This is a genomic window from Natronomonas salinimetallica (assembly GCF_013839515.1).
Lineage (GTDB): Archaea > Halobacteriota > Halobacteria > Halobacteriales > Haloarculaceae > Natronomonas.
In genome coordinates, this window is sequence record NZ_JACDNQ010000003.1 from 155,947 (window position 1) to 241,101 (window position 85,155).

At 66.3% G+C, this 85,155-nt stretch carries 80 protein-coding genes, 1 tRNA gene and 2 pseudogenes; 29 read left to right on the forward strand and 54 right to left on the reverse strand.

The genetic code is table 11. The features are described 5' to 3' along the window. Positions 1-144: 144 nt before the first annotated feature. From HZR14_RS03385 to HZR14_RS03395, 3 genes and pseudogenes are all read right to left on the reverse strand, one after another. On the reverse strand, positions 145-1,257 hold the full coding sequence (locus tag HZR14_RS03385) for an ATP-binding response regulator (RefSeq protein ID WP_181691457.1): 1,113 nt from the start codon (positions 1,255-1,257) through the stop codon (positions 145-147). 241 nt (positions 1,258-1,498) lie between these two features. Then, positions 1,499-2,176, reverse strand: coding sequence for a nitroreductase family protein (locus HZR14_RS03390; protein ID WP_181691458.1), 678 nt, complete (start codon positions 2,174-2,176; stop codon positions 1,499-1,501). Between the two features lie 189 nt (positions 2,177-2,365). After that, positions 2,366-2,818 (reverse strand): annotated as a pseudogene (locus HZR14_RS03395) (nitrilase-related carbon-nitrogen hydrolase); the annotation flags it as partial. 75 nt (positions 2,819-2,893) lie between these two features. On the opposite strand from HZR14_RS03395, the pseudogene tnpA reads away from it, so the two are divergent. Continuing rightward, positions 2,894-3,106, forward strand: a pseudogene (gene tnpA, locus HZR14_RS03400) (IS200/IS605 family transposase); the annotation flags it as partial. A 162-nt stretch (positions 3,107-3,268) separates the two neighbouring features. Here the strand turns inward: tnpA and HZR14_RS03405 are convergent. The 9 genes from HZR14_RS03405 to HZR14_RS03445 all read right to left on the reverse strand — a co-directional run bounded on the left by HZR14_RS03405 (position 3,269) and on the right by HZR14_RS03445 (position 10,404). Beyond that, positions 3,269-4,078 (reverse strand): histidine kinase, encoded by an 810-nt coding sequence (locus tag HZR14_RS03405; RefSeq protein WP_181691460.1) that lies wholly within the window; start codon positions 4,076-4,078, stop codon positions 3,269-3,271. Between the two features lie 29 nt (positions 4,079-4,107). Continuing rightward, positions 4,108-4,593: a type IV pilin N-terminal domain-containing protein gene (locus tag HZR14_RS03410; RefSeq protein WP_181691461.1), complete on the reverse strand. Its 486-nt coding sequence runs from the start codon at positions 4,591-4,593 to the stop codon at positions 4,108-4,110. Between the two features lie 3 nt (positions 4,594-4,596). Then, positions 4,597-5,751, reverse strand: a complete 1,155-nt coding sequence (gene ftsY / locus HZR14_RS03415) for a signal recognition particle-docking protein FtsY (RefSeq protein ID WP_181691462.1) — start codon at positions 5,749-5,751, stop codon at positions 4,597-4,599. A gap of 5 nt (positions 5,752-5,756) precedes the next feature. Beyond that, entirely contained in the window at positions 5,757-6,215 is a 459-nt protein-coding gene (gene pfdA, locus HZR14_RS03420; RefSeq protein ID WP_181691463.1) for a prefoldin subunit alpha, read from the reverse strand. Continuing rightward, positions 6,212-6,385 carry a 50S ribosomal protein L18Ae gene (rpl18a, locus tag HZR14_RS03425; protein WP_181691464.1) on the reverse strand — a complete coding sequence of 58 codons (174 nt, stop codon included), beginning with the start codon at positions 6,383-6,385 and terminating at the stop codon, positions 6,212-6,214. The genes pfdA and rpl18a overlap by 4 nt, the downstream gene beginning before the upstream one ends. Before the next feature lie 35 nt (positions 6,386-6,420). Further along, positions 6,421-7,323 (reverse strand): phosphatase PAP2 family protein, encoded by a 903-nt coding sequence (locus HZR14_RS03430; RefSeq protein WP_181691465.1) that lies wholly within the window; start codon positions 7,321-7,323, stop codon positions 6,421-6,423. Beyond that, positions 7,320-8,582: a YihY/virulence factor BrkB family protein gene (locus HZR14_RS03435; protein ID WP_181691466.1), complete on the reverse strand. Its 1,263-nt coding sequence runs from the start codon at positions 8,580-8,582 to the stop codon at positions 7,320-7,322. The genes HZR14_RS03430 and HZR14_RS03435 overlap by 4 nt, the downstream gene beginning before the upstream one ends. Positions 8,583-8,747: 165 nt before the next feature. Beyond that, complete coding sequence (locus tag HZR14_RS03440) at positions 8,748-9,845, reverse strand: tRNA (guanine(26)-N(2))-dimethyltransferase (RefSeq protein ID WP_181691467.1); 1,098 nt, start codon at positions 9,843-9,845, stop codon at positions 8,748-8,750. A 127-nt stretch (positions 9,846-9,972) separates the two neighbouring features. Beyond that, positions 9,973-10,404, reverse strand: a complete 432-nt coding sequence (locus HZR14_RS03445) for a DUF4870 domain-containing protein (RefSeq protein ID WP_181691468.1) — start codon at positions 10,402-10,404, stop codon at positions 9,973-9,975. 257 nt (positions 10,405-10,661) lie between these two features. On the opposite strand from HZR14_RS03445, the gene HZR14_RS03450 reads away from it, so the two are divergent. Next, complete coding sequence (locus tag HZR14_RS03450; protein WP_181691469.1) at positions 10,662-10,832, forward strand: hypothetical protein; 171 nt, start codon at positions 10,662-10,664, stop codon at positions 10,830-10,832. A 106-nt stretch (positions 10,833-10,938) separates the two neighbouring features. After that, entirely contained in the window at positions 10,939-11,517 is a 579-nt protein-coding gene (locus HZR14_RS03455) for an LURP-one-related/scramblase family protein (protein WP_181691470.1), read from the forward strand. 160 nt (positions 11,518-11,677) lie between these two features. Here the strand turns inward: HZR14_RS03455 and HZR14_RS03460 are convergent, their stop codons facing one another. After that, positions 11,678-13,219 (reverse strand): carboxypeptidase M32, encoded by a 1,542-nt coding sequence (locus HZR14_RS03460; protein ID WP_181691471.1) that lies wholly within the window; start codon positions 13,217-13,219, stop codon positions 11,678-11,680. A gap of 278 nt (positions 13,220-13,497) precedes the next feature. Here HZR14_RS03460 and HZR14_RS03465 point away from each other — a divergent pair, with 278 nt between their 5' ends. After that, positions 13,498-15,369, forward strand: coding sequence for a PINc/VapC family ATPase (locus tag HZR14_RS03465; protein ID WP_181691472.1), 1,872 nt, complete (start codon positions 13,498-13,500; stop codon positions 15,367-15,369). 110 nt (positions 15,370-15,479) lie between these two features. Here the strand turns inward: HZR14_RS03465 and HZR14_RS03470 are convergent, their stop codons facing one another. From HZR14_RS03470 to HZR14_RS03480, 3 genes are all read right to left on the reverse strand, one after another. After that, positions 15,480-18,527 (reverse strand): FAD-binding and (Fe-S)-binding domain-containing protein, encoded by a 3,048-nt coding sequence (locus tag HZR14_RS03470; protein WP_181691473.1) that lies wholly within the window; start codon positions 18,525-18,527, stop codon positions 15,480-15,482. 136 nt (positions 18,528-18,663) lie between these two features. Further along, the gene (locus HZR14_RS03475; RefSeq protein ID WP_181691474.1) at positions 18,664-18,927 is read right to left on the reverse strand and encodes a DUF7861 family protein; all 264 of its coding nucleotides are present in this window, start codon (positions 18,925-18,927) and stop codon (positions 18,664-18,666) included. Between the two features lie 9 nt (positions 18,928-18,936). Continuing rightward, on the reverse strand, positions 18,937-19,284 hold the full coding sequence (locus tag HZR14_RS03480) for a hypothetical protein (RefSeq protein ID WP_181691475.1): 348 nt from the start codon (positions 19,282-19,284) through the stop codon (positions 18,937-18,939). A 120-nt stretch (positions 19,285-19,404) separates the two neighbouring features. Here HZR14_RS03480 and HZR14_RS03485 point away from each other — a divergent pair, with 120 nt between their 5' ends. Continuing rightward, entirely contained in the window at positions 19,405-19,968 is a 564-nt protein-coding gene (locus HZR14_RS03485; protein WP_181691476.1) for a TATA-box-binding protein, read from the forward strand. 299 nt (positions 19,969-20,267) lie between these two features. On the opposite strand, the gene hisG is transcribed toward HZR14_RS03485, so the two are convergent. Together hisG and HZR14_RS03495 are read right to left on the reverse strand one after the other, a co-directional pair. Then, entirely contained in the window at positions 20,268-21,113 is an 846-nt protein-coding gene (hisG, locus tag HZR14_RS03490; RefSeq protein ID WP_181691477.1) for an ATP phosphoribosyltransferase, read from the reverse strand. 84 nt (positions 21,114-21,197) lie between these two features. Next, a complete protein-coding gene (locus HZR14_RS03495; protein WP_181691478.1) occupies positions 21,198-21,497 on the reverse strand; it encodes a DUF7573 domain-containing protein in 300 nt (99 codons plus the stop codon). Between the two features lie 161 nt (positions 21,498-21,658). On the opposite strand from HZR14_RS03495, the gene HZR14_RS03500 reads away from it, so the two are divergent. Beyond that, entirely contained in the window at positions 21,659-21,880 is a 222-nt protein-coding gene (locus tag HZR14_RS03500) for a DUF8024 family protein (RefSeq protein WP_181691479.1), read from the forward strand. Here HZR14_RS03500 and HZR14_RS03505 read toward each other — a convergent pair. Continuing rightward, on the reverse strand, positions 21,834-22,823 hold the full coding sequence (locus HZR14_RS03505) for a 5,10-methylenetetrahydromethanopterin reductase (RefSeq protein WP_181691480.1): 990 nt from the start codon (positions 22,821-22,823) through the stop codon (positions 21,834-21,836). The genes HZR14_RS03500 and HZR14_RS03505 overlap by 47 nt on opposite strands. Positions 22,824-22,916: 93 nt before the next feature. Beyond that, a complete protein-coding gene (locus HZR14_RS03510; protein WP_181691481.1) occupies positions 22,917-23,669 on the reverse strand; it encodes a coenzyme F420-0:L-glutamate ligase in 753 nt (250 codons plus the stop codon). Positions 23,670-23,791: 122 nt separating this feature from the next. Between HZR14_RS03510 and HZR14_RS03515 the strand changes: the two genes are divergently transcribed. Together HZR14_RS03515 and HZR14_RS03520 are read left to right on the forward strand one after the other, a co-directional pair. Continuing rightward, positions 23,792-25,225, forward strand: a complete 1,434-nt coding sequence (locus tag HZR14_RS03515) for an amidase (protein WP_181691482.1) — start codon at positions 23,792-23,794, stop codon at positions 25,223-25,225. 139 nt (positions 25,226-25,364) lie between these two features. Next, positions 25,365-26,513: a pyridoxamine 5'-phosphate oxidase family protein gene (locus tag HZR14_RS03520; protein ID WP_181691483.1), complete on the forward strand. Its 1,149-nt coding sequence runs from the start codon at positions 25,365-25,367 to the stop codon at positions 26,511-26,513. A gap of 3 nt (positions 26,514-26,516) precedes the next feature. Here the strand turns inward: HZR14_RS03520 and HZR14_RS03525 are convergent, their stop codons facing one another. Continuing rightward, positions 26,517-28,775, reverse strand: a complete 2,259-nt coding sequence (locus tag HZR14_RS03525; RefSeq protein ID WP_255479154.1) for a heavy metal translocating P-type ATPase — start codon at positions 28,773-28,775, stop codon at positions 26,517-26,519. Between the two features lie 292 nt (positions 28,776-29,067). On the opposite strand from HZR14_RS03525, the gene fabG reads away from it, so the two are divergent. The 3 genes from fabG to HZR14_RS03540 are packed head-to-tail and all read left to right on the forward strand — an operon-like array spanning position 29,068 to position 31,357. Next, positions 29,068-29,811, forward strand: coding sequence for a 3-oxoacyl-[acyl-carrier-protein] reductase (gene fabG, locus HZR14_RS03530; RefSeq protein ID WP_181691484.1), 744 nt, complete (start codon positions 29,068-29,070; stop codon positions 29,809-29,811). After that, positions 29,808-30,974, forward strand: coding sequence for a thiolase domain-containing protein (locus tag HZR14_RS03535; protein ID WP_181691485.1), 1,167 nt, complete (start codon positions 29,808-29,810; stop codon positions 30,972-30,974). The genes fabG and HZR14_RS03535 overlap by 4 nt, the downstream gene beginning before the upstream one ends. Beyond that, complete coding sequence (locus tag HZR14_RS03540; RefSeq protein WP_181691486.1) at positions 30,971-31,357, forward strand: Zn-ribbon domain-containing OB-fold protein; 387 nt, start codon at positions 30,971-30,973, stop codon at positions 31,355-31,357. The genes HZR14_RS03535 and HZR14_RS03540 overlap by 4 nt, the downstream gene beginning before the upstream one ends. Positions 31,358-31,393: 36 nt before the next feature. Here HZR14_RS03540 and HZR14_RS03545 read toward each other — a convergent pair whose 3' ends face one another. Further along, positions 31,394-33,202, reverse strand: coding sequence for a flippase-like domain-containing protein (locus tag HZR14_RS03545; RefSeq protein ID WP_181691487.1), 1,809 nt, complete (start codon positions 33,200-33,202; stop codon positions 31,394-31,396). Between the two features lie 105 nt (positions 33,203-33,307). On the opposite strand from HZR14_RS03545, the gene HZR14_RS03550 reads away from it, so the two are divergent. Both HZR14_RS03550 and HZR14_RS03555 read left to right on the forward strand, forming a co-directional pair. Further along, complete coding sequence (locus HZR14_RS03550) at positions 33,308-33,778, forward strand: hypothetical protein (protein WP_181691488.1); 471 nt, start codon at positions 33,308-33,310, stop codon at positions 33,776-33,778. Positions 33,779-33,900: 122 nt separating this feature from the next. Next, positions 33,901-34,602, forward strand: coding sequence for a type I 3-dehydroquinate dehydratase (locus HZR14_RS03555; RefSeq protein ID WP_181691489.1), 702 nt, complete (start codon positions 33,901-33,903; stop codon positions 34,600-34,602). Between the two features lie 18 nt (positions 34,603-34,620). Here HZR14_RS03555 and HZR14_RS03560 read toward each other — a convergent pair whose 3' ends face one another. The 6 genes from HZR14_RS03560 to HZR14_RS03585 all read right to left on the reverse strand — a co-directional run bounded on the left by HZR14_RS03560 (position 34,621) and on the right by HZR14_RS03585 (position 38,355). Continuing rightward, complete coding sequence (locus HZR14_RS03560; RefSeq protein WP_181691490.1) at positions 34,621-35,787, reverse strand: 3-dehydroquinate synthase II; 1,167 nt, start codon at positions 35,785-35,787, stop codon at positions 34,621-34,623. A 116-nt stretch (positions 35,788-35,903) separates the two neighbouring features. Beyond that, complete coding sequence (locus HZR14_RS03565) at positions 35,904-36,320, reverse strand: DUF8036 family membrane protein (protein WP_255479155.1); 417 nt, start codon at positions 36,318-36,320, stop codon at positions 35,904-35,906. After that, positions 36,313-36,612 (reverse strand): ArsR/SmtB family transcription factor, encoded by a 300-nt coding sequence (locus tag HZR14_RS03570; RefSeq protein WP_181691491.1) that lies wholly within the window; start codon positions 36,610-36,612, stop codon positions 36,313-36,315. Before HZR14_RS03570 ends, HZR14_RS03565 begins: the two co-directional genes overlap by 8 nt. A gap of 197 nt (positions 36,613-36,809) precedes the next feature. After that, complete coding sequence (locus HZR14_RS03575; RefSeq protein WP_220132423.1) at positions 36,810-37,091, reverse strand: SHOCT domain-containing protein; 282 nt, start codon at positions 37,089-37,091, stop codon at positions 36,810-36,812. 245 nt (positions 37,092-37,336) lie between these two features. Further along, the gene (locus HZR14_RS03580; RefSeq protein WP_181691492.1) at positions 37,337-37,876 is read right to left on the reverse strand and encodes a permease; all 540 of its coding nucleotides are present in this window, start codon (positions 37,874-37,876) and stop codon (positions 37,337-37,339) included. Then, on the reverse strand, positions 37,873-38,355 hold the full coding sequence (locus HZR14_RS03585) for a permease (protein ID WP_181691493.1): 483 nt from the start codon (positions 38,353-38,355) through the stop codon (positions 37,873-37,875). Before HZR14_RS03585 ends, HZR14_RS03580 begins: the two co-directional genes overlap by 4 nt. A gap of 303 nt (positions 38,356-38,658) precedes the next feature. Here HZR14_RS03585 and HZR14_RS03590 point away from each other — a divergent pair, with 303 nt between their 5' ends. Further along, positions 38,659-39,960 (forward strand): outer membrane protein assembly factor BamB family protein, encoded by a 1,302-nt coding sequence (locus HZR14_RS03590; protein ID WP_181691494.1) that lies wholly within the window; start codon positions 38,659-38,661, stop codon positions 39,958-39,960. A 160-nt stretch (positions 39,961-40,120) separates the two neighbouring features. On the opposite strand, the gene HZR14_RS03595 is transcribed toward HZR14_RS03590, so the two are convergent. From HZR14_RS03595 to HZR14_RS03630, 8 genes are all read right to left on the reverse strand, one after another. After that, on the reverse strand, positions 40,121-40,315 hold the full coding sequence (locus tag HZR14_RS03595; protein WP_181691495.1) for a cold-shock protein: 195 nt from the start codon (positions 40,313-40,315) through the stop codon (positions 40,121-40,123). Positions 40,316-40,471: 156 nt separating this feature from the next. Continuing rightward, positions 40,472-41,260, reverse strand: a complete 789-nt coding sequence (locus HZR14_RS03600; protein ID WP_181691496.1) for a 2-amino-3,7-dideoxy-D-threo-hept-6-ulosonate synthase — start codon at positions 41,258-41,260, stop codon at positions 40,472-40,474. A 26-nt stretch (positions 41,261-41,286) separates the two neighbouring features. Next, entirely contained in the window at positions 41,287-42,363 is a 1,077-nt protein-coding gene (trpA, locus tag HZR14_RS03605; RefSeq protein WP_370464946.1) for a tryptophan synthase subunit alpha, read from the reverse strand. Beyond that, positions 42,360-43,613 carry a tryptophan synthase subunit beta gene (gene trpB / locus HZR14_RS03610; protein ID WP_181691497.1) on the reverse strand — a complete coding sequence of 418 codons (1,254 nt, stop codon included), beginning with the start codon at positions 43,611-43,613 and terminating at the stop codon, positions 42,360-42,362. The genes trpA and trpB overlap by 4 nt, the downstream gene beginning before the upstream one ends. Before the next feature lie 6 nt (positions 43,614-43,619). Further along, positions 43,620-44,393 carry an indole-3-glycerol phosphate synthase gene (gene trpC / locus HZR14_RS03615; RefSeq protein ID WP_181691545.1) on the reverse strand — a complete coding sequence of 258 codons (774 nt, stop codon included), beginning with the start codon at positions 44,391-44,393 and terminating at the stop codon, positions 43,620-43,622. Between the two features lie 310 nt (positions 44,394-44,703). Further along, positions 44,704-45,672, reverse strand: coding sequence for an electron transfer flavoprotein subunit alpha/FixB family protein (locus tag HZR14_RS03620; RefSeq protein WP_181691498.1), 969 nt, complete (start codon positions 45,670-45,672; stop codon positions 44,704-44,706). Next, positions 45,669-46,463 carry an electron transfer flavoprotein subunit beta/FixA family protein gene (locus HZR14_RS03625; protein WP_181691499.1) on the reverse strand — a complete coding sequence of 265 codons (795 nt, stop codon included), beginning with the start codon at positions 46,461-46,463 and terminating at the stop codon, positions 45,669-45,671. Before HZR14_RS03625 ends, HZR14_RS03620 begins: the two co-directional genes overlap by 4 nt. A 149-nt stretch (positions 46,464-46,612) precedes the next feature. Then, positions 46,613-47,755 carry a helix-turn-helix transcriptional regulator gene (locus tag HZR14_RS03630; protein ID WP_181691500.1) on the reverse strand — a complete coding sequence of 381 codons (1,143 nt, stop codon included), beginning with the start codon at positions 47,753-47,755 and terminating at the stop codon, positions 46,613-46,615. A gap of 153 nt (positions 47,756-47,908) precedes the next feature. Between HZR14_RS03630 and HZR14_RS03635 the strand changes: the two genes are divergently transcribed. Continuing rightward, the gene (locus HZR14_RS03635) at positions 47,909-49,168 is read left to right on the forward strand and encodes a DUF7096 domain-containing protein (protein WP_181691501.1); all 1,260 of its coding nucleotides are present in this window, start codon (positions 47,909-47,911) and stop codon (positions 49,166-49,168) included. Positions 49,169-49,385: 217 nt separating this feature from the next. Then, on the forward strand, positions 49,386-49,841 hold the full coding sequence (locus HZR14_RS03640; protein WP_181691502.1) for an archaellin/type IV pilin N-terminal domain-containing protein: 456 nt from the start codon (positions 49,386-49,388) through the stop codon (positions 49,839-49,841). Here the strand turns inward: HZR14_RS03640 and HZR14_RS03645 are convergent. Continuing rightward, positions 49,838-50,512, reverse strand: coding sequence for a methyltransferase domain-containing protein (locus tag HZR14_RS03645; RefSeq protein WP_181691503.1), 675 nt, complete (start codon positions 50,510-50,512; stop codon positions 49,838-49,840). The genes HZR14_RS03640 and HZR14_RS03645 overlap by 4 nt on opposite strands. 173 nt (positions 50,513-50,685) lie before the next feature. On the opposite strand from HZR14_RS03645, the gene HZR14_RS03650 reads away from it, so the two are divergent. Next, on the forward strand, positions 50,686-51,615 hold the full coding sequence (locus HZR14_RS03650) for a branched-chain amino acid transaminase (RefSeq protein ID WP_181691504.1): 930 nt from the start codon (positions 50,686-50,688) through the stop codon (positions 51,613-51,615). A 94-nt stretch (positions 51,616-51,709) separates the two neighbouring features. Here the strand turns inward: HZR14_RS03650 and HZR14_RS03655 are convergent, their stop codons facing one another. Then, complete coding sequence (locus tag HZR14_RS03655) at positions 51,710-52,030, reverse strand: hypothetical protein (RefSeq protein WP_181691505.1); 321 nt, start codon at positions 52,028-52,030, stop codon at positions 51,710-51,712. A 74-nt stretch (positions 52,031-52,104) separates the two neighbouring features. Next, a complete protein-coding gene (locus HZR14_RS03660) occupies positions 52,105-53,154 on the reverse strand; it encodes a response regulator (RefSeq protein ID WP_181691506.1) in 1,050 nt (349 codons plus the stop codon). Positions 53,155-53,341: 187 nt separating this feature from the next. Between HZR14_RS03660 and HZR14_RS03665 the strand changes: the two genes are divergently transcribed. Then, the gene (locus HZR14_RS03665; RefSeq protein WP_181691507.1) at positions 53,342-54,445 is read left to right on the forward strand and encodes an ATP-binding response regulator; all 1,104 of its coding nucleotides are present in this window, start codon (positions 53,342-53,344) and stop codon (positions 54,443-54,445) included. 21 nt (positions 54,446-54,466) lie between these two features. Here the strand turns inward: HZR14_RS03665 and pan2 are convergent, their stop codons facing one another. From pan2 to truA, 3 genes are all read right to left on the reverse strand, one after another. Then, on the reverse strand, positions 54,467-55,684 hold the full coding sequence (pan2, locus tag HZR14_RS03670; protein WP_181691508.1) for a proteasome-activating nucleotidase Pan2: 1,218 nt from the start codon (positions 55,682-55,684) through the stop codon (positions 54,467-54,469). A gap of 110 nt (positions 55,685-55,794) precedes the next feature. Then, entirely contained in the window at positions 55,795-57,585 is a 1,791-nt protein-coding gene (gene pepF / locus HZR14_RS03675) for an oligoendopeptidase F (protein WP_181691509.1), read from the reverse strand. A gap of 57 nt (positions 57,586-57,642) precedes the next feature. Further along, positions 57,643-58,446: a tRNA pseudouridine(38-40) synthase TruA gene (gene truA / locus HZR14_RS03680; RefSeq protein WP_181691510.1), complete on the reverse strand. Its 804-nt coding sequence runs from the start codon at positions 58,444-58,446 to the stop codon at positions 57,643-57,645. A 181-nt stretch (positions 58,447-58,627) separates the two neighbouring features. Here truA and HZR14_RS03685 point away from each other — a divergent pair, with 181 nt between their 5' ends. The 5 genes from HZR14_RS03685 (at position 58,628) to HZR14_RS03705 (ending at position 63,679) form a co-directional block, all read left to right on the forward strand. After that, on the forward strand, positions 58,628-58,891 hold the full coding sequence (locus HZR14_RS03685; protein WP_181691511.1) for a DUF7967 family protein: 264 nt from the start codon (positions 58,628-58,630) through the stop codon (positions 58,889-58,891). Positions 58,892-59,052: 161 nt separating this feature from the next. Next, the gene (locus HZR14_RS03690) at positions 59,053-59,961 is read left to right on the forward strand and encodes an ABC transporter ATP-binding protein (RefSeq protein WP_181691512.1); all 909 of its coding nucleotides are present in this window, start codon (positions 59,053-59,055) and stop codon (positions 59,959-59,961) included. Continuing rightward, entirely contained in the window at positions 59,958-60,821 is an 864-nt protein-coding gene (locus HZR14_RS03695) for an ABC transporter permease (RefSeq protein ID WP_181691513.1), read from the forward strand. Before HZR14_RS03690 ends, HZR14_RS03695 begins: the two co-directional genes overlap by 4 nt. A 405-nt stretch (positions 60,822-61,226) precedes the next feature. After that, positions 61,227-62,435: a threonine ammonia-lyase gene (gene ilvA / locus HZR14_RS03700; RefSeq protein WP_181691514.1), complete on the forward strand. Its 1,209-nt coding sequence runs from the start codon at positions 61,227-61,229 to the stop codon at positions 62,433-62,435. A 206-nt stretch (positions 62,436-62,641) separates the two neighbouring features. Further along, entirely contained in the window at positions 62,642-63,679 is a 1,038-nt protein-coding gene (locus HZR14_RS03705) for a transcription initiation factor IIB (RefSeq protein WP_181691515.1), read from the forward strand. A gap of 73 nt (positions 63,680-63,752) precedes the next feature. Here the strand turns inward: HZR14_RS03705 and HZR14_RS03710 are convergent, their stop codons facing one another. Both HZR14_RS03710 and HZR14_RS03715 read right to left on the reverse strand, forming a co-directional pair. Further along, positions 63,753-65,258 carry a glutamate-cysteine ligase family protein gene (locus HZR14_RS03710; RefSeq protein WP_181691516.1) on the reverse strand — a complete coding sequence of 502 codons (1,506 nt, stop codon included), beginning with the start codon at positions 65,256-65,258 and terminating at the stop codon, positions 63,753-63,755. Positions 65,259-65,393: 135 nt separating this feature from the next. Further along, positions 65,394-67,166 carry an L-lactate permease gene (locus HZR14_RS03715; protein ID WP_181691517.1) on the reverse strand — a complete coding sequence of 591 codons (1,773 nt, stop codon included), beginning with the start codon at positions 67,164-67,166 and terminating at the stop codon, positions 65,394-65,396. Positions 67,167-67,440: 274 nt separating this feature from the next. On the opposite strand from HZR14_RS03715, the gene HZR14_RS03720 reads away from it, so the two are divergent. Further along, positions 67,441-68,079: an ArsR family transcriptional regulator gene (locus HZR14_RS03720; protein WP_181691518.1), complete on the forward strand. Its 639-nt coding sequence runs from the start codon at positions 67,441-67,443 to the stop codon at positions 68,077-68,079. A gap of 31 nt (positions 68,080-68,110) precedes the next feature. On the opposite strand, the gene HZR14_RS03725 is transcribed toward HZR14_RS03720, so the two are convergent. The 4 genes from HZR14_RS03725 to HZR14_RS03740 form a co-directional block, all read right to left on the reverse strand. Beyond that, positions 68,111-69,892: a hybrid sensor histidine kinase/response regulator gene (locus HZR14_RS03725; RefSeq protein WP_181691519.1), complete on the reverse strand. Its 1,782-nt coding sequence runs from the start codon at positions 69,890-69,892 to the stop codon at positions 68,111-68,113. Positions 69,893-69,995: 103 nt separating this feature from the next. Next, positions 69,996-71,741, reverse strand: a complete 1,746-nt coding sequence (locus tag HZR14_RS03730; protein ID WP_181691520.1) for an L-lactate permease — start codon at positions 71,739-71,741, stop codon at positions 69,996-69,998. A 578-nt stretch (positions 71,742-72,319) separates the two neighbouring features. Further along, positions 72,320-73,648 (reverse strand): outer membrane protein assembly factor BamB family protein, encoded by a 1,329-nt coding sequence (locus tag HZR14_RS03735; RefSeq protein ID WP_181691521.1) that lies wholly within the window; start codon positions 73,646-73,648, stop codon positions 72,320-72,322. A 163-nt stretch (positions 73,649-73,811) separates the two neighbouring features. Beyond that, a tRNA-Gln gene (locus HZR14_RS03740) sits at positions 73,812-73,884 on the reverse strand. A 185-nt stretch (positions 73,885-74,069) separates the two neighbouring features. Between HZR14_RS03740 and HZR14_RS03745 the strand changes: the two genes are divergently transcribed. Further along, complete coding sequence (locus HZR14_RS03745) at positions 74,070-74,648, forward strand: IMP cyclohydrolase (RefSeq protein ID WP_181691522.1); 579 nt, start codon at positions 74,070-74,072, stop codon at positions 74,646-74,648. 152 nt (positions 74,649-74,800) lie between these two features. Next, positions 74,801-76,345, forward strand: coding sequence for a sensor histidine kinase (locus tag HZR14_RS03750; protein WP_181691523.1), 1,545 nt, complete (start codon positions 74,801-74,803; stop codon positions 76,343-76,345). 32 nt (positions 76,346-76,377) lie between these two features. Here HZR14_RS03750 and HZR14_RS03755 read toward each other — a convergent pair whose 3' ends face one another. Together HZR14_RS03755 and HZR14_RS03760 are read right to left on the reverse strand one after the other, a co-directional pair. Beyond that, complete coding sequence (locus HZR14_RS03755; RefSeq protein WP_181691524.1) at positions 76,378-77,118, reverse strand: beta-ketoacyl-ACP reductase; 741 nt, start codon at positions 77,116-77,118, stop codon at positions 76,378-76,380. A 141-nt stretch (positions 77,119-77,259) separates the two neighbouring features. Continuing rightward, positions 77,260-77,421: a DUF6757 family protein gene (locus tag HZR14_RS03760; protein WP_181691525.1), complete on the reverse strand. Its 162-nt coding sequence runs from the start codon at positions 77,419-77,421 to the stop codon at positions 77,260-77,262. 235 nt (positions 77,422-77,656) lie between these two features. On the opposite strand from HZR14_RS03760, the gene HZR14_RS03765 reads away from it, so the two are divergent. Continuing rightward, positions 77,657-77,944, forward strand: coding sequence for a DUF5789 family protein (locus tag HZR14_RS03765; protein WP_181691526.1), 288 nt, complete (start codon positions 77,657-77,659; stop codon positions 77,942-77,944). A 348-nt stretch (positions 77,945-78,292) separates the two neighbouring features. After that, positions 78,293-78,694 carry a hypothetical protein gene (locus tag HZR14_RS03770; protein ID WP_181691527.1) on the forward strand — a complete coding sequence of 134 codons (402 nt, stop codon included), beginning with the start codon at positions 78,293-78,295 and terminating at the stop codon, positions 78,692-78,694. Between the two features lie 285 nt (positions 78,695-78,979). Here the strand turns inward: HZR14_RS03770 and alaS are convergent, their stop codons facing one another. From alaS to HZR14_RS03785, 3 genes are all read right to left on the reverse strand, one after another. Beyond that, a complete protein-coding gene (alaS, locus tag HZR14_RS03775; protein WP_181691528.1) occupies positions 78,980-81,769 on the reverse strand; it encodes an alanine--tRNA ligase in 2,790 nt (929 codons plus the stop codon). A 119-nt stretch (positions 81,770-81,888) separates the two neighbouring features. Next, positions 81,889-82,092, reverse strand: a complete 204-nt coding sequence (locus HZR14_RS03780) for a DUF7561 family protein (RefSeq protein WP_181691529.1) — start codon at positions 82,090-82,092, stop codon at positions 81,889-81,891. 123 nt (positions 82,093-82,215) lie between these two features. Continuing rightward, positions 82,216-82,467: a DUF8015 family protein gene (locus tag HZR14_RS03785; protein ID WP_181691530.1), complete on the reverse strand. Its 252-nt coding sequence runs from the start codon at positions 82,465-82,467 to the stop codon at positions 82,216-82,218. Between the two features lie 661 nt (positions 82,468-83,128). Between HZR14_RS03785 and HZR14_RS03790 the strand changes: the two genes are divergently transcribed. Further along, entirely contained in the window at positions 83,129-83,827 is a 699-nt protein-coding gene (locus tag HZR14_RS03790; RefSeq protein ID WP_181691531.1) for a DUF7530 family protein, read from the forward strand. An 81-nt stretch (positions 83,828-83,908) separates the two neighbouring features. Here HZR14_RS03790 and HZR14_RS03795 read toward each other — a convergent pair whose 3' ends face one another. Next, a complete protein-coding gene (locus tag HZR14_RS03795; protein ID WP_181691532.1) occupies positions 83,909-84,904 on the reverse strand; it encodes an ornithine cyclodeaminase family protein in 996 nt (331 codons plus the stop codon). Between the last annotated feature and the right edge of the window lie 251 nt (positions 84,905-85,155).

Consider the following 85,155-nt stretch of genomic DNA (forward strand, 5'->3'; position numbering starts at 1 on the left):
TCCCCACCCCCCACCCCGTTTTCACGCCCGGCAGCGGCGTCTCCGTGCGGTCCCGACACGCGGCCGGGCGGGATCCGAACCGGCCGGGCGGATTCCGGCTGCGATGGACCCGACGACGAGCTCGTGACCCGTGCCCACGACCGCTCAAACGGCGTCCAGTTGGTGAAACCCCTCCCCAGTGATCTCGAATCGTGTGCCGCCGCCTTCGCCCTCTGTCACCGCGACGTCCCAGCCGTGGGCTTTCGCAATCTGGGAGACGATAGCCAGTCCGAACCCCGTCCCCTCCGTCGTCGTGGTGAAACCCCACTCGAGTACGTCCTCCCGTTCGTCTTCGGGAATGCCGGGACCGTCGTCCGCGACATAAAACCCCTTGACCGTACTCCCCGTCGCCCGCGTCGTCACCGGTACCAACTCGATCGAGCCGACCGTAACGGTGGCGTCCGAGCCGGCGTGCTCGATGCTGTTCTCGAAGAGGTTCTCGAAGAGCTGTCGCAGCCGCTCCGGGTCCGCCTCCAACTCACAGTTGCGGTTGACCACCAACTCCAGCCCCGACGTCTCGACGTTCTTCCAGGCGTCGCGGGCGACCGAGTCGAGGTCAGCCCGTCTCGTCTCGGTGACGCTCTGTCCGGTGCGGGCGAGCGTCAACAGCTTCTCGAGGAGCACCGATATGCGATCGAGCGCGTGCGAAGCGTCCTCGATGTGGGGGCTGTCACACGCGTCGTCCATCAGCTCCAGCCGACCCTTGGCCACGGTGAGCGGGGTTCGGATGTCGTGACTGACGAGACTGGCGAACCGTTTGAGCTGTTCGTTCTGTCGTTCGAGCTCCCGCTCGCGCTCGTTCGCCCGGCGCTCGGCGACGTACCGACTGGCGGCGTTGTCGATGCGATTCGCCAACACCGCGTACTGGGCGGTACCGCCTTCCTCCGTGAAGTAGTCCGTGACCCCGGCTGAGATCGCCTCGCTCGCGACCCCCTCGCTTTCGCTGTCGGCGTACAAAAAGAACGGGAGATCGACGTACTCCTCACGGACGGCTTCGAGGAACGCGACCCCGTCCATCCCCGCCACGTCGTAGCCACTGACGATACAGTCGATGTCGTCCGCCAGGCGGTCCATCCCGGCGTCCGCGCTGGTGACCGTCTCGATTGTCAATCGCCCGTGTTCGTCCGCGAGATACGCCATCACCTGTTTCAGAAACCCCGGATCGCCATCGACGTAGAGCACTCGAACCGGCTCTCGGTGGCTCGATGTCTCCCTCATTGATCCCTGTATCCACAACGCGAAGATAACGGTTTGGGACGATACCACGAGTGACACCGCCGGCCGTCATACGGGTCCTCTGCCGACGCGTCGGCGAGCGTCGCCCCGGGTTCCGACGACATCAGCCCGTCCCATACTGCCGGACGTACGTTCGTGAACATCCGACTCGGTCCATGTCCAAACCGCCGGTCGAACGTGCGTGTCGAGTGGCTCGCGATTCAAGTCGGTACGTCCGGCAGTATCAGTCGTCGCCGGGCGAGGGAATCGAAAGCGTCGTCGACCCGTCGGCCTCGACGCTTCCGTAGTGGACGACCTCCTCGACCGGCCGCCGTCCTTTGCGCTCGTTTTCGATGTCGCTCGCGCCCTCGGCGGGGTAGCCGAGCGTGACGAGCATGACCGGCTCGTACGCCTCCGGAAGCTCGAACGTCTCGGCGAGCGCCTCGGGGTCGAACCCTTCCATCGGACAGCTTCCGATTCCGTGATCCCAGGCGGCGTACATGAGCGTCATCGCCGCGAGTGAGGTCGAACGGGTCGTCCAGATGCGCCGTTCGGACTCGGGCATTTCGCCCATCCCCGCCACGTTCTCGAGGAGGCCGTCGCGGACGTCCTCGTTCGGGAGATACTCCTTGGCGAGCCAGTCGTCGAAGACCTCCTCGGCGTGGGCCATCGGATCCGTATGTCCCAGGACGACGACCGCCGTATCGGCCTCGGTGACGTGTGCCTGATCGTAGGCGACCTCCCGGAGGGCCGCCTTCCCGTCGCCTTCCCGGAGGACGAGGAACTCCCACGGCTGGAGGTTGTAGCCGGAGGGCGCAAGCGTCGCCGCCTCGAAGATCGATTCGAGCGTCTCCGAGTCGATCGTCTCGTCGCTGTACTGGTGGACCGACCGCCGTGTCTGTAGCAGTTCGCCGAATTCCATCGATGTGGTGTACGAATGCAACTACCATTCCCGGTTCGGTTCCGGCGGTCCCTTCCCGTTGTCGTGTGATGTACCATACCGACACCACCCGAGGGCATCGGTGACGCGGACCGCTCGGATCGAACCCTTCCATTCGGACCGGATGCGGATCACCCGGACCGGATGCGGATCACCCGGACCGGATGCGGATCACCCGGATCGGTCCGAGACGGCCTCGGCGACGTCCTCGACGGTCTCGATCGGGATGCCGTGTTCGTCGGCGAGCTCCTGTGCCACGGCCGCCGAGAGCCGGCCGTCCGACCGACCGTCGCCGCCGCGTCGTCCCCGGCCTGCGACCGGATCCAGCGTCTCGTCGCTGATGTCGAGCGAAACGGCGTCCCACCGGGTATAGTGGCCCATCGCGTCGAAATACGCCTTCGTCGCCCGGCGCTCGTCGCGCTCGAAATCGGCGGTCAACAGCCCCTCCTCGCCGACCAGCGGCCCGGCTTTGACGATCCCGGCGGGATTTATAAGCATACTGCCGCCCGCGGCGACGTTGAAGCCGAGTTCCTCCTCGGAGAAGTCCTCGGGGACGTCGCTGCTCATGTACGCGGAACAGGCGGCGACGAACGACTGGGTCTCGAAGGCGTACTCGCGCATTGCCGGGTGAACCGCCTCGGGGTCAAGTGGTTCGAGACGCGGAGCGTCTCGTCATCACGAGAATCAAAGATTCTCGAACGACACGCACCGAGCGAGATTGTGCGAACGGTCAAGAGCATCACGGCGCGGGAGATGTGGGAACAGCACGAACCGTTCTTGGAGGAGTATCTGTGGGGTGGCGGATTTTGGGAGGAATCGTACTACGTTGGGACGGCGGGTGATGTTTCGACCGACACGATTGAGCAATACACACTCGACCGCACGGCGGCAGTGCAGTCGATGTGTAACTAGTTACGATGTCTACTATAGTTACGATGTCTACTATAGTTGCGATGGCTACTATAGTTGCGATGGCTACTATAGTTGCGATGGCTACTATAGTTGCGATGGCTACTATAGTTGCGACGTCTACTATAGTACGCCGCGAACCGAGACTCCCAGTGACGCCGCGAGCTAGAACCGCTGTCGCACGTACGCCCGGATTCGCTTGACACGCTCGACGTCGTACGTCCAGACGCTGCGCCAGACGTTCCGACCGACCTCGACGGCCACGAGCGCCACGTAGCCGACGTCGTCCTCGCCGACGGGTGATATCGAGTCCATAGCCGCGTCCCCGTCCGGCGTGAACACGACGACCCACGAACGGCGGTACTCCTCCGTCGTGCCGTCGTGGACGACCAAACCGAGGTCCGAGACGACGTCGGGATCGTCGTCGACGCCGTATACGTGTGTTTCGACGCCGCTATCGCCGAGCCACTCGTACATTCGCTCGGTCCCGTACTCGTCGTCGAGTCGCGAAAGTCGCTGGAAGGTGCTGTGAAGCTCCCCGCTTTCGGCCGTGAGCGCGCGGTATTCGATAAACCGCGAGACCACGATCAACAGGAGCTTCTCCCGCGTGGACGCCGGAAACCCGGAGACGACGAACTCGACGTCGTCCAATCCGGTCAGTACGTCGGGGAACGTGCCGCGCTCCGACTGGCGCGTCCCGGTCCGGTAGCGATCGACGTTGACCAACAAGAACGCCTCCTTGAGGGTCGAAAACGGCGTCGTCTCGACGACCGCCCCGTCCTCGATGAGACACACCAGGTCGTCGGTCCCGTCGGGGATCTGTCGCTCCTCGACCGAGACGGACTGGTTTTCGAACGCCTCCGAGAGCAGTTCGACGAGCGGCTCCGGACCCGTTCGGTTCAACAACAACAGCGTCTTGTCCACCGTTTCGACTTCTTCGATGAATCCGGATAACGAGGACGGCAACTCCTTCATCAATAGTCGATCCTCTCGCAGATACTTAATTATGACTCACCGGGTGCGGACGTACACGCCCCACCCGACACGGCGAGCGTCGGTGGGCGGGTTCTCCCGTTCGACACGGCGAGCGTCGGAGCGCTACTCGAAATCGGTCTCCCGGACGACAGCCTGTCCCGACTCGCCGAACCACCGGAGGACGACGCGCTGGCCGGGTTCGAACCGTCGGTCCTCGAGTTCGATCCGGTCGCCCGGTTGGACGACGCCCGTCTCGGTCTCCCAGACCGTCCCTGGACGGTCCGGTCCGGTACGGCCGGGCGATCCTCGTAGACCAGTATCCGGAGCGACCCCGACGTGATCGTCTCCCCGCCGGCATGCTCGACTGTGAGCTCATTAGCCTCGGCGTCGGCCGTGACCTCGAAGTCCGCTTCCGGGACCGCATCGGTCGAAAGCGTAGCGACGAAAAACCAGCCCCCGCCAGCCGCGGCGGCGAGACCGATCAAAAGCGCCGCGACCGCGGTCCGATCCCGCATCGCCTACTCCTCGCGGAGCAGTCGGTCGACGATCTCGTCGGGATCGAACCGTTCGATGTCCTCGTAGCCCTGGCCGGTGCCGAGAAAGAGGATCGGCTTACCGGTGACGTGGGCGATCGAGATCGCCGCCCCGCCCTGGGAGTCGGCGTCGGCTTTCGTCAATACCGCGCCGTCGATCTCCGCGGCGTCGTTGAACTCCTTGGCGCGGTTGGTCGCGTCCTGGCCGGCGACCGCCTCGTCGACGAACAGCGTCATGTCGGGGTCGACGACGCGGTCGATCTTTTCCAGTTGGGCCATCAGGTCGTTGGAGGTGTGGAGCCGACCCGCGGTATCGCCCAACACGACGTCGACGTCGTTGGCTTCGGCGTACTCGACGGCGTCGTAAATGACCGCCGCCGGATCGCCGCCCTGCTGGTGGGTGATGACCTTCCTGTCGAGCGCCTCGGCGTGCTCTTCGATCTGCTCGTTCGCGCCGGCACGATAGGTATCGCCGTTGGCCATCACGGAAGAGTAGCCACGCTCTTCGAGCCACCGCGAGAGCTTCGCGATCGAGGTGGTCTTGCCGACGCCGTTGACGCCGGTGAATACGATGACGATCGGCTTGTCGGCCGCCTCGATGCGGCTCTCGAAGTCGAACTGCCCGACGCTTATGACCTCCCGGAGCGCGTCGCCGATCGCCCGCTCTATGACCTGTTCTCCGGATTCGACCTGCTTTCGCGTGCTACCGACCAGCTGCTCGCGTATCCGCTCGGTAATCTCGCGGGCGACGCCCATCTCGACGTCGCCCTGGAGGAGTTCGAGTTCCAGCGATTCCAGGGGCGCTTCGAGTTCCTCCTCGGTGACGATCGTCCGGCCGGTGGCGGCGAGCGCGGCCTTCTTCGCCAGTCCGGGGCCGTCGCTGCCGTCGTCGGTCCCTGCGGAGCCGGCGGTCGCCCCGGATTCAGTCGCGTCCTCCGCCTCGGTGGTCGCCCCGGATTCGGTCGCGTCCTCCGCCTCGGTGGTCGCCCCGGATTCAGTCGCGTCCTCCGCCTCGGCGGCCGACCCCGTGTCGGCCTCGCCGTCGGGACCCGCGGGTTCCGCGCCGTCGGACTCGGACTCCGTTTCGGCCTCGACGTCGCTTTTGAACTTGCCGAGTTTCTCCTTCAGTCCGTCGAACATCGCCCCTACTCGTCGTCCTGCTGCATCTGCTGTTGCATCTGTTGCATCTGCTGTTGTTGGGCCTGCTGGGCCTTGGCTTCGAGATCCTCGGTCTCCTCTTCGACCGCCTCGATCTCCGATTCGAGCTCGGCGATCCGGTCGTCGAGCGCCTCCTTTTTGCGTTCGAGGGAGTCGACCGCCCCGTCGCTGTCGCGTTCGGCGGCGTAGCCGCCACCGAGCGTGACGATGACCTCGTCGATGTCCTGAATCTCCGCCCGAACGTACGCGTCCCCGCCGAGCGGGACCTGTACCGTCGAGCCGGTCTCGATGGTCTCGATAGCTTCGATGGCCTCGTCGATCTCGCCTTGCTCCTCGCGGACGTTCTGGATCTCCGTCTGGATCGCCTGCTTTTCCTGCTCTAGGGCCTGCATCTGCTCTTGGATCTGTTGCATCGCGCCGCCGCCGCCGCCACCACCGAGGCTCATGCGTCCACCCCGTCGATGGTGATCTGGGTGCGCTTGAGGCTGTGCTGGGAGCCGAAGTTCGTGTAGACGCGCTCCTCGGCCACGTCGGCGTTCGGGGCCTCCACCGTCGTCTCGAACTCCTGTTCGCCGAAGCGGGCGGGATACCGCCCCCGTACCGTAAACTCACTCATACCCCTAATACGTCACGCGAGCCGGAAGTATCTTCCTAAGTGTGAGACGATACCCGCCGCGCGAGCGCCTCGCCTCCGAGCGGCGCAGCGAGGACTCCCCCGACGACGACCGCCATCCCCAAAAACGAGACGTAGGGGGCGACGTCGAGGCCGTAGACGGCGGCGAAAAGCACGCTAAAGGCTAGCCCGATCGCGGTGGCCGCGATCCCGCCCCCGAGCGTTTCCGGCCCACGAACGACCTCGCCGCCGACGATCCCCCACGTCAGCCGGGAGCCGAGCGCTCCGCCCAGCGCGAGCATCGTGTCCGTCGTATAGCCGACTCCGGCGGCGACGAGTGCGGCCCCGAGCGCCAACAGCATCGCTCGCCCCGGCTTCGATCCCCAGCCACAGAGCCGGTAGACGCCGAGGAGATACGCCGTGCCGACCGCCAATCCGGCGGCGACGTCGACGAGATAGTGGACGCCGAGTGCGATCCGCGATACCGGGAGCAGGACACACAGCGCCGTCGCGGCGGCGTATCCCCGCCGACTCCCGACCAGGAGCCCGAGCCCGCCGTAGACGACGACGGCCGAGACCGCATGCCCGCTCGGGAATCCGAACCCCGAGGCTGCACCGATCTCGGCGTACAGCGGGGTGAGCGCCGCCGGAACCGCCTCGGCCCCCGCGGGTTCCGTGGCGCCGGGCGGCCGGGGGAGCCGAAACAGCTCCTTGAGCGCCGTCGTCACGGCGAGCGCGCCGAGCGCGAGCGCCACCGCGAAGGCCGCCCGGGCCCGCGACAGCGACAGCGGCCCCGGGAGTGCGGTCCCGAACCAGTATAGGGCGCCAAGGAGGCCAAAGACGAACCAGACGTCGCCAAACGCGGTGACGAGCGCCGCCAGGACCACGATCGGCTCGGGGAGGCCGGCGGCGGCCTCGACGACGCCGATCCCGCGACTCATCGGCTCTCGAATCGGTCCTTCAGCCGCCCCGGTAGCCCCACGACCGTCAGCGTCGTCCCGACGACGAGCATCAACGCGTACAGCCCGAGCGTCGAGAGCCAGACGACAACCATCGCGAGCACGGCCCACCCGCCGGACAGGAGATAGAAGGCCCCGAGCGTCATCGCGGTGCCGTAAAGCAAGACGAGATACGGTCCCCAACCACGGGCCTTTCCGCGCCGGCTACGCGCCCGTACGTACCGTTTGAGGTCGCGTTCGATCTCCTCGCGGTGGACCGTTCGCTCGTCGATCCGATCCTCGAAGCGGTCCAACTCGTCGTAGAGCGTTTCGAGGTCCTCCCGGAGGTCCTCGGCCGATGCGTCGTCGTCTGGTCGATCACGTGTCATGGTTCCCTCGAGTTGTGTGGTCGGCTGTCGTGTCGCCGCGCCCGCCCGTGGCGCGACGCCCGTGCGCTCGTCGGCCCGCCCGGCCAATACGGCGTTGAGAACGGCCCCCACCAGGAGGATGAGTCCCCCGAAATACAGAAACGTCACGAGCAACAGCACGCCGCCGATGACCCCGTAGGCCTCGTAGCTGCCGGCAACGGTCGCGTAGACCCGGAACCCGGTCTGTAACGCCGTCCAGCCGACGGCGGCGAAGACCGCTCCCGGGAGCGCCTCTCGGACGGGCAAATCGACGCCGGGCAGGAGGTAATACAGCGGCAAGAAGGTCGCACTCAGCCCCGCGAGAAGGACGACTGTTCCGACGATTCCGATCACGCGCGCCCCGCCGGGGAGCGTCCCGGGTTCGAGTCCGACGGTCGCCGCCCCGACGAGGACCGTCGCCGCGACGCCGATCCCGACCGCTCCGAGCACGACCGTCGCGTTCCGGAGCTGCCCGAGCAGCGACCCCGGCCCCGGATCGCCGTAGACCTCCGAGAACGCGATATCGAGGCCGCGAAAGAGCTTCAGCCCCGACCAGAGGAAGACGGCCAGTCCCAGGACGGTCGCCCCGCCGCGTCCGGCCGCCCCCGCCAGCGCGTCGGTGAGCGCCCCGCCGGCCCCCTCGCCGAGCGTCCCGGAAACCTCGACGACCAGCGCCACGACGAGCTCGCTGTCGCCGAACACCGACGTGACGACGAGCGCGAGCAACAACAGCGGAATGAGCGAGATGAACGCGTAGTAGGCCAGCCCGGCGGCGATGAACGTCACCCGGTCGGACTGTGCGCCCGCAGCGACGCCGCGTACAACCGTCACCGTCCGGTCGACGTACCCATTCACGGATCCCGATACGACTGATGGTTACATATAATCGGCGGGAACGGGTGGCGAGCGTTCCGGCGGTCGGGCGTGCGGCGGCGAGCGTTCCGGCGGTCGGGCGTGCGGCGGCGAGCGTTCCGGCGGTCGGGCGTGCGGCGGCGAGCGTTCCGACACCCGGCGACGGACTCACCGTACCGCCTCGCGGATCGCGGTGACGTCGGCGTCGGTCTTGAACGTCGTCCCACCGTAGTGGGTCCTGGAAGCCTCGTATCCCGCCGCCTCGAGCAGTTCGAGGAAGTCGTCCATCGCGATGTTCGGCTCGCCCCACCGTTTATACAGTCGGTGCTGGTCGTAGTGGGTCGGGTGGTGGAGTTCGTCGGCGACCGTCCCGAGGAGGTCGCGGGCTGTCGAGGCGGTTCCGAACGGTTTCGGGACCGCCGCCGCGACGCGTTCGACGAAGTCGGCGTCGTGGGCAGGGCCGAGCCAGACGGGGCCGGCCGTCCACGTCGATTGGCCGCACTCCGGACACTCCGCGGTCGGGTCGGCGACGAGCGTCCGCTCGTGTTCGCGCCATAGACACCGCTGGCAGTGATCGATATATCCCAACTCCTCGATCCGGCCGTCGGCGGCCCGCGCCCCGCCGTCGAGGCGGAGATACGTCCGGACGTAGTGACTCGAGACGTGGCTCAACACGGGCGTCGCGGCGATATCGTAACGCGCCGCGGTTCGGACGAGCGCCGACAGCAACACCCGAAGCCCCATCTCGGCGTGGAACTCGGTGTTCCGCGGCACCGCGCCGTAGCTCCGGACCCCGCTTTCGAAGTGGGCACCACACAGCGGCGCGGTGTCGGTCGCCGTCACGCAGACGTACTCGCGGGCGCTGCGGAACGCCGCATCGGCGAAGGGGATCGGCGTCCCAAAGGGGTCGAGGTCGACGACGTCGTGGGTGTGTTCGTGCATATGGGCGTTGACGTTCCGGTGGTGGATCTCGCCCGCCAGGCCGTTCCGAGCGAGGTTCGATCGGGCGAGCTCGACTGCGTCGGTATCGACGTCACAGCCGGTCACCGCATAGCCCGTCTCGGCGGCCCGGACTGCCCTGATCCCGCTCGCGGTCATCGCGTCGAGATAGGAGCTACAGTCGTCGACGGTTCGGAGGACGGCAACCGTGATGTCGCGGTTCAACTCCTGAACGGGGTTATAAAAAACGCCGCTCCCGGCCCCCTCGCTCGCGCCGTGTCGCTCCTCGGGCACCTCGACCGTGACGGCTCCCTCCGTGACCTCCATACGGTCCCCTTCAAAAGCGGGGGCGAAAAGACATACGCTTGCGGGACGGCCCCCGAGGGATCCGTCGCACCAACGCCGCCGCCCGACGGCATGACCGTCGCCGGCCCTCCGGGCGACGGCCCCCGGATTAGGCGATGTTCTCGGCGATGCCGGCCGCGACGGGGATCCGGGGGTCCCCGCCCTGGTAGGTTCGGACCAACAGGTAGACCCAGAGAACGAACCCACCGATCCCGATGACCGCGCTGACGAGTCCCAGAACCATCGACAGCAACCCGAGTGCCACGTTACCACCCGTTCCAAGCGGGGACAGCGCGAGCGAGAGCGCGCCCTGGACGAAACTGAGCGCCACCGACACCACGAACAGGCCGCCGAACACGACGACGCTCTGGGCGGCGTGAAACCGGACGGTCCTGTTGTCCGATTCGACGACATACATCACGATGCCCGTGATCCACCCCAACACGTACGCGAGGGCCGCTGCGACGTTCTCGTCGAGGCCAGTCTGGGTCCCCTGGCTCGACCGCTGGCCGGAATCGGACTGGCTGGTAGTGGTCGCCATTGAAGCTCTACCGTAGCCTTCCCCCGCACGGCGTATAAAACCCATATAAATTTATTACATACTGGGAAATATATTCCGACTTATATCGTTCCGGAGGAAATGTACCCCATGAAACGAAGGACCGTCCTCACGACGGGTGCCGTCTCGGGGGTGGGGTTCCTCGCTGGATGCTCCGATGGCGACGAGAAAGCGTCCGATGGGACCCGGACCCGGTGCCGGACGACGAAACTCGCCACGAGGAGGGGGCCCGGTTGGAAATGAATGATGACGGCGAACCTGGGCAGGAAGGCTTCTGGCTTCCACAGGACGATCTCATCCCAGGCGCAGTCGAAGAGGGGTGGGTGCTGTTCGAGACGGCTACGGACATGACAGCCGAGCACGTCGAGATCAGACTACAACGGAACGACCTCCGCGCGACGTGGGAGTGATTGGCGCTCGCCGACGAGGGCGTCCTTGGCGCTCGCCGACGGGGGCGTCCTGCGACCCGTGGCCGGTCTCGTCCCGACGGGACCCCCGAGACGTACACAGACACAAATGACAGCAAACACATACGACATCACCGGCGTGGAGCTATCGGACGACAGGTACACAGTCGAGCAGAGCCTGGTCAGAAACAAGTACGCAGCGTACGATGCCGACGGCGAGACCGTTCTCAACGGCAAACAGAAACTGTTCAAGGCGAAAGAGGAGTTTCCGTTCACCGACGCCGACGGCAACGACGTGTTCACGGTGAAGGCGAGCAGCATCATCGATATCGCCGGCGACTACGTGCTCACCGATAGCCGGACGGGGGCGGACCTCGTCGTTTTGGACAACGACTTCTCGGTGTTTCAGGACACCTGGACAATCAGGGACGCCGACGACCGTACCGTGCTGGCCGAGATCACCTCCCGTGGAGCCCTCGTAACGATGGCTCGCAACTACCTTCCCTTCGGCGAGTGGATCCCACACGAATACGAGATCACGGACCGGGCGGGCAACCACGTCGGCTCGATCGAGGGGCAACTGTCCCTGCGAGACCGCTACGAGATCACGATCGACGACGCCACCAACGTACCCAAAGGGGCGACACTGGCCGCCGCGATGGTCATCGACGCGATTCAGGGGCACTGACGGAGGCTGTCCAGTAGCCGGCGGTGGCGTCCGTCGGGCGACCCGAGAGCGGGGCGACGTCCGACACGCAAAAAACGCCGGGGAGCGTCACGGGGTTCGAAACGACGTATGCGTCGACCCAGGTCGGTCACCCCTCGATGTGCCGTCTCGATGTGCCGTCTCAATGTTCGCCGTATCGATCCAGATCGTACAGTTCGCCGAACTTCCTCTCGGCGTACTCGAGGAAGTACTCCGCGGTGAGCGGTTCGCCCGTCGCGCGCTCGATCAGCTCATCGGTTCTGTAGCGACAGCCGTGTTCGTGGACGTTCTCGGCGAGCCACTCGTGGAGCGCGCCGAACTCCCCGGTCGCGATCCGCTCGTCCAGCCCGTCGATCTCGGCTTCGGCGGCCGCATACAGCTGGGCGGCGAGGACGCTCCCGAGTGAGTACGTCGCGAAGTAGCCGAAGGAGCCGTGGCTCCAGTGGATGTCCTGCAGACAGCCTTCCGCGTCGGTATCGGGCCGGACCCCGAGGTACTCCTCCATCCGATCGTTCCAGACCGCCGGGACCTCCGCGACGTCGAGATCGCCGGCGACGAGGTCGCGTTCGATCTCGAAGCGCAACACGATGTGGAGGTGATAGGTCAACTCGTCCGCCTCGACTCTGATGAGGTTGTCGTCGTACACCCGGTTTGCGGCCTCGTAGGCCTGCCGGGGGGTGAGGTCGGTGCCGTGGTGATCGTCGAAGCGGTCGACGAACAGCTTCCAGAACGGCTCCGAGCGGCCGACGTGGTTCTCGAAGAGCCGCGATTGGGACTCATGGACTGTCAGTCCGCGGTGTTCGCCGAGGGGGGAGCCGTACTCGCCCCGCGGCAGCCCGAGGGTATAGTTCGCGTGGCCGAACTCGTGGATCGTCGAGGCCAGCGAATCGAACGGCTCGGCCTCGTCGAACCGCGTGGTGACGCGGGCGTCGAACTGCGTCCCCGTCGAAAAGGGGTGTGGGGCGGTATCGAGGCGGCCGCGTTCGAAGTCGTAGCCGAGCGTCTCGAGGGCCTCTCGGGTCAGTTCGAGCTGGTCGGCCTCGGGGAACGTCCCCGCCAGCGCGTACGGCTCCGCGGCGCTGTCGCCGATCGCCTCGATCAGCGGGACCAGCCCCGCCCGGAGTTCTTCGAGCACGTCTTCGGCGGTCGAGAGGTCCAGATGGGGCTCGTAGTCCGCAAAGAGCGTCGCGTAGGGGTCCGCATCGGGATCGACGTGGTCGGCGTAGCGTCGTTTGAGGTCGAGAAGCCGATCGAGCGTCGGCGCGAAGGCCTCGAAGTCGTCCGATTCCTTGGCCTCTTGCCAGATCGGATGCGCCTCCGAGGTCGCCGTCGATATCTCCTCGACGAGGTCGGTCGGTACCCGCACGTTCCGTTCGTGTTCGCGACGTATCTCACGGACGACGGCCGCCTCCTCGTCGGCGAGGTCGGCCCCTTCGAGCGCGTCGAGTGCCTCCGCGGTCTCCTCGCCGACGAGGACGTCGTGTGCGACCGCCGAGACCGCCCCGCGTTGCTTCGAGCGGGCCGGCGTGCCCCCCTCCGGCATCATCACCTCTTGGTCCCAACTCAACACCGCGTTCGCGTCGCCCAGGTACGTCGCCCGGCCATACCGTTCTACGAGGTCGTCGTAGGCCTCCGAGCCGGAACCGTCGGCCGCCTCCGGATCGGAGCCGTCTGTACTCGCCATAGGCCGTCTCAGGGGCGCGCCGGACAAGAAGCCACGGATCGGGGTGGTCGGACGCCGTCGCGAACGGTGGGCTGCCGCCTTTCGAGCGTCGTCGCGAATCGCTCGTACTGGGTACGGTCAGCATATGCGTGTGGGTACGGTCAGCATATGCGTGTGATGCGTCCCCGCATCCGGACGCCCCCGACGTCCGCTCGGCCTTTCGGTACTACCGGAGCCGACAGTATCACGCGACGCGGTCCATCAGGGTATTTATACGCGTTCGGGCCCGAATCGCCGATATGGATATTCTGCCGGACACGAGCGCGGTCATCGACGGCCGTGTGTCGGCGCGCGTCGAGGCCGACGAACTCGACACGGTCTACGTCCCCGAGGCGGTCGTCGGCGAGTTGGAGGCCCAGGCCAACGACGGCCGCGACAGCGGGTGGGCCGGGCTGGAGGAACTCCAGCGGCTCGCCGAACTGGCCGAGGACGGGCGTCTCGAACTCGAGTACGTCGGCCGTCGCCCCGACGCCATCGAGAAGCGTGACGCCGGGGAGGGCGAGATCGACGCGCTGATCCGTGATCTCGCCGAGCGCCACGACGCGACGCTTTTCACGAGCGATATCGTCCAAAGCGAGGTGGCGAAGGCAAAGGGGGTCGCCGTCGAGTACATCGAACCGGAGGTCGAAGAGGAGCCCGACCTCGCCGTCGAGGAGTACCTCGACGAGGGGACGATGTCGGTCCACCTCAAGACCGGCGTCCGGCCGATGGCCAAACGCGGCACGATCGGCGAGATGGCTTACGAGCCGATCGACGAGGGCGTCCTGACCGAGGAGGAGATGCGTGCGATCGCCGACAACGTCATCAACACCGCCCGTGCCGTCAGCGACGGGTTCGTCGAACTCTCCGGAACGGGGATGACGATCGTCCAGATCCGCGATATGCGGATCGCCGTCGCCGAGCCGCCCTTCGCCGACGGGATCGAGGTGACCGCCGTCCGACCGATCGTCAAGACCGAACTCGACGACTACGAGAAGGCCGACGAACTCCGCGATCGGTTCACCGAGAGACAGCGCGGTGTCCTCATTTCGGGGGCCCCGGGCGCGGGAAAATCGACGTTTGCCCAGGCCGTCGCGGAGTTCATCGACGACGCCGGCTACTCCGTCAAGACGATGGAGAAACCCCGGGACCTCCAGGTCGGCCCCGAGATCACCCAGTACACCGAACTGGACGGTTCGATGGCCAACACCGCCGACTCGCTTCTCATGGTCCGACCCGATTACACCATCTACGACGAGGTCAGAAAGACCTCGGACTTCGAGACGTTCGCCGACATGCGGATGGCCGGCGTCGGCATGATCGGCGTCGTCCACGCGACGCGGGCCATCGACGCCCTCCAGCGGCTCGTCGGCCGCGTCGAGTTGGGAATGATCCCCCAGGTCGCCGATACCGTCGTCTACATCGAGGCCGGCGAGGTCCACACCGTCTACGACGTGACGACCGAGGTGAAGGTACCCCACGGCCTCGTCGAGGAGGACCTCGCCCGCCCGGTCATCGTCATCGAGGACTTCGAGACGGGCACACCGGCCTACGAGATCTATACGTTCAACCGCCAGGTCGTCACCGTCCCCCTCGACGGTGCGGAGGCGGCCGCCGAGACCGGCGTCGAACGGGTCGCAAAACAGGAGATCGAACGCGAGATCCGCTCCGTCGCTCACGGCCACGTCGACGTGGAACTGAAGGGATCGAACACCGCGATCGTCTGGGTCGAGGAGGACGACATCTCCTACGTCATCGGCAAGGGTGGCGGCCGGATCAGCGGGATCGAGGACCGACTCGGCATCGACATCGACGTGCGGAGCCTCTCGGAGCGACCCGACGCCAACGCGGGCGGCTCCGGTGGCGCATCGGGCGGCTCCGGTGGCGCATCGGGCGGGTCCACGGTGACGGCGGGTGAGATCGTCACTCCCGAAATAACGAACCGCCACGTCGTCATCCCGCTCGGGGATCACCACGGCGAGACCGTCGAAATCCGCGCCGACGACGAGTATCTTTTCACCGCGACGGTCTCCCGCGGCGGCGAGATCCAGGTCTCGCGCGGCTCGGCCATCGCCGAGGAACTCGAGGACGCGATCGACCACGGGCGGACGATCTCGGTCGTCCCCCAGTAGGCAACCGTCGGTCCCCGCCCTCACGGGGGACGGACCGTCGCCGTCGGTCCCACCGAGCGCCGGATCGGATCGGCTTGGTGCTCGCCGAACACCCGTCACACCAATCCGTGTCAATACTGCAGCGCCGCCTCGAGCTTCTCGATCGGGTGCGGTGGCTTGCCGTCGGTCCGATCGGTGCCCGCGAGCTGTGAACGACAGGACGTGCCGGGCGCTGTGACCTCCGTACCGGGGGACTCCTCGACCGCATCGAACAGCATTCGACCGATCGCCTGGCTCATCGAGTAGTGTTCGGCCTCGTAGCCGAAGGAGCCGGCCATCCCACAGCAGGTGGTGTCGAGGACGTCCACGTCGTAGCCCGCCCGCCGGAGCACGCCGACCGCGTGGTGATCCCGGCTCGACGCCGTCTGGTGGCAGTGGCCGTGATAGGAGATCGTCTCGTCGGTTTCGGTCGAGAGCCGTTCGTCCAGCCGGAACGTGTCGATGTACTGCATCACGCTGTAGGCGTTTTCTGCGACCACCTCGACGTCGGGGCCGGAGAGCAGATCGAGGTAGTCGTTTTGGTACATCACCGAATCGGAGGGCTCGACGCTGACGACGTCCCAGCCGGCCTCGACGCGTGGGGCCAAGGCGTCGACGTTCGCCCGCGCCGTCGCTCGCGATTTGTCCAGGAGGCTCTTCGAGTGTGCCGGGCGGCCGCTGTCGGTCACGTCGTCCGGAACCTCGACGTGGACGCCGGCGGCCTCGAGCGCCCGGACCGCGGCCTTGCCGACCTCGGGTTGGGTGTAGTTCGTGTAGGGGTCGGCGATGACGAGCGCCTTCCGGTCGGCTTCGCTCTCGGAGACCGCCGGGGTACGGGAGCGGTCCCACTTTGTAAGCGTCTTTCGCGTGAACGTCGGCAGGTCGCGCTCGCGGGCGATCCCGAGTACTTTCTCCATTAGGAGCCCCGTTCCCGGCAGCTTCGCAGCGGCGTTCGAGACCGGTGCGAACGCGCTGCCGAGTCCATACAGCGTCTCGACGTTCGCAAAGAGCTTATCGCGGAAGGGGATCCCCTCGCGCTGGTGGTACTCGTGTTTGACCTCGGTCTTCAGCTTCGCCATATCGACGCCGCTCGGGCAGTCGCGCTTGCAGCCCTTACAGCCGATACAGAGGTCCATCACTTCGTGGATGAACTCCTCGGAGAAAACGTCCTCCGGGAGGTCGCCGCTCATCGCCCGGCGGAGCATGTTCGCCCGGCCGCGGGTCGATGTTATCTCCTCGTTCTGTGTCGCCCGGTAGGTCGGACACATGATCGACCCGGTCGTGTCTTGGTGGCCCGTACAGCCCGCACAGCCGTGACAGAGCTCTGCCATCCCCTGGAATCCGTTCTCGTTGTCCCAGTTCATCTCGGGCGAAAAGCCGGCGTCGAACTCGTAGTCGGCGTCGTATCGGAGGTTCTCGGTGGGATCGAAATCGCCGCTCACGTTGCCGGGGTTCAAAAGCCCCTGCGGATCGAAGGCGGCCTTTAGCTCTCCGAAAGAGGCCCAGATATCCTCGCCGTAGAGCTTCTTGTTCCAGGTCGTTCGCGCCCGCCCGTCGCCGTGTTCGCCCGAGACGGAGCCGCCGTACTCGATGACTAGGTCGGTGATCGCATCGGAGATCTCGAGCATCCGGTCGACGCCGTCGTCGGCCTTGAGGTTCAACAGCGGTCGGATGTGCAGGACGCCCGGCCCCGCGTGGGCGTAGTAGGAGGCGAAGGTGTCGTACTCGTCGAACAGCTCCTGGATGTCGGCGACGTACTCGGGGAGGTTCTCCGCCGGGACGGCGGTGTCCTCGACGAACGGCCAGTGTTTCTCGTCGCCGGTTCGCGACAGCAGGATCGGGAGACCGGCCTTGCGCATCTTCCAGAACTTCGCCTGCCGGTCGTCGTCGTATGCCTCGAGGGCGTCGACGGCCTGGATCTCGCCGTCGGTGCGCGTCCCGTCAGCGGCGGGCTCTCCAGTCGCCTCGTATCCCGGAAGCCGATCGGCCAGCAGGTCCGCGACCTTCCGTTTGCCCTCCTCGATCGAGTCGGCGTAGAACTCGACTAAAAGCGTCGAGTCGGTCCCCTCGGGAAGCGTTCCGACCAGCTTCGAGAACTCCGGGGTATCGCGGGCGAGGTCGAGGAGGACATCGTCCATCACCTCGACGGCCGCCGGGTCGTGTTCGAGGATGGGGGCGACGTCGCGCATCGCGGAGATGACGTCGTCGTAGGTGAGCAACACCACGGACGTCTCCTCGGGGACCGGCTCGAGCGAGACGGTCGCCTCGGTGACGATCCCGAGCGTCCCCTCGCTGCCGGCCAGGAGGCGGCCGACGTTGACTTCCCCGCGGGCCTCGACGTCCTCGAGCAGCTTGTCGAAGTTGTAGCCGGAGACGTTACGCGTCAGGTCGGGGTAGCGCTCTTCGATCCCCTCGGTTCGATTCCGGAGGACGTCCGAAACGACGGCGTAGACGCGTTCTACGATTCCCGCGTCCCCGTCAACCGCCGCGGCGCGTTCGTGGAGCTCTTCGACGTCCATCCAGCCGAACGTCGTCACCGTCCCGTCCGCGAGGACGACCTCGACCTCCTCGAGGTAGCCGTCGGCCTTCTCGTATTTCAACGAGTGTGCGCCGGTCGTGTTGTTGCCGATACAGCCACCGAGTACGCTTTTATCGCCCCAGGCGGGATCGGGAGCGTACTTGAGACCGTGCTCTTCGAGGTGGTTGTTGAGCCGTGCGAGCGTGATCCCCGGCTGGGCGGTGACCGTCCCAGTCTCGGGGTCGACGTCGACCACGGCGTCGAGTTCCTTCTTGAAATCGAGGACGACCGCCTCGTTGACGGTTTGGCCGGCGAGGCTCGTCCCGCCGCCGCGGGGGAGTACCGGGATCGAGTGCTCCGCGCAGTACCCCATGACGGCCTGGACGTCGGCCACGGAGACGGGGACGACGACACCGATCGGCAACTGGTGGTAGGCGCTCGCGTCCGTCGCATAGAGGTTCCGGCTGTAGCTGTCGAACCGAACTTCGCCCTCGACGAGCGCCTCCAAGTCGGCGACGAGCTCCGGCTCTTCGACGTCGGAGCTCCTGTGATCGTAGTTGCTCCGTGAGTCCGCCGCTGGATCCGCCGGCGGTTCCGAATCCGATTGTGTGGTCTTGCTCATGAATATCCGGCTACGGGTAGTATGAACTACCGTTAGTTAATACTGCTGCCGCAATTCGGGCTATACAGGCGCAAAGACCGTGATAAACCGCGGTCCCGCGGCCGCTCCCGGTCCGCCTCGACCCCCCCGAGGTCGCCTACCCCCGCTTTCGATACCAGACTCGCTCCCCGATCGGCGATCCCCCGTCTGTCTCCACACGGCCGAGAAATAGCTCGTAGACGGCGAACGTCACGACGAGGTCGACCGTCTCCCCGTCTTCTTTCCGATCATGTTCGCCTCCGGCGGTCCGGACCGTGACGACGCGGTGGCCATCGCGTTCGCCAACGGACTCGACGACGCCGCTCGACCACCGGCCGATATCGTGTGTCGGCTTCCGGGCGTGGAGTCGGTCGTGGTTCATACGGATCGCTCACAGGAACTCCTTGACTTCGGAGTACCACATGTCGTGGTGATCCACGGCGTCGATCCGACGGGCGACCTTCGCCGCGACGACGTGCCAACAGAGCTGCGTGGGATCGTCTGGATCGAGGTTGTAACGGCTGTCCTCACAGCTGCAGGTATCGTTCTCGACGACGTACTCCTCGGAGTGGCCGACGACGACGGTGAAATCCCGATACCCCTTCACCCGCCGCTCGCCGACGGCTTCGATGGCGGTCACGCCGCGGTCGCCGTGCGTGTCGATGATTCCGTCGGCGGCCTCGCTCGTCAGTTCGTCCGCCGCCTCGAGCAGCCGCTCCCACTCCTCGACTGCGTTCACGTGGTGATCTTCCGGAGCCGAGGGCAAAACAGGTTCGGTCGACCGGCCCCCGCTATCGGTGGCGCTCCACAAACGACCACCCACATTTATAAACCTTAAATACGTGTTTTAAGTCGAGTCATGCAGGACCCAAAGGAGACTATCAATATCGAGAACGTCGTCGCCTCGACGGGTATCGGTCAGGAGCTCGATCTACAGAGCGTCGCGATGGACCTCGAAGGCGCGGACTACGACCCCGAGCAGTTCCCCGGCCTCGTCTATCGGACCCAAGACCCGAAATCGGCCGCACTCATCTTCCGCTCCGGCAAGATCGTCTGTACCGGCGCGAAATCCACCGACGACGTTCACGAGTCGCTGCGTATCGTCTTCGATAAGCTTCGCGACCTGGAGATTCAGGTCGACGAGGACCCCGAAATTGTCGTCCAGAACATCGTCACGAGCGCCGATTTGGGTCGCAATCTCAACCTCAACGCCATCGCGATCGGTCTCGGGCTTGAGAACATCGAGTACGAACCCGAGCAGTTCCCCGGCCTCGTCTACCGGCTCGACGATCCCGACGTCGTCGCGCTGTTGTTCGGCTCCGGAAAGCTCGTCATCACCGGGGGCAAAGAGCCGGACGACGCCAGAAAGGCCGTCGACAAAATCGTCTCACGGCTCGAGGAACTCGGTCTGCTCGAGGGCTGATCGGGACGGGTATCGGTCGCAGTCGAACCGGTCGCAGTCGAACCGGTCGCAGTCGAACCGGTCGCAGTCGAACCAACCGGGTACTATTCCCCCGACCAACCGATGCGCGACACCTCTCTATATAAAAGCCGTCGGTCCCCTGTCGTATCCTTCCCGGACGCGTCCCTCGGTTGTCCGGAGAATGGGCCGAACCGCCCACCGTCCGCTTTCGTTCCCCCCAGCGAGTCGGGCGGGTACGGCGGGACGGGAGACAGCGTCGGGGGACCACTCGTCCGATTCCCAGGCCCCGTCGTTCGAGCTCAGGGCACTAGCCGCTCGATCTCGGTCACCAGGATATCGCTCGCCCCCGCCGACTGTAACTCGGGGATCACCTCGAAGACCTCCCGTTCGTCGACGACGACGTGGACGGCGAGACCGTTTTCGCCGGCGACGTCCATCACCGTCGGCCCGCCCATCCCCGGAATCCGCTCTTTGACCTCGTCGAGGGCGTCCTCGGGGACGTTCATCATCACGTAGCGCTTGCCCTCGGCGTCGAGCACCGACCGGAAGGCGGTCCGAATCTGTGTGATCTTCGGATCGTCGGCGACCGCCGGATCGGCGAACAGCCGGACCGAGGACTCGAGCACCTCGTCGACGATCGAGAGGCGATTCATCCGCAGTGTCGTCCCCGTTGACGTGATGTCGACGATCGCGTCGGCGATGTCGACGTGCGGCGTCAGTTCGGTCGCCCCGGAGACCTCGACGATGTCGGGGTTGACGCCGATCCCCTCGAAGTAGTCCCGGGTGATCGTCGGAAACTCGGTGGCGACGGTGCCGCCCGAGAGCTCCTCCGGCGAGGCGACGCCGCCGTCCTCCGGCGAGGCGAGGACGAGCCGGCAGGAGCCGAATCCGAGATCGAGCAGATCCACGAGGTCGGCCCCGGACTCGCGGGCCTGATCGAGGCCGGTGATCCCGAGCGTCGCCGCCCCGTCGGAGACGTACTCGGGGATGTCGGCCGCGCGGGCGAAGAGCACCGAGACGTCGGGGTCGACGGTGTCCGCGTAGAGCTTCCGGTCGGCACCGTCCTGTACGTGGAGGCCGGCGCGTTCGAGCAGTTCGAGCGCCGGCTCGTGGAGACGCCCCTTGTTGGGTACGGCGATGCGCATACCCCACGGTTGTGGGGGGCGGGTCTTTTCGTTATCGGAGCCGCCGTCCCGGCCGTGGATGCGTTCGCCGCCGGGGCTCTCCGGCTACCAGTCCTTGCAGTCCGGACAGACGAACCGCCCGTCGTCCCGCCAGCGCCGTTCGACGGTGGCCCCACAGTCGGCACAGTCGACACCGTCGGGTGTCCACCCGTACGCCGAGGGAGTCGGCTCCGGTTCGGATTCGTTCGCGTCGGGTTCGGATTCGTTCGCGTCGGGGTCGTTCGCGTCGGGTTCGGATTCGTTCGCGTCGGGGTCGTTCGCGTCGGGTTCGGATTCGTTCGCGTCGGGGTCGTTCGCGTCGGGTTCGGGGTCGGCGACGAAATCGTCCAGCGAGGCGTTGCCCATACTGGATTCAGGCGATCCGTCCACTTGAACGGTGAGGCTCCGGCTGCTGCGGCGGGACCGAGAGCGGCTACGGCGGGACCGAGAGCGGTCTCTGATCTGCCGTCCGTGACCGTTCGACACGAGACGGACACACACAAGTAGGTGCGCTTCGACGGTCCAGTATGGTCGAGATTCAGACCGGATTCGAGCAGAATACGATCGGAGCGATCGAGCAGTTCGCCGAGATCGCGAGCGTCGACCCGCTCGTCGGCGCGATGTTGCTCAGTGGGGCCATTCTCACTGGCTTTGCGGTCGCCGTCTTCGGCGTCGCGACGCTCGGGGCCGTCGCCGCGTCGATCAAACGCGGTCTGTCCGGGGCCGAAGAACCGAACCAGCCAGCCTGACCGCCTCGTCGAGGTCCGGCCCCAACGGCGACCCGGCGACGAAGCTGTCGGCGTGTTCCAAGACGCCGTCGATACGCCCTTCGACGTCCTCCGGCGTCCCGGCGATACAGAATGCGTCGATCATTTTTCCGGTTACGGCGTCGAACGCCGCCTCGAACCCGCCCGCCGAGATGTGTTCGCCGATCGTCTCCGCCGTTTCTCGGTCGATGTCGTGTCGATCCAATACCGGCGGGGCCGCCCCGGCGGCGATGAACGCGACCGGCGGGCGAGCGGCCTCGCGGGCAGCCTCGGCGTCGCTCGACACCGAGACCGACGCGTAGGCGGCGAAGTCGAACCCGCCGCGTTCCTCGGGACGCTCTCCGAGCCCTTTTTCGACCTGCTCGGCCGCCCACGCCATGTCCTTCGGGTGGGAACCGTTGAACAGCAGCCCGTCGGCGTGTTTCGCCGACATCCGGATCATGTGTGGTCCCTGCCCGCCGACGTAGACCGGGATCGTCTCGCTCGGAACCCCGAAGTTGAGCCCGGCGTCCGCCGCCTCGAACGTGCCGTCGTGGTCGACGCGCTCGCCGGCGAAGAGGTCCTGTGCGACCTTGAACGTCTCGAGAACGCGCCGCAACGCCCGGTCGTGCTCGAAGCCGAGGTTTTCGATCGTGGAGCGGTCACCGGGGCCGATCCCGAAGATCGCACGGCCGTCGGAGGCCTCATCGAGGGAGGCGACCCGCGAGGCGAGCGTGACGGGGTGGGTCTCGTAGGGGTTCGCGATGCCCGGCCCGAGCCGGACGTCGTCGGTACGGGTCGCGATCCGATCCAGAGCGACGAAGGGATCGCGGTTGTTGTAGTGACAGGAGCTGAACACGGCGTCGAATCCGTTCGATTCGGCGTGTTCGCCCAACTCGGCGATGCGACTGACGGGCCGTTCGGGGGTGAGTTCGATACCTATCATTGGTGCAGTCGGCCGCTCGTCGGTTCGTCCGCGCTGTGGCGTCGTCGGGAGTCGTCGTCGGGAGCCGTCGTCGTCGGGAGCCGTCGGCGTACCTCATCCGTCGAAGGCCCACTCCTCGAGCGCCTCGCGGACGACGTCGTCCTCCTCGCGGCGGAAGAGGTCGTCGCTGCCGGCGTGGTCGCCGAACGCCCAGCCCCGGACGACGACGGCGGGCGTTCCGCCACCGCCCTCCCCGGCGACGAGATTCGCCGTCGCGGCGAGTTCGTCGACGACCGCCTGGACGGTGACGCCCAGCTCTCGGCCGTCGCGGTCCGACTCCCCGCGCCAATCACGGGCGGCGGGCAGGCTGGCCCAGCCGATGGCGACGCCGCGTTGGCCGTACCGGAAGGGTCGGCCGGACGTGTCGGTGACGACGACGGGTACGTCGAGCGTCTCCGAGAGGTGCTCGGCCGAGGCGCTCGGATCCTCGGGCAACAGGAGGAGGTCCGCGCCGGGAACGTTCGAGCGGTCGATGCCCGCGTTGACCGTGATGTGGCCGAAGCGGGTGGCCGCGAGCAAGAACGGGGCCTCGGTGAGAAGCGCCTTGCTCTCTTCTATGACCGCCTGGGCAAAGCGGGGGTCCTTCGGGTCGCCGGTCACCGATTCGAGTCGGGCGGCGATCGCTTCGGCCCGTCCGCTGGGGGGAAACGCCGAGAGGTCCGCTTTCCGTCCTTCCGCCTTCGAGACGACGGTGCTCGCGACACAGAGTACGTCGCCCTCCTCGAAGTCGACTCGCTCGCCGACGAGCGCGGCGAGGTCGTCGCCCGCCCTGATCTCCGGCAGCCCCGCAACCGCGAACGTCTCCATACACGCCGGGAGGGTCGGGACGAACAAAAAGGGGCGCGATACCGGAGATACACCGCCTCCGGGGCCCTGGCTCGGGGACGGCCGCCCTCGGGATTTATGTCTCGGAGGGGACATCCCCCGATATGTCCGGCCCTCTCGAGGATTCCGCCGCCGAAATCGCCGCCGCCGTCCGGGACGGCCGCCGGTCGCCGTCCGATCCCGTCGAGGTATCGCTCGGACGCATCGACGCGACGGACGAACTGAACAGCTTCGTTACGGTCGTCGACGAGGCGGCCCGCGACCGCGCCGAGGACATCGCCCGCGGTGGGAATCCCGGTCCGCTCGCCGGGGTGCCGGTGGCGATCAAGGACCTCCGGACCCGGAAGGCGGGCGTCCCGAACACGCTCGGCATCGCGGCGCTCGCCGACAACGTCGCCCGGACGGATTCGATCGGCGTCGAACGCCTGGAGGCCGCCGGCGCGGTCGTCGTCGGGACGACCAACACGCCGGCGATGGCACACACGATCAAGACGGAGAACCGCCTCGTCGGCGCGACGCCGACGCCGTTCGATACCGAACGGTCCGCGGGCGGCTCCTCGGGCGGTTCGGCCGCGGCGTTGGCCGCCGGATCGGTCAGACTCGCCACCGGCTCCGACATCGGTGGCTCGCTTCGGGTGCCAGCCTCCTGTTGTAGCGTGATCGGCCTCAAGCCGACGCTCGGGGTCGTCCCCGAACGCACCGCGATGGACGGCTTCTGTGCGCAGACACCGACGTTCGTCGGCGGTCCGATGGCCCGTAGCGCGACGGAGACGGCGCTGTTGCTCGATGTCCTCGCCGGCTACGACGGCCGCGACCCGCTGTCGGTTCCGCTCTCCGATCCCGAGTACGTCGCGGCAACCGAGCGATCGACCGAGACGCTCTCGGTCGCCTACAGCCCGGATCTCGACCTCCAGCCGGTCGCCCCGGCCGTCCGGAGGGTCGTCGGGGAGGCGGTCGAAGACCTCGCGTCGGCCGGCGTGGCCGTCGAGTCGGCCGACGTCGACCTGCCTCCCTACGAGGAACTCTCGACGGCCTACGTCACCCAGGTCGGGGCCTTCTTCGGCGCGTTCGCCGAGCAGATCGAGGCCGAGTACGGGATCGACTTCGGGACCGCCGACGTCGCGGACACCGTCCGATCGACGATCGCGCTCGCCGACGGCGTCGAGACGGTCGACGAACGGCTGCGGAACGTTCCCCGAACCGCCGCCTACCGGGCAATCGAGTCGGCGCTCTCGGGCCACGATGCCCTCGTGACGCCGACGCTTTCGGTCCCGCCATACGGCAAACACCTCGCCGACGGCTACCCGACCGAGATCGACGGCGAGTCCGTACTGGGCGTGCCGACCGACGCGATGTTGACGTGGGTGTTCAACGTGACCGGCCACCCTGCGGCGTCGGTCCCCGCCGGCTTCACCGACACCGGTCTCCCCGTCGGCCTGCAGGTCGTCGGCCGCCGCTACGCCGAGACCGACGTGTTGGCGGTCGCGGCCGCGCTCGAACGGGTACGGCCGTGGGCGGACGCGTACCCGGAACTGTAACTCGGAACTCACCTACGTATCTTACGTCCCGGAACTCACCCACGCATACAGCCCGATACCCCGCGCGCTCGGACTCCGGGGCGGAGCGCCCTCCCGAGCACGGCAAGAGATATCACCGTCGAATAGACAACTGTCGGCCATGGGCGTGAACAACGATACGCGGACGGATCCCACCGCCGACGGGCCGATACTGTATCTGGAGTCGGGAGAACTCGATCCCACGGAAGCGTTCTGTACTGACGTTTTTGACGAGGCAAAGCAGGGCGAATACCGGGTGATACAGCTAACGGCGTCCCAGTCGCTCGAATCGATCAGCGACGAACTGAACGCCCGACTCGACCACATCGACGATCCCTCGGAGGCGGCCGTCATCATAACGACGCCGCAGGACGGCGAGGCGACGACCACACGGGTCGGTGAGGACACGCCGCTGTACGGATTTCGGGTGGATCCGCGTGACCTAACGGGGATCTCCATCGCGTTCTCCCGGGTCATCGAAAAGTGGGAGCACGCCGAGGGCTCCGTCAAGATCTGCCTTCGGGATATCGAATCGCTGTTGCCGTACCACGACAGGGACCTGCTATACCGCTTTCTGAACACCGTGTTGGCGACCCTCCAGGGGGCGGGGGCCGACGTCCACATGCATTTACGCCCCGCCGCGACGGACGAACGGACGTTACGGATGTTTTCGTCCCTGTTCGATCGGGTCATCGACGCGGAGGAGTCCCCGCTCGAACCCACGTCCGAGGTGGGTGCGCTGTCCGCGGGAGAAACGTCTCCGGGTTCGGGGACCGAGGCGGAACCCGGTGACGGTGAGGAAGCCGTCGGGGACGAGTCGGACGAGGTCGTTCCCGTCACGATGGACGACGACGAGATCGCGGCGTTCCTGACGGCGGAGGGACACGGGATACTGGCATTCGGTGGCGAATCGCCGTACGCGATCCCGATGTCCTACGGGTATGACTCCGACGAGCGCGAGATGTACATGCACATGTCGACGTTCGAGGGGAGCGACAAACAGGCCCGGTTGGACGGACCGACGGCCGTCTCGCTGGTCGTATCGCGGTACGAGCAACCCGACCGGTGGCGAAGCGTCGTCGTCGACGGTAGCCTCTCGGAGCTACCGAAAAACGAACTCGAGCGTCGGGGGGTTCTCGAGAGCTTCAGAAACGGGAGTCTCGCCTCGGTCGACGTGTTCAACCGCGCTCTCTCGGACGTCTCGTTCCGCTGGTACGTTCTCGAGCCGTCCTCGATTAGCGGCCGGCAGGGCACCCGATCGAGGAGGTGAGAATCATTCTGAGGCCCCGTCGTCGTCGAACTCCTCCGGATCGACCCGTCCCAGTCGGAAGGCGTTCGTCGTCACGCCGAGGCTCATCCCCATGTCGCCGACGAGGACGGCGACGATGACGGAGACGTATCCGAGCGGCGCGCCGGCCGCGAGTACCGCCTTCACCGCGAGACTCGCGCCGATGTTCTGTTTGATGATGCCGTTGGCGTCACGGGCCAGCCGCAGACTGTAGGGGACGCCGCCGAGGTCGTCGGCCATGAGCGCGATGTCGGCGGTCTCGAGCGCCGTGTCGGTGCCGGCCGCACCCATCGCGACCCCGACGTCGGCGCGGGCCAAAGCGGGGGCGTCGTTGACCCCGTCGCCGACCATCGCGACGGTACCGTCTTCGAGCAGCCCCTCGATCGCGTCGAGTTTCGCCTCGGGGAGGAGGTCCGCTCGAACCGTCCCGATGCCGACCGCCTCCCCGACCGCGTTTGCGGTCCGCTCGTTGTCGCCGGTGAGCATCACCGTCCGGACGCCGGCATCGCCGAGCGCGTCGACGACCGCCCTCGCCTCGGGCCGGACGGTGTCGGCGACGGCGACGACGCCGTACAGTTCCGTTTCGGTCCCGACGAGGACGACCGTCTTGCCGGCCGATTGCAACTCGGTGATCGTGCCCGCCCGGAGGTCGACACATCCGGGGCGTTCACACGCCGGATCGCCGACGGCGCTGTCGGCCCCGACGGCGGTCGCCGCCCCGCCGTCGGTCCGCAGATGCGTGTGTCCGAGATCGTGGCCCAAATCGGCGAACAGCCCGGGCTTGCCGACGTAGTGTGTCTCCCCGAGGTCCGCTCTGACGCCCCGTCCGGTGAGGCTCTCGAAGCCGCCCGCCTCGGGGGGCTCGACGCCGGCCTCCTCGGCGTGCCCGACGATGGCGGCCCCGATCGGGTGTTCGCTGTGGCGTTCGACCCCCGCGGCGGCCGCGAGGACGCCGCTCACGTCGTGGCCGGCCGCCGGCACCACGTCCGTCACGGCGAGTTCGCCCGTCGTCAGCGTCCCCGTCTTGTCGAAGGCGATGGTGTCGACTGTTCCCATCCGTTCGAGGTGATCGCCGCCCTTGATCAAGACGCCGTTTCGGGCCGCGCTCGTCAGCCCCGATACGACCGTGACGGGCGTCGAGATGACGAACGCACACGGGCAGGCGACGACGAGGAGCGTCAGTCCACGGACGAACCAGGTTCCCCAGACCCCGCCGAGGAACAGCGGCGGGACGAGGACGGTCGCGATCGCCCCAGCGACGACGATCGGGGTGTAGTAGCCGGCGAAACGGTCGACCAGCCGTTCGGCGTCCGTCTGTCGTGACTCGGCGCTCTCGACGAGTTCGACGACCCGCGAGAGCGTCGTCTCGTCGCCGGCCGCCGTCGCCTCGATCTCGAGGTAGCCGCCTTCGACGACGCTGCCGGCGTACACCTCGTCGCCGACCGTCTTGTCGACAGGAACCGACTCGCCGGTGATCGGCGACTCGTCGACCGCGGACCCGCCTTCGGTGACGTCGCCGTCGACGGGAATCCGCTCGCCCGGCCGGACGACGACCGTCTCGCCGGCCCCCACGCCCGCCGCCGGCACCGAGACCTCCTCGCCATCGCGTTTGACCGTCGCGGTGTCGGGCGAGAGCGCGAGCAACTCGCGGATCGACTCGCGGGTCCGATCCATCGCGTGGGCCTCCAGGAGTTCAGCGAGACTGAAAAGCACCGCGAGCGTCGCCGCCTCGACGTAGTAGCCGACGGCCGTGGCGGCGATGATCGCCGTCCCCATCAGGAGGTCGATGTCGAGCTCCCGGAGGCGTACGGACCGGAGCCCCGCGCGGGCGACCGGGGTACCGGCGACGACCGCGCCGAGGACGAACAACGCGTCGCTGAGCGTCGCCTCACGTCCGACGTCGAGGAGGGTCGGGTCGGCTAGCGGACCCCAGAGGACGACGAATCCCACGAGCATCGCGACCGCGCCGGCGTACGTCGCGTAGGCTCGACGGCTCCTCCAGACGGCCGTCCCGGAGGCCATCCCGTCGGTCCCGGCCACCCCGTAGCCCGCGGCCTCGACGTGGCCGATGATCCTGTCGGGGTCGATCCTGCCGGAATCGTACTCGACGACGGCGACTCCGGCTGTGGGTCTGGTTTCGACGCTGTCGACCCCCTCGACGTCCGCCAGGGCGGCGTCGACCTTCCCCGCACAGGACGAACAGTCCATGTCGGGCACCGACAGCTCGAGGCGTTCCGTACTCATACGAGGGTGTAAACGGTCGTCGACTATACCGTCTTCGCTGGCGTGCGGTGCCACCGGTCCGTACCCCGTCGGATGTCTCGTACGGTGCCGAGCAGCCCCCAATCGGATGTCTCGTACGGTGCCGAACAGTCTCCGCCCGATGTACGGTAAGGCCCGGACCGAACTCATCCGGTGTACTGCAATGGTTCTAGATGGTAACGTACGGAAAAACGCCGGATGCGGGCGGGCAGCCGGCCCGTAATCCGCGGTTGGATTTATTACCGATGATGGTAAATGCAGGGGTGTACAACACATGTCGGTCGAAGACAGGACCTGTCTCGTGACGGGTGCATCGAGGGGTATCGGACGTGGGATCGCCGAGGAGTTGGGCGAACAGGGTGCGGAGGTGGTCGTAAACTACCGGTCCTCGGAGGCCGAAGCCCACGAGGTCAAAGAGCGAATCAACGACGGTCCTGGAGAGGCGGTACTCGCCCAGGCCGACGTCTCGAACTACGACGACGTCGAGGCGATGTACGACGTCGCCACCGAGGCGTTCGGCAGCGTCGACGTGTTGGTCAACAACGCGGGCATCACCGTCGACAAGAAGTTCGAGAACATGACGCGGGAGGACTGGGACCGCGTCATGCAGGTGAACTTGGGCGGCGTGTTCAACTGCACGAAGATGTGCTACGACGACATCCAGTCCGCCGACGAGGGGCGGCTGATCAACATCTCCAGCGTCGTGGGCCAACAGGGTAACTACGGGCAGGCCAACTACGCGACGACGAAGTCCGGCCTGTTCGGGTTCACCCGGACGATCGCCCTCGAGATCGCCTCGGAGGGGTCGACCGCGAACTGCGTCGCCCCCGGATTCGTCGAGACGGACATGCTCGCGGACGTCCCCGAGCGGGTTCAAGAGAACATCCTCAAGCGGATCCCGCTCGATCGGTTCGCACAGGTCGAAGACATCGCGGGGATCGTCAGTTTCCTCGCCAGCGAAGATTCAAGTTACATGACAGGACAGGTCCTCGGCGTCAACGGAGGGATGGAGTGGTGAACGACGTTCACGTCGCCGGAGTCGGGATGACCGCCTTCGGCGCGTCACCGGAACGGACCGCCCGTGACCTGTTCGCCCAGGCCGCCGGCGAGGCGTTCGACGACGCCGCGCTCGAACCGGACGCCGTCGAGGAACTGTTTTACGGCAACTTCATGGGCGAGTTCGCCGAGGTCCAGGGCCACCAGGGACCGCTGATGGCCGAGGCCGCCGGCGTCTCGGGGCCCTCGACGCGGATCGAGAGCGCCTGCGCCTCCAGCGGGGTCGCCGTCAGACACGGCGTCAACCAGGTCCGAAGCGGACAGGCCGACGTGGTACTCGTCGGCGGCGCCGAGCGCATGAAGAACATCTCGACGGCCGAGGGAACGAAGGCGCTCTCGGCCGCCGCGGACGCGCTCTGGGAGATCAAAGCCGGCGTCACCTTCCCGGGTGCGTACTCGCTCATGGCCAACAGCTACTTCGACGAGTTCGGCGGCACGCGGGAGGACCTCGCCCACATCGCCGTCAAGAACCACAGCAACGCCGTCGAAAACGACCTCGCGCAGTTCCAGATGGCGATCGACATCGACGACGTCCTCGAAGCGCCGACGGTGAGCTCGCCGTTCGGTCTCTATGACTGCTCGCCGATGAGCGACGGCGCAAGCGCGGCCGTGTTGGTGAGCGAGGAGTTCGCCGAGGCCAACGGCCTCGATACGTCGGTGGCGATCACGGGCGTCGGACAGGGAAGCGACAGCCTCGCCCTGCAGGACCGGGTCTCGATCCCCGAGACGCCCGCCGCGGTCGAGGCGGGCGAGACCGCCTACGAGGACGCGGGCATCACGCCCGAGGACGTCGACGTCGCCGAGGTTCACGACTGCTTTACCATCGCCGAGGTACTCGCCTTGGAGTCGCTCGGATTCTACGAACCCGGCGAGGCGATCACGGCCGCAAGGGAGGGGGAGACAACGATCGACGGCGAGTTGCCGGTGAACCTCTCGGGCGGCCTGAAAGCGAAGGGCCACCCCGTCGGCGCGACCGGCGGCGCACAGATCTCCGAGATGACGAAACTGCTCCGCGGCGATCACGTCAACAGCGACGCCGTCAGCGATGCGACGGTCGGGCTGACCCACAACGCGGGTGGGACGGTCGCGAGTTGTGTCGTCCACGTCCTGGAGGTGGTCGAATGAGCGACACGCGCAACGAGGGCTTCGACGACTTCCTCGACGCCGTCGAGGACGGCGACCCCTACTACCTCGAAGGGCCGGCGGGCGACGGCTCGCTGCCGCCCCGCCGGATCGATCCCGCGACGGGCAGCCGAGAGCTGACCGAGAAGCCGCTCCCGGAAACCGGTGAGATCGTCACTCACACCCAGACACACGTCGCCTCCCCCGGCTTCGCCGACGACGCACCGTTCGTCGTGGCGGTCGCCGAGTTCGGCCCGGTGAAGATCACCGGACAGATGCGTGAGATCGACGCCGAGGACGTCGAGATCGGCCAAACGGTCGATATCGGGATCGACCGCTCCGAGACGATGGAGGAGCGACTCGTCGTCTTCCGTCCGTCCGAATAGATCGGGTCGTCCCGCGAGGGGTCCTCCCAGTCGCGGTCACTCCCGAACCACGCGTTCGCTCTCGACGTCGCGGGACTCCTCGACTGCGGTCGTCAACGAGACGTTGAACCGGAGCATCGATCCGACGCCCCCCACGACGGTGATGGCGTTTTTGAGCGCGTGATCGACGACCGCCGCCGCCAGCGCCGTCGGCCACGCGATCGGCGTCAACGCCACGACGATGAGCGTGAACGCGCCCTCGTAGAGGCCGATCCCGCCCGGCGAGAGCGGTAACACCTTCGCGAGGTTGCCGACGGCGACGGCGAAAAAGCCGACGGCGACGAGCAGCCAGACGGGCAATGCGACCCCGAACGCCGCGAAGACGACGATCGCCGTCAGGATGTCGATCCCCCAAATGAGGAGACTCGAGAGGCCGACGACGGCGAACGCCCGTCGATCCTCGGCGACCGTCTGTACGTCGCCGACGAACCGCTCGAGGACGCCGACGACGTACTCGACGTAGGCGTCGTCGCTCAGGCGGGGCAGCGCCGCCCGGACGAGGTTTCGATCCGAGCGGGCGGTGGCGACGATGACCACGGTGGCGAAAAGCGCGGCGCTGCCGACCCCGCCCGCGACGAGAACGCCGGTCCGGCCGCTCTGACCGATCCCGCCGCCCGCCTCGGCGGTCCGAAGCGCCATCACGTCGACGCCGGAGAGCGTCAACCCGAGCAGCGTCGCGCCGGCGAGCACGGCGATTGTCAACAGATCGAACACCCGTTCGATGGCGAGCGAGGCGACCCCGGAGGGGTACGGGATGCCGCGGCGGGCTTTCACGATATAGGCCCGGATGGCGTCGCCGCCCCGGGCCGGCACCACGAGGTTGCCGGTCTGGCTCACGAAGATCGCCCCCATCAGAAACCCGACGCGCTCGCGGTAGCCCAACTCGACGAGGATGTCGCGATACCGGAGTCCCCGGAGCGGCCACGAGACGACGTAGATCACGCCGGCGGCGGCGACGAGGACCGGATCGGCCTCGCCGATCGCCGCCAACACGTCGCTCGGATCGAGATACAGCGTCATCAACGCGACCGCGAGGACGATCAGTACCGTCCCGGCGGCGGTCGTCGTCCGTTGGGTTATCCGCGGCCGAACCGATAGCTGCCACCACAGCCGGCCGATCTGGCTACCCATGCCGAGTACGTCCCTGACCAGATCGACCGTGGTGTCGCCTTTCGGCTCCCAGTCGACGGAGAACTCCTTGAGGGCGTACCCGGCCCGCTGTGCGCGGACCAGGACCTCCGTGTCCCAAAACCAGTGGTCGTCCTCGACCTCGTCGAGCAGCCTGAAGAGCGCCTCGCGGTCGAACGCTTTGAACCCGCACTGGTGATCGTACAGCGACGACCGCAGAACGGTCCGCACGAGGGCGTTGTATCCCTTCGAGGCGATCCCGCGCTCCGGTTCGCGCCGCTGTCTATCGCCCGGGATCCGCCGGGATCCAGTCGCGATGTCGTACCCCTCCGAACGGACCGACTCGACGAGCTCCTCGAGATACGATATGTCGGTCGCCAGGTCCGTATCGAAGTAGACGAGAACGTCCCCGTCGCTCGTTTTGAAGGCCCGCTCTAGGGCTCCACCGCGGCCGAGGCGCTCGTCGCTGTGGACGTGTCTGATCCGGTCGTCCGCCTCGGCCATCCGGGTCGCGATCTCGGGGGTCCGATCCGAACAGCCGTCCTCGGCGATCAGTACCTCGAAGCCGTCCTCCGGGAGGAACGACGAGAGCGCCTCGACGGTCACGCTGACCGTCTCCTCGATCGTTCCCGCCTCGTTGTAGGCGGGCAACACGACGCTCACCTCCCGGTCGGTCATTGCTCGTGTGTAGGTGAACCGCTCGGTATCAACCTTCTGATCCTCGGTACCGCCCGCCCGTTCGTGGGCACAACGGATATGTCTGACCGCCGCAAAACGCGGCCAATGCTCGAACCGCCGGTCCCCCTCGGCGTCGGCCGTCCGGACAGTGTACGCGACCTCGTGGATCTCCTCGTCGGTATCGCCGACGCCGTCATCGGTCCGGTTGGCCCCCTCGTCGGTGTCGGTATCCTCGTCGGCGTCGCCGTCGTCGTTCTCGCTGTCCGCCGCGTCGGTGGCCCGGACACCGCCGCCCAGAGAGAACGCGACCGCGCCCACCGCGAGGCCCAAACGCGCCCGCCAGAGGAGGCCGCACGGAAGGGCGAAACGTACGAACTCGTCGTCAAGGAGACCCAATACGACCGCGTTCCGCCCGAGGTCCGAGGAACGATAAACGGTCTCCAGACGTTCGTCCGGGGGATCCCCGATCCCGGCGACACCGGGGCGCTCGACGTCGGTGAGACGGTTCGAGTCCGGGTGACGGACTACGGGACGAAGGGGACGACGGCGCAGGCGCGGTTTCTCGATCGGGCCTGATCGGGCCGCGGGCTCCCCGAGCGATGGGGACGTGGCTCCGCTCGGTACGTACCCGACCTCGGTGCCGACTCCGGCAACGACGGTCCGAACAGGCTTTTATCCCTCGCCGCCGGGGATCGGACATGTCGATTCCGTTCGATTCGTTCACGCTCGCGGCCTCGACGGCCGACCTCGGGGAGGAACCGGCCGCCCGCGGGACGGCCGACTGCGTCGAGTTCCGGATGGACCTCGCCGAGGGGCCTCTCGACGCGCTCGAAGCCTACGATGGCGAGCTTCCGCTTCTCGTGACGAACCGCGCCGCCTGGGAGGGCGGCGAGGCGGCCGAGGAGGGCCGTCTCGACGCGCTCGCCGACACGCTCGATCACGACGCCGTCGGCGCGATCGACGTCGAACTCGCCGCGATCGAGGATGGTGCTCCCGGGGACGCAGACCGAGCCGAGGCGCTCATATGCAGAGCACGGGACGCGGACGCCGCCGTCGTCGTCTCGACGCACGACTTCGAGACGACGCCGTCCGAATCGGTGCTCTCGGATCGCCTGCGCCGGGCGAGCGAGTACGGCGACGTAGGGAAGATCGCGGTGACCGCACACGACAGACGCGACGCGCTCTCGGTGCTTTCTGTCACCCACGAACTGACGCACGCCGGCGTCCCCGTGGCGACGATGGCGATGGGAGCGTCCGGAAGCCACACCCGCGCCGTCGCGCCCGTCTACGGTTCGAAGATCGGCTACGCGCCGATCGACCCGGACCGGGCGACCGCGCCGGGACAGTACGACCTCGGGACGCTCCGGAGGCTGGTCGATCGGCTCTCGGAACGGGCGTGAGCCGGGGGTCCGACCCGTTCACTTCTCGATGATCGATTCCTCGACGGCCTCGCCGAAGTGGCGGGCGACCGCCTCATAGCGGACGAGCATCTCGTCGCCGACCGACAGGTCCGTCACCGACTTGCGGCCCGCCTCCGTGGCGACTTTGATCGTCTCGGCGTTCTGCAACAGCGTCTCGATCCGGTCGCCGTTTTCGAGTTCGGCCTCGACCCGAAACATCGGGCGTTTCTCGATCTTCGCGCGGCCGACGATCGCCTCGCGGGTGTTGCCCGCCGTGTCGACGACCTGGACCTCGTCGCCGGATTTCAATTCGGCGAGATACTTCGTCTCGCCGCCCGGCGTCCGGACGTAGGCGTGGACGGCCCCCGCGTTGACCCGGAACGGCCGGGAGGCGACGTACGGCGAGTCGGCGGTCTCGGCGTGAACGAAAAAGAGTCCGCGACTCATCGAACCGACCAACATCCCCTCGTCGTGTTCGAGCATCGACGCCGTATCGACGCAGACCCGGTCCGCGGAGCCGGTCTCTTCGACGTCCGTCACCGTCGCATACTCGAGGTCGAGGTGCTCGCGCTCGCTCTCGTCGCGCACCTCGACGGTCGATCGGATCTCGTCGGGATCGTCGGTATCGAGCAACACCGCGTCGGACCCGATCTCGAGCGTCTCGAAGGCGGTCTTTGCCTCCTCGGCGCTTTGGACGCCGGCGACGAGATCCGTCTCCTCGCCGATCCGGGCGATGAGGTTCTCTAGGGGGATGATCTGCCAGTCCTCGCCGACGACGATGGTGTAGTCGGCCTCGTCGGCGGCGGCCTCGGCGAAGGACTCGTACTCCGAATCGAGGATGCGGACGTACGCCCCGCCGGCGCCGTCGGTCCGACGGAGCGTCGTCAGGTCGGCCGACCCGGAGAGATCGGAGGGGAGGTCGACGGTCCCGTCGCCCTCGCCGCCCTTCCCGACGACGACGGCATCGGGGTCGGGCGTGTCGTCGGTTTCGGCATCCATCACGTGGACGTCGTCGCCCGCAAAGGCGGCGACGTTGACGCGGCCGAGGTCTCTGACCCGGCCCACGTCACGTCGGTCGACGAGCACCCAGTCGACGCCGGCTTCCAGGCCGGCGGTGATACGGCGCTTTCGCGCCTCCCAGTCGCCGACCTCGTCGTCGGCTTTCAGCCACACGGAACGTGTCATACGCTTGCGGTGGCGGGGACGGCTATTGAACGTGGCGGGACGTGGCGGCTCGGACTGCTCCGATCGATGCTCCCCGACGGCACGTCACCTCCTCCGCCCGCGGTGGGGCGAAGCGATCAAGAGTAGCTCTGATAGAGCAAGACGACGGCGGCGACGCTCGCGAACACGTCGGGAATGAACACGAACGGGCCGAGCGTCGTTCCGTGACGGAATCCTAACAGGAGCGGGAGCAGTGGGTTCGACGAGACGGCGTACAAAAGCAACGCGGCGGTGACCAAAAGAAGGCTCAACGTAAACCGGTTGGGCATATCCCGGTACACGGCGACGTAATTCCACAGCAGGGCGAGCAAAATCACGACGTTGAGCGTCGTCACGAAGAGCTTGATTCGAAGGACCGCCTCCATGCCGACCGGGGCCCTATGTAGGGGAAATCCCGGACTCGGTACGCCAGTACTCAGAGAAACCACGCCGCTGATCAACACTGCGATCCCAACGACAGCGCCCGTTTTGAGTAACCCTGTATTGTTAGGCATCGTTGCCCTCCTCGTCGAGGTCAGTCTGTGCCGCGATCTCGTCCAGGACGTCGAGATTCTGTTCCATCCGTTCGGTTAGAAAGTACGTCTTTCCGTACTCGTCACCCATCGACGTTACGACGTCGTTTTTTTCGAGCTTCGCGAGGTGGTGTCTAATGGTCTTGTAATCGAGATCGAGCGAGGTCGCAAGCTGATTTGCGTTCATCGGCTTCTCGTCCAGCGCGCGGATGATTCGGACACGATTACGCCCTCCGCGACTCCCGCCGATCAACCACCATAACACCTTGCGCATCGGTCACTGTGTGCAGCGTACACGACGTCCGTATAAATAGGTCGGTCATGTCGTGGTCCCCTCGCTTCATGCGGGCTGTCGTAGCAAACGACCGGTGAGCGCCGATCCGGGCTGACGTTCACCGGTCTCTGACGACGACGGCCCGTATCAGATGTCTCCCGGTCGCTCGCCCCCGATCTGAAACGAAATGAGAACGGTCACCGGACGAGTCGCTCCTTGCGCGTCTGGAACTCTTCGTCGTCGATCTCGCCGTTCGCGTACCGCCGGCGAAGCGTTTCGAGTGCCTGGTCGGGGGTCGTCCCCGCGGACCTGGTTCCGCTTCGGGCTGATTTAACCACGAAGTACCCGATCGTACCGATCAACAGGAGAACCAGGAGGAACCCGAAGGGGGGCATCATATGAAAGCCCCCAGTGGTTCCGGCCCCGTGTCCGCCCGCTGTTAACGCTCCTACCGACGCAAGTCCCGTGTTCAGTGCCATTACATCTACCGATAGCACGCACCGTAACATGTACTTTCTCCGAACTATCACCCCAGTAGCACCGGGTCCGACCCAAATTCGGCCACAATGGGTCAACGGACTCGGACTGACTCACGTCGCCGCCCGAAAACACCGACAACTGCGCCTGTCGTCCCCGATCACAATCCACCGTACTGGCGCTGTCCGGTGCGGATCGCGTAACGACTCGCGAGTGCCGATCCGGTCTGGCCCTCGCTGGTCCCCGACTACGACGAGCCGTGTGGGGACTCGGTCGAGAGAAGCGCTTGCATGGCGAGACCCATCCCGACGGCGACCGCCGCGGTGAGCGCCAACCGGAGCGTCATGAACCGCCAGCCGAGAAACTGGAGTTCGATGAGCTCCTGGGGGAGTTTGAGACATGCCCACGCGGTCAGGAACACGACGACGTTGGTGACGCTTGCGTCTTTCTCGAGGAGATCGGCCGCAATGGGAAACGCGACGTAGAGGGGGCCGGTCGGGGTCGATCCCAGTAGGACTGCGATCCCGACACCGGTTGCTCCTGTCTGTTCACCGAGATACTGGACGACCATCTCCGTGGGAACCCACTCGTTGAACAGGCCGAGAAGGACCATGACTGCCGGCAGGATCGACGCCAACTCGACGAGATACGACCACATCGTCGTGGCGACGGCGTCCTGTCGGTCCGGAAACAAAAACACCACGACCACCGCGAACACGGCGACGAGGGCGAAATAGCCCCAGCTCCGGAGGATTTTCTCGCGCTTTGACGCCCCGTCGTCGGTCACAGGATCGCCCCCATGAGTACCGCGATGAGGAGCGCCCCGAGGAAACTCACGCCGTTTCGCAACAGCGCAAAACGCCACCCGAGTTCACGGACCTCCAGTGGCAGCGTGACGACACCGATCATGGTGAGCGTCGTAACAAAGACGGCGGCGACGGTGATCGGTGCTCCCAGCTCCAAAAAGGAGGCCGCGAGGGGGAACGCGACGATCGAAGGAATGTGTAACACCGAGCCCACCACCGCGGTCAGGAGGACGCCGACGGGTCCCGATCGATCGCCGACGAACTGCCGAATCGTTTCGGGCGGAACGAATCCGAGGAGAAGGCCGATAATCACGACGATCGTGAGGACGGTTGGCAGGATACGGACGAACGAAACCAGCCCCCGTTTTATCGAATCGATCCCCCGTTCTCTGTCCGTGTACATCGCAGCGAGGAGCCCGATCACCGCCAGCCCGTTGACGAGAAGCACAGTCACATTCATGATCGAACGAGGACGTCTGGGATCCTCGTACGCCGAGGATATAGTCGGTTCGCTCGTCCGTACACCTTGTCGGTGAGGGGCCGGTACGACGGGCTTCTTTGAGGACGTCCCGACCGAGGGGTCGCAAGATTCGGCGGCGAGGCCGGATGGCTCCGAGGCACGGCGTGAGCTTTGGGCCGCCTCGACGTGGCTCCGCGGGTGTCCACTCCTACCGGCCGAGCGCGCCGGACGACCACGGTACGTCCCCCGAAACGGCCCGTATCCGACCGAAGAACTATACCCCGGCCGCCACGTCCTGGGCGTGTGTCCCTCCGCTCGCTCTCCGCGACCAGGCGTGCCCTCCTCGGTGGCTGTGCGGCCGGCATCGCCGGGATGGCCGGGTGTAGCGGCCTCGCCTCCGATTCCGCCCTGTCCGTCCCATCCCCTCCCGTCGTCCCGACCGAGTGGCCCCACCGGTTTCGCGACCTCGGCAACACCAACGCGGCACCCGACGGCCCCGCCCCGCTCGAGGAACGGTGGCGAGTGCGCGTCGAGGGACGGCTCGCCCGACCGCTCGTCGCCGACGGCACGATCCTCGTGGCGGCGACCGACGATTCGGGGCCGTTTCGGTCCCGCGTCCTCGCGTACGACGCCGATACCGGCGACCGACGCTGGGCGTTCGAGCCGCCGGGCGTGCGCCGGTGTCGCCTCGCGTCGGCCGTCGGCGACCGGACGTACGTGGTCGCCGAACGGGTCGAAGACTGCGACGGACAGCGGCTCTACGCTGCCGATCGTGACGCCGTCGCGTGGACGTTCGAGGCGGATCGGATCACGGCCGTCGTTGCCGCGGGATCGACGGTGCTCGTCTCTGTCCGCCATGGCTCCGTCGTCGCGCTCGACGCCGACGACGGTGGGACGCTCGCCCGCCTCCATCCGGCCGGGTGGCCGGGCGGGCGTCGGCTCTCTCAGTCGACGCCGACCGCCCGTCCGGCCGTCCACGACGGAACGGCCTTCGTGTCCTTCGCGCGCGACGACGCCGACGCCGAGGGGAGCTACACCGACGACCGGGTCGTCGCCTTCGACGACGGCGGCGTCGCCTGGCGGACGCGGATCGAGGGCGTGCGTTTTCTCGACTCGGTGACGGCCGTCGACGGGACGGTGTACGTCCCGACGACCGATCGACGCGACGCCGGCACCGACCGACCGACCGGGAGCCTCGTCGCACTCGATGCGTCGACCGGGGAGCGTCGCTGGGCGTACTCGGCGGAACGCGGACTGACCTCGCCCGTCGCCGCGCGGGCCGATACAGTCGTCGTCGCGGGGGGACGCGTCGCCGCCCTCGACCCCGACTCGGGCGACCCGCACTGGGAGCGAAGCGGCCTCTTCGGCCCGCCGGTCGTCGCCGGCGACCGGGCCTACGGCCGCCGGACCGACGGCGAGTTCGTCGACACGGTCGTCGCGGTCGACCTCGAAACCGGCGACACCGTCGGTACTCACAGCTTCGAGTACCAACTCAATCGGGCACCGGTGTTCGCCGGCGGGCGGGCCATCGTCCGGACGCTCGAGTACGAGGACACGGACAGCGGCTCCGGGCACGTCGCCGACCGGCTCCACGCGCTCCGGTGATCGGGGAGCCGGTGATCGACGGCCGGCGAGCCGACGGCTACGGAATCGTGAGTGCGAAAACGAAAATCACCGCCCAGATCACGACCGCCGTGATATCGGGGCGTCGATCGCGTTATGTTATTGTGTCAGTTCGGAGTTTCCGATCAGTCGCGAAGACCGATCAGTTACGAACGACGTTCGACGCACGGGGGCCCTTGGGGGCGTCCTCGATGTCGAAATCGATGTCCTGTCCTTCCTCGAGATCCGGGCCGTCGACGTCCTCCATGTGGAAAAACACGTCCTCGTCCGAGTCGTCAGTCGAGATGAAACCGTAGCCGCCAGTGTCGTTGAAGAAATCAACCTTACCGTTTGCCATTACAAACAAACGTACAGTCGTGGCGGGCATAAGCGTTCCGAGAGCCGAGATAGCACGACCCGTCGACCCGTGTTGGACGCGTCGCCGCCGCGGCGAGGTGCCCACGTCGGGCGTATTCGGCGGCAATCGCTCCCTGACTCCCTTATCGTGTCCCGTCTACGCGTCCAGTTCGGCGCGTTCGAGCGCGTCGGCCGCACCGAGGTCCTCGTGGACGACCAAGGCGACGGCGCGGGCTATCCGTTCGGGATCGTCGTGTTGGAAGATCGTCCGTCCCATCGAGACGCCGGCCCCGCCGGCGTCCATCGCTCCCCGGACGTCCCGCAGCGATTCGAGGTCGCCGTCGGGCGACCCACCGGCGATGAGCACCGGACAGCGCGTCGACTCACAGACGTGCTCGAAACTCCCCGCGTCGCCGCTGTAGCCCGTCTTGATGAGGTCCGCACCGAGCTCCTCCCCGAGTCGAACCGCGTGGCCGAGCGCCTCGGGGTCGTCGCCCTCGGTGTCCGGGCCGCGGGCGTAGGTCATCGCGAGCACGGGGAGGCCGTACTCGGCGGCCTCGTCCGTGAGCCGACCGAGCCCTTCGATCTGTTCGCGTTCGTACGTCGAGCCGACGTTGATGTGAAAGGAGACGGCGTCCGCGCCGGCCCGCAGCGCGGCCTCGACCGAGCCGGTTTTCCGCTTGTCGTTCTCGTCGGGGCCGATCGCGGTCGAGCCGTTGAGGTGGGCGATATAGCCCGCGCCGTTTTTGTTGTCGTGGACGCGGCTCGCGATGCCCTTCTGGGTGAGCACCGAATCCGCGCCGCCGCGCGTGACGGCGTCGATCGTCGATTCGATGTCCTTGAGCCCGTTGACCGCCCCGAGTGTGAGTCCGTGATCCATCGGTACGACGACGTAGCGCCCGTCGGTGCCGATCCGCTGTAGGCGGGCAGTGATCCCTGGTGTCATGGTGTCTGTGAGTGTGTGAGGTTACTTCAAGTTCGTTCCGGTCGCGGACGGCGTTGCCCGCCTTCGATCGCCCCGGCTTTCAGTTCGCGCGCGAGCGACTCGATTCTCTCCGCGACCGCCGCCGTCGAGTCGTCGGTTTCGTGGCCCTCGGCGATGATCTCGATCAGGGCGGAACCGACGATGACGCCGTCAGCACCGGCCTCGACGACCGATGCGGCGTGTTCGCCCGTCGAAATACCGAAGCCGACCGCCTTCGGGACGTCGTACTCCTCGAGTCGGGCGAGCGTCTCCTCGGTGTGGTCCGACAACGACTCGCGCGCGCCGGTGACGCCGAGGCGCGCCTGGACGTACACGTAGCCCGACACCCGCTCCATGATTCGGTCGAGGCGATCGCCGGCCGTCGTCGGCGCGACGATGAAGATCAGATCGAGCCCGAACTCGTCGCAGGCCTCCCGGAGTAAGTCCGCCTCCTCGGCGGGCAGGTCGGGCACGACGACCCCCTCGATACCGACCTCGGCGGCCCGTTCGACGAACGAGCGGACCGGTTCGTCGCCGTACTGGTAGATGAGGTTGTAGTACGTCATACACACGAGCGGCACGTCGACGTCGAGGGCGGCGACGAACTCGAAGAACCGCTCAGGCGTCATTCCCCCCTCGAGCGAGCGGACGACCGCCTGCTGGATTGTCGGCCCCTCCGCGATCGGTTCCGAGAACGGCAGCCCCAACTCGATCACGTCCGCCCCGCCCGCCGCGAGCGCTTCGACGTACTCGAGTGAGGACTCGAAATCCGGGTCCCCGGCGGCGAGATACGGCACGAACGCCGGTTCCTCGAAGGCGTCTCCGAGGGACGAAGGCTCCGTTCGGCCATTCCGAGGATCTCGCTTCGCTCGATCCTCGCCCGCCTCACGGTCCGCTTTGCTCCCCGTTCGGCCATTCCGAGGGTCTCGCTTCGCTCGATCCTCGCCCGCCTCACGGTCCGCTGTGCTCCCCGTTCGGCCATTCCGAGGGTCTCGCTTCGCTCGATCCTCGCCCGCCTCACGGTCCGCTTTGCTCCCCGTTCGGCCATTCCGAGGGTCTCGCTTCGCTCGATCCTCGCCCGTCATTCGAACACCTCCATATCCGGAGCGTTCTCCAGTTCGCGCGCTTCGGTCTCCTCGATTGCGGCTTCGAGGTCCTTGTCGCCGCGCCCGGAGACGTTGACGACGACCGGCTCCTCGAACTCGACGGAGCCGTCGCCGTCCGGCCCGAGGGTCGTCTCGAGGAAGCCGAACGCGTGGGCCGTCTCCAGGGCGGGAATGATCCCCTCGTCCTGCGAGAGGCGGTGGAACGCCTCCAGGGCGTCGTCGTCGCCGACGTCGACAGGCGTGACACGTTCCTCGTCGACGAGGTGAGACAGCTGGGGGCCGACGCCGGAGTAATCGAGCCCCGAGGAGACGCTGTGGGACTCCATGATCTGGCCGTGGCGGTCCTGCAGGAGTTTCGTCCGCGCGCCGTGTAACACTCCCTCCTCGCCGGTCGAGAGCGACGCCGAGTGGGGGGCAACGCCCGCCTCCTCGTCGACGGTCAACGAGGAGCCGCCGGCCTCGACGGCGTACAGGTCCACGTCGTCCTCGCCGAGGAACTCGGCGAACGCGCCCATCGTGTTGGAGCCGCCGCCCGCACACGCGACGACCGACCCCGGCAGACAGCCGAGTTTCGCCGCCGTCTGGGATCTGATCTCCTCGGAGATTACGGCGTGGAAATCCCGGACCATCGCCGGGAACGGCGCGGGGCCGACGACCGAGCCGATGACGTAATGCGTGGTCTCGACGGTCGTCGCCCAATCGCGCATCGTCTCGCTGATCGCCTCTTTGAGCGTCCCACGGCCGATATCGACCGGATTGACCTCCGCGCCGTTGAGCCGCATTCGGAATACATTGGGGCGCTGACGGTTGATGTCGCGGCGGCCCATGTATATCTCACAGGGCATATCGAGGTGAGCGGCGGCCATCGCCGTCGCGGTACCGTGTTGGCCCGCGCCGGTCTCGGCGATGATCCGCTCTTTGCCCATGTACTTCGCCAACAGGACCTGCCCGAGGGCGTTGTTGAGTTTGTGTGCGCCGCCGTGGAGCAGATCCTCGCGTTTGAGGTACACATCGACGCCGTAGCGCGACGAGAGCTGTTCGGCGCGTTGTAACGGCGTCGGGCGGCCGCCGAAGTCCTCGATCCGTTCGCTGAACTCGTCCATAAAGCCCGCCTCGTTGTTCAGGACGTACCGTCGGTACGCGTCCGTCAGTTCCTCGATGGCGGGCATCAACGCCTCGGGGACGTACTGGCCGCCGTATTCGCCGAATTTGGTGTCGGGTTGGGACATCGTGAGTCACTCCGTTGAGCCGCTCGTGAGCCGCTCGGTGTTCGCCCGCACGTCGCCGTCCATGATCGCGGAGCCGACGAGCACGGCGTCGGCCCCGGCCGCCCGCATCCGGGAGACGTCTTCGCGCGACCGTACGCCGCTTTCGGCTATCAGGGTGACGTTCTCGCGGGCCGTTGCCGGGACCGCCTCGACGACGCGCTCGAACGTCCCGACGTCGACGTCCAGTTTCGCCAGATCGCGGTTGTTCACGCCGATGATCTCCGCGCCCGCCTCGAGTGCCGCCTCGAACTCCGAGACGGTGTGGGTCTCGACGAGGACCTGAAAGCCGCGCTCGCGGGCGGCGGCGAGCAATCCCTCGAGATCGTCGACGAACCGGGCGATGAGCAACACGAGGTCGGCCTCGACGACGTCGAGGTGGGCCTCCCGCAGCAGGAAGTCCTTCCGGAGGACGGGGACGTCGACGGCCGCCCGGACCGCCTCGAGCGTTTCCGCCGAGCCACCGAAGTGCTCCGGTTCGGTCAGCACGGACAGCGCCGCAGCACCGCCCTCGACCATCGATTCGGCGAGTTCGACCGGGTCGTCGGTTCGTTCGCCTTCGGTAGTCGGACTGGTCGGCTTCACCTCGGCGATGATCGGTGCGCGTCCGTCGGCCTCGGCCGCCGAAATCGATGCTGATAACGGCCGCGGAGTCACGTCGAGGCGCTCCTCGCCGCCCGTCCGCTCCGCTGCGGCGTCGAGGATCGACCGGACCGCCGGGGCCAGCTCCGTTCTGGTGTCCATCATTGTACATTAACGGACGTATCTGCACAAAAGGGTTGCGTCTCGGTCCCACGGTAGGCCCACAGCGGTCGGGATTTGGTTGATGTTCGGCAGTCGGGATTTGGTTGATGTTCGGCAGTCGAGAGACGGTACCCGACCATCCGACCAGACCCGTACTGTCGGCGGTATCAGACGGGGGAGCCGTCGATCACCCTGGGTCGAAAACGATCCGTTGACCGCCCAAAAATGGTCAGTTGACCGCCCAAAAATGGTCAGTTGACCGCCCGAAAACGATCCGTTGACTGCCCGAAAACAGCGACACCGATCCGTATCAGACGTCGGGGGCCTCGCCGCCGAACTCCGCGATCAGTTCCGGTACGACCTCGAAGAGGTCGTCAGCGATCCCGTAGTCCGCGATATCGTAGATCGGCGCGTTCGGATCGGAGTTGATCGCGACGATGGTGTCCGCGCCCTTCATGCCGGCGACGTGCTGGACCGCTCCGGAGATCCCGACCGCGATATAGACGTCGGGCGTAACGACTTTGCCGGACTGGCCGACTTGGCGATTCTGCGGCAGCCAGCCGTTGTCGACGATCGGCCGCGACGACGACAGCGTCGCGCCCAGGACGTCGGCGAGCTCCTCGACGAGCGGGATGTTCTCTTCCTCTTCGATCCCGCGGCCGACCGAAACCAGCACGTCCGCGTCGGTGATGTCGACGTCGCCGCCACCGACCTCCTCGAAGCCGTTGACCGTCGAGCCGAGGGACGCCTCGTCGACGTCGACCTCGAACGCCTCGATCGTCGCATCGCCGGCCGCCCCGGCCGCCGGCCACTCGGCGGGTCGGATCGTCAGCGCGTAGCGGTCCGCGTCGATACTGTAGGTCGTCTCGACCTTTCCGCCGTACTGTTCGCGCGTGACCTCGATCGAATCGCCGCCCCCGAGGGCGATGACGTCCGTCACAAGCGGGAGGTCCAACGACCCCGCGACCGCGGGCGCGTAGTCGAGTCCATTCACCGAATTCGGCAACAAAAGCGCCGTCGGATCGACGTCGGCGTACAGCTGTTCGATCGACTGCGTGTAGACGCCGTGATTGAACTCCTCGCCCTCCGCGATCGTGTACACCGTGTCGACGCCCTCGCGGTTCAGTTCGTCGGCGAAGCCCTCGACGTCGCCGCCGATGACGGCGACCGCGAGGTCGGTTTCGAGTTCCCCGGCGAGTTCCCGGCCGGCGCTTACGAGTTCGAAGGAGACGTCCCGGAGATCACCGCGGCGGTGTTCGGCGACGGCGAGTACCGTCATCCCTCGACGACCCCCTTATCGCGAAGGAGCGCGGCCAGCTCACCCGCGGCCTCGTCCGCGCTACCGTCCCAGACGACGGCGTCGCTCTCGGATTCGGGTTCGTACATCGACGTCCGCTCGACGGCCGATTCGACGATCCCCTCGTCGAGGCCGACGTCCTCGAGGGAGTTGACGTCGAGGGGCTTTCGCTGGGCCTGCCGGATCCCCCGGAGGCTGGCGTAGCGGGGCTCGTTGATCCCCGTCTGGATGGTCAACACCGCGGGAAGGTCCACGTCGGTGAGCTCTTCGATGCCGCCCTCGAGTTCGCGGTGGACGGACGCGACCCCGGCCTCGGCGTCGAGGTCGAGGTCGTTGACGACGGCGGCCCACTCGAACCCGAGCCGTTCGGCGAGGGCGACGCCGGTCGCCCCGTTGGCGTCGTCGCCCGCCTGGACGCCGGAGAGGATCAGATCGGGCGACTCCTCCTCGGCGACGGCGGCGATGAGGTCGGCTTTGCTGTTGGGATCGAGGAACTGTACACCCTCGAGGGCGTCGTCCCACACCCGAACGGCCCGATCGGCCCCCTTCGCGAGGGCCATGCGAACGGTCTCCTCGGCGCGTTCGGGACCCACGGTGACCGTGACGACCTCCACGTCGTCGCCCGCCTCGCTGATCTGTACGGCCTCCTCGACCGCGTAGTCGTCCCACTCGTTGAGATCGTATTCGAGGGCGCTCTCGTCGACGTCGAGTCCGGAAATCCCGAACTCGTCGTCGACCTCTGCTACCTCTTTGACAGTGACGAGTACTTTCATGACAGCTAGTCAGTAGCTATGACGACCGTTCGTAATTAAACGCTTCCGAATTGTACGCCGTTGGTCAAACCTTCGAATTCAATTAACGGTGTTCACCATCGGCGTAGCTGTTCGCGGTCCTCGCAGCCGACCGACCCCCGTGCGACCGGTCAGTTTTTGTCCCCGTCGAGCTCGCCGATCCCTTCCCCGGGAAGGCTGATGAGGTTCTCCCGGCCGATACGGAGCTTGTCGACCCGGTCGTCGTCGTCCATCGAAGAGAGCAACTGTGAGACCTTCGCGTTCGACCACCCGGTTTCCTTAACGATGTTCGCCTGCTTCATCCGCCCCCCGTTCCGCTCGAGGAGGTATTCGACCCGTTCCTCGTCGGAGAGCAACTCGGGATCCGGCTTTTCGCCCCCCTCGGAGCCATCCGGCGGCGTCTCGTCGTCCGCCGCCGCCCCGTCCGCTTCCGCCGACACCGGGGCCGCCGATCCGTCCGCCGGCCCCTCGGCCCCGCCGTTCCGGTCGGGCGTTTCGAGCGCGTCCGTCGACTCGCCCCGACGGCCGTCGCCGCGCCGCGTGAACAACAGGTACAGCCCGACGACGAGCGCCGCGCCGCTCAGAACCAACGCCCCGGTCACGAGCGTATTCGAGATCCCGTCAGTCGTCGGCCCGGTCGAGGACGGGTGGTAGACGATCGACATGTAGCCGGGGTCGAACGTCGCTGGGCCGTCCCATCGGAGGTCCCCGCCGTTGGCACCGATTGGCGAGGTCGTCGGCCCGCCGTAGCCGGGCGGGGCGAGGATCGTCAGCGACTGGTCCGCCCCGAGTCCCGGCAGCCACGTTCCGTCGGTGGTGTTGAACGCGTCGTCGACGTACAGCGTGTCGTCCTCGTCGACCCGCGCGAACGACTCCCAGGTGAACGCGACCCGAAGTACGCCGTACTGCGTGGTCTCGCCGTCCACAGTCCCGTTTCGGATCTCGCTGTCCCGGCGGACCGAGTCGATACTCATCCGTCGACCGCTCGCGTCGGACGCCTCCTCGGCGGCCCGTCTGAACGCGTCCGCCCCGAGATCGAAGCCGTCCTCGCCCGCCTCGAACCGGCGGGCGAACGCCTCGAACTCCTCGCGGTCGCGTTCGTCCTCCAAGGGTATCCGGAGCGTGACGTTCCACGCAGCGTCGCCGTCCGCCTGTAGTTGCGCCTCGAGGTGCGTTCCGTCGGCCTGGGGCTGTCCGGCGACGGGGGCCGCGCCGAGGGCCGGGGCACAGATGAGGAGGAGAGCACACAGCAGGGTGGGGACCCAACACCGCATGGATGAACGATCGACACCCCCGAGCCAAAACGCTTTCCATCCCGAGATAAAACGTCTACGCCTCGGATAAACCGTCTCGACGCTTCTCGGTCGAGCGCTCGATACCGGCCCGTGACGGGCGGATTTTTATCTCCCGGGAGCGACACCCCACGTATGGACGGTACCCGCGCTCTCGTCGCCGCGCTCCTCCTCTGTGTGGCCCCCATCGGTGGGATCGCCGTCGCCGAGTCGCCCGGCGACTCCTCCGGGGTCGGCGTCGGCGGATCCCCCGGAGCCGTCGCCGAACCGCAGCGGACGACCGAGGACGCCGACGGATCGATGTCGATTCTCACGGTCGAGAACACCTCCGAATACCTCGCCCCACCCCCCGATGGGGTGGACCGAACGGGCAGCGGAACCACCGGGATCAACGTCGCCGCGGCTGTCGAGGCCGATGCCGGCGGGCTCGAAAGCGCGTACGTCGCCTCGACGCTCGAGCGGCGCTATGCGAACGCCGATACCACCGCCGAGCGCCGGGCGGTCGTCGAGGACAGCGCCGACCGGCTTACCCGTCGCGTCGACGAACTGCGGACGAGAGAACGGACCGCGATCCGACAGTACAACGAGGGGACGATCGAGACACACGAACTGGTACGGCGGCTCACCGTCGTGAGCCGGGCGGCCGAGGTAACCGCCGGGAGCCTCGAGTGGCTCGAGACGACGGCGAACGACCTCGGGATGGACGGACAAGCCGAACGCGCGGCGACCGGCCGGGTTCGGCTCCTGCCGTTCGGCGGCCCGGTCAGATCGGAACTCGCCGGCGTCGTCGCCGGCGACGGCTCCCTCCACGTGTACGCCGAGACGGCCGGCGACGGGGTCGTCCTCGCCGCGGTCGATCCCGCCGACGACACATATCTCCGGGAGGCATACGATCCGAGTGCGAGGGATTCGGGGACGCCCGACCAGTATGGCGGCAGCCCGCTTTTCGCCCTCGAACAGATGGAACGACTCTACCCGTGGGTGACCGAGAACGACCTCGGCATCTCGGCCTCCCCGATCGGACCGGTGTTCGACCGCGTCTACCGGTTTTCGATCCCGCACCCCCACGGCGAACTCGAAACGTACCTCGACAGCGGCTCCGAGGCCGTGACGGTCGAATTCCAACGAAACGACGTCGACGCGCTCCCGACCGAAACGAGACGGAACACCGAGAACGACCTGCGGCTCGTCGCCAACGCGACCCGGGGGGGTGGCCCGGTCGAGATCGCTGTCCTCGACGCCACGACCGGTGAGCCAGTCGATGCCGACCTCCAACTGAACGGCGATCCGGTCGGTTCGACCGGCGGCGACCGGCTGTGGACCGTCGCACCGCGTGGCCCGGTATCGGTGAACGCGACCCACGCCGACGAGACGGTGTCGCTCGAGATGCCGTGACCGTGATCGGTGAGTGACACCGCCGGCTGTCCCCGTTGTCCGCTCTTCACGCGCGGTGACGCTCTACCTTCACGCGCGGTGACGCGATCGCGCCACGAACGTCTCGCCGGCAGTACGAGGCCGGGACGACAGCCCGGCAGAACCGGTGGAACCGTCTCCCCCTCCGGACGGTTTGTCCCCCGGACGGTTTATATACGATGGCGCGGCCACGAGCCCTATGTCCCCTCGTGGCATCTCCCCCGTCGTCGGCGTCGTCTGCCTCCTCGCGGTGACGGTCATCCTCGCGGCCACCGTCGTGGTCACGGTCCCCGTCGGCTCGGCTCTCGAACCCACCGTTGCGTCCTTCGAGGCGACGGCCGATCCAACCGGCGAGATCCGGGTAACCCATACGGGCGGTGACGTGATCGATCCGGAGTCTGTCGACGTCCACGTACGTGTCGACGGCGAACCGCTCGCCCAACAGCCGCCGGTCCCGTTCTTTTCGGCCCGGGGGTTCGAGAGCGCGCCAACGGGCGCGTTCAACAGCGCCACTGCCGGCGACTGGCGGGTGGGCGAGACCGCCTCGTTCAGGACCGCGGGGACGAACGAGCCGGGGATCGATTCGGGTGATACCGTGACGATACGGCTCTACGTGAACGAGTACAGCGTCACGGAACTCGACGTACGGGCTTAATTCGGGCCGGTCCGGCTCGCGTCCGTCCGGCCTTCGGCGTCCGTCCCCCCCGCCTCGGGAACCCGAGCGATCGTTGTGATCGCCCGCGGCGTCCCGGGCGCGCGCTGTTGGATCCGGTGTTCGAACGCCTCGAAGCCGGCCTCGGCGAACATCCGGTCGGCCTCCTCGGCGTCGTAAAACAGCATGATCGCGTCGGCGAGCTTCGCGAACACAGTCGACGTCGGGTAGTCCGGACCGACGACCAACACGGACCCACCCGGCTTCGTGACCCGACGGGCCTCCCGGAGTGCGGCCACGGGGTCTGGCCAGTACTCGATCGAGCCCGACGACCAGTAGGCGTCGAAGCTGTCGTCCGCGAACGGCAGCCGTTCGGCGTCGCCGCGGTGGAATTTCACCCGGTCGCGCTTGCCGAACTTCTCGAAGGCCTTCTCGAGTTGGTGGGCCGACTGGTCGAGCCCCCAGACCTCCTCCGTGTGCGCCAACAGTCCCTCGGTCGCGAAGCCGGTGCCACAGCCGACGTCGAGGACCCGGTCGCCCGCCTCGATGCCGAACCACTCGAGAGCCTCATCCCGCATCGCCTCGTTCCAGATGAACGGGTTGATCGTGTCGTACACCCGCGAGAGATACTTATAAAAGAGCCGCGCACGGGCCTTGTCTTCGAGCACTCCCATTGTCCTCCGTTGTGGCTCTCGAAGCATAACCCCCCTGATTTGTGCTCCGGGCTGCCGGAACCCGATGGACGGGAGGGCCCGACGGACGCCCGCTGTCGACCCGCACGGCCGACCTCCGGACCGGACCGCCCGAATCGTCAACACTCATTACGGGCGCGCTCTACAGGCCAAGCATGTCTTTCGACGAGATGGACGTCGACACGGTCTGGATGGACGGCGAATTCGTCGACTGGGACGACGCACAGACGCACGTGTTGACCCACTCGCTCCACTACGGTACCGGCGTCTTCGAGGGCGCTCGATGTTACGATACGGCCGACGGTCCCGCGCTGTTTCGGTGGGACGAACACGTCGATCGGCTCTTCGACTCCGCGAAAGTGCTCGATCACGACATCGAGCACACGCGCGAGGAGCTCACCGACGCAACCCTGTCGCTCATCCGCGATCAGGGGCTGGAGTCCTGTTATATCCGCCCGCTCGTGTACTACGGCTACGACTCCCTCGGCGTTTCGCCGACGGAGTGCCCCTCGGAGACGATCATCGCCTGTTGGCCGTGGGGAACGTACCTCGGCGAGGACGCGATCGAGAAAGGCGTCGACGTGATGGTCTCCTCGTGGCGCAAACACGCCTCCAGTCAGATCCCGACAAACGTCAAAGCGACCGGCCCCTACGTCAACTCCATGCTCGCCGGCGAGGAAGCCCGTCGGAACGGCTACGTCGAGGCCATCGTCCTCAACAAGGAGGGATCGGTCGCCGAAGGCCCCGGTGAGAACATCTTCATGATCAACGACGGCGAACTGTTTACCACCGGCGTCTCCGAGTCCATCCTCGACGGTATCACGCGCGACACCGTCATCGAACTCGCCCGCGATCTCGGCTACACTGTCCACGACGAGGCCTCGATCGGCCGCGGCCAACTCTACACCGCCGACGAACTCTTCTTTACCGGCACCGCCGCCGAGGTCACGCCGATCCGGAGCGTCGACGACACGGCGGTCGGCAACGGCTCCCGCGGCCCGATCACCGAGGAGATCCAACAGCACTTTTTCGACCTCGTCGAGGGGAAACTCGACGGCTACGACGAGTGGTTCCTGCGGGTCTGACCGGCAGTTTCCCGCGCCAAAGGCCTATAGTAACAATTGAAGCGATTTACACACCGATCACACTACTGTCGTGCGATCGGGTGTGCATTGATTTTCAATGGCTACTATAGCTCTCCGCCGTCTCCGCCGTCTCCGCCGTCTCCGTCGATCGCCCGTCGACCGAGAAGTCCTCGATCGACCGCCCACGACGGGCGACCTCCTCGCTGATCAGCAGTTTCTCCTCGCGCTCGAGTTTCGACCACTCCAGCGACGCCGGCGGCGACTCCTCGAACGCCCGGAACTGCTCGAAGACGGCCTCGTTGACGAACCGCTCGAAGGAGCCACAGGACTGACACGTCACGGAGAGGTGCGAGGTATCGAACCCGCGCGAAACGGTGTGTTCGAGACAGCCGAGACAGCGATATATTCTGGACATATCCCGTATACGTGCTACGACGGTGAGTATCTGTCCGTCTCGGTCGGACGCATACGAGACGAGCGTAATCAGTATCAGGGACGAACGGCCTTCCGGATCCGTTCGGCGAGCACCTCGTATTGCTCGCGACCGACGTCCTTTTCGACGTAGTCGGTGGCGTCGTCCAAAATCGCCTGTTTGGCCACCTCTTCGCTTCCCTGACCGGTATACAGAATAAACGGCAGTTCCGGATACCGCTTTCGAACCCCGTTGAGGAACTCGATACCGTCCATGCCCGGCATCCTGTAGTCGCTGACGATACAGTCGATCCCGGCGGCCTTCGACTCGCGTTTGAGGACATCGAGTCCGTCCGCCGCGGTAGCGGCCGTGGTCATCGAGAACGTCTCGGATTGCTCCCGTAAGAATACCTCCGCCATCTCTCTGTCGTGCGGATCGTCGTCGACCAACAGGAGTTCGACCGTCTCTCTGCGCCTGGGTGCGGCCCCGATCGCATCCACCGACAGAAGATCGGCCCGCAGGTAGCGTCCGAACAGATTGAGGATCCGAAACGACGGTACGGTTGCGACCGTCTTGAGAACCCGACCGCCGGTATCGGCGTAGATGATTACTGCCGGTTCGTTGTCGCCGCCATCGGCCGCGGTAGAAGGCGTTTTGAACTTGATCACGTCGTCGCGGCGAATGACGATCGGGTCCGCCGTGCCGTCGGGCCGAAACCGGATCCGCGATGCACTGACGGCTAATGTTCCGTCGTACGGGCCTCTTTCACCCATCCCGGAGTGGTCTCGACACTGCACGGCGAGGGCAGTGCCGTTTAGCAGTTGCGCGTAGAGTACCTGCTGGAACCTGACCATCGTCTCCACGCTGGCACTGATCGAGACCGTCGATCGCCGGCCGTCCGCCCGGAACGCGAGCGTAACCGTTTCGGTCGCTCCGGCCTCCCGGAGCCGCGAAACCCCCTGGACAACGTCGAAGACGTCCGATAACTCGATGACTCGCTTTCGCTCATCGACTTCGATACCCAACTTCCGCTCGCTCACGACGACCCGCGTCCGATCCGATACCTCCTCGGATTCGCCGTCCACCTCGACGTCGGCCCGGAAATCCGCTACGATAGTTCCCGACAACGTATGCACGCTTCAGGTGCCTCGATTATGATTGTTTCTACGGTTTCACCGGTTGATTCTACCGGATACGGTTTCACCGGTTGATTCTACCGGATACGGTTTCACCGGTTGATTCTACCGAGGTGCCACCGACGAACGGGAGGCCGAACCGAAGCGTACTCCACATGATAGCACGTACCGGTGGGTGATGGGATCGACACGCCGCGTCCTACTCGTCGGGATCGAGCCGGACGACCGCGCCGCGATAACGGAACGGCTCTCACAGTTAGAGACGACCGTCTCGGTGCTCTCGGCTGCCGACGCTGAAGCGGCACTCTCGTCGCTCGAAGCCCCGCCGGAGCCGATCGATTGTCTCGTTAGCGCCCACCGCCTCGCCGGGATGGACGGAATCGCGTTCTCCCGGGAACGAACACGCCGGCTCGCGTCGCCAACCGTCCCGTTCGTGTTGTTCGTTACCGACGGCTCGGAAGCACTCGCGGCATCGGCACTCGAAGCCGGCGTCTCCGGGTACGTTCGGCGGGAGGGGCCTCATGCGACCGACCGACTGGTCGAGCGTATCCGACCTGAAATCGAGCCCCAGCGTCCCGAAAAAACCGCTCCCGGAGCCGTCTTCGATAACTGCCGGCGGGAGCTGCGGTGGGAACGAGAACGCATCGAGGACGTCAGGCACGCGCTCTCTCATGACCTTCGGAGTCCGTTGAACGTCGCAACCGGATACCTCCAGTACGTCTCGGGCGATTTCGATACCTCCGGGGGACCCGACGAGGAAGCCGTCGGGAAGGTCTCGAGCGCCCTCGGCCGCATCGACTCGTTCCTCGACGACGTCAATGCACTGATACAGCAGGGCCATCCGGTCGATTCAGCCGACACCGTCGAGCTCGCGGCCGTAGCTCGTTCCGGATGGACGGATATCGACACCGGTTCGGCCCACCTTCGGGTTCTCGACGATACCCGTCCCGCCCTGGGGTCCGCCGTTGCCGACCGCGAGCGACTCCTGGGGCTGTTTCGGGAGCTGTACCGAAACGCGATCGAACACGGCGACTCGGGCGTGACCGTCGAGGTCGGAGGACTTCCCGACGGGTTCTACGTCGAGGACGACGGTCCCGGCATCGAAAAAAACAAACTGGAAGACGTATTCCGCATCGGCGTGTCAGACCACAGGGATCGAACCGGGTTCGGACTGGCTCGGGTTCGACACGTCGCCGCCGCCCACTACTGGGACGTCTCTATCGGTGAGTCTCCCCTCGAAGGCACTCGCATCGAAATCACCGGGACCGAATCCGTCGAGTGACCGTTCCGACGGCCAACGGCGTCAGTAGAACGCGATCGGGGTCCCCGGCGACTCGTCGTTTTCTATCTTTTCGAGGGCGGCCTGGAAGTCCTCGCGGGCGACCTCGGTTCGGCCCTCCCGGATCGCGAACATCCCCGCCTCGGTTGCGAGGCTCTCGAGTTCGGCCCCCGAAAAGCCCTCGGTGTCCTCGGCGATCCGCCCGAGGTCGACGTTCGGATCGAGTTGCATCCGATCGGTGTGGATCGAGAGGATCTGCTTTCGCCCGTCGACGTCGGGTTCGGGCACCTCGATGAGCCGGTCGAAGCGGCCGGGGCGGAGGATGGCGCGATCGAGCATATCGAAGCGGTTCGTCGCCGCGATGATCGAGATGTCGCCCCGCTGGTCGAAGCCGTCCATCTCCGAGAGCAACTGCATCATGGTCCGCTGGACCTCCGCGTCCCCGGAGGTCTTCGACTCGGTTCGCTTCGAGGCGATCGCGTCGATCTCGTCGATGAAGATGATGGCGGGTTCGCGCTCGGCCGCGAGCTCGAAGAGGTCACGGACGAGCCGTGCGCCCTCGCCGATGAACTTCTGGACGAGTTCCGATCCGGCCATCTTGATGAAGGTGGCGTCCGTCCGGTTCGCAACGGCTTTGGCCATCATCGTCTTGCCGGTGCCGGGCGGGCCGTGCAACAGCACGCCGGTCGGCGGTTCGATGCCCACCGCCTCGAACTGTTCGGGGTTCATGAGCGGGTCCTCGACTGCCTCCCTGACCTCGTTGATCTGGGTTTCGAGCCCGCCGATGTCCTCGTAGGCGACGTCCGGCTTCTCCGAGATCTCCATCGCTTGCGCGCGGGCATCGGTCTCGGCGTCGAGGACCGTCTGGATCGCGAACGAGTCGTTTATTGCGACCCGGTCGCCGGCTTCGAGTTGATCGTACAGGTGCGGTGAGACGTCGGTGAGCACTTCCTGATTGTTGCCGTGCTGTTTGAGGAGCACTTGCTCGTCCGTGAGCTCCTCGACGGTCGCGAGATACAGCGACGACGTCTTCAGCGCCTCGTTTTCCTCCTGTAGGTCCGTGACCTCCTCGCGGAGGTTCGATTGGCGGTCTCTGGCCAGTTCGAGTTGATCGGACAGCTCGTCGTGAACCCGCGAGACGTCGACGTAGTGCTCCCTGAGGGCTGCCAGCCGCTCGTCGACCGGCATATCCGGATCGAGGTTGAGCGTCGGCCGGTCAGGGAGCGAGGGGCTGTGCGACATTATTGTCCATAGCGGTCGGAGATTAAAAGGCCCTTTGGGTGGGGGAGACGCTTGCGGTATACGATACCATACCCGATCGGCGGTCCCGAGGGGCCGACGGGATCCGTCGGCTACCGAAGCGATGCGAACTCCGCGACCATCCCGTCGTAGGTATCGATCGCCGCCTCGACGGGTGCCGGCGACGACATATCGATGCCGGCGGTCTCGAGCAGTTCGAGGGGGTACCCCCGAGAGCCCGAGCGGAGGAACTCCCGATAGTCGGCGGCCGCCGGTTCGCCGTCCGTCGTGATACGGTCGACGATGGCGTTGGCCGCGCTGATTCCCGTCGCGTACTGGTAGACGTAGTACGCCCGATAGAAATGCGGGATCCGCATCCACTCGCGGGCGATCCGGTCGTCGACGACGGCCGGCTCGTAGTAGTCGTCCTTGAGCCCGCTGTAGACCTCGTCCAGCCGGTCCGGCGTCAGGGCCTCCCCCCGTGCGTCGAGTTCGTGTACGCGGTGTTCGAAGTCGGCGAACATCGTCTGTCGGAACAGCGTCGACCGGAAGCGTTCGAGGTACTCGTCGAGAACGTGCCGGCGGAACCGCTCGTCCTCGACGGTATCGAGCAGATGCCGGGTCAAAAGCGCCTCGTTGACCGTCGAGGCGACCTCGGCGACGAAGATCTCGTAGCCCGAGTAGACGTAGGGCTGCTCCTCGCTCGTGAGTTCGGAGTGCATCGAGTGGCCCAGCTCGTGGGCCAGGGTGTACATCGAGGCGATGTCGTCTTGATAGTTCAACAGGACGTAGGGCTGGCTGTCGTAGGTGCCGCCGCTGTATGCCCCCGACTGTTTGTTCGCCGTCTCGTATACGTCGACCCACCGCGAGTCGAGCCCCTCCGCCATCCGGTCGCGGTAGGCGTCCCCGAGCGGCTCGACGGCCTCGATCACGTGCTCCGTGGCCCGGTCGTACCCGAGATCCGGGCTCTCGCCGTCGGCGATCGGAGCGTAAAGGTCCCACATCCGGAGTTCGTCGACGCCGAGGGCCTCCCGTTTCAACTCGGCGTGGCGATGCAACACGTCGAGGTTGTCCTGGACGGTTTCGACGAGCATCTCGTAGACCTCGACGGGAACGTTGGGGCCGTCGAGGGCGGCTTCCCGCGCCGAGTCGTAGTTCCGCGCGGCCGCCAGCTTCCCGTCGGACTTGACGCTGTTTTTGTACGCGGTGCCGACGCTGTTGCGGTAGTCGGCCCACTCGTCGTAGAACGCCTCGTAGGTCCGCTTTCGAAACGCCCGATCGGGGTGCTTCTGGAGCTTCGTGAAGTTCGACAGCGTGATGGCTCGCTCGTCGCCGTCGGGGGCGTCGACCGTCGGGAACGTCATGTCGGCGTTCGTCAGCATGTTGTAGACGTCCCCCGCCGCGCCGGTCACCTCGCTGAGGTCGGCGAGCAGCGCCTCGATCTCCGCCGACCGGGTGTGGGGCTTCATCCGCAGGGTGTCATCGATGTAGTGTTCGTAGGCCCCGAGCTCGGGGTTCTCCTCGACGAACGCCGACAGCGTCTCCTCGTCCGTGGCCTGTAGCTCGGGTTCGATGAAGCTGGCGGCGCTCGAGGCGTCGGCGGCCAGCGACTGCGAGCGCGCGGTGAGCGCCTGATACCGCTGGTTCGTCGTATCCTCGTCGCGTCGCATCCGCGCGTAGGCGGCGACGTTCGAGACCTCCCGCATGATCGACTCCCGGAGCGTTAAGACCTCCGCGAGCGTCGCCGCGCTCTCCGTGACCCGGCCCTCGTAGGCCGAGAGCTCCTCGACCCGATCCTCGAGAGCCCCGTAAGCGGCCTCCCACTCCTCGTCGTCGGCGAACAGGTCCGTCAGATCCCAGGTGTACTCCTCGGCGATTTCGCTCCGCTCGGGCACCGAACTCATGCCGAAGGCTACGGACGGGGCCGTCCTAAACCCGTCGTCCCCGGCGGGCCGGCTCCCCTACGGCTTCCCGCCGGGAACCAGCGATCCGGCGACCCGGGCGGCAGCGAGCCGATCCCGACGCCGGGCACCGAAGACATCGCGGGCGCTCGAGAGCGCCTCCTCGTCGACGTCGAACCCCACGCCGGGGTAGGAGACGTCGAACAACACGAGCGGTTCCGGGGCGGCGGGGGCGATCCCCTCCGGTCCGGAGAGCGCTTCGGCACCGAGCGCCCGGGTAATAAACGAGGGCTCGCAGACCCCGTTTGCGACCGCTTCGACGACGGAGACGAGCCGGCGGACGAGCTGTCTCGCGAAGCCGCCAGCCCGACACTCGATCCTCAGAAACGGCCCCTCGCGCCGGAACGATACCGAGACCGTCCGCTCTGTCCCCTCGTCGTCGGGGGTGAAGTTGTGAAAATCGGCCTCGCCGGAAAGCCGCCGGCAGGCCTCACGCCCCCGCTCGTCGTCGGCCGTCGGCGCGTACAGGAAGTATCTGTATACCCGTTCGCCGGCGTCGTGGGTCGCGTGGAACCCGTCGCCCACGTCGGTGGCCGCCCACGCACGGATCGAGGCGGGCAACTCGCCGTTGAGCGCGCGCGGCGACAGCCACTCGGGGACGGTGAACGCGACCGTCTGTGCCCGCGCCGAGACGCCGGCGTCGGTCCGCCCCGCGGCGGCGTAGCCGATCGGCGAGCCGCGTTCGAACCCGACCCCGAGTGCCCCGAGCGCCCCGAACAATACGTCCTCGACCGTCTCGCCGTGTGGCTGGCGCTGGAAGCCGCGGTAGTCCGATCCGTCGTAGGCCAGCCGGAAGGCGCGCATACGGACGACGTATCCGCGTCGAACACATAAACCACCGGCACGCCCCCTGTCGGGGGTCGGAACGCAGGACGCGACCGGCGGTTCGGACGAACGGACGGGCGATGGCCCGCGCGCGGCGGCGATACGACCCGACGAACCAGGGAGCGGCAGCTACAAACACGACGCCGTTCCAAGGACAACCATGTCCGACACCGAACGCCTGTGGCTCGTCAAGCGCGAATACGACGACGAGTCGCTCGTCGAACTCGTCTACGCCACGCCGGACGGCGCTCACTGCGTGGTGAAACACTTCAGCGCACAACTGCTCCGCTCGAAGGAGATCACCGCCGCGATCGACGTCGACGCCGATCGGGTCGACCCCGTCGGCGACGAGACGACCCGCGAACACTACGCCTCGGAGGTCGAGCGGGTCCGAGAGCAAAACGACCCGGACGAGATAATATAATCCGCCGCGGACCCGACGGCCCGTCCGTGACGGTTCGACCCCGTGTGCAGTCGGCTGTTCTTTCGTGGTACGCGTCGGTCTCTGCGGGTATCCGTCCCTCGAAGCGGATACCGCCGACAGTATCAAGGCCTATATTCCGCCGGCCGAAACCAGGAGACGATATGGCCGCCATCGAACTCGACGGTGTCGAGAAATCCTTCGGGGACGTCCGGGCGCTCCGCGGCGTCGACCTCGAAGTCGAGGACGGCGAGATCTTCGGCTTTCTCGGCCCCAACGGCGCGGGAAAGTCGACGACGATCAACGTCCTGTTGGACTTCATCCGCCCCGACGCGGGGTCTGTTCGGGTGCTGGGCCGGGACGCCCGCGACGACAGCGTCGCGGTCAGAGAACGCACCGGCGTCCTTCCGGAGGGGTTCGACGTCTACGACCGGCTGACGGCGCGCGAGCACGTCCAGTTCGCAATCGACTCGAAGGGGGCCGACGACGACCCGTATCCCCTCCTCGAACAGGTGGGCCTCGAGGACGCCGCGGGACGGAAGGCCGGCGGCTTCTCGACCGGGATGCGCCAGCGACTCGCCCTGGCGATGGCGCTCGTCGGCGACCCCGAACTGCTCGTACTCGATGAGCCCTCCTCGGGGCTGGATCCGAACGGCGCGCGCGAGCTCCGGGAGATCGTCGAGAGCGAGGCCGCAGACGGGACGACGGTGTTCTTCTCGAGTCACATCCTCGGGCAGGTCGAGGCCGTCTGTGACCGCGTCGGGATCATCCGCGGGGGCGAACTCGTCGCCGTCGACACCATCGAGGGGCTCCGCGAGAACGTCGGCGGCGGCTCGACGCTCGTCGTCGAGGTCGATTCGGTCCCCGAGGAGGCCACCCACCGTCTGAAGAGCCTCGACGGCGTCTCGGAGGCGACCGCCGACGGAACGACGCTTCGGATCACCTGCGAGGACGACGTGAAGATGGACGCCGTCTCCGAACTCGAGACGCTGGGCGCGGACGTCTCGGACTTCTCGACGGAGGAAGCGCCCCTAGAGGATCTCTTTGCCGCCTACACGGGGGTCGACGAATGAGTTGGCAGGCCGTCGCCGAGAAGGACTTCCGCGATGCGATCCGCTCGCGGCTGCTGATCGTGTTGACGCTGCTTTTCACGCTGTTTTCGGCCGGTGCGGCGTATCTCGTCACCGAGATCGACCCGCCACAGCAGGCCGCCCTCACGGGCGAGGTCACGACGGTGCTTTTGATCAGCGGCCTCGTCAGCGCGACCGCCGTCTTCATCCCGATCGTCTCCATCGCGGTCGCCTACCGCTCGCTGGCCGGCGAGCGCGACAGCGGGAGCCTGAAGCTCCTGCTTTCGCTGCCGAACAGCCGACTGGACGTCGTCCTCGGGAAGTTCGTCGGCCGGTCGGGCGTCGTCGCCGTCGCCCTGTTCGTCGGATTCGCCGTGGGTATCGTCGTCACGGCCTCGCTGGCGGACGCGTTCTCGCCGCTCGAGTACGTCGTCTTCGTCGGTATTTCGATGCTCTTCGCGTTCGTCTTCATCGCCATCACAGTCGGCGTCTCGGCGTTCACCTCCTCGACCTCACGGGCGGCCTACGGGGCGTTCGGACTGTTCGTCGTCTTTCAGTTCCTCTGGTCGAGTCTGGCTCAGGGGGTCGCCTACGCCGTCAACGGCTTCTCCTTCGAGGGAATCGAGGAGGGCGATGCGGTGTTCGAACTCTTTCAGCTCCTCACGATCCTCGATCCGACCGCCGCCTACCAGCAGGGGACGCTGTGGGTCGTCCGCAGCCTCGACGAGAGCGGCGAACTGGCCGCGAACAACTCGGAGTTGGCCTTCTACCTGCAGGATTGGTTCGGCTTCATCGTGATGGCGCTTTGGATCGTCATCCCCCTCGCCGTCGGCTACGCCCGGTTCGAGTCTTCCGACCTGTAGCGGCGGCCGATCCACGAGCGCGGCCCGATCCCCCTCGATCACCCCACCCGAAACGGCCGTCCGTCGGGCGTCGAACGACCGTCTGACAACAGTTTCACCACGCTTGTGTATGACGGTTACACTTTCACTCCGCATACACGGGTTTTATATTATCCCCGACCATGCTTTCGGTTGCACACGCTCCTTCCCTTTTGGTGAGTATCGAACCCGAAGCGACTGCCACGCGCCGACACTGCCGGCCGGACGTCCCCAACGGCTTCCGTCCTCGACGGTATCGGTCCCAACGGCTCCCGTCCTCGACGGTATCTGTCCCAACGGCTCCCGTCCTCGACGGCCCCTGTTCCCGGACCGTGTCCCGTCTCGTTTCCCCGGAAGGCATACCACACACGCCCGGATAACTCGGGTATGATCGAACTCGAAGACGTGATGGCGGCCCGAGAGTGCGTCGCCGAGACCGCACGGGAGACCCCGCTCGAACGCTCCCGGACGTTCTCCGAGCGGACGGGTGCCGACGTCCGGCTCAAGATGGAACACCTCCAGCGGACCGGTGCGTTCAAGATCCGCGGAGCGACGAACAAGATCGCACGCTTGAGCGAGGCCGAACGCGAGTCCGGGGTCGTGGCCGCCAGCGCCGGCAACCACGCCCAGGGCGTCGCGCTGGCCGCCACGCGGGCGGGCGTCGACGCGACGATCGTGATGCCCGAGTACGCCCCGATCTCGAAGATCGACGCGACCCGATCCTACGGGGCCGAAGTCGAACTCCACGGGATCGACTACGATGCGGCCGCCGAGCGCGCCCACGAGATCGAACGCGAGTCGGGTCGGACGTTCGTCCACGCCTTCGACGACCCGGCGGTGATGGCCGGCCAGGGGACGATCGGCCTCGAGATCGTCGAACAGTGCCCCGAGGTCGAGACGGTCGTCGTTCCGATCGGCGGCGGCGGGCTCATCGCCGGGATCTCGACCGCCGTCACGGGGCTGACGGACGCCCGCGTCATCGGCGTCCAGGCCGAGGGAGCCGCAAGCGCCGCCCGTTCGCTCGAGGCGGGTGAGGTCGTAGCGCGCGATTCGGTCGATACGATCGCCGACGGCATCGCGACCAGAAAGATCGGCGAGTCGACGTTCGAGGTGATCCGCGAGCGCGTCGACGAGGTCGTCACCGTCTCGGACGCGGAGATCGCCAACGCCGTGACGTCGCTTCTGGAGCGCTCGAAGACGCTCGTCGAGGGGGCCGGTGCCGTCCCGCTCGCGGCCGTCATCGAACGGCGCTTCGGGTACGACGACGGTGAGACGGTCGTTCCGACGCTCTGTGGCGGCAACATCGACCTCAACGTGCTCACGACGGTCATCACCCGCGGGCTCGTCGAACGGGGGCGGTTCCTGCGGATCAAGACCGTCCTGAAGGATCGTCCCGGTGCGCTCGAGGAACTCGTCGAGTTGCTCTCGGCACACCGGACCAACATCCACGCGATCGAACACGACCGGGCTTCGAAGGACATCGCGATGAACGCCGCGGAGGTCGAACTCGACCTCGAAACCCGGGGGCACGACCACGTCACCGAACTACTGGGCGTACTCGAAGAACACGGATATCGGGTCGACGTACTGTCCTGACCGGAACCGTTGTTCGTAAACAAAAAAGGTTTCATTGTACCCAAAGAGATAATATTAACCAATACAAAAGATTACTCACTACGAGCGAAACGGTACCGACCGGACCCGATACATATGCTCTGGATGACATCCGATCTCTCACAACAGAACCGTGCCCCGTCCCTCGGCGAACCGTCCCGCGCCACGGCCAGCCGCGGTGACCGCCGATGAGCAACGAAAGTACCGTCTCCGACCGTCCCCGGGACCCGGCCCGGTCGGCCGAGGAGTCCTCGCGGGCCGAGGGGTCTTCACGGGCCGAGGAGTCCTCGCGGGCCGAGGGGTCTTCGCGGGCCGAGGAGTCCGTCGACGAGGATTCATGTCCCGAGTGCGGCGGCTCCGTGACCGGCAGCGACACCGGCGAGCGCGTCTGTGCCGGCTGTGGGCTCGTGGTCGACGACCAGCGGATCGACGCCGGCCCCGAGTGGCGGGCGTTCGACGCCGCCGAGCGCGACGAGCGCTCCCGCGTCGGTGCGCCGATGACCGAGATGCTCCACGACAAGGGGCTTTCGACGACCATCGGTTTCGACAAGACCGACGCCTACGGAAACACCCTCGGCGGCCGCAAACGCCGTCAACTCAAGCGGCTCCGCACCTGGAACCGACGCTCGAAGACCGAGGACGCCCACGACCGAAACCTCAGACACGCCCTCGGCGAGATCGACCGGATGGCGTCGGCGCTCGGGCTCCCACAACCCATCCGGGAGACGGCCAGCGTCATCTACCGCCGTGCGCTCGACGAGGACCTCCTTCGCGGGCGCTCGATCGAGGGGATGGCGGCGGCTGCGCTGTACGCCGCCTCGCGGCTCGACGGTGTCGCCAGATCGATCGACGAAATCGCGATCGTCAGCCGGGTCGGGGATCTGGAGATCAAGCGGGCCTACCGATATATCGACCGCGAACTCGGCCTCGAGACGCCGCCCGCACATCCCAACGAGTATATCGGCCGGTTCGCCTCCGAACTCGGCTGCAGCGAGCGGACCGAACGGCTGGCACGGAACCTCGTCGAGACCGCCGTCGAGGAGGCCGTTCACAGCGGCAAAAGCCCCGTCGGCATCGCCGCGAGCGCGCTGTATGCCGCCTCCCGGCTCCAAAACGAGGGGCTGACACAGGCGGATATCTCGGAGACGGCGAACGTCAGCGAGGTCACGATCCGGAACCGCTACCGCGAGGTGCTCGCAGTCGCCGACGTCGCCCCGAGCGGGTGAACCACAGGCCCCGCCGTCATGCGGGATCGAGCGACGAGGCCCCGCCGTCATGCGGGATCGAGCGACGAACGGGTCACTCCAGCCACTCGAGAAACGTCCCGTCGACGAGCGTCTCGGCCTGGGCGTCGATGTAATCCGACTGCATTCCCCAGACGGCCTGTGCGAACGGCTCCCCGTCCGCCATGCGTGCTTCGACCCGATCGTGTTTCCATCTCGCCGGCGTCATCCGTCGATCGACCCGCTCTCTGAGCGGCTGGATGTATCGGTTCGCCTCCTCGGCGTCGAGCCCCTGTAACTGGAGGCCGTCCCTGGCGAGTTCGAACAGCTCGGCGTACAACTCCTCGACGTCGTCCGTCTCGATCCCGTCGGCGGTCACCCACTTCAGATCGGCTTCGAGGCCGTCCCGGACCGCGGCGTAGAAGTTCGACTCGGCCGTCTCCCACGACTGGTGGTAGACGGGGTGCTCACGGCGCGGCAGACTCTCCAACAGCCCGGCGAACACGGCCAAAAGCGAGATCGTTCCCCGGACGGTCGGCTGCCCCGGTAGCGGCCGAAACTCGATGCGCGCGTTCGCGCTCTTTCGGGTCGAGCCCCCGAAGACGGGCCGAACCCACCGCCAGAAGCTGCCGTGTTTGTGCCGGAAGTGGGCGAACTCGTCGTCGAAGCGGCCCTTCGATCCGATCTCGGCGGGGACGACCGTCTCGTCGCCCGCGATGCGGTCGAGCGCGTCGTCGACCGTCTCGATGTCCTCGGGGAAGGTCACCTTCTCCGTGTCCTCGGGGTTGAGCACCGACTCGAAGACCGCGATCCTGTTTTCCATCCAGCACTCGTCCATGATCGTCTCGCCGTCGGCGTCGTAGAGATCCGGCGGGAAAAACGGCGAGTTGACCGAGACGGCGAGCAACGGGCCGGCGATCCGCAGCGCATACCGGAAGTGTTCGGGCAGGTCGTCGGCGTGGGCGACCTGGTAGTGCGGCTGGATGGAGGTGATGAGGCTCTCGGGCATCACGGTGTCGGCCGACAGCGAGACGTGCGGTGTTTCGAGCTGTAACTCCGGGGCGTAGTCGGTGTTCGCCATCGCGTGGTATCGAACCGCCCGCGACATGTTCGTCGCCATCTTGATCCCGTCCTGTTCGATGCTGCTCGTGAGGTACTCCGTGGCCGTCTCGCCGACCGGCGGCACCGTCCAGAGGCCGTCGCTGACGAGGGCCATCCCCTCGCGGGCGACCTCGGCTTCGGCCGCCGCGAGCTTCGCCTGTACCTCCGATTCCTGTGCGCGGAGCCCGTATTTCGACAGCGGTTGTGGCGTCGTCGAGAGTTCGGCGTTGTGCAGGCCGAGTTCCTTCTCGAAGCCGATGTACCCGAGCAGCCGGCGCGGGACCCGCATCAGCGCGTCCGTCTCGGCGTCGACGGCGTAGAACTCGTACTCCAGGCCGACGATCGCCTGGGGGTTGTTGAACGTTCCGTCGTCGATCTCCTCCCGCAGGGTCTCTTTTTCAGCTTCGACCCGCGACGCGAACGCCTCGTCGTCGATATCGAGCGCCGCTACGACCTGCGCCGCGAGCTCGGAAGCGGACATACACGTCCCTGTGCGCGGCGGGGATTTGAAACGTGTGTCTTGTCTCGCCCGGACGGACCGGCCTCGGTTTATAAGACCGTCGTCGTCGGATCCCGGCGAGCAACGGACCCGGTCGGACGCCCGCCGGGATCGCGATCAGAACACGTCCGGAAAGAGGACGTAGCTAAACAGCAACGAGAGCGCCCCGACCGCCGTCGCGTAGTACACGAGCGGAACGAGGTTGAGCCGCATGACGCGCCCCTCCTCGCCGACGAGGCCGACCGTCGCGAGGGCGGCGACGACGTTGTGGATCGCGACGAGGTTGCCGATCGCGCCGCCGACCGCCTGCGCGCCGACGATGAGGGTTCTCGGCACGCCGACGCTCTCGGCCGCGAAGAACTGGAACGGGCCGAACGTGATGTTCGAGACCGTGTTTGACCCCATCAGCGCCGCCCCGAGCGCGCCGATGAAGGCGGCCGCGAACGGGTACGCCGGCCCGAGGGTGTCGGCGGTAGCGGTCGCGAGCACGACGATCATGCTGTCGACCCCCGCCGCGTGTGCGCCGGACTGTAACATGACGTGTGCCATCGCCAACACGAACGCCAGCGCGATGAGCGGCGACCGGAGGTTCAACGACGCCTCGCGCCAGGCTTCGAGGACCTGTCCGCGCGACATCCCGAACAGCGGAATCGCGACGACCGCGCTCACCAGGAGCCAGGTCCCCGGAAGGTAGGCGATCTCGACGCCGTTTTCGATCCCCGTTCCGAGTATCGCGGCCCACTCGAACCCGAAGAGCCCGATCGTGATCTCCCCGACCGCGGTCGTCACCGTCCCGAACCGAAGGGACAGCGCGACGCCGAAGACGTCGACCGTCTCCCCCCGGAGGAACCGCGATATCGGCTCGACGCTCCGCGTGACGACGAGCGTGACGACCAACAAGACGTACGGTGTCCAGGCCCGGAGCGGGGACATCGTGTACTCGCTGGGGACGACACCGCGGACGTCGGCCGGGTGGATCGTCCCGATCCAGTGGTCGGGCCACTCCGATTGTGGCGGGAACTCCCATTGCGATTCGGGCTCGAAGTAGCCGAGCCTGAGTGCGGCGATGACGACGGCACCGCCGAGCATAGACCCCAAGAGAGCGGGGAACTCGGCGCTGACCTGGGCGGCCAGCCAGTAGGGGATGCCGAAGGCGACACCCGCGAACAGACACAGCGGGGCGACCTCCCAGGCGGGGTCCAGCGACCGATCCGCCCCGAAGAAGTAGACGACCATTCCGACCGCGAAAAGCGGCATCACGACCCCGACGAGGGCGTGATACGTCGCCGCCCACCTGGCGACCTCGACGGCGAACTCCGTGGTCGTCATGCCGTTGGCCTGGATCGTCGCCTCGATCTCCGAGACGCTCGACATCGGCTCGCCGATCCCGACGAGCATCGGCGTGCCGACCGCCCCGTAGGTGACGGCGATGACGTGTCCGACCAACGCGACGACGACCGCGGCCAGCGCGGGGAACCCGAGCCCCAAAAGCAGCGGGGCGACGACGGCGGCGGGCGTCCCGAAGCCGGCCGCGCCCTCGATGAACGTCGCGAGAAAGAACGCGACGAGGACGGTCTGTACCCGCCGGTCTTCGCTTATTTCGGCGAAGCTGCGGTTGAGGGTATCGAACGCGCCCGAGCGGAGCATCGTATAGAGCAACACCAGCGCGGCGAAGACGATAAAGAGGATCTGAACGGCGGTGATGACGCCCTCGATCGTGGCGGCCAGAAGCCACCTCGGGGGCGTCCCCCAGACGAAAAAGCCGATGGCCAACGCGACGAGCCACGCGATCGGCATCACCCGGGCCGCCGGCCACAGGAGCCCGACGAGAAGGACGCCGACGACGAGCAGGGGAAACGCCGCAAAGAGCACGTCGATTGTGGGGTTCATATTCGGCCCGTCACGTGTCGCGGCTCGGGGCTATCGGCGGCCGTTCGCCGCAGCCCATCGATCGTTGCCATCGCCTCTCGTTCATGTGCTACCGTCTCTCTGTGGTCGTCGGAGCATTATAAGCATCGGGGAAACGCCGGGCACCCCGACGGACAAAGGGAGCACCCCGATGGACAAAGGGAGCACCCCGATGGACAAAGGGAGCACCCCGATGGACAAAGGGAGCACCCCGATGGACAAAGGGATTATACCCACCCCGGACGTGCTACCTCGCATGGCATCCGAGCGCGAACGGAACGCGAACGGGGAGTTCACCGACCGGATACCCGCCGACGCCGCACTCGACGCGTTCGATGGGCGTGAGGACGTCGCACGCCCGCTGACCGCCGCCGACGTCATGGAAGCGCTCGATTGCTCGCGGCGGACGGCCCACAACAAACTCAACGCCCTCGTCGACGAGGGCGAACTCGAAACCCGTAAGATCGGTGCCCGCGGCCGGGTCTGGTGGCGGCCGATCACGGCCGGCGAACGGAACCGCCGCCTCGCCGTCGAGGGGGCGGAGGGCCGATCCGCAGGCGTCGACGAACCGGACGGCCGAACGGATGGCCTTCCCTCGGAGGTCGAGCAGGCGATCCGGGCGGCCGATCTCCCGGGATCGGGCCGAACGCTCGACGCCAGACGGGAGGCGCTCGCGGCGGCCTACGAGCACCTCACCAGCCACCCGAGCGCGACGAAATCGGACTTCCTCGACGACGTGTACCCGAAATACCCCGCCGCGTTCGAGACGCCGGAAGGGTGGTGGAACGCGATCCAGCCCGCGTTAAAGCAGCTTCCGGCCGTCGACCCGCCCGAGGAGCGCGGCCACCTCTGGCAGTTCCTCGGCGGCGATCGGTTCACGCCGACGCTCGGCTGATCCCGGCGGAACCGGGGGACTGCCGGCCGTGTTATCCCTCGAGTCGGACCCCTCGGAACTCGAACCGTGCCCCGCCCTCGCTGCCGTCGGTCACGTCCACCTCCCAGCCGTGTGCTTCGGCGATCTGCTGTACGATACTCAGGCCGATCCGCAGCGTTTCGTCCGCGGTGGAGTAGCCGGCCTCGAGGACGCTCTCCCGCTCCCCGTCGGGGATGCCCGGTCCGTCGTCTTCGACGTAAAACCCGTCCGGGAGGTCGCCGATGACGACCGTGACGTCCGCCCCGCCGTGTTCGATCGCGTTTCCCAACAGGTTCTCCAGTAGCTGATGGAGGCGGGATCTGTCCGCATGAACCGTGGCGTCCGTCTCGACGACGAGCCGCGCTGCGGCCGTCTCGATGGTCCGCCAACAGGAGGCACCCAGCGCCGACAGCTCGACTGCCTCCGTGTCGCCGATGGTTTCTCCCGCCCGAGCGAGCGTGAGTACGTCCTCGACGAGCGCCTCCATCCGGTCGAGCGCCCGTTTCGCCGGATCGATGTGCTCGCTCGCACACGCCTCGCTGGCGAGGGTCAACCGGCCTTTCGCCACGTTGAGCGGGTTACGCAGGTCGTGGGAGACGACCGACGCGAACTCGTCCAACCGGTCTCGCTGCCGTTCGAGCTCCCGTCGGCGGCGCATGTGGTCCGTGATGTCCGCCTGGATGGCGATGAACGCCGTCGGCTCGCCGGCCCCGTCCAGTACCGGAGCGACGGTCTGGTGGGCGTGATAGCGCTCGCCGGACTTGCGGCGGTTGACGACGGATTCCTCCCAGACCGTCCCGGCCAGGAGCGTTCGCCACATCTCCCCGTAGTAGCCCTCGGACATCTCCCCGGATTTCATGATGGACGGGGTCGCTCCCAGGGCCGTTTCCGCCGCGTATCCGGTAATCCGCTCGAACGCGGGATTAACGTACTCGATGGTTCCGTCGGCGTCCGTGATGTAGACGGCGTGGCCCGCGTGTTCGACGCACAGCTTGAACTGTTCGAGCCGCCGCTGGGTTTCTTTCCGGTCCGTGACGTCTTGGATCGTACAGACGAGTCCGCCTTCGTGTGTCTTCGCGAGGCGGTGGTCCTCGGTGAACGTACTCCCGTCGGCGTGAAGGCCGGTGGTTTCGCCCTGCCAGGACCCGGATGCTTCCACGACCGGGATGATCTCCTCTCGGATGAACTGAATCGATTCCTCGGGATAGGTCACCTCCCAGTGTTCGCCGATCATCTCCGCCGGATCGTATCCGTACATGTCCGCGTACCGCTGGTTGACGTACGTGAAGCGTCCGTCGGAATCGAGGATGCTGATCCCTTCGTCGGCGGTTTCGATCGCTTTGAGGTGGCGCCGTTGGACGCGTTGGGCCCGGGTTCGCTCGACGTGGCTCCGGATTCGGGTCGCCAACAGCTCGTATCGCACCGAATCGGATCCCTTCTGGAGATAATCACTAGCCCCCGCGGTGATCGCCTTACTGGCGACGGCCTCGCTGCCCTTGCCGGTGAAGAGGATAAACGGGAGTCGGGGATACGCCTGGCGGACCGTCTCGAGGAACTCGATGCCGTTCCGTTCGGGCATGTCGTAATCGGAGACGATACAGTCGTAGTCGCCCTCGGCGAGCCGGTCGAGCCCCTCGCTGGCACTGGCCGCCGTCTCGACGACGAGCCCGTCGTCTATGCGTTCGAGGAACTCGACGGCGAGTTCCGCAAAGCCCGACTCGTCATCCACGTGGAGTACTCGAACGGTCTCCGTCTCCCTTTCGGGCCGAGACACCTCGTTCGATCCGGACGCCATAGGATACGATCGCGTCCGAGAGTATATATATCTGCGTGGCACGCGGGGATCCGCGGCCGTCCGTCGAAACAAAAAGCGCGAACGCCAGGAGGCCGCGATCCGCTCAGAACAGTCCCGGGAAGAGGACGTAGCAGAACAGCATCGCGAGGATGCCGACGCCGGTGGAGTAGTAGATGAGCGGTAGGAGATTGAGCCGCATGACGCGGCCCTCCTGGCCGACCAACCCGACGGTTGCGAGGGCGGCGACGACGTTGTGGATCGCAACGAGGTTACCGATGGCACCGCCGACCGCCTGCGCGCCGACGATGAGCTGCGTCGGGAGCCCGAGCTGTTGGGCGGCCTCGAACTGGAAGCCGCCGAAGGTGATATTCGAGACGGTGTTCGACCCGGCCATCGCCGCGCCGAGCGCGCCGATGAGGGCGGCGACGAACGGGTACGCCGGCCCGAGCGCGTTCGCGGTCGCCTGTGCGAGCGCCTGGATCATCCCGACCTCGATGTCCGAGGGCGCGACCGCGGACTGCAACATTACCTGCACCATTGCGATGACAAAGATCAACGCGATGAACGGCGAGACGAGTTTGCTCGCGGTCTCGCTAAACGCCGACTTGACCTGGGTGCCGCTCATGCCGAAAATCGGGATCGACAGGAGCGCGGGGACGATGAGCCAGAAGCCGGGAACGCTCATCCAGGCGATCGAGTTGCTGATCTCCGTCCCGAGGATGTTGCTCCATCCGAGGACGATACCGACGGTGAAGCTGCCGATCTCGACGCCGTAGTCGGGGTTACCGATCGCTGCGCTGATCGGATCGACCGCGCGCGTGATGACGAGCAACACGACGACGAGAATGTAGGGAACCCACGCCTTCGCGAGCGACATCTGTTGGGTACCGCCGTCGGTGGCCGTTCGCCCGCCGTTGCTCGATCCCGGTTCGATGGTGCCGACCCAGTGATCTTTCCACTCCGAACGCGGTGGGAAGTCCCAGTGGGAGTCGGGCAGGAGATAGCCCGCACGGAGCACGCCAACGGTGATCGCACCGCCGACCATCGATCCGATGAGCGAGGGGAACTCCGCGGTGATGTACCACGCGGACACCCAGTAGGGGATCACAAAGGAGATCCCCGCGAACAGACACAGCGGGGCGACCTCCAAGGCGGGCCCGAGGGCCCCGTCCTCGTCGTCCCCGAAGAAGTACACGACCATCAACACCGCGATGAACGGCATCAGGAAGCCGACGAGCGCGTGGTACGTCGCTGCCCACGCGGCGACCTGATTCGAAAACTCCGTGACGCTCGCGTAGCCGCCGGCGGTGATCGCCTCCTCGTAGATGCTGAGGGGGTTTTCGATCCCGATGATGATCGGCGTCCCGACCGCGCCGTAGGTGACAGCGATGATGTGCCCGATGATGGCCGCGATCACCGCCGCAAGTGCCGGGAAGCCGAGCGCGAGCAACAGCGGGGCGACGACGGCGGCGGGTGTCCCGAAGCCGGCCGCGCCCTCGATGAACGTCGCGAGGAAGAACCCGAGCAGGACGATCTGGACCCGCCTGTCGTCCGAGACGGCGGCGAATCCCTGGTTGATCCGGTCGAACGCGCCGGCCTCCTGTAGCGTGTACAGGAGCAACAGCGCCCCGAAGACGATCCAGAGAATCGTCAACGCCGTGATGACGCCGTTTATCGAGGCGGCCGCGACCCAATCGGCCGGCATTCCCCACACCGCGAATCCGATCACGGCGGCGCTTATCCACGCGATCGGCATCGCCCGCGTGGCCGGCCACAGGAACCCGACGAGCAATACGCCGGCGATCAAAAGCGGTGCCGCGGCCAAGAGCAACTCGACCGCACTAGCCACGGAGACCACCTCCACCGGCGTCGGTGACTGTCGGTTCCAGCGGTGGTACGTCCATGACAGACTGGCTTGTCGCTGTCATAGCCATCGGGTATCACACTCGGTATTTATACTTATCGACGGTTCAACTACTGGTCGGGCCGGGCGGGTCGCAGTGTGGCCTCCACGGGCGGTATATTCAACATATACGTCCGTCTGTCGGACGATTTTCCCTGTATATGTATACGTATTTGCTCGAAAAGCGGTCGTTCAACTCACGTAGTACGGTACTATTGCCATGGGAAATATATTTGACCGGTGATCGACGCCAGTTCATTCGTGTGTCACGGTGGAGTCATGCGATTTTTCGTTGCCAAAGCGGTCCGATCGTGGCTTTCTCTCCACCCGGCTTCGTACACGACACCGTATCACATCCACGGGTACACACGTCTACACAGGTCGTGCAGTCGACTGTAGTGGTCGTCCACCGGAACTCGGCCCCTCGGCAGCGCTCGCGCGCGCCGTCGAGTCCCCGAGCCCCCGTACCTGAGTGCGCTAAGCCCCCTTCCGACCGTTGTATTTCTGTCGCCCCCTTCCGACCGTTATACGAGACTGTACGCACGACCCCGCTCGTGGAGCGTCTGGGTCTCGTCGTCGTTCCAGTACCCGGAGATATCGCCCCGCTCGGCGAAGTAGATCCGGTCTCCGTGGGGAACCGCTTCGCTCGTCACGTGGCCGACGCCGCCGACGCGCCACCGGATCTCCCCTGTCCGCTTGTCGAGCGCGTACAGATGCGTATCGTACGAGCCGACGAGCACCGTCTCGGCCGTCACGGAGAGTGAGCCGATGACGTTTCCGTGGACGTTTCTCGACCAGCGTTCCTCGCCGGAGTCGGCGTCGAGGGCGTACACGTGGTTATCGTCGCTGCCGACGTAGACGGTCCCGGCGTCGGGATCGATTCCGGGGTTCGACATGATCACCCGTCCCGTCTCGAAGGACCACTCCTCGGTCCCGTCGGCCAAATCGAGCCGATAGAGGTGGCCGTCCCACGACCCGACGAACGCTGACCCGTCGTAGGTCGGGATTGTCCCCTTGATCTCCGCGCCGGTCTGAAACGACCACGCCGGCTCCAGGGAGGGGAACTCCCAGGCGTAACACACCCCGTCGTTCGACCCCGTCAACAGCCGTTCGGCAGCGGGATCGATCGACGTCGACGGGTGAGGCATTCCCCACAGGCGGCTATCGTGCCAAAGCGGTGTGCCCGTCGCCGCGTCGAGAGCCCACATCGTCCCCGAAGGGGCCTGCCAGGGGTAGTTGTACTCCGCGACCACGTATACCACGCCGTCCCAGTAGGCGGGGCTCGATCCGATCGCGATCGCACCGCGGAGCCGCAGATTCGAGGTCTTCCAGACGCGCGTTCCCGTCTCCACGTCGTACGCGTACATCGAGCCGTCGTAGCCGCCGATGTAGGCCGTCCCGTCGACTACCAGCGGCGTCCCGTGAAAGCCGAGACTCGTCGCCGCCCCCGTTTCGACGCGCCAGCGCCGCTCACCGTCGGGCGCGACCGCGTGTAGCTCCCCCGTATCGGCGGGGATCAACACCGTTTCGCCGTCCGGCGTCGGGCGGGGGCTCGACTTCGCCGCGGTGTGGCCGATCCCGTTGACTGGCATCGACCACTCGATCTCGACGCTGTCGGGAACCACGGCGTCGGGATAGTAGCCGAGTCGGCGCAGTCCCCCCCTGAACATCGTCACGCCGTCGTCGTCGGGGTACGTTTCGTCGTACGGCAGACGCTCGGGGTCGAACCCGGCCTGGGTTCGGCCGTAGTCCCCGCGGAGCCGCGTCCACCCGAGGCCGCCGCCGACGGCTATCGCCCCGAGCGCGAGCACGTCCCGCCGCCGCCTCCCACGTCGATCCGGCCGGTCGGTCATCGGTCGAACTGTTGGCCGGCGTCGGTATATGACTCCCGGTCGAACCGGATCGTCGGCTGGTCGGTCGGTCGATGGCCGGAACACGTGTGGGTCGTCCCGCACAAACCTAACAGTAGTCCATCCGCACAAACCTAACAGTAGTCCATCCGCACAAACCTAACAGTAGTCCATCCTGGATTCGAACCAGGGTCGTCAGCCCCAGAAGCTGACAGGATTGGCCACTACCCCAATGGACTCTGTCTGACCCGACGTGAGTGTGAAACTAAACGCTATCGGTTTTCGCTCCCCGTCGGCGTCCAACGCCCGAGACGGCAGCGGTTCACACGGAGGGAGACGCGACGGTCGACGAGCGCGTCACCCGGTTTCGACGCGTTTCGGCCCGAACCGACACCGACATACCGCCTCCCGCGCACCTCCCGGTATGTACGTTGGACGGTTCATCGTCGTCGCACCCGATCGGGCGGCATACCGCGTTTCCTCGCGGTCGTTTCCGAACCGGCGGGTCATAGAGCGTGACGGGGCGCTCACCGTGGCACCCACCGAGGACGCCCCCGAGACGGACAACCCATATATCTCGTATAACTGCCTGCGGACCACCGACGACGGCACCCACGCCGTCATCGGCAACGGAACGCAGGTCGATCCGATCACGGAGAAACTCGACCTCGGCTACCCGCCGCGGGACGCGCTCGTCGAATCGCTGCTCGCGCTCGATTACGAGAAAGACGAGTACGATACGCCCCGGATCGCCGGCGTCGTCGGCGATCGAAGCTACGTCGGGATCGTTCGACGGGACGCGGTGCTCGTCGAGGCGGTCGACGGACCGACGCTCGTCGCGACCTACGGGAAGGACTCTCCCGAACCAGTCGATCTGGAGGCGACTGGGGCGACAGCGCTGGCGAGGGACCTCTACGAACGCGAATTCGAACACCCCGTCTGTGCGGCCGCGGTCACGACCGACGGTTCGACGTTCGAGACCGGGCTCTATAACGGCGCGTAGGGGAGGCGGTCCACCGTTGGAGGGCGTCACCGGCGTCGTTACCCCTATCGATCGGAGGGGCCGTTCCGTCCGACGGTATAATGTCGCGGGTGGACTCATCGCTCGAAGCGATTTGAGACTATATCCGTTCGGCGGCGCACCCCTCACCTACAATGCCCCCCGACGACAGCGGGGAACGCGATAACGTCCCACCGTCCCGTATTCTCTACTGTTCTCGTGATCCCGATCGAGGCGTCGTTTCCGCCCTCGAGAGCCGGTATACCGTGCGGACGGCGACGGCCGCGGAGGCGGTGACAGAGCGCCTGGACGATCGAACCGACTGCCTCGTCGTCGACGCCGAAATCTTCCGAGGGACGCAGCCGAGACATCTCGGCCTTTCGAGGGCGGAGCGGATGCCGGTCGTCGTTTTCGCCGACACAGTCGATCCGGCGTTGATGCGATCCGTCGCCCGCCGCCCGGCGTTCGATCTGGTGTATCGCGACTCGGTCGAGGCCGATCCGACCGGTTCGGAGCCGAACTCGGAGGTCGATCGGCTGTCCGAACGTATCGACGCCGCCTGCCGCAACACCCCCGCTGATCTCGATAGCTCGATTCTCGAACTCGCCGGGCTGTTGATGAGTGCGGCCCCGGACGAAGTGGACACCCGAATCGAGTGGGGGCTCCGGTCGGTCGGGGAGGCACTCGGGGCGACCCGATGTGTGCTGTACGACTGCGGCGAGGCGTCCCTCGGACGGACCCACGAGTGGGCGGCGTCGGCACCGCTCTCACACGAGTCGGTCCCGACGACGGCGTTTCCGGGGTTCGAGCCGTCGCTGGAGCGGTTCGACCCGTTCGTCGCCGCCGACGCCGAACGGATCCCCGAGGAACTCGGATACGAGGACGGCTCGTTCGTCGCGATCCCCGTCGTGATCGAGTGGGATCTCACGTGGGTTCTGGCGTTCGGCGGCGTTCCCTCCCACTCGATCTCTGAACCGACGCTCACCCGGTTGGGAACGTTCGGCGACCTCATCGGGCATACGCTCCGACGGGACCGCCGACTCCGGGAGATCGAACGACAAAACGAGCGGCTGGAACGGTTCGCATCGGTGATCCGTCACGACCTCCAGACGCCGCTCAACGTCATCAGCGGCTTCGCCAATCTGGCGAGAGAAAGCGGCGACGTGTCCGACATAGAGCGGATCGATGCGGCCGCCTCCCGGATGGAAACGATCCTCGAAGACCTCTATGCGCTCGTCCACGAGGCGAACGATCTCGGCGATCGCGAGCCGACGGCCGTCTCGGAGCTCGTCGACCGCGCCCGCACGACCGTCGACATGGGCGAGACGACCGTCGACGTCGATAGCGTTGGGGTCATCGAGGCCGATCCCGGCCGCCTCCAGCAGGCGCTCGAAAACATCTTTCAGAACGCGGTCGAGCACGCCGGCCCGGACGCTTCACTCCGGGTCGTCGCCCTACGCGATGGATTCGCGATCGAGGACGACGGACCCGGTATCCCGGAGGCCGATCACGGGCGCGTGTTCGATCAGGGATACACCGATGGCGGCACCGGGCTCGGGCTATCGATCGTCCGGACGGTGGTCGAAGCCCACGGCTGGGACGTCTCGGTGACCGACGCCCCGGACGGTGGCGCACGCTTCGAGATCACGGGCGTTCAGTTCGTCAGTCGGGGCGGCCACCGGACTGACGCCACGCCGTGATTCTCGGACGTCCAGACGCTGTCGCAGCGCCGTTACCACTCCATCCCGCCGTTGATACCGAGGACCTGTCCGGTCATGTACCTCGAATCCTCACCCGCGAGAAAGCGAACGATTCCGGCGACGTCCTCGGGTCGCGCGAACCGGCCGAGCGGGATCCGCCGGAGGATCTTCTCTTGGACCCGTTCGGGAACGATCTCGAGCATCCCGGTATCGACGAATCCGGGCGCGACGCAGTTCGCGGTCGACCCTTCGGACGCCAACTCTAAGGCGAGCGTCCGGGTGAAGCCGAACAGTCCCGATTTAGTGGTCGCGTAGTTGGCCTGCCCGTAATTGCCCTGTTGGCCCACGACGCTGGAGACGTTGATCAACCGTCCCTCCTCGGACGATCTGACGTCCTCGAAAAAGCAGTGCGTACAGTTGAACGTCCCGCCGAGGTTGACGTCGATGACCCGATCCCAGTCCTCCCGCGTCATCTCCTCGAAGCGCTTGTCGGCCGTGATGCCGGCGTTGTTGATCAATACGTCGATGGCTCCGAACCGGTCGTGGACGGCGTCGCGCATCGCTTCGACCTGGTCGTACTCGGCGACGTCGGCCTGTGCCGCCATCGCCGCCCCGTCCGTCCCGTCGATCGCTTCGACGACCGCCGCCGCCTTCGCTTCCGACGATCGGTAATTGACGACGACGTTCGCCCCCTTGCCCCCGAGTTCTTCGGCGATCGCGCGACCGATACCGCGCGACCCCCCGGTGACGAGACAGGTCCTGTCTTCGAACATGTATCCTCTGTCGATGCAAACGGCAAAAGGGTTGCTGATGGGAACCGACGACGAGCGGAGGAGGGACGCGGAGGGGTCGTCCGGCCTCTTTGCGGCCTGTCGTCGCCCGGCATACCGATCCGCGTCGAGGCGCTTCGGCCGTCAATCGAGCGTGTCGTTGATCTGCGATTGGAACTCCTCGATCCACTCGGACTCGGAGAGTTCCTCCATCCGGTCGCGGAGATGCGGCTTACAGAGGCCGACCTTGATGTGGTCTTTTTCGACCGCGACCGCGGCCTCCTCATCACAGTAATGACACTGCATACCCAGCGGTACGTGACGGAACGATTTGAACCCAGCGCTCGTGTCATTCATCTGTCGGACGGACGGCCGACGAGGAAACCCACGGGATCGGAGACTCCGCCGGCCGTCGGTCGCACGCTGTCCGAGGGCACCCTCGGGCGGGATCATCACGAAATATTATGACCCTATATGTCTTAATTGATCAGGAATGAGTTTATAATAAACGTTCATATAGGATACGCCCCACCCACCGCGTATGCGACTACTCGCAACCGTCGACGAGCGAATCGATGCTCACAGCTACCCCGCGACCGCCGAGGAGCTCATCTCCCAGTACGGCGACGTCGAACTCGAATTCCCCAACGGTGGGGAGACGTTCGGCGACGCCCTCGATCGACTCGGCGAGACGACGTTCGTGGACGCCGAGGACGCCCGACTCGCGACGTACTCGGCGGTCTCGAAGGGCGCGATCGGCCGGGAGAACTACTCCGACCGGGATGCCCCCTCGATCGGTGAATCGGCCCCCGAGCCGGTCTCGTTCTAACGTCGAAGGCGGCTTCGGCGGCCCATCGTCGGCCCCCGTCGATGAGAACGGACCAGACGTTTTCGAGACGTGTTCGGCCCACACTGTTGGCTGTGATTTCGTGACGCGCGCTACCCGGGACCTGATACTGCCGGCAAGGTGTGCGCGATGAGACCGCGCCACTGGCGCGTGAATCGCGGACTGGCGGTATCGCCGGCAGCCTGCGGTACTGTCCGCACGTTCCCGTCGAGCGTCACGGATCCTGCTCCGTATGCGAGTCTCCCCCGCCTCTCGTGCGGCGCGCCCGTCGTTCGTACGGAATGAAAAAAAGCGGTATTAACTTATCACCGTACCTCGAACGGCATGCGTATGCTTCGCAAACTCTTCATGCTGTTTGGCCTGGTCGAACTCATCGCCCCGGATCCGGTGCTTAGAGCCTGCCAGCGGATTGCGTTCACGAACCCCGAGCAGGCAAAGCTTCACTCGAGGGCAAACCGACTGACCCGGATCGAGGGAGCTACGCTCGCCTGGTTGCTCTTCCGCGGCAGGGAGCGTTCACCGGTCGTAAGCAGGATTTTCGAGGCTGCTGGTGCTCTGATGGTGGTGTATCCTTCGCCCCTGATCAGGTTCGGCCAGTCGTTTGCCTGCGAGAACCCCTCCGAACTCGAGCTTCAATCCTGGGTGACACCTGCGGCCCGGCTGCTCGGTGTGCTCTATCTCGTCGTCGTTTTCGTGTCCGGATCGGAGAGTGAATCCGAGAGCACATCGTAGGTATTCGGATACGTCTCGGACAGCGCCGCCACAGCACGAGCGCCTCATACTGTCGGGTATACCTATAGTACACATCGCAATTATATACACATCGATCGCACTGCCGCCGTGCGGTCGAGTGTGTCTTGTCTTCCGATGTCTACTATAGTACACATCGCAATTATATACACATCGATCGCACTGCCGCCGTGCGGTCGAGTGTGTCTTGTCTTCCGATGTCTACTATATTTCAAGCTATTCGCGCGACGGTGACGCGATAGCTTCACGAAGTTATAGCCGACAGTATCAGGCGTCCGAGAGCCGCCGCAACACGTCCGGGGCCGCCGCCAGGGCGTCCTCGAGCTCGTCGGTCTCCGGACCGCCGCCCTGGGCGAAATCGGGCGGGCCGCCGCCCCCGCCACCCACGCGGTCGGCGAGCTCGCTCACGACCGCGCCGGCGTTGAGCTCGACGCCGTCGGGGACCGCAACGACGAACGTCGCCCCGTCGAGACCGCTGCCCAACACCGCGACGGAGCCCTCCTCGACGAGGGCGTTGGCGGTCGCCCGGAGCTCGTCCATATCGGCGTCGACGCGCTGGACGACGGCGGTCACGCCGCCGAGGTCGACCTTCTCGCCGGTGTCGCCGCCGCCCTGTGCGCGGACCGCCGCGAGCTGTTCTTTGAGGTCTTCGATCCGCTTGCCCCGCTCTTTCCACTCCTCGAAGAACCGCGTCGCCGTGTCGGGGACCGCCTGCGGCGAGACGTCGAACGTCTCCGCGGCCGCGTACAGCGCGTCCTCGGTTCGCTGGGTCGCCTCGATCGCGGCGTCACCGGCCGCGAACACGAGCCGTTCGACGCCGTCCTGGACGCGCTCCGTCGAGAGTATTTTGATCGCCCCGATATCGCCGGTCCGGAGGACGTGGGTGCCGGCACAGGCCTGGACGTCCTCGCCGACGTGGATCAATCGCAGCCGTTCGCCCGGGGGGATCCCGCCCTGATAGAGGTCGAACCCGTGTTCGTCCTCGGCCTCCTGGCGGTCCGGCCACTCCTGTCTGACGGCGAGGTTGTCCGTCACGACGTCGTTCGCGACGCGTTCGATCCGTTTGATCTCCTCGCGGGAGATGCGCTCGTAATGGCGGATATCGAACCGCGAGGACTCCGTTCCCTTCTGGGCTCCGGCCTGTCTGACGTGCTCACCGAGTACCTCGCGGGCGGCGTATCCGACGATGTGGGTCGCCGTGTGGTGGGCCATCAGCCGCCGCCGTCGGGTCCCATCGACCGAACCACGGACGAACTCACCCTTGCCGGGGTCGTCGTCGGTCCGATGGAGGACGACGCCGTTGGACTCCTGTACGTCGACGACGTCGACCGTCGTGTCGTCCGTCGAGAGCGTCCCGGTATCGGCCGGCTGGCCGCCCCCCTCGGGGTAGAACATCGTCTGATCCAACACCACATCGTAGCCGTCCTCACGCTCGATGACGTCGAGGACGACTGCCTCGAAGTCGGTCCGCCCCGGCTCCTCGTAGTAGAGCTTCTCCGTCTCCGGGAGGTCTGCGACGTGTTCGTCGGTCCTCGTCCCCTCGTCCGCCTCGGCCGTCCCGTCGTCCTCGCTGTGGCGGGCGGCCACGAGCGAGTAGAAGTCGTCCGGGATCTCGACGTCCGCCCCGTACTCGGCGGCGATCTCTTCGACCATGTCGGGCTGGATACCGCGGCTGTCGTAGAGCTCGAGGACCTCCTCTACGGGGATGGAATCCTCGCGGTCGGCGTACTCCTCCGCGAGCCGTTCGACCTGCCTGCCGCCGCGCTCGAGGGTTTCGCGGTACTTTTCGACCTCCGTGCGGACGATGTCGCGGATCCTGTCGCGGTTGGCGTAATCGAGCCGTTCGGCCTGCATGTCGACGAGTTCGTCGAGCGGCGCGTCGACGCCGACGGTGTCGGCGAGCCGTTTCGTCCGCCGCAGGACCATCCGCGCCAGATACCCGGTCCCGACGTTCGACGGAACGATGCCGTCGCCGAACATGTACGCGAGCGTCCGGGAGTGATCGGCGATGGCGTAGACGCTCTCCAGCGGTTCGACGAGGGCTCCCAACGCCTCGACATCGACTCCGAGCGTTTCGGCGATGTCGCCGCGGGCCGCCTCCACGTCGTCGACGTCGTCGATATCGAGTTGGCCGGAGAGACGGGCGGCCCGCCCGATCAGCTCGGATTCGGTCTCGGTGTGTTCGATCCCGGCGTTCTCCTTCAGAAAGGTGATCATCTCGGGGTAGACCGCCTCGTACACCGTCGGGGTACCCTGTGACATCCACGTCCACCGTTCGAGCCCGTAGCCCGTATCGACGATGTAGGTGTCCATGAACGAGTACGTGTTCCCGTCCTTGAGTTCGTATTCGCCATCGGGGTCGCGCTCCAGACACATGAACACGAGCGTGGCGAGTTCGAGCCCGCGGTAGATTACCTCGATCGCGGGGCCGGCGTTGCCGCCGCCGACCCACGGGTCCTCGATGTACGTGACCTCGGAGACGTCCGCGCCGAGCGAATCGAGCAGCTCATCGCAGTACGCCACCGTCTCGCTTTTCCAGTACACCTCGCCCTGATAGGCGTACTGATCGGGGTCCTCGACGTCCTCACGGGCGTTGAACGCGTGGTGGGCCATCATCTCGAAGGCCATCGTATGCCGGCCGGTCTTACCGACGTTGTCGATGTCCTGCATCCGGATGCAGGGCTGTGAGACACACAGCGGGTTGGCGGGCGGCGGCGTCTCGCCCGACGTGACGAGCGGCTGGAAGTCGTAGATCGACGCCTGCGTCAGGAGGACGTCGTCGCGCCAGCGGTTCGCCGCGACCGGGTAGGGATCGATCCGCTCGTGACCGTGGTCCTCGAAAAAAGAGAGGAACGCCTCGCGCATCTCCTCCAGACTGTAGGCGTCGTCGAAGCCCGGACTATCGATGAACTCGTACTCCGCACAGGGCGGTTCCCCGCACAGCTTACGGTCGGGGTCTCTCGTCCAGAAGTGCGCCCCGCAGGAAGGGCACTCCTTCCGTTCGAACCCCTCCTCGTGGAAGTACTCGATTTGGTATTCCTCGTCGAGATCGCTCATTACACCTCGTTGGCCCGTGATCGGCTAAAGGGTTTTCGAGTGTCCGAGAACACGATATCCGGCGGGGAATGCGGAGCATCGGGCCTCCTGCGTCGGATGTCCTCCCGCTGGAGGGTACGCTACCCCACGAGTTCGGCGACGTCCGCCCCGGTCGGCTCCTCGGGGAGTTCCTCGATACAGGCGAAACAGAGGAAGTACTCGCTTCCGTCGTCGAACGCCAGCGTCATCCCGCCGGTTCCCGCCGGCTCGGACGACCAGATACCGGCGATACCGCCGCCGATGGCTACGTCCTCGCCACAGGCGTCGCAGGGGTCGGTAGTCATACCGTCTTCTCGGCCCGCGAGAACAAAAGCTGTCGTACCACCGGCCGCCCGGCCGATACCCAGACGCGATGCGGGACTCGCATCGGTGGATCTCGTGGGTGCCGGACACACCGGAAGGTACTCTCACGCGGGCGGGTTCAACACGACTCCGTCGACGAGAACCGGAACGACGACGAGCGCGCCGACGCCGAGGGCGAGCCAACCGGGGATCGCGGCGACGTGGCCGGCGATCCAGGCCGCAAGCAGCGCGGTCGGAATCATCGCCAACAGGAGGTCGTACCGCGTGAGTTCGGGGCCTCGAGTGACGGATGATTCGTCCGGAGCCGTCGGACGGACGATCTGGGGGATGTCTCTCTGTGATGGTTCTCTCGGCACTGTCCTCACCTCCACGCGAACGTACCGCACGCATCAAGTAAAATCTTTCTCAGAATAGTTTAACGAAGCAACTCAAATTATTTGAATGCGTTATTTTGACCCTTCGAGTACATTCGATGTCACGTCCTATACAGTTTTCCGCCGTCCCCTCGGCACCCCCCACCCCCTCGAATGTACTCGGTGATCACAGTCACGGTGGTTCCATTCGGTGGTCACAGTCACGGTGGTTCCATTCGGTGGTCACAGTCACGGTGGTTCCATTCGGTAGTGCCACCCGACGACGGTTGGCGGCAGGGACTTAAGACGCTACGAGCCGTCTTGTCCCCATGCGTGTGTTCGCCACGGGTGTTGTGGAGTTCGTCGGGGAACGATCGGTACCCGGACGTCCGAAGTGGGATCACGAGGCCCGCACATCGGCCCGTGACCGTGGGCAGCATCACTTTCTCGCCGTCCCCGGACTCGGTTTCGGCGTCCTCGGATTCAGTTTCGGCGTCCCCGGATTCGGCTCCAACGATCTCGATTCTGGCTTCGACGCCTCCACTCCTGGCTTCGGCGCTTCCGAGCCTCTCGCCCCCGACGCTTCCGCTCCCGGCGTTACCGACGTAGTCGGTCCGTCTGGCGGGGGGTTCCGACCGCCGCCTGCCGATCCGGGGGGCGCCTGATGGAACCAAAGTACGGCGAGACGTGGGCATACGAGAGCATCATCGGCGCGCTGCCGGGAATCGACCTTTCGCCCGGCGAAGCGATCGCGATACAGCTCGCCGTCTTCGAGGCGTCGGTGCTCGCGCTCGCGTGGTACTACGACCTCCGGGGGGCGGCGGTCGCCGGGACGGCCGCCGTCCTCGTCGCCGCCTTGGGAAGCGCCGAGATGCTCCGAATCAGTGCCGCCGCCCGCCGTCCCGAAACGCCGGAGTCGTACCGACGCCTGCTGTTCGGCTCCAGCATCGAAGTCGTCCTCTCGGTGCTGGCGTTCATCGCGCTCGTGACCCACCTCTTCGTCTTCGATCCCCGGAGTCCGGACCCGCTTGTCGAGACGCTGTTCGGCCCCGAACCGCCCACGCTCGTGGTGTATCTCACGCTGCTCGTCCTGTGGGACCTCTGTTATCGGATCGCTACGGGGTGGTGGGTCTCGATCGTCGGGCTGTGGCGGTCGGTCCGATACCGCTTCGACGGCCGGACCGCGGGCGTACTCCGGCAGGCGGACCGGGAGGCCGTGCTGTTCGGCCTGTTGCAACTGCCGCTGTTGGCGTTTCTCACCGATCAACCGGTACTCTTTGCGGCCCTCACCGCTCACGTGGCAGCGGTATTGCTCATCTCGGGGACTTCGCTCGCCCTGTTGCGGGTCAGAGAGTACGGATGACGCCCGCCGTGCCGGCGGGGGTCGCTCTCCCGTCCGGAGCCCGCATGCTCCGATGGACCGTGCCCACCGGCGGGCGCCCCGTTACCGTACTCGCGTGTCGACCAGTCCGTACGGCGTCCCCTTCTCGTCCTCGTTCGCCCGCTCGTAGACGACGTGGGCGGCGGCGACGTCCTGAATCGCGAGCCCCGTCGAATCGAAGACGGTGACGCCGTCCGCCGCCGTCCGGCCCTCGCGTTTGCCGGCGACGATCTGGCCCAACTCGCCGTCGAGGTCGTCGTCGGTGAGGACCCCCTCGCTCCAGGGGACGTTGATCTCGCCGGAGTGGGTACACTGTTCGTAGTCGTCGATGACGAGTTTCGCCGACGTGACGACGTCGGGCGCGAGTTCGTTCTTGCCGGGCGCGTCGGCCCCCATCGCGTTGACGTGGGTGTGCTCGCCGAGGTCGTCGGCCGAGACGAGCGGCGATTCGACCGGCGTTACGGTCGAGAGGACGTCACACGATGCGGCCTCCGCGATCGACCCGCCCCGGACGTCGAACTCCTCCCCGAAGCGATCGACGAACGCCTCGATCGCGGCCTCGCGTTTGTCCGCGACGACGACGGTCTCGACGTCCCGGACGGTGCTGATCCCCTCGAGTTGGGTGTAGGACTGCACGCCGGCACCGACGATACCGAGCGAACTCGCGTCCTCGATGGCGAGGTGATCGGTCGCGACGGCGGCCGCTGCACCCGTCCGCTTACGGGTCAGCGTCGTCCCGTCCATCACCGCAAGCGGAAACGCGTTCCGGGGATCGGAGTAGATCATCGTCCCCAGTACGGTCGGCAGGTCGTACTCCTCGGGGTTGTCCGTGTGGACGTTGACCCATTTGATCCCCGCGGCGTCCCACTCACCGGCGTCCATGTACGCCGGCATCGACCGGAAGTCACCGTTGTACTCCGGAAGGTCGATGTAGGACTTCGCGGGCATCTGGACCCGTCCGGCCTCGTAGGCCGCGAACGCCTCCTCGACGGCAACGATGATCTCGGCCATGTCGGCGTTCTCATCGACGTCCCCGGGGTTCAACAGTAGCGTCTCCATACGGCAACGTCCCCGCGAGTGGTATTTATATTGTCGGCACGCGGTGTGCGTCCATTATCATAAACGATTTTTTCCTGTTTTGAAGTAACCTTTTGCAGTTACAAAGTATTGTTTTCCCCGCCAGAGTTTTACCCCGTTCGTCCGAACAGACGACGATGAGTTCCGAAGAACACCTACAAGAGACCGACACCGAAGCCCGCTTCGAGTTCAAAAAGGAGGAGTCCTCCGCCTTTCAGACCGAAAAGGGCCTC

Bases quoted from the DNA above. Each gene is read 5' to 3' on its own strand.
- HZR14_RS03745 (WP_181691522.1), top strand. From the start codon at position 74,070: ATGTACGTTGGACGGTTCATCGTCGTCGCACCCGATCGGGCGGCATAC.
- HZR14_RS03520 (WP_181691483.1), top strand. From the start codon at position 25,365: ATGGGCGTGAACAACGATACGCGGACGGATCCCACCGCCGACGGGCCG.
- ilvA (WP_181691514.1), top strand. From the start codon at position 61,227: ATGATCGAACTCGAAGACGTGATGGCGGCCCGAGAGTGCGTCGCCGAG.
- fabG (WP_181691484.1), top strand. From the start codon at position 29,068: ATGTCGGTCGAAGACAGGACCTGTCTCGTGACGGGTGCATCGAGGGGT.
- HZR14_RS03450 (WP_181691469.1), top strand. From the start codon at position 10,662: ATGAATGATGACGGCGAACCTGGGCAGGAAGGCTTCTGGCTTCCACAG.
- hisG (WP_181691477.1), bottom strand. From the start codon at position 21,113: ATGCGCATCGCCGTACCCAACAAGGGGCGTCTCCACGAGCCGGCGCTC.
- HZR14_RS03780 (WP_181691529.1), bottom strand. From the start codon at position 82,092: ATGACTACCGACCCCTGCGACGCCTGTGGCGAGGACGTAGCCATCGGC.
- HZR14_RS03515 (WP_181691482.1), top strand. From the start codon at position 23,792: ATGTCCGGCCCTCTCGAGGATTCCGCCGCCGAAATCGCCGCCGCCGTC.
- HZR14_RS03410 (WP_181691461.1), bottom strand. From the start codon at position 4,593: ATGCGGGATCGGACCGCGGTCGCGGCGCTTTTGATCGGTCTCGCCGCC.
- HZR14_RS03525 (WP_255479154.1), bottom strand. From the start codon at position 28,775: ATGAGTACGGAACGCCTCGAGCTGTCGGTGCCCGACATGGACTGTTCG.
- HZR14_RS03705 (WP_181691515.1), top strand. From the start codon at position 62,642: ATGAGCAACGAAAGTACCGTCTCCGACCGTCCCCGGGACCCGGCCCGG.
- HZR14_RS03755 (WP_181691524.1), bottom strand. From the start codon at position 77,118: ATGTTCGAAGACAGGACCTGTCTCGTCACCGGGGGGTCGCGCGGTATC.
- HZR14_RS03790 (WP_181691531.1), top strand. From the start codon at position 83,129: ATGGAACCAAAGTACGGCGAGACGTGGGCATACGAGAGCATCATCGGC.
- trpA (WP_370464946.1), bottom strand. From the start codon at position 42,363: ATGACGGGCGAGGATCGAGCGAAGCGAGACCCTCGGAATGGCCGAACG.
- HZR14_RS03485 (WP_181691476.1), top strand. From the start codon at position 19,405: ATGCAGGACCCAAAGGAGACTATCAATATCGAGAACGTCGTCGCCTCG.
- HZR14_RS03560 (WP_181691490.1), bottom strand. From the start codon at position 35,787: ATGACACGTTCCGTGTGGCTGAAAGCCGACGACGAGGTCGGCGACTGG.
- HZR14_RS03565 (WP_255479155.1), bottom strand. From the start codon at position 36,320: ATGCCTAACAATACAGGGTTACTCAAAACGGGCGCTGTCGTTGGGATC.
- truA (WP_181691510.1), bottom strand. From the start codon at position 58,446: ATGCGCGCCTTCCGGCTGGCCTACGACGGATCGGACTACCGCGGCTTC.
- HZR14_RS03465 (WP_181691472.1), top strand. From the start codon at position 13,498: ATGGATATTCTGCCGGACACGAGCGCGGTCATCGACGGCCGTGTGTCG.
- HZR14_RS03455 (WP_181691470.1), top strand. From the start codon at position 10,939: ATGACAGCAAACACATACGACATCACCGGCGTGGAGCTATCGGACGAC.
- HZR14_RS03650 (WP_181691504.1), top strand. From the start codon at position 50,686: ATGTCTTTCGACGAGATGGACGTCGACACGGTCTGGATGGACGGCGAA.
- HZR14_RS03750 (WP_181691523.1), top strand. From the start codon at position 74,801: ATGCCCCCCGACGACAGCGGGGAACGCGATAACGTCCCACCGTCCCGT.
- HZR14_RS03595 (WP_181691495.1), bottom strand. From the start codon at position 40,315: ATGGCAAACGGTAAGGTTGATTTCTTCAACGACACTGGCGGCTACGGT.
- HZR14_RS03405 (WP_181691460.1), bottom strand. From the start codon at position 4,078: ATGAAGGAGTTGCCGTCCTCGTTATCCGGATTCATCGAAGAAGTCGAA.
- HZR14_RS03550 (WP_181691488.1), top strand. From the start codon at position 33,308: ATGCTCGAACCGCCGGTCCCCCTCGGCGTCGGCCGTCCGGACAGTGTA.
- HZR14_RS03735 (WP_181691521.1), bottom strand. From the start codon at position 73,648: ATGACCGACCGGCCGGATCGACGTGGGAGGCGGCGGCGGGACGTGCTC.
- HZR14_RS03545 (WP_181691487.1), bottom strand. From the start codon at position 33,202: ATGACCGACCGGGAGGTGAGCGTCGTGTTGCCCGCCTACAACGAGGCG.
- HZR14_RS03685 (WP_181691511.1), top strand. From the start codon at position 58,628: ATGTCCGACACCGAACGCCTGTGGCTCGTCAAGCGCGAATACGACGAC.
- HZR14_RS03695 (WP_181691513.1), top strand. From the start codon at position 59,958: ATGAGTTGGCAGGCCGTCGCCGAGAAGGACTTCCGCGATGCGATCCGC.
- HZR14_RS03640 (WP_181691502.1), top strand. From the start codon at position 49,386: ATGTCCCCTCGTGGCATCTCCCCCGTCGTCGGCGTCGTCTGCCTCCTC.
- HZR14_RS03470 (WP_181691473.1), bottom strand. From the start codon at position 18,527: ATGAGCAAGACCACACAATCGGATTCGGAACCGCCGGCGGATCCAGCG.
- HZR14_RS03720 (WP_181691518.1), top strand. From the start codon at position 67,441: ATGGCATCCGAGCGCGAACGGAACGCGAACGGGGAGTTCACCGACCGG.
- alaS (WP_181691528.1), bottom strand. From the start codon at position 81,769: ATGAGCGATCTCGACGAGGAATACCAAATCGAGTACTTCCACGAGGAG.
- HZR14_RS03495 (WP_181691478.1), bottom strand. From the start codon at position 21,497: ATGGGCAACGCCTCGCTGGACGATTTCGTCGCCGACCCCGAACCCGAC.
- HZR14_RS03445 (WP_181691468.1), bottom strand. From the start codon at position 10,404: ATGGCGACCACTACCAGCCAGTCCGATTCCGGCCAGCGGTCGAGCCAG.
- HZR14_RS03460 (WP_181691471.1), bottom strand. From the start codon at position 13,219: ATGGCGAGTACAGACGGCTCCGATCCGGAGGCGGCCGACGGTTCCGGC.
- HZR14_RS03770 (WP_181691527.1), top strand. From the start codon at position 78,293: ATGCTTCGCAAACTCTTCATGCTGTTTGGCCTGGTCGAACTCATCGCC.
- HZR14_RS03510 (WP_181691481.1), bottom strand. From the start codon at position 23,669: ATGGAGACGTTCGCGGTTGCGGGGCTGCCGGAGATCAGGGCGGGCGAC.
- HZR14_RS03645 (WP_181691503.1), bottom strand. From the start codon at position 50,512: ATGGGAGTGCTCGAAGACAAGGCCCGTGCGCGGCTCTTTTATAAGTAT.
- pfdA (WP_181691463.1), bottom strand. From the start codon at position 6,215: ATGAGCCTCGGTGGTGGCGGCGGCGGCGGCGCGATGCAACAGATCCAA.
- HZR14_RS03540 (WP_181691486.1), top strand. From the start codon at position 30,971: ATGAGCGACACGCGCAACGAGGGCTTCGACGACTTCCTCGACGCCGTC.
- rpl18a (WP_181691464.1), bottom strand. From the start codon at position 6,385: ATGAGTGAGTTTACGGTACGGGGGCGGTATCCCGCCCGCTTCGGCGAA.
- HZR14_RS03635 (WP_181691501.1), top strand. From the start codon at position 47,909: ATGGACGGTACCCGCGCTCTCGTCGCCGCGCTCCTCCTCTGTGTGGCC.
- HZR14_RS03690 (WP_181691512.1), top strand. From the start codon at position 59,053: ATGGCCGCCATCGAACTCGACGGTGTCGAGAAATCCTTCGGGGACGTC.
- trpB (WP_181691497.1), bottom strand. From the start codon at position 43,613: ATGTCCCAACCCGACACCAAATTCGGCGAATACGGCGGCCAGTACGTC.
- HZR14_RS03710 (WP_181691516.1), bottom strand. From the start codon at position 65,258: ATGTCCGCTTCCGAGCTCGCGGCGCAGGTCGTAGCGGCGCTCGATATC.
- HZR14_RS03555 (WP_181691489.1), top strand. From the start codon at position 33,901: ATGTCGATTCCGTTCGATTCGTTCACGCTCGCGGCCTCGACGGCCGAC.
- pepF (WP_181691509.1), bottom strand. From the start codon at position 57,585: ATGAGTTCGGTGCCCGAGCGGAGCGAAATCGCCGAGGAGTACACCTGG.
- trpC (WP_181691545.1), bottom strand. From the start codon at position 44,393: ATGGACACCAGAACGGAGCTGGCCCCGGCGGTCCGGTCGATCCTCGAC.
- HZR14_RS03570 (WP_181691491.1), bottom strand. From the start codon at position 36,612: ATGCGCAAGGTGTTATGGTGGTTGATCGGCGGGAGTCGCGGAGGGCGT.
- HZR14_RS03600 (WP_181691496.1), bottom strand. From the start codon at position 41,260: ATGACACCAGGGATCACTGCCCGCCTACAGCGGATCGGCACCGACGGG.
- HZR14_RS03665 (WP_181691507.1), top strand. From the start codon at position 53,342: ATGGGATCGACACGCCGCGTCCTACTCGTCGGGATCGAGCCGGACGAC.
- HZR14_RS03475 (WP_181691474.1), bottom strand. From the start codon at position 18,927: ATGAACCACGACCGACTCCACGCCCGGAAGCCGACACACGATATCGGC.
- pan2 (WP_181691508.1), bottom strand. From the start codon at position 55,684: ATGTCGCACAGCCCCTCGCTCCCTGACCGGCCGACGCTCAACCTCGAT.
- HZR14_RS03655 (WP_181691505.1), bottom strand. From the start codon at position 52,030: ATGTCCAGAATATATCGCTGTCTCGGCTGTCTCGAACACACCGTTTCG.
- HZR14_RS03795 (WP_181691532.1), bottom strand. From the start codon at position 84,904: ATGGAGACGCTACTGTTGAACCCCGGGGACGTCGATGAGAACGCCGAC.
- HZR14_RS03630 (WP_181691500.1), bottom strand. From the start codon at position 47,755: ATGCGGTGTTGGGTCCCCACCCTGCTGTGTGCTCTCCTCCTCATCTGT.
- HZR14_RS03500 (WP_181691479.1), top strand. From the start codon at position 21,659: ATGGTCGAGATTCAGACCGGATTCGAGCAGAATACGATCGGAGCGATC.
- HZR14_RS03585 (WP_181691493.1), bottom strand. From the start codon at position 38,355: ATGAATGTGACTGTGCTTCTCGTCAACGGGCTGGCGGTGATCGGGCTC.
- HZR14_RS03440 (WP_181691467.1), bottom strand. From the start codon at position 9,845: ATGGAGGTCACGGAGGGAGCCGTCACGGTCGAGGTGCCCGAGGAGCGA.
- HZR14_RS03385 (WP_181691457.1), bottom strand. From the start codon at position 1,257: ATGAGGGAGACATCGAGCCACCGAGAGCCGGTTCGAGTGCTCTACGTC.
- HZR14_RS03725 (WP_181691519.1), bottom strand. From the start codon at position 69,892: ATGGCGTCCGGATCGAACGAGGTGTCTCGGCCCGAAAGGGAGACGGAG.
- HZR14_RS03620 (WP_181691498.1), bottom strand. From the start codon at position 45,672: ATGACGGTACTCGCCGTCGCCGAACACCGCCGCGGTGATCTCCGGGAC.
- HZR14_RS03715 (WP_181691517.1), bottom strand. From the start codon at position 67,166: ATGAACCCCACAATCGACGTGCTCTTTGCGGCGTTTCCCCTGCTCGTC.
- HZR14_RS03390 (WP_181691458.1), bottom strand. From the start codon at position 2,176: ATGGAATTCGGCGAACTGCTACAGACACGGCGGTCGGTCCACCAGTAC.
- HZR14_RS03625 (WP_181691499.1), bottom strand. From the start codon at position 46,463: ATGAAAGTACTCGTCACTGTCAAAGAGGTAGCAGAGGTCGACGACGAG.
- HZR14_RS03505 (WP_181691480.1), bottom strand. From the start codon at position 22,823: ATGATAGGTATCGAACTCACCCCCGAACGGCCCGTCAGTCGCATCGCC.
- HZR14_RS03575 (WP_220132423.1), bottom strand. From the start codon at position 37,091: ATGGCACTGAACACGGGACTTGCGTCGGTAGGAGCGTTAACAGCGGGC.
- HZR14_RS03765 (WP_181691526.1), top strand. From the start codon at position 77,657: ATGCGACTACTCGCAACCGTCGACGAGCGAATCGATGCTCACAGCTAC.
- ftsY (WP_181691462.1), bottom strand. From the start codon at position 5,751: ATGTTCGACGGACTGAAGGAGAAACTCGGCAAGTTCAAAAGCGACGTC.
- HZR14_RS03430 (WP_181691465.1), bottom strand. From the start codon at position 7,323: ATGAGTCGCGGGATCGGCGTCGTCGAGGCCGCCGCCGGCCTCCCCGAG.
- HZR14_RS03760 (WP_181691525.1), bottom strand. From the start codon at position 77,421: ATGCAGTGTCATTACTGTGATGAGGAGGCCGCGGTCGCGGTCGAAAAA.